A 113,119-nucleotide genomic window follows, 5' to 3' on the forward strand; every position below is an offset into this window, starting at 1 on the left:
GGAGCGTTGAGCCCTTTTCCGGAAACCCGGTCCCGGGAGCCTGGCGCCCGGCAAGCCGCTCCGGCGCAACGATCCGGGCTCCGCATCCGGCCACCGGCCCGGCTGCCGCGCCCGGCCATTGTTCCCGGGCCAATGGCGGACAGGGCCGCGCTCCCCGTCGAGCGCGCCGGTTCCCCGCCTTTCCATCCGGACCCGGATCAGGCTGCGCGGCGGGCCGCGGCGGCGGCCGAGCGCGCGGAGCGTCCCGCCGCCCCGAAACCCGGCGGCGACCTGGCGCTTGAATCCGGTGCTGCGGCCTCGGTGGCGTCCGGGCAGGGGCTTTCTTCCACTGGAAGCCCGCGGAGGGCCAATTCAACCCGGCCGCCTGGCCCGCCCGCTGCGGCGCAATCCAATGATCGGAGCAGACGTGGCAAAGGTCATTTTCCCGTTTCCGGATCCGCATTTCTTGCATCAAACGTTCCGGGAGTTTTTGGGGGCATGTGACCGGAAAACGAGGGGACGCGATATATCCAGGTTCCGGCGCCGCGCGGCGCCGGGTTCAAGCCGCTCCGCTCAGCCGGCTCTTCGGTCGAGCCAGCCGAGCGCGAAGTCCAGCTTCTGGCGCACCGCGGGCGAGATCACCATCGGATAGGGGTCGGGCTGGCCGAGCGCGCGGCACATGTGGTTCAGCCCGATCCCCGCCATCTGCGCCTGGTCCAGCCGGTCCCCGCCATTCAGCGACAGGCCCAGCTCCTCGGCGCTCTGCGCGAGATCCTCCAGGTGCATCGCATGGGCGGCGGTCTCGGCCCAGTCCTCGTGCGGATGCGCCGAGGCATAGGCGCTGATATGGGTCTCGGGCCAGCCCGGGCCGGGACCGCTGTCGTAATAGGCTTCCAGCGCGTCACCGTAATCGGCGCGCTCGTCGCCCATCAGCTGGCGGAAGGCGGGCAGGAATCCGGGCTGCTCGCGGCCCAGCCGGTCATGCAGGAAATGCGCCACCTCGTGGCGGACATGCCCGATCATCGAGCGGATCGGCTCGTCGAACTCCTGCTTGCGGCGGATCGCGGTGGCGGGGTCCGCCTCCATGATGTTGAGCGTGATCAGCCCGTCCGCATGGCCCATCATCACCACCTGTCGGCGGCCCTCGATCTTCTCCGACATCAGGTGGAATTCGGGCAGCTCGGGCGCGTCCGAGACGAACCAGCCGAGCCGCATCAGCCCGTTGAAGACCCAGCGCTTGGCGGCCTCGGTCGCGGCATAGAGCTCCTGCGCGCCGGGAGCGGAGAGGTCGGGGACCACGGTCGTCGTGGCGCAGGACAGGCAGAGCGCGCCCTCTTCCGGCGCCGTCCAGGAGCAGCCGAGGCTGGCGCGGTTGGCGCAGAGCGGCCCTTGGGCTGGAACCAGGCCGCGGGCCCGCGCGTCGAAGGCGACGGCATGGCCATTGGCGCAGAAGCAGCTTTCCGGGAAGATCCGGATGCCGCAGTCGGGGCAGGGGAGGATGTCCACTTGGAGGATCTTTCGTGCTTGGAATGTATCAGGAACTGGCGGAGGGCTGGCGGCCGGACTTGACCTCGATCCGGACCTGCGCCCAGGCCAGCGCCGTGAAGACGAGCGTGCCGCCCAGGATGTTGCCGGCCAGCACCGGCAGCCACCAGGCGGCGAAGCCGTGCGCCACGCCGATGCCGCCGTCGAGCGCCACCATGGCCAGCTCCACCGAGCCGGCGATGACATGGGTGAAATCGCCCATGGCGATCATCCAGGTCATGGCGCCGATAACGAAGAACGCGCTGGCCTGCGCCTGCGGCAGCAGCCAGACCAGCGCCGCGATCAGCACGCCGGCCGGGATGCCCTTCAGGAAGGCCTCCATCGGCGCCAGCTCCACCGCATGCAGCGAGACGGCCATCGCCGCCTCGCGGATGTCCGGCGGCAGGACATGGTCCAGCGACAGGAACCAGCCCGCCACGAAGGCGCCCGCCACGTTCGAGGCCAGAACGATCGCCCAGAGCCTGAGCACGCAGCCGAGGCAGGACAGGCAGGGGCGGGCGAGAAAGGGCAGCACGGTGGTGATGGTGTTCTCGGTGAAAAGCTGCATCCGGCCGAGGATCACGATCAGGAAGCCGAGCGAATAGCCCATGTTCTCGATGATCGCCCGCCAGGGCGCATCGGGCAGGGCGGAGCGCAGCGCGGCCTCGGCGAGGACCGAGGCGGAGATCAGGATCCCCGCGGCGCAGCCCGACCAGATCAGCGCGCTGGCGCTGCGGTTCAGCTCTTCCTCGCCGTCGCGGCGCACGACCTCGTAGATCAGGCGGGGCGACAGGCTGGAGGCCTCTGAGACGCTTTCCTCCTCTTCCGAGGTGGGCAAGGCGCCATGGTCCTCCATGGCGGCGGTCTGGCGCAGGACCGGCTTCACCCTGTCGGGGCTGGCGTCGGAAGGGGCGTGTCGTGTCATGGATGCTCGTCAGGATGCTGTGTCGCCGGATGAACGCCTCCCGTGGCGGGATTGTTCCGCGACATATCCCGTTCCGCGGGAACCTGCCGCGCCGGACGCGCGTTGCCGGGCCGGAGCCACAGAGGAGAAGCCCCGCATGTCCGCGACCGCCAGGCCCGCCGCGCCGTTCCAGATGACGCGGAGGCTCAGCCCGTGACTCTGCCCCGCAACGCGCTCACCATCGCCGCCGTGATCATCGCCTCGCTGGTCGTCCTGAAGCTGACCAAGGCGATTTCCGCCCCGACAGTCCTGGCGCTGACGCTCGGGGTCATCGTCTCGCCGCTCGTGGATTTCGCCGCGCGCAACCGCATCCCCTCAGCCGCCGTGGCGCTGGCCATCACCTTCGGCACCTGCATGGCGGTCTTCGGCACCGTGCTGGTGCTCGCCCCGGCGATCGAGGACGCGGTGCGCGAGATCCCGGAGGTGGTCGATGAGGCCAAGGAGACGCTGGAGGGGCTGGTCTCGATCGGCCAGAACCTGCAGGAGATGTCGAAGGAGGTGAACGAGGCCATCGCCGCCGACGACAAGGCGACCAGCGTGCCCGCCCCGCCGCCGGATCCCGAGCAGCAGGCCGAGCTGTTCTCCTTCTGGGATGCCGTGCTCTTCGCGCCGCAGATCGCCGCCCAGGCGCTGGTCTTCCTCGCGACGCTGTTCTTCTTCATCCTGACGCGTCGGCAGATCTACGACTGGCTGGGCGACACCTTCCCGTCGAGCCGCGAGGACCTGAAGACCAAGGACCTGCTCTACTGGGCGGATACGTCGGTCTCGCGCTACTTCGTCACCATCACCGGCATCAACGCGGTGCTGGGCTGCTGCGTCGGGCTGGGCCTGTGGGCGCTCGGCGTGTCCTCGGCGCCGACCTGGGGGATGCTGGCCTTCCTGCTGAACTATCTGCTCTATCTCGGCCCGGTGCTGTTCGCCGCGTCTCTGCTGGTGGCAGGGTTCATCACCTTCGACGGCATCCTCAGCTACGCGCCGATGGCGATGTACGTGGCGATGAACTTCACCGAGGGCTATTTCGTGACGCCCTCGCTGATCGGCCAGCGGCTGATGCTGAACCCGCTGCTGATCTTCACCACGCTGACCGTCTGGCTCTGGCTCTGGGGACCGGTCGGCGGCATCGTCGCGCTGCCGGTCCTTGTCTGGGTGCTGGCGGTGTCGGGCCAGCTGAAGATCACCGAGAGCCCGCGCAAGATCCGGCTGAGGCGCCGCCGCGCGCAGGGCAAGCCGGACTACCACCCGGTCAGCAGCAAGCTGCCCTCCTGACGGCCGGGGATCCCGGCGGGCCCCCGCCGGCGCTTCTCCGGTGCCGCAAGCTGCCGGAGTCCGCGGCGGCCCGCCGCGCCGGACCTAGCCCAGTTCCATCGTCGCGATGCCGAAAAGCTCCGGCCCGGTTTCCGGGGCGGGGCCGCGATACATCCGCGCCGTCGCGAAGGTCATATCGAACCCGGCCGCGGCGAGCCGAGCGGCCAGTCCCGCCTGCGCTTCGGGCAGGTCGACGATGATCCGCCCGGCATCGAGCGAGGCGGCCGCCCCCGCGATCAGGGCCCAGGCGGCGTCTTCGTCCGGCGCGATGACCGGGCCGATCTTGCAGGCGCCGTCGCGGCAGAGGCGCGCCGTGGCGAAGCCGGCGATCCGGCCGTCCCGTTCCAGCACCGTCGTGCGGCGGCTCGCGGCCTGCATCAGCCAGGCGCCGAGGAAGCGCGGCCGGCCGACGCCGTTGGCCGCCAGGTCGAGCGCGGCCAGCTGCGGGAGGTCGCTGCCCGCGGCTGGGCGCAGGCCGCCGATCTCGCCGATCGGCGCGGGGCCCTCGTGGCGCAGGGTCGCGCCGGTCCGCACGAAGCCCGAGCGGGCGTAGTTCGCCTCCTGCGCGGCCACCCCGTCCAGCCCGACGGTGCGGCTGCCGGCATGGGCCAGCGCATGGCTCCACAGCGCGAAGCCCAGCCCGCGGCCGCGGAACTCCGGCAGGCAGAGATAGAGGCCGAGAAAGGAGTAGCTGTCGGAGTGGTTCACCACCGAGATAGCGGCGACCGGACGGCCCTCCGCCTCGGCGACGAAAAAGCCGCCGGGATCGGCGGCCCGGAAGGCCGCGGCATCCTCGGTGCCCGGGTTCCAGCCTTCGGCGGCCGCCCAGTCCATGGCCAGGGCGACCTCTTCCGCCGTTGCCGTCCGCATCATCCGTTCAGCGCCTCCTTGAGCGACTTGGGCTGGGGCGGGGCGTCCCGCAGGTCCAGCGACGTGTAGAGATCGAGCAGGTGGCTCTTCATCAGGGCCTCTGCCTCGTCGGCATCGCCGGATTCCAGTGCGCGGATCAGCGCGTCATGGGCATGGCTCTCGCAGATCGCGGCGCGGCGCTCCCAGTAGAGCGCGATGATCAGCGAGGAGCGCGACACCAGCTGCGCGATGAACTCGGCGATGGTCTCCTGCTTGGCGATCCGGGCGATCTCGTTGTGGAAGGTCCCGGACAGGTGCAGCGCGCGGCCGTCGTCGCCCGCGGCCAGCGCCTCGTGCTCGGCGGCGACATGCGCCCGCAGCGAGGCGATCTCGGCCTTGCCCGCGCGCTTCGCGGCCGAGCGCGCGGTGGTCGGCTCCAGCAGGCTGCGCGCCTCGAAGACCTCGCGCGCCTCGCGCACGCTGGGCTTCGCGACGAAGGCGCCGCGGTTGCGCTTGAGTTCCACCAGATGCTGGTGGGCGAGCTGCTGCAGCCCGGCGCGCACCACCGTGCGGCTGACCCCGAAGATGTCGCCGACCTCGTCCTCGTTGAGCTTGGTGCCCGGCGCGAGCCGGTGCTCGTGGATCGCCACTGCGAGCTTCGCGGCCACTTCGTCGCTGCCGGTCACCTGCCTTGCCACTGGCCTGTCCCTTTCCCTCGTTTCGGATAAACACTGTTCCCGGGGCGGGCCGAGGACAAGCCTGCCGGTTTCGATACAGGGCGCTTCCCGATTGTATACGAAACATGTCCAAATCGTAGGCGCCTTGCCTTCCGGAACGTCCAAAGCTTGGGCGAAACCGATGCCGTCTGGCGCCGGGGCCGGAAAAGGCTTCGTTTTGGCGCGCGGATCGTGTCGCGTAGCGCCAGACGCGGCAGACAGGGGATGGCGGCATGCGCTCGGGGCAAGATCTGGAACTGGTGCACGTGACGAAGCGCTACGGCGGCACGGTGGCGGTGCGCGACGTGAACCATGTCTTCGCCAACGGCACCTATGTCTGCCTGCTCGGCCCCTCCGGCTGCGGGAAATCGACCACGCTGCGGATGATTGCCGGGCACGAGAGCATCTCGGAAGGCTCGATCGTCCTTGACGGGCATGACGTGTCGCAGCTGGCGCCCGCCAAGCGCGGCACCGCGATGATGTTCCAGAGCTACGCGCTGTTCCCGCATCTGAGCGTGCGCGACAACGTCGCCTTCTCGCTGCGGATGAAGGGCATCGACAAGGCCGCCCGCCACAGGGCGGCGGACGAGATGCTGGCGCTTGTGGACATGACCCACCTGGCAGAACGGCTGCCCGCGCAGCTTTCGGGCGGCCAGCAGCAGCGCGTGGCGCTGGCCCGCGCGCTGGTGACCAAGCCGCGGGTGCTGCTGCTTGACGAGCCGCTCTCGGCGCTCGACCCGTTCCTGCGCATCCGCGTGCGCGCCGAGCTGAAGCGGCTGCAGCGCGAGCTGGGCATCACCTTCATCCATGTCACCCATGGCCAGGACGAGGCGCTGGCGCTGGCCGACGAGATCGTGGTGATGAACAACGCGGTGATCGAGCAGGCCGGCAATGCCCGCGACGTGTTCTCCGCGCCCAAGACCGAATTCGTGGCCCGCTTCATGGGCGGCCACAACGTGATGACCGTCGACGGCGCGCGCTATGCGCTGCGCGCCGACGAGGTCGTGCTGGGCGAGACCGGCGCGGCGGCGACCGTGCGCACGGTCGAGTACCAGGGCGCCCATGTCGCGGTCACCGCGATGATGGGCGCGGAGGAAGTTCTGGCGCTGGTGCCGGAGGGACGCTTCTTCGAGAACCCCAAGACCCCGGGGGACGCGGTGGGGCTGAGCTGGGATCCCTCCCGGCTGCACCTTCTCACCGCCTGATCCCCGGCAAGCAGAATCCAACAGGAGAGAGAGTCATCATGGCGAAAGTCGGCTATACCCGCCGTTCCATCCTCAAGACCGGCGCCGCCGCCGCGGCCGCGTCGCTGGCCGCGCCGATGGTCTGGTCGCAGGAATCCAAGAACATCGTCCTGCGCCAGTTCGGCACCGGCGTGTCGAACCTCAACGACGTGGCGCAGAAGGTGAAGGAAGACCTCGGCTTCACGCTGGAGATGACCGCGCTCGATTCCGACGCCGTCACCCAGCGCGCCGCCACCCAGCCGGGCAGCTTCGACATCGCCGACATCGAGTACTGGATCTGCAAGAAGGTCTGGCCGACCGGCAACCTGCAGGCGATGGACGTCTCGAAGATCGCCAATTACGACAAGATCGTCGGCATCTTCAAGGACGGCAAGCTAACCCCTGAATCGACCATCGCCCAGGGCACCGCGCCGCATACCGTGGGCTTCGTCGAGGGCCAGGGCTCGACCACCTTCGCGGACGAGCAGACAAACTGGATGACGCTGATCCCGACGATCTACAACGCCGACACGCTGGGCATCCGCCCCGACCTGATCGGCCGCCCGATCGAGAGCTGGACCGAACTGCTGAACCCCGAATTCAAGGGCAAGGCCTCGATTCTCGACATTTCCTCGATCGGCATCATGGACATGGCCATGGTCTGCGAGGCGATGGGCGAGGTCCAGTACGGCGACAAGGGCAACATGACCCGCGAGGAGATCGACAAGACCATCGCGATCTTCACCGAGGCCAAGCAGAACGGCCAGTTCCGCGCCTTCTGGAAGACCTTCGACGAGAGCGTCAACCTGATGGCCTCGGGCGAGGTGGTGATCCAGTCGATGTGGTCGCCGGCGATCACCGCGGTGAAGTCGCGCGGCATTCCGTGCGTCTACCAGCCGCTGAAGGAAGGCTACCGCAGCTGGGGCGGCGGCATCGGCCTGTCGTCCTCGCTGTCGGGCATGGAGCTGGACGCGGCCTATGAATACATCAACTGGTACCTCTCCGGCTGGGTCGGCGGCTACCTGATGCGCCAGGGCTACTACTCGGCGGTTCCGGAAACCTCCAAGGAGTTCATGACCGAGAACGAGTGGGGCTACTGGTTCGAGGGCAAGGAAGCCACCGACGTGATCACCTCGCCGACCGGCGACACGCTGGCCCAGGCCGGCGAAGTGCGCGACGGCGGCAGCTTCTACGAGCGGATGGGCCATGTGGCCTGCTGGAACTCCGTCATGGACGAGAACCAGTACATGGTCCGCAAGTGGAACGAGTTCATCGCCAGCTGATCCGCGCGTCCGGACGCGATCCAGCGGACGCCCGCGCTGCGGGCGGCACCATGCCCCCGCCCGCAGCCTCCGGCAGCGGGCGGGTCTCGGGGGCCGCGCGGCCCCCTCGGGCGCCCTTGCGGGCGCGCGCCCCAACCACGCCGAAGCCGCGGGAGACCCGATGCAGATCCTGAAGAACCGCCATGTCACGGGCTGGCTGCAGGCCGCGCCGCTGACGCTGATCCTGCTGGGATTCCTCGTCCTGCCGATCATAACGATCGTGATCGTCAGCTTCTGGCGGGCGACCGAATTCTCGATCATCCCGGCCTTCTCCTTCGAGAACTACGAGTTCCTGTTCGGCTCGGCGGTGACCTGGAAGGTGTTCATGGCGACCTTCCGCTATGCCTTCATCACCTGGGTCTTCACCCTGTCGATCGGCTTCACCGTCGCCTATTACCTGGCCTTCCACATCCGGTCCCAGCCGGTGCAGATCGCGCTGTTCCTGCTGTGCACCATCCCGTTCTGGACCTCGAACATCATCCGGATGATCTCGTGGATCCCGTTCCTCGGCCGCAACGGCATCGCCAACCAGACGCTGATCAGCTGGGGGGTGGTCGACCAGCCGGTGGAATGGCTGCTCTATTCAGATTTCTCGGTGATCCTGGCCTTCGTGCATCTCTACACGCTGTTCATGGTGGTGCCGATCTTCAACACGATGATGCGCATCGACCGCTCGCTGATCGAGGCTGCCTACGACAACGGCGCCAGCGGATGGCAGACCCTGGTCCATGTCATCCTGCCGCTGTGCAAGCCCGGCATCATGATCGGCACGATCTTCGTGGTCACGCTGGTGATGGGCGACTTCATCACCGTGCGCTTCATGTCCGGATCGCAGCGCGCAAATGTCGGCCGTCTGATCTCCAACGACATCTCGCTGCTGCAATATCCCTCGGCCGCGGCCACGGCGGTGGTGCTTCTGTGCACGGTGCTGATCACCATCGCGATCCTGCTGCGCTTCGTCGACATCCGCAAGGAGCTGTGAGAAATGGAAAAGCGCACCCCCGGATTCTGGGTCCTCACGGCGTTCTTCGCGCTCTTCATGCTGTTCCTCTACGGGCCGACCATCACCATCGGCATCCTCAGCTTCCAGGGCGAGGGCGGCGGCCTGACCTTCCCGATGCGCGGCTTCTCGCTGCACTGGTTCAGGGACCTGTTCCAGGAGCAGGCGGTGGGCGACATCTGGGGCGCGTTCCGCCGGTCCTTCGCGCTCGGCCTGATGGTCATGGTCACCACCGTCACCGTCTCGGTGATGGGCGGCCTGGCCTTCCGCAAGCGCTTTGCCGGGTCGGGGATGCTGTTCTACCTGATCATCGCCTCGCTGGTGATCCCCTCGATCCTGATCTCGCTGGGCGTCGGGCTGATCTTCAACCAGTTCGGGCTGAAGATCCACTGGGCGACCTCGGGCTTCGGCTCGCAGCTGACCTGGACGCTGCCCTTCGGCCTGCTGATCATGTTCGCGGTGTTCAACCGCTTCGACAAGTCCTACGAGGAGGCCGCGCGCGACCAGGGCGCCAGCGCCTGGCAGACCATCGCCCATGTCGTCCTGCCGATCATCGCGCCCTCGCTGATCGGGGTGGGGCTGTTCGGCTTCACGCTGAGCTACGACGAATTCGCCCGGACGCTGCTGACCGCGGGCAGCTACAACACGCTGCCGCTGGAAATCTACGGCATGACCACCAACGTGACCACGCCGGTGATCTACGCGCTCGGCACGCTGACCACGATCTTCTCCTTCCTGATCATCGGGGCGTTCATCCTGACGGTCTGGATCATGGGCAAGCGGCGGGCGCGGCTGGGCTCGGATGCGGGGAAGGGCGTCTGAGGTGCGCATCCTCTACATCAACCCGAATTCCACCGCGGCGATGACCGACTCGATGGTTGCCGTGGCGCAGTCAGAGATCCCGGGGCACGAGGTGCTGGGATGGACCAATGCCGACGGGCCGCCCGCCATCCAGGGACCCGAGGACGGCGCCGTGGTGGTGCCGCAGCTGCTCGCGCTGCTGCCGGCCGCGGCCGAGACGGGGGCGGACGCGATCGTGATCGGCTGCTTCGACGATACCGGGCTCGACGAGATGCGCGCGGCGGCGCATTGCCCGGTGCTGGGCGTCGGCCAGGCGGCCTATCACATGGCGGCGCTGCGGGCCGGCCGGTTCGCGGTGGTGACGACGCTGGCGGTCTCGGTGCCGGTGATCGAGGGCAACATCCGGGACCAGGGCTTCGGCGCGGCCTGCCTCGGCGTGATCGCCAGCGGCATCCCGGTGCTCGAGGTCGAGGACGGCAGCGCGGAGGTGCTGGAGCGTCTGGCGGATTGCGCGCGCGGCGCGGGCGCGCCTGCGGTGGTGCTGGGCTGTGCCGGGATGGCGCAGCACAAGGCGGCGCTGGAGTCCCTGTCCGGGGTTCCGCTGGTCGACGGCGTCGCCGCGTCGGCGCGGCTGGCCTTGGCGCTGGCCGGCTGACGGTTCAGCCGTCTTCGGCGAAGCGCGCCGCCATGCGTTCCGCGAGCCCGTCCTCCGCGCCGGAGGCGAAGCAGGCGATCGTTGCCGGACGGGCCGCATCCGGAAAATGGTAGACGGCGCAGGTCGAGAACGGACCGCCGCCGGAATGGCCGAGCGCCCGGCCTGCGGCGCCCATCTCGCCGCCCATCAGCCCCAGCCCGTAGCCGTGCGCTGTCCAGGGCCGCCCGGGAATGGCACCGCCGAGCGGACGGATCCGCATCATCCGCGCCAGTGCGTCCGGCGGAGCCAGCCGTCCGGCGAAGAGCCCGTCCATCAGCCGGGCGGCATCCGCGGCGGTGCCGGAGAGGCAGCCGTGATAGACCCAGCCGGGATGGTAGGACGGCTGCCCGCCGGGGGCGAGCCCGGCCATGTCCTGCCGCGTCCGGGCCAGGCGGAGGCTGCCGAGGCCGAGCGGCCGGGCGATCTCCTCCGCCGCAAGCTGCCCGAGGTCTCGATCCGCGGCGCGCTCGACCTGCCGCCGCGCCAGCATGTAGCCGACGTTGGAATAGGCCCAGCCCGTGCCCGGCGCGAAAAGCGGCCCTCGCGCCCCGGTCCGCGCCAGCAGCTCGCCTTCCGGCCACGGGTCCCCGCCGGCCGCCACTGCCGCGTGGTATTCCGGCAGCGCGCCGTAATCGGCCAGCCCCGAGGTGTTGGCCAGAAGCTGCGCCAAGGTGAAGGCGTGGCCCTGCAGCGGCGCGTCGAGGTCCAGCCGTCCCCGTTCCGCCAGCCGCAGCGCCAGAACCGCGATCACGGTCTTCGTCACGCTCCACCAGGAATGCCGCGCCTCCGGATTGCCCGAGAGAGTCCCGGTCCGTCCGTCCCGGATCCGGACGGCGGCGGTCACGCCGCGGCGATCAGCGCCTCAAGCTCTGCCATCGAGCCCAGCTTGCGCGCGCCTTCGGGGGCCTCGATCTCGCTATAGGGCACGATCAGCACCTGCATCCCGGCGGCCAGGCCGGCCTGCGCGCCGGTGCCCGAATCCTCCATCACGACGGCATCCGCCGGAGCGATGCCCAGAAGATGCGCGGCGCGCAGGTAGATCTCGGGATCGGGCTTGCCCCTGACCACGTCGTTGCGGCTGACCGTGACCATGCCCGGCGAGATCAGGCCCATATGGCCCAGATTGGCCTCGACGATGATCCGGTCGGAATTCGACGCCACCGCCTGTTTCAGCCCGGCCGCCTCTGCCGCCTGCCAGGCCTCGACTGCGCCCGGCATCGCCTTCAGGATGTCGACGCCCTTCATGTAGTGGCCGTACTTGATGCGGATCCACTCGGGGAAGGGCAGGGACAGGCCGGATTCGGCGCAGAGCCACTCATAGACCGCGTCCGCCGCCATCCCGAGCACCTTGTCGTGCATGTGCGGGTCCGGCTCGATGCCCAGCGATTTCAGCGCTTCGGCCAGCGCATGCTCGTGCAGGGGCTCGCTGTCGATCAGCGTGCCGTCCATGTCCCAAAGAAGCGCCTTCATGCCCGTGATCTCCCGGTGCTCGATACCATGCCCAGCAAAGCCGAAGACGGGAGCGAAGGGAATGCGGCCATTGATGCGCGCGGATTTCGCGGTGCACGCCGCAATGCGCTGCGCTAACATCCGCCGGAGCAAGATCGAGGACCCCTGACGATGACCGATGCCGCCGCCGACCGCGCCTTCCTGACCCGCCTGTTCGAGGCCGCCGTGGCCGCAGCAGATCCGGTGCAGGTGCTGCCGCGCCACCTGCCGCAGAAGCCTGCCGGAAAGACGGTGGTGATCGGCGCGGGCAAGGGCGCGGCGCAGCTCGCCGCCGCCTTCGAGGCGGCCTGGGACGGCCCGCTGGAAGGCGTGGTGGTGACCCGCTACGGCTATGCCGTGCCCTGCGAGCGGATCCGCGTCATGGAGGCCGCGCATCCGGTGCCCGATGCGGCCGGGCTGGCCGCGTCCGAGGCTCTGTTCGCCGCGGTCGAGGGCCTGACCGAGGACGACCTGGTGGTGGCGCTGGTCTGCGGCGGCGGCTCTGCGCTGCTGCCCGCCCCGGCCGGGGACCTTTCGCTGGAGGACGAGGCGGCGCTGAACCAGGCGCTGCTGGCCTCCGGCGCGCCGATCTCGGCGATGAACGCGATCCGCAAGCATCTGAGCCGGATCAAGGGCGGGCGGCTGGCCGCGGCGGCGCATCCTGCCAAGGTCGTCTCGCTGGTGGTCTCCGACGTGCCGGGCGACGATCCGGCCCAGGTCGCCTCCGGTCCGACCGTGCCCGACCGGGTGAGCCTGGCCGACGCGCTGGCCCATGTCGCGCGCCACCGGATCGCGCTGCCGCCGAAGGTCTCGGCGGCGCTGGAGGCGGCAGAAGAGGCGCCGCGCCCGGAGGATCCGGTCTTCGCCCGCAACGAGGTGCGGGTGATCGCCTCGGCGGAGCTGTCGCTGCAGGCGGCCAAGGATGCCGCGGAGGCCGAGGGGCTGCCCGCGGTGATCCTGTCGGACGCGCTGGAAGGCGAGGCGCGCGAGGCCGGCCGGTTCCATGCCGCGCTGGCGGCGCATGTCGCGCAGTCGGGCGAGCCCTTCGGCGCGCCGGTGGTGATCCTCTCGGGCGGCGAGACCACGGTGACGCTGCGCGGCGCGCCGGGCAAGGGCGGGCGCAACACCGAGTTCCTGCTGTCGGCGGCGCTCGATCTCGACGGGGTGGAGGGCGTCACCGCGCTGTCCGCCGACACCGACGGCATCGACGGCTCGGAGGACAATGCCGGCGCCTTCGCCGATGGCGGCACGCTGGCGCGGATGCGTGCCGCCGGGGCAGATCCGGCGGCGCATCTGACGGGACATGACGCCTGGAGCGCCTTCGCCGCCTCGGGCGATCTCTTCGTGCCGGGGCCGACCGGCACCAACGTGAACGACTTCCGCGCCTTCCTCGTGCGCGCCCGGGGCTGAGCCATGGCGCCCGTTCTGGCGCTCGGGGCCTTCGGCCCGGCGCATCTGCCCGCTGCCCTGGCGCTGTCCGAAGCCGAGGGCTGGCCGCACCGCGCCGCGGACTGGGAGCTGGCGCTGGGTCTGTCCGAAGGCGTGGCCGCGCTGGCGGAGGGCCGCCTGGTCGGCTGCGGGCTGCTGACCCGCTTCGGCACGGCCGGGCGGGTCTCGATGATCCTGGTCGACCGGCGCCACCGCGGCCGCGGCATCGGCCGGGCGATCCTGGGGGCGCTGGCCGACTTGGCCGGGGACCTGCCGCTGGGACTCTGTGCCACGCCGGCCGGGGCGCCGCTCTATGCGCGCTTCGGGTTCCGCGCGGCGGGGCAGGTCGGGCAATGGCAGGGCATCGCGCAGCCGCGGCCTGCTGCCGTGGTCCGGGGCCTTCCGGCGCAGGCGGCGGCGCTGGACCGCGCGGCGACAGGGACGGACCGGCAGGGGCTTCTGGCGGCGCTTGCGGAACGGGGGCAGTTCCTGGCCGCGCCCGGGGGCTATGCCGTCCTGCGCAGCTTCGGCCGCGGCCGGATGCTGGGACCGGTGGTCGCCGGCGGGCGCGATGCGGCGGTGTCGCTGCTGCGGCAGGGCGCGGCGCTGTCGGCGGGCGGCTTCCTGCGGGTGGACGTGCCGGAGCATTGCGGGCTGGAGGACGAACTCGCCGCTGCCGGGCTGCGCTGCGCGGGCACCGGCCTGGCCATGGCACGCGGTGCCGTGCCGCCCGCGGAAGGGCTCTGGGGGCTCGCCTCGCAGGGCTTCGGCTGAGTTTGGGATGCCATGCGCCGGCTGCAATCCGGCTTGGCCAATCCGGCATTGGTGTTTTCAAACTGCGGAACTTATGTGCAATCCGAAAGCAGGAATGACCGTCATTTCTGCCGAATGAAAAACCTTCGGAGCACTGCCTTGACCACCGCTACACTTGCTGCACGCAAGCCGTCCTACACCCTGCGCATCTATGAATCCCTCTCTGCCGGCTTCGCCAAGGCCGCCCGCGTCGAGAAGACCCGCCGCGCCCTGTCCGCCCTGTCCGACGAGACCCTGCGCGACATCGGCCTGAGCCGCGACGAGATCGACGCCGCCGCACTGCGCGCTGCCCGCTGAGACAGCGCTTCCGCCTCCGGGCGGGGACGTGACAGGAAGACTTCCCGCAGCCGCGCTGCGGATGCCATCGGCGGCCCCTTCCGGGCCGCCTTCGTCGTTTCGGGGGCCTGCCGCCCGCGCCGCCGCGCCGGTCCTGCAGGAAGGCCCGACCCGGCTGCCCTCGGGCCCTTCTTCCGGAGGGCAGCCGAGTCGGGCTCCGCCCCTGTCCGCAGCGCCCGCTCCCGGATATAAGCGGGGTGGACTGCGGAGGAGTTCCATGAATCTCGCGAAACTCGCCGCCGCGCTGGGGCTGGCCTCGCTCTTTCCCGGTGCCGCGCGCGCCGAATTTCCCGCCGAGGTGCGGCTCGAGGCCGGCATCTTGCGCGGCACCCTCTCCGGCGGCGGCGCCGCCTGGAAAGGCATCCGATATGCCGCCCCGCCGGTGGGTCCGCTGCGCTGGCGCGCGCCGCAGCCCGCGCCGCGCTGGGACGGCATCCGCGACGCGGACGGCTACGGCAATGACTGCATGCAGGCGCCGGTCGATGTCGATGCGGCGCCGCTCGGGGCGGAGCCGGACGAGGACTGCCTCTATCTCAACCTCTGGCGCCCGGCCGCGGCGGGGCAGGGGCTGCCGGTGCTGGTCTGGATCCATGGCGGCGCCTTCGTCAATGGCGGCGCCTCGCCCGCGACCTATTCGGGCGAAGCGCTGGCGCGGCAGGGCATCGTCTTCGTCGGCATCAACTACCGGCTCGGCCGGTTCGGCACCTTCGCCCACCCGGCGCTGACTGCCGCGGACGAGGAGGACGGGCTCCTGGGAAATTACGGGCTGCTCGACCAGATCGCGGCGCTGGAATGGGTCCGGGACAATGTCGCGGCCTTCGGCGGCGATCCCGGCAATGTCACGCTGATGGGCGAGAGCGCGGGCGGCGCCTCGGTGCATTTCCTCGCCACCTCGCCGCTGGCGCAGGGGCTGTTCCACAAGGCGGCGATCCTCTCGGGCATGAACGGCGGGCGGCCGGGCACCGCGACCCAGGAGGAGATGGAGGCGATCGGGACGGCCTTCGCGGCGCGCCACGGCATCGAGGGCAGCGGGCCCGAGGCGCTGGCCGCCCTGCGCGCGCTGCCCGCGGAGGAGATCTGCGGCGGGCTCAACTGGCTGACCATGGGGCCCGAGGCGGGCCGGACCTGGGCGGGGCCCTATGTCGACGGCCGGATCATGGCAGATCCGGGCGCGGCTTACGCCGCGGGCGCCTTCGCCCATGTCCCGGCGCTGATCGGCGCGACCGATGACGACCTGGGCGGGCGGACGGGCTACATGGTGGCGGGGGCGCGGCAGGCGGCGCGGACATATGCGGCGGCGGGCCTGCCGGTCTGGCACTACCGCTTCTCCTACGTGCCGGGCTCGGTCGAGGCCCCGGGGGCGGGCCATGCCTCGGACATCCCGTTCTTCCTCGCGACCGAGGACATCCGCTACGGCGCGCGCACCACCGCGGCCGACCGCGCCGCCGCGGCCATGATCAGCGGCGCGCTGCTGCGCTTCGTGCGGCGCGGCGATCCCAACGGGCCGGGCCTGCCGCACTGGCCGCGCTACGACCCGCGCACCGACATCGTCATGGAATTCCGCCGCGGCGGCGGCGCCCTGGCCGGTCCCGATCCCTGGGGCGCGGAGATCGACGCGGCCCCGCCGCCCTGCTGTCCCGACCCGGTCGGCCGGGAGCGGCGCGGCGCGAGGCCGTAAGGCGGAAGAAACTTTTTCCGCTGCCGGGGGAACTTTCCGCGCGCCCGCGCATTCACGGCTGAGTGACTTACGTGGAGAGTCCCTGCGCGGGGGCCGGGAAAGACATTGATACAGGATGCAGCATCGACGGATGCCGCGGCAGGCCCGGTTCCGGGTTTCCGCCACCAGCTCCGGACCGCCACGCAGGCACAGCACCTGCGCACCGAAACTGCCTTTGCCCCGTTCGCCGCCGGGATGCCGGAGCGGCTGACCTGGTTCCTCGCCGCGCAGCGCGCCGGCCTGGCCGCGCTCTGCGAAAGCTGCGATGCGCCGGAACTGGCCTCGCGCGGGGTCATCGCCGATCTGCTGTTGCGGCTCGACGCGGATCTCGCGCGGCGCGGCGCCCGGCACCAGGGCGTGGCCCCGGCCGGGCCGCTCGATCCGCTGGCGGTGGACTACATCGTGCTCGGCTCGCGGCTGGGCACCGAGGTGATGCGGCGCACGCTGGCAGGGCTGCTGCCGCCGTCGGAAATGCCGGCCTATTTCGCGGCGCCGGATGTGCGGCCGCTGTGGAAGGCGCATTGCGCGGCGCTCGGCCGGGTCGGGACCGGCAGCCCGCGGGCCGCGGCGGTGATCGCCGATGCCGAGCTGGGCTTCGAGCTGTTCCAGCTGGCGGCCGGCGTGCAGGACACTTTCGCGGGGAGGGCGGCGTGAGCGAGGAACGCGCGGGCTTCCCGCCGGGGCAGGCGGTCGACCTGACGAATTGCGACCGCGAACCGATCCACCTGCTCGGCCGGGTCCAGTCCTACGGCGCCTTGCTGGCGCTGTCCTCGGACTGGCTGGTGCAGCATGCTTCGGCCAACCTTGTCGACATCCTCGGCATCGACGCGGATGCGGCGGCGGGCCGTCCGCTGTCCGAGCTGGTTTCGGCCGAAGGCTTTGCCCGGATCCGCGACAACCTGCGCGGCGCGGAGATCCGCGACGCCGCCACCCGGCTGTTCGGGGTCGAGCTGCGCGGCGGGCGCAGCTTCGATGTCAGCCTGCACCAGTCGGGCCGCCACCTCATGGTCGAATTCGAGCCCAAGCGCGTGGCGCGCAGCCGCGACATGCTGGCCGAGGTCTATCCGCAGATCGCCGGGCTGCGCCGCGACCGGGACCTGGCGACGCTGGCCCGCGACGCCGCCCGCGGGCTGCAGGCGTTCTGCGGCTTCGACAGCGTCATGGTCTACCAGTTCCAGCCCGATGCCTCGGGCAAGGTGATCGCCGAGAGCCGCCTGGATGGCCAGAGCCGCTATGGCGGGCTGATGTTCCCGGCTTCGGACATTCCGGTCCAGGCCCGCGCGCTCTACAAGCGCTCGCTCCTGCGGCTGATCGCGGATGTCGCCGACGAAGGCAGCCCGGTCCTGCCCGGCGTGACGCTCGACGGCCGCCCGCTCGACCTGTCGCTGGCCGTCACCCGCGCGGTGTCGCCGATCCATGTCGAGTACCTGAAGAACATGGGGGTCGAGGCCTCGATGTCGGTCTCGATCATGAAGGAGGGCGAGCTCTGGGGGCTGTTCGCCTGCCACCATGACAGCCCGCGCTACATCGATTACGAGCGCCGCACCGCGATCGAGATGTTCGCGCACATGTTCTCCTACGAACTGATCCGCTTCGAGGACGCGCAGCGCAAGAAGTCCGAAAGCGACGCGTCGCGGCTGCAGACCATGCTGATGGCGCAGATGGCCGACGGCCGGAACCTTGCGGAAAGCCTGATGGCGGTGTCCGAGGAGATCGGCAACGTCATCCCGCATGACGGCATCGTCCTGTTCGAGAACGAGACCTTCCACGCCCGCGGCCGCACGCCCACCGAGGAGGAGTTCCGCTCGCTGTCGCGCTTTCTCGACCGTTCGATCGGGTCGGGCGTCTATGCGGCGGACCGGCTGGGGGCGCTGCACGAGCCCGCGCGCGACCATGCCCGCCGCTGCGCCGGCATCCTGGCCATCCCGGTCTCCAAGCGGCCGCGCGACTATCTCGTCCTCTGCCGCCGCGAGATGCGCGAGACCGTCGACTGGGCCGGCGAGCCGTCGAAGCCGGTCGAGGTCGGCCCGAACGGCACGCGGCTGACGCCCCGGCGCAGCTTCGAGGTCTGGACCGAAACCGTCGAGGGCCGCTCCGCCCCCTGGACCGGCGAGGAACAGCACACGGCGGAGCTGCTCCGCGTCGTGCTGCTGGAGATCTTCCTGAAGATCACCGATGCCGCCAACATGGAACGCAAGCGCGCGCAGGAACGCCAGCAGCTGCTGATCTCCGAGCTGAACCACCGGGTGCGCAACATTCTCAACCTGATGCGGGGCCTGCTGGCGCAGTCGAAGAATTCCGCGCGAACGCTGGAGGAATTCACCGAGAATCTCGACGGCCGCATCCAGGCGCTGGCCCGCGCCCATGACCAGCTGACCGCGGAACATTGGGAGCCCGCCTCGCTGCGCGCGCTGATCCAGTGCGAGTTCGAGGCCTATGCCTCCTGCGCGTCGCGGGTCGAGATCGAGGGCGGGGATGCGCTGGTGGAGCCCAATGCCTACACGACGATGGCGCTGGTGCTGCACGAGCTGGCCACCAATTCGGTGAAATACGGCGCGCTGCGCGAGGAGGCGGGCAAGGTCCATGTCCGGATGGAACCGGCCCCGGGCGGCGCGCTGCGCCTGAGCTGGACCGAGCGGGGCGGCCCGCCGGTGCGGGCGCCCGAGCGGCGCGGATTCGGCACGATGATCATCGAGAACTCGGTCCCGCACGAGCTGAAGGGCGAGGCCGAGGTCGATTACCGGGTCACCGGGCTGGAGGCGCGCTTCCTGCTGCCGGCCGCGGCGGTCGCTTCGGTGGAGGGGGGCGCGATGCCGCCGGGCGGGACGGCTGCGGCCGCGGCCCTGTCCGAAATCGCGCTGTCGGGGACGGGCCTGGTGCTCGAGGACACGCTGATCATCGCCCTGGACGCCGCGGGCATCCTGGAAGAAATGGGAGCGGACGAGGTCAAGATCTTCGCCAGCGTGAAGGCCGCGCTCGGATTCCTCGAGGGCAGTGCGGTGGATTTCGCGGTGCTCGACGTCAATCTGGGCGAGGAGCAGTCGGTCGCGGTCGCGGAGAGGCTGGCCGCGTCGGGCACGCCGTTCGTTCTGGCCACCGGCTATGGCGCGGCGCCCGAGCTGATCGCCGCCTACCCGCCCTGCGTGGTTGTGCAGAAGCCGTTCTCCTCCAGCTCGCTGCGCACCGCCATGGCCAGGGCCTTCGCCGCAGGAAAGTGATCACTTTGAGTCGAGCTTCCCCTTGGAAAGCTGCGGCAGTTTCAATTAAAGTGTTCACGGTTTCGTGTGGAGGGGGCTGGAATGGTCGTCGCTTACAGCAGGGAAGAGCTCACGGCGCAGTCGATTTCCGTGATGCTGGGCTATCTGGCCCAGCGGACGGATCTGTGTGCCAAGGTTCTGAACCGCGAGGGGCAGATCCTCGCAATCAACCGGCGCGGGCTGGATCAGCTCAAGCTGGAGGAAAGCGAGATCTGCGGCCGGATCTGGGCGGAGTTCTGGACCGGCGCGGAGGAGGCAAAGGCACGGGCGGCGGTGGAGCAGGCCTTCGAGGGCACGCCAGCCGGATTCTGCGGGGTATTCCGCGGCACCGGAGGCGAAACGATCTGGGACGTCGAGATCTTCCCGCTGGAATGGGCGGGCGGCCGGGTTTCCACCGTGCTGGCGCTCTCGGCCGACGTGACCAACGCCGGCGCGGCCGATGGCGGGGCCGAAACCAGCGAGGAACTGCTGAAGCGTTTCGGCGATGCGCTGCACGCGATGTCCAACGTCTCGGCGGTCAGCGCCTCGAGCGCGCGCATCCTGCGCCGCCGCGGCGACGGCGATCCGGTGATGGAGGAGCTGGCCAAGGGGCTGGAAGAGGCGGCCGAGAAGGCTGCGGCCGCGGTCTCGGCGCTGAAGCGCGAGCTGCTCTGAACCTGCTGCCCTGACATGCCAAGGACCGGGGCGCACGCCTCCGGTCCTTTTCCATGCGCGACCGCCGGATGTCAGCGGGCGAGGCCGAGCGCCGCGAAATCGCCCCCGGTCGCCGCATACAGGTCCTCGGTGGAATCGTAGAGCAGCTCCAGCGCGTAATGCGGATTGTGGACATGGATGCCCTGGTCGGCATTCACCACCTTCCAGTTGTAGGCGGCCTTCAGCATCCGCGGCGTCCAGGCATTGTAGCGCACGGGCTTGCCGTCCTGCTGGTCGGCCAGCCCGTCGCCATTGGCATCGGCGAAGAAATACGGGTGGTGCGCGCCGTCATAGACCACCGGCACCCCGGCAACCTCTGCGGCATAGGTCTCGATCGCGGCCATCAGCGTGGCGGAATTCGCCTTGATGTCCTCGTAGATGCCCTTGGCCGTGTCGCCGCTGCCGTCATAGCTCTGGCGCGAGATGCGGATCGCCTGGTCGTCGCCGGTCTGGTGGCAGATCAGGCAGGTGTCCTCGGTCACTTCCAGGCTGTGCGGATCGTGGCAGCTCAGGCAGCCCGAGACCGGCTTGGCATGCAAAAAGCGCCCGGTATAGGTCTTGCCGCCATACTGGTAGCCGAGCTTGCCGTAGCTGCCGAAATTCGACGCCGCCGCGCCCGCGTAATGCGGATTGACGAAGCTGAGCTCGGGGCCGACCTCGTCCTCGGGCAGGTCGCCCACGGCCTTTGTCACGTTCGCCCCCGAGGTCCGCGCCTGGTGGCAGGTGACGCAGGCGGCCTCGGCCGAGGAGGTCACCGGATGCATTGCGCCCGACGGCAGCTTCACCTCGGTGATCTGGCCCATGCCCGGATCGTGGCAGGTGGCGCAATCGACCACGCCGCCCACCGGCACCGGGTTTTCCGGCAGGCCGGGGGGCGAGCCGTCCAGCCCGTGATAGCTGCGGAATCCCGCGCCGGAGTGGCAGACCGAGCAGTTCGGCGGGATCGCGCCGTCCGCGTCCCAATGGGTGAAGGCCTCCGAGGTCGCGTTGGAATGGCCCGAGCGGATCCAGGCGGCGATGGCGCGCGCATTCGGGATGGCGATCCGGTCCGGCGAATAGGGCCCGCTGCGCGGCATGACGAAGGTCGAGATGCCGGTTTCCGGTGCCGCCTCCGTCTCCTGCGCCGGGGCGGCGGTGGAAACAATCAGCCCCGTCAGGGCGGCGGCGAAAAGGGCGGTGAAATAGGTCCGGACCGGCATGGCAATTATCGCTTGATCACTCTCGGTTAGGAAGTGTTAACATGCTCGCACCGACGATGAGTCATATCAAGATGTATCTAAGATACGGATTTAAAGCGGCTATTGTCGGGTTTCGGGAATTGGGTGCACCGCCGGGAGATGTCCGTGCCGGGTTTCTGGTCGAAGGGTTTGAACGTGGCTCAGCCGGAGAGTGCCGGCGGTACGGAACCGGAAACGGTGCTGACCGAGGAAGCCTCCCTGCTGGCGTCGCTGGCCGAGGATCTGCGGGTCGAGCCGCTGGCCGCGGAAGGCACGGTGCTGGCCCAGGGCGCGCCGCTGCTGCGCCTGCGCAACCCGGCCGGGACGGTGCTTGCCGCGCCGATGGCCGGGCGGGTCGGGCATCTTGAACTGGGGCCGGGGCACCGGCTGCGCCGCGTCACGCTGTTCCGCGAACCGGCGGCAGGGCGCCACCGCCACGTCCTGCCCGGCGACGCGGCCGCGGGACCGCTGCGCGAGCTGCTGAAAGCCTCGGGGCTCTGGTCCGCCTTCCGCTCGCGCCCCTTCGGCCGGATGCCGGGACCGGAGGACGTTCCGGCCGCGATCTTCGCCATGGCGCTCGACACCCGGCCCGGCGCGCCCGATCCGGTCCGCGCCGTCGCGGGCGCGGAAGAGGCCTTCGCCCGCGGGCTGGCCGCCCTGCAGTGCCTGGCCTCCGAACAGGTCTTCCTCTGCCGGGCCGAGGGGCCGGCGCGGCTGCCCGAACCGCCGGGCGTGCGGGTCGTGACTGCGCGGGCGCTGCACCCCTGGGGGCTGGCGGGATTCCAGATCCACCGGCATTTCCCGGCGGCGATCGGCCGCCCGGTCTGGGACATTGCTGCCGAGGACGTCGCCGCGATCGGCGAGCTGCTGGAGACCGGCATGCTGCGCGAGACCCGGCTGGTCTCGGTGGCGGGCGGCGCGCTGCGCGACGCGCGGCTGGTGCGAACCCAGGCCTGGGCCGACCTGCGCGGGCTGGCCCAGGGCCACCTGAAGCCCGGCCGCAACGTGATCCTGTCGGGGTCCGTGCTGGAGGGGCGCGAGTCGCGCTGGCTGCTGCCGCGCGACCGGCAGGCGACCGTGGCGCTGCCCGCCGATCCGCGCCGCCGCACGCATTGGTTCCTGCGCGCGCTGAAGGGCGCCTCGCGGCCGCTGCCGCTGATCCCGACCGCGGCCGTGGAGCACGCGCTCGGCGGGGTGGTCCCGGCGATGCCGCTGCTGCGGGCGCTTTCGGCGGGCGACGGCGAGGCGGCCGCGCGCCTGGGCGCGCTGTCGCTGCTGGAGGAGGACCTGGCGCTGGCCGATTACGTGACCTGCGCCGAGCCGCGTCTGTCGGGACTGCTCGGCGGGCTGCTGCAGCGGATCGAGGCGGAGGAAGCGGCATGACGGCCCAACCCGTTCCTTCGCCCGCCCGTTCCGGGCGCCTGCAGCTGCGCGCGCTGGCCCGGCCGCCGTCCTCTGCCGCTCTGGGAGCCGGGCATGATGGCGGCGCGGCACGGCGGGCAGGGGCCGCCGTCCCGGACCGGCCGCGCGCGGCAGACCGGATGAAGGGGAGGCGCGCATGATCCGCGGCATCTGGGACCGGGAAACCGTGGCGGAGCTGCTGATCATGGCGCTCCTGCCGGTGGGCGCTGTCTGGCTGGGGCTCGAAGGCGCGGCAGGGTTGCTGCGGCTGGCCGTCTTCCTGGCCGTGGCCGGGGCCTGGCACGTCATGTGGATGCTCGCCCGCGCGCAGCCGCCCTCGCTGGCGGGCACCGTCACCGCGCTGGCGCTGGCCGTCCTCGCGCCGGAGGAGCTGGGGCCGGTGGCGCTGATCCTCTCCACCAGCTTCGGCGTGGTGGTGGCTGAACTTGCCTTCGGCGGCTGGGGGCGCAACGTGCTGAACCCCGCCACGGTCGCGCTGGCCTTCATGGGGTTCGGCTTTCCCGCCGCGCCCTGGCCCGACCTGCCGGTACAGATCGGCTGGGCGGCGGTCCCCGCGCTGGCGATCGGCATGGGCACCGGCATCATGGCGCCCGGACTGGTCTTCGGCGCGGCCCTCGCTCTCGGCGCGGGCTGGCTGGCGGGCCTGCCGGTCGCGGCGGTCTTCCCAGCCGTGGCGGGCGTGCTGGCGCTGCTGGTCGCCGATCCGGTCGCCTCCGCCTCCACCCGGCTCGGCCGCTGGCTGAACGGGCTGCTCTATGGCGCGCTCGTCTCGCTCTTCCTGGCGCTCTGGACCGGGGCGGCGCCGGTGCAGCTTGCGGTCTCGGCCGCGCTCTTCGTCTCGCTCGCGGCGCCCCTGTGCGACGAGATCGCGATCACGCTCTGGCTCAAAGACAGGAAACGGCGACATGGCTGACCTGAACCCGATCCATGCCTGGCAGCGGATGCTGGCGCAGCCGAACGAGAGCCGCGGGAAGACCGTGTTCGTGGCCTTCCTGACCGCGCTGTTCTGCACGCTGCTGGTCTCGGGCGCGACCGTTCTGCTGCGTCCGGTCCAGACCGCCAACCGCGCCGCCGAGACGCAGGCCCGGCTGGAGGCGCTGCTGGCCGCCATCCCCGGCATGTCGGACATCCTGGCCGCCTCGGAGGAGGCGCAGCTGTCCACCGTGGTGATCGACCTCGCCCGCGGCCGCGCCGCCGAAAACGTGACGCCCGGAACGCTGGAAAGCGCGCTGATGGACACCGCCAACTGGACGGCGCTCAGCCCGGAAGAGGACGTCGCCGGGATCGGCAACCGGCCCGATTACGCGCAGGTCTTCCTTCTGCGCGAGGGCGAAGCGATCCGGCTGATGATCCTGCCTATCGCGGGCGCGGGCTACAACGGCCCGATCGACGCGATGCTGGCGGTCAACGGCGACATGGAGACCATCGCCGGGATCGCCATCACCGCGCAGTCGGAAACCCCCGGCCTCGGTGCCCGCATCGAGGAGCCGCGCTGGCAGGAAAGCTTTGCCGGGACCCGCTGGCAGGACGCCTCGGGCGAGATGCGCTTCGCGGTCGCCAAGGGACCTGCAACGACCGATTACGAAGTCGACGGCATCACCGGCGCGACGCGGACCAGCAATGCGATGAGCCGGATCATCCGCTTCTGGCTGGGGCCGCAGGGCTACGGGCCGCTGATCGCCGCGGTGAAGCGGGGGGAATTCTGATGGCCCTGCCGCGCATCTTCACCGAGCCGCTGCTGGGCCGGAACCCGGTGACGGTGCAGATCCTCGGCATCTGCTCGTCGCTGGCGGTGACGACCTCGCTGGAGACCGCCGCCACCATGGCCGCCTCGCTGACCGTCGTGCTGGTGCTCTCGTCGCTGGCGGTCAGCCTGATCCGCCGCCACCTGCCGAACTCGATCCGCCTGATCGTGCAGATCGTCATCGTCGCCTCGCTGGTCATCGTCATCGACCAGGTGCTGCAGGCCTACCTGTTCGAGATCTCGCAGCGGCTGTCGGTCTTCGTCGGGCTGATCACCACCAACTGCCTGGTGCTCGGCCGCACCGAGGGCTTCGCCCGCTCGAACCCGCCGCTCCCTTCGATGATCGACGCGCTCGGCAACGGCCTGGGCTATTCGGCGATCCTGCTGGCTGTCGGCGCGATCCGCGAATTGTTCGGCCAGGGCACGCTGATGGGCCTGACCGTGCTGCCCACGGCGGAGCAGGGCGGCTGGTTCACGCCGCTGTCGCTGATGCTGCTGGCGCCTTCGGCCTTCTTCATCCTCGGCTTCGCCGTCTGGGCGCTGCGCAGCGCCTTCCCCGAACAGCAGGAGGCGCCCGAGCACGTCCCGCCCGAGGTGCAGGAGGCGCGGCCATGACCGGTCTGGGCGATCTCTTCCTGCGCGCGATGTTCGTCGAGAACATGCCGCTGGCCTTCTTCCTCGGCCTCTGCACCTTCCTCGCCCTGTCGAAGCGTCCGGGCACCGCCGTGGGGCTGGGCATCGCGATGATCGGCGTGATGGGGATCACCGTGCCGCTGAGCCAGATCCTCTACACCGCAGTGCTGGCGCCGGGCGCCTGGGCCTGGGCGGGGCTGCCCGAGGTCGATCTCAGCTACCTGTCGCTCCTGTGCTTCATCGGGCTGATCGCGGCGGCCGTGCAGATGCTGGAGATGCTTCTGGAACGTTTCGCGCCGGCGATCCACGCCGCCTTCGGGGTGTTCCTGCCGCTGCTGACCGTGCAATGCGCGATCCTCGCGGCCAGCCTCTTCATGGTGGAGCGGCGCTACAGCCTGCCGGAATCCTTCGTCTTCGGCCTCGGCAGCGGCGCGGGCTTCGCGCTGGCGGTGATCATGCTGTCGGCGATCCGGGCGCGGCTGGCCTATGCCGACCTGCCCGGCGGGCTCAGGGGCCTCGGCATCACCTTCATGCTGGCCGGGATGATGTCGCTGGGCTTCGCCGCGTTCGGCCAGATGGTGGCGCCATGACCGAGATCCTGCTGGGGCTTGCCGTCATCGTCGGACTGCTGCTGGTCCTGACCGTCGTGCTGCTGGCGGCGCGCGACCGGCTGGTGCCGGGCGGCGCCGCGACCGTCACCGTCAATGGCGACCGCCGGATCGAGGCGAGGAAGGGCGACACGCTGCTGCTGACGCTGCAGAATGCGGGCCTGGGCATCCCGGCGGGCTGCGGCGGCAAGGGCAGCTGCGGGCTCTGCCGGGTCACCGCCCATGGTGCGGGCGAGCCCGGCGCGACCGAGAAGGGGATGCTGTCGGCGCGCGAGCGGCGCGACCATGTCCGGCTGGCCTGCCAGGTCGCGGTGAAGGGGCCGGTCGAAGTCGAGCTGCCCGCCGGGCTGCTCGATGTCGAGACGCGCCATTGCCGGGTGGTCTCGAACCGGATGCTGGCGCCCTTGATCCGCGAACTGGTGCTGGAATTGCCCGGCGAGGAGGACCTGCAGTTCCGCGCGGGCAGCTTCATGCAATTGACCGTCCCGGCCTACCGGCTGCCGTTTTCCCGCATCGATGTGCCGGAGGAGTTTGCCGAGACCTGGAACGACGCGGGCTGGCGCGGGCTGGCGGCGTCCGCCCGGGGGCCGGTGACGCGGGCCTATTCGATCGCCAACCGCCCCGAGGACCGCGGCCGCGCGGTGTTCAACATCCGACTCGCCGTGCCGCCGCCCGGACAGGAGGAGACGGTGCCGCCGGGGCTGGTTTCCTCCTATCTCTTCGGGCTGAAGCCGGGCGATCCGATGGAGCTGTCGGGGCCCTATGGCGAGTTCCACGTCCAGCCGACGGAGCGCGAGATGGTCTTCGTCGGCGGCGGGGTCGGCATGGCGCCCTTGCGCGCGCTGATCCACGAGCAGGTCGCGGCAGGCGCGCCGCGGAAGATGAGCTACTTCTACGGCGCGCGTTCGGCCATCGACCTGTTCTACACGGAGGAATTCGAGGCGATCGCGCGCGAGCGGCCGAATTTCTCCTGGACGCCCGCGCTGTCGGACCCGGCACCGGGCGACCGCTGGACCGGGGCGACCGGCTTCATCCACGAGACGCTGGGGGCCGCGCTGCGCCGCCATCCGGCGCCGGAGGACTGCGAATACTATCTCTGCGGCCCGCCCCTGATGATCGCCGCGGTGCGCCGGACGCTCGACCAGGCCGGGGTGGAGCCGGAGCGGATCTTCAGCGACGATTTCGGAGGATAGGCGATGGCGGAGGAGACGATTGCCGGGGTGATGCGCCGCGAGTTCCTGGCGCTGTCGCCGGAGATGCCGATGCGCGAGGCGGTCACGCGGCTGGTGGCGGCGCGGGTCTCGGCGGCGCCTGTGCTGTCGCCGGAGGGGCAGCTGGCCGGCATCCTGACCCAGAAGGACTGTTTCGGCCCGGCGCTGAGCGCGGCCTATTACCAGCGCTGGTCCGACACGGTGGCGCAGCACATGACGGCGGAGGTCGCGGTGCTGGATGCCGGGACCGAGATCGTCGCGGCGGCCGAGGCCTTCCGCGACCTGCCGCACCGCGCCTTCCCGGTGGTGGCGGAGGGCCGGGTGGTCGGCATGCTGAGCCGTGCCGACCTGCTGGCGGCGCTGCTTGCCCGCGGATAGCGCGGGACGGCAGGGCGGCAAGGCCCGACCCGGCTGCCCGCAGCGCGCCAACCCGAGGGCGGCCGGATCGGGCCAGCCCTGACCTCGCGGTCCCGCGCGGAATGGCCGTCGGGGTGCGGCCAGTTCCGTTCCCCGGCGGTGTGGCGAAAGGGCGGCGCAGCGGGCCGCCAGTGCCTCGAGTGCGACATTTTCCAGGCGGCGCGCGTTGGCCTGCGTGGCGACCGGCACGCCCTGAGGTCCGTGGGGCTGGAGGCATGGATCGGCAGGCGAAGGTCCGGTCCGGCATCCTTCATGGCCTTTTCGGGTTCCTGCGCGGTGGAGGACCAGGGCGGCCGCTGGGCCGTGGCCAACGCGCCCGCCGCTGATCTTCCCCCGTCATCCGGGCGGGTCTGAGCTGCAATCCTCCGATCGGGTTCAAGTGCCGAGCTGCGGCCTTCATCAGGCATTTGGCCGGCGACAGGTTCTCTAGCGCGGAATGCGGCGCGCGGGGGCTGCGATCCGGCCATCGGTGGATCTCCTCGCGGGCGTGCCGGAGCGGCCTGAACCAGCGGCGGGTGCCGGTTAAGCTCCCGGCGAAGGCTTGCCGGGCTCGATGAAGCAATGCTCGACACTGGTGCGCTCAGCCCGGGCGCGCATCGCCTTGCTTGTGCCCTCGGGTCCGTCGCCAGTGGCCGCTCGGACCAGTGGCGCTGCCATTGGCAACCCGAGGACGAGACCTCGTTCGGGCTCAGCGCCAGCTCGCCGGGGAACCGCACCAGCCGCGCCCCGGAGCTCGAGACGCCGGCCATCCGGCCGGGGCAGACGCGGCCGCGATCATCGGCGATGTCGAGCAATGGGCATGCTGCGCCATCGGTCCGAGCGGCAATGGCGAATGAAGCGCCTGCGGTCGGCCAGCTGATCGCCAGCGAAGTGCAGCGGCCACCTCAGCATTGGACGATCCGGCACCGCCAGCGGCACATGGTCCCGCCGGGGCCACTTGCGGCGTTTCCTGGTTCGCACCGGCAGGCCTTCGGCCGGCCAGAGCCGGCAGGTGCGCTTGCGGTTTTCCACCGGCCTTTCCCGGCGAAGAAATGCATGTAGGCGCTAGTCGCCGCGGCGCCGGCTTTCCGCGGCCCGCGCTTTTGTGCATGTCGCGGCGGCCCCGTGGCTGCGGACGGCAGGCCGCTATTGCGGGACGGAGCGCGCAAGCCCCACTAACTGGCAGGCGCTGCGTCCGCGGAGGCCGAACTCAGTTTTCTGGTGGCCCGCGGCCGTCTCCGAGCCACAGGCCTGCCGTCCGGGCAGGCATTCGGACTGGTGTGCCTGCCCGGGCTTTTCCAGTCGCTCCTTCATCGCCGATATGTCGAGCATCAGGCCCGCATTCGTCGCCGCGCATCTGGCTTGAAGCGATGGTGGCACGATGGTCAACTCCGAGGAACAAAGGCTCTGTCCGCTCCAGCTTGGCATTCCCGGCCCCGAGGTCACGCAGCCGTTTGGCCCCGCTGGCCTCCATGCCGCCGAACTTCCCGCGCATCCGTCAATGCCGCTCGGGCCATCGGCGCGACTCAGCTCATTGCAGAACGTGCCGGAGCCGATGCCGCGGCGTCCGCAGGTTGCGTCCACCTTGGCGCCGCACCCGTTCTCCCTGAGTTCGCCGGTGATTTGGCATACGGGACTTTCGCGGCGCCCCTGGCGCCATGTTTTTCGGTTCTTCTCTTGGCGATCTGCTCCTCCGCGGCTCCGGCTGCGGGAAACTTGCGGCCTCTGGCGCGTGCAGGGGCATCAGGGCGGCGGCGGCGCGCATGCTCTCCGGCTTTGGAAGCACTGCGGTCGGCATGGGTCCCGGACCGGTGGCGGCGATGCGCTGCTGGATTTCCGGTGGAGCGTCCCGGCGCATGCCTGTAGTCGCTGCCGCCACGGTCGCCGGAAGATCGACGCCAGGGTCGGCGCAGGCCCGGCCCTTGCCGTCTTCGCCCGGTCGGACTGCGGCAGGGCAGGGGCCCGGAGGCGGTCGACCAGATGCGCCCGAATCCGGCCGCGCTCGGGGACGTGGCCGACGAGGATGTGCTTGCCTGGATAGCCTTCCTGACCCGGCAGCGGCCAAGGTTGCATGGCACAAGCCCGGCCGCGCGTCCGGACGACGGAGGCAGACGGTCGCCTGTCACCGGGGTGGCTTTCGCGCCGACGGCGGTCCTGCCCTCGCTCCCCGGGGGCGATCCATGTACCTGACGGAGCGATCCCGATGGCGCTGGCCGGGGACCGGACGGTCCGGCGTGTCGGGGACATGGCGCCGGATCCCTTCGCGCCGGTCGGCGAAGCTCTTGCCGCCGACCGGCCAGCCCGGGGTGCCAGCAAGCAGTGGCAAATCATGAGCTACTCCAGGACCAGAGATCGCGCCCCGCCGTTGCCACGCGTCTCCGACCACTTGGTTGCCGGGGCCGGGATCCTGGCCATGCACGGTTGCGCTCGGACCTAGGACCCTTGCCCTATCCTCCGGAACCGCTTCACGGCTGCCGGCATCCGGGTCACGGTTGGCCTGGGACAATTGCATGGGGACAGGCGTCGTCGGCCCACCCACTTGCCTTCGACATGCAGCCGCTGGCCAAGCGAACGGTGCCGCGGGAAAGGCCGTCGCCAAGGCGCGGCGGTTCGGGATGTCATGCTTGGGGGGCGCGGAGCCCGCTGTTTGCGGCCGTGCGGACCCGGCCGGCCGGGTTCAGCCCGTCAGGGCGGCGCCGATTTCGCTGCGGAGGACCGCCAGGGGCACCGGCTTGCCCAGCACTTTTGCGTCCGAGAACTCGGCCGGACGCTCCGCCTGGTCGCCATAGCCGGAGAAGAAGATCAGCCGCAGATCGGGGCGCATCCGCCGCGCCTCGGCGGCCAGCGCGAAGCCGTCCATTTCCCGGGTCAGGCCGATATCGGTCAGGATCAGCCCGATCTCGGGATGCTCGGCCAGCTGCGCCAGCGCCTCGGGCCCGCTGAGCGCCTTGATCGCGGTGAAGCCCGCCGCCCCGCAGGCCATGGCGGTCATGTCGAGCAGCATCTGCTCGTCATCGACCAGCAGAACGGATTTTGCGCTTGTCGTCATGGAAGTCCCTTTCCCGGCCCCGGCCCGCAGAGGGACCGGAGCGCAGGGTAGGGGGCGAGTCCTCCCAAAGGATTAACGCGAGGCCTCCCCGAGGGTCAGAGCAGGTCCTCGACATGGATCGGGAAGCGCCGGGCACGCCTGCCGGTGGCGTGCCAGACCGCGTTGGCGATGGCCCCGACCGAGCCGGTGATGCCGATCTCGCCCACGCCCTTGACGCCGAGCGCGTTGACATAGGGGTCGGCCTCCGGGACGGTCAGCGCCTCGATCTGCACGAAATCGGCATTGACCGGAACGTGGTATCCCGCGAGGTCGCCGTTCACCGGCCGCCCGGTGCGCGGATCGTGGATGCCTTCCTCGTGCAGCGCGAAGCCCAGCCCCCAGACCATCCCGCCCAGCAGCTGGCTCTCGGCGAGCTTCGGGTTGATGATCTGCCCGGCGGCGAAGGCGCCGACCAGCCGGGTGACCCGGATCTGGAACAGGTCGGGATCGACCGCCACCTCGGCGAAGACCGCGCCATGCGAGAACATCGCGCGCTCTTCGGCATCCTTGGGATTGCGCACGCCCTCGCCATTGCCGGTCAGGGCCTCCTGCCCGGCGCTGGCGAGGATGTCGGCATAGCTGGCCGAGCGGCTTTCGTCGGCGGCGAGGAACAGGCGTCCGTCGCGCGCGGTCACCGCCTGGTTCCCGGCGCCGTGCAGCGGCGAATCCGGATCCGCGAGCGCCAGCGCGGCGAGCTTCGCCACGACATCCTGCCCGGCGGAGAAGAGCGCGCTGCCCGCTGTTGCGGTATGGCCCGAGCCGCCCGCGATCCCGGCATCGGGCAGCTTCGAGTCGCCGGAGCGGAACTCGACCTGCGCGAGGTCCAGCCCCAGCCCGTCCGCCGCGATCTGCGCCAGCGCGGTCCAGGCGCCCTGGCCCATGTCGGCGGCGGCGGTCTCCACCACCGCGGTGCCGTCGGCGCGCAGCGTGGCGCGGGCCTCGGCGCGGAACATCGGCGCCTGGAACAGCGACGTGCCCATGCCCCAGCCGATCAGCCGTCCCCTGGCGTCGCGCATCTGCCCGGGCTCCAGCGGCCGCCCGGCCCAGCCGAAGCGCTCCGCGCCGAGCCGGTAGCATTCGCGCAGCTCCTTCGAGGAGAACGCCCGCCCGCTCGCCGGATCGGTCTCGGCGTAGTTCCGGAGGCGGAACTCCAGCGGGTCGAGGCCCGCGGCATGGGCTGCCTCGTCCATCGCGCATTCCAGCGCGGCGGAACCCGAGGCCTCGCCGGGGGCGCGCATTGCGCCGGGCGTGCCGATGTCCCAGCGGCTGCCTGCATGCGTCGCCGAGATCGCCGGGCAGGCATAGGTGTTCAGCGAGGCATTGGCTGCCGGTTCGAGGAAATCGTCGAAGGCCGAGGTCGCCGCCACCGCGTGATGCGACAGCGCCGTCAGGCGGCCCTCGCCGTCGATCCCCAGCTTCAGCGTCTGCTTCGTGGCGCCGCGATGGCCGACGGGGCCGAACATCTGGGAGCGGCCGAGCACCAGCTTCACCGGCCGCCCGGTCTGGCGCGCGGCCAGGCAGGCGAGGATCTGCGGCGCGTTGATCACCGCCTTCGATCCGAAGCCGCCGCCCAGATAGGGGCTGCGGATATGGACGTTCTCCGGCGGGATGCCGAAATAGGCGGCGAACATCGGACAGGACATGACGATCGCCTGGTTCGGCGTGTCGAGGATCAGCCGGTCGCCGTCCCACTGCGCGACGATGGCGTGGGGCTCCATCGCGTTGTGGTACTGGGGCGGGGTCTCGATCTCCACCTCGACATTCTGCGCGGCGGCGGCGAAGCCGGCCTCCATGTCGCCGGTGACGGTCTTCGCCGGGCTGCCGAAGCCGACGAAGGGCGGCTCGTACGGTTCGGAGCTGCCGAACCCGATCCGGGCGGGCTCCGCCTCCACCTGCGGGGCGAGCAGCCGCGCGCCCTCCAGTGCCGCCTCCAGCGTTTCCGCCAGCACCAGCGCCACCGGCGCGCCGGCATAGCGGGCGGCATCGTTCTGCAGCACGTCGATCTTCATCGCGAAGAACTCGGCGCGGGCATCGGGGTCCTGGGCCAGCTCCGGACGGTTTTCCGGCGTCATCACGTCGATCACGCCGGGATGGGCCAGCGCCGCCGCGGTGTCGAGCGCGACGACCTTGCCGCGGGCGGCCGGCGCTCCGGCATGGACCGCCCAGATCATGTCCTGGGGCGCGTTGTCGGCGGCGTAGGTGGCGCTGCCGGTGATCTTGGCGATGCCGTCGAGCCGGGTCTGCGGCTTTCCGGAATTCGATCCCAGCCGGATATGGGACTGGCTTGCGAAATCGTCAGGCATGGGCAGCCTCCCCGGTGTCATCCATCAGCGAGCCCGGCAGGGCGGGCATTTCTGCAGGCGTGCCTGCGGCGGCGGCGGCCATGGTCCGGGCCAGCAGCCGCTCCGCCAGCACGATCTTGTAGCCATTCGCCCCGGAAGGCGCGGCATTGGACAGCGCAATGGACGCTGCCGCGGCGAAGCTTTCGGCGGTGGCGGGCTTTCCGGCCAGCGCCTCCTCGGCCTCGCTGCAGCGCCAGGGCCGCGCGGCCACGCCGCCGAGCGCCAGGCGCGCCGCCGCGACGGTCCCGTCCTCGATCCTGAGCGCAGCGGCGGCCGAGACCACGGCGAAGGCATAGGAGGTGCGCTCGCGCAGCTTCAGGTAGCGCGCATTCCCCGCGAAGCCCGCGGCGGCGGCGGGAAGGCGCAGCGCCAGCACGATCTCGCCGGGCTCCAGCGCGGTCGCGCGGTGCGGTTCCTCGCCGGGCAGAAGGTGGAATTCCGCCAGGGGAACCAGGCGGGTCCCCGAAGGACCTGCGATCTCGGCCTCGGCGCCGAGCGCGGCCAGCGGCACGCAGAAATCGGACGGGTGCACGGCGATGCAGGCGGGCGACCAGCCCAGCACGGCATGGCCGCGGTTCGCGCCGCCGAGCGCGTCGCATCCAGAGCCCGCCGCGCGGCGGTTGCAGGCGGCGAACGGGTCCTGGAAATAGGCGCAGCGCGTGGCCTGCATCAGGTTGCCACCGACGGTCGCGGCGTTTCTCAGCTGCGCCGAGGCCCCGGACAGCAGCGCCTCCGCCACCATCGGGAAGGCGGCGGCGAAACCGGGATCGGCAGCCAGGTCGGAATTGCGCACCAGTGCGCCGACTCGGGTCATGCCGTCGGGCAGGGTCTCGATCCGGTCGAGCCCGGGCAGGCGGGCCAGGTCGACGATCCGTTCCGGTCCGGCCACGCCGAGCTTCATCAGGTCCAGGAGGTTCGTTCCGCCGCCAAGCGAGGCCGCATCCGGATCCGACAGCGCAGCGAGCGCCTCGTCCAGCGTTTCGGGCCGGAGATACTCGAAGGATTTCATGCGTCTGCCTCCGTCCTTGCCTTGCGCGCGGCCTCGGCCACCGCCTCGGCAATGCCGCGATAGGCGCCGCAGCGGCAGATGTTGCCGCTCATGCCCTCGCGGATGCGTTCCATGTCGGTGCCGTCGGCGCCCTCGGCGATCAGCCCGGCGGCGCTCATGATCTGGCCCGGCGTGCAATAGCCGCACTGGAAGGCGTCATGCTCCAGGAACGCCTCCTGCACGGGATGCAGGCTGCCTTCGGGCGCGAGTCCCTCGATGGTGACGATGTCGGCGCCGTCCTGCTGGACGGCGAGCGACAGGCAGGCGTTCAGGCGGCGGCCGTCGACCAGAACCGTGCAGGCGCCGCATTGGCCGCGGTCGCAGCCCTTCTTGGTGCCGGTCAGGCCCAGGCGGTCCCTGAGCAGGTCGAGAAGCGTGACCCGCATGTCATCGAGCGCCAAATGATGCGGCGTTCCGTTGACGGTCAGCGTAATGGAGAGGGTCATTTCGTCTCCGTCTTTGTCGATTTCCGGGAGCCGCGCTATATCAATTGCAGGCGTGGCAGGGCATGTTGGCCGTGCGCGGCAACCTCTTTATACGGAGGGTGCCTCCGTTTATCAAGTCCGAAACTTGACGGAAGGACAAATGGGGCAGGATACCGCAAGAACCGGGCGCAAGCCGCGGGCCGATGGGCTGAGGAACCGCGAGAAGCTGCTCTCGGCGGCACGCGAGGTATTCTCGGCGGGCGGGCCGGAGGCCAGCCTGGAGGCGGTGGCCAAGCGCGCCGGCGTCGGCATCGGCACGCTCTACCGGCATTTCCCGACCCGCGAGGCGCTGTTCCAGGCGGTCTACATGCGCGAAGCCGACCAGATGGTGTCGATGGCCGAAAGCCTCGGCGGGCTGCCGCCGGAAGAGGCGCTCCGGACCTGGATGCGCGGCTTCATCGGCATGGTGGCGACCAAGAAGGGGATGCTGTCGGCGCTGGCCCCGGCCCTTGACAGCGACTGCCCGACCTTCGCCGATGCCGCCGATCGGATGCGCGCCACCGCGGGCCTGCTGCTGGACCGCGGCCGCGAGGAGGGGGTGTTCCGCAGCGACATCAGCCCCGAGGAGATGCTGCGCGTCTTCGTCGGCGTCTGCTACACCCGCGACATCGAGGGCTGGCGGGATACCGTGACGCGGATGCTCGACATCTTCATCGACGGCATGACCTGCCTGCCGGACGGCCGCTGACCCGTCATTCGGCCGCCCGGCTGGTGCGCCCGCCCGAGGTCGAGGCGGCGATCAGCGCGCGGGTATAGGGATGATCGGCCTGGCCGCGGCGCAGCTGGTCGACCTCCATCATCTCGACGATCCGTCCCGACTGCATCACCGCCAGCCGCTGGCAGAGATGGCCGACCACCGACAGGTCGTGGCTGACCATCACGTAGGTCAGCCCGCGCTCGTCGCGCAGATCGGCCAGCAGGTTCAGGATCTCGGCCTGCACCGAGACGTCGAGCGCCGAGGTCGGCTCGTCGAGCAGCAGCAGCCGCGGCTCGCCCGCCAGCGCGCGGGCGATGGCGACCCGCTGGCGCTGCCCGCCGGACAGCTGGTGGGGATAGCGGAAGCGGAATTTCGGCCCCAGCCCGACATCCTCCAGCAGCTGCGGCACGCGGCTGTCGATCCGGTCCATGCCGTGCAGCCAGAGCGTCTCGCTCAGCACCCGGTCGACCGAATGGCGCGGGTGCAGCGAGGCATAGGGGTCCTGGAAGACCATCTGGACCGTCTTGTGGAACCTCCGGTCGCGGCGGTCGCGGTAGACCGTGCGCCCGTCCACCTCCACCCGGCCCGACCAGCCCGGCGCCAGCCCGGTGATCGCGCGCAGGATGGTGGACTTACCCGAGCCGCTCTCGCCCACCAGCCCGAAGCTTTCGCCCTCGTCGACGAAGAAGCGCGCGCCCTGGACGGCGTCCACATGGGTCGCGCCCTCGCCGAACCAGACATTCAGCCCGTCGACTTCCAGCATCAGCGTCCCTCCGCCCAGGCAGGGTCGCGGGCCAGCACCTCCAGTCGGCCGCGGGGCTGGTCGAGCCGGGGCAGGGAGTTCAGCAGCCCGCGGGTATAGGGGTGGCGCGCCTCGTGCAGGCGGGCCGCGTCGCAGGTCTCGACGATCCGCCCGGCATACATGATCAGCACCCGGTCGCAGAATTCCGAGACCAGGTTCAGGTCATGGCTGATGAAGATCAGCCCCATGCCGCGCTCCCGCACCAGCCCGTCCATGATCGACAGCACAGTCCGCTGCACCGAGACGTCGAGTGCCGAGGTCGGCTCGTCGGCGATCAGGATGCGCGGGTCCGGGATCAGCATCATCGCGATCATGATCCGCTGGCCCATCCCGCCCGAGACCTCGTGCGGATAGGCCTTCATCACCCGCTCGGGATCGCGGATGTCGACCGCCTCCAGCATCTCGAGCGCCTTGCGCCTTGCGGCGCGGCGGCTGTCGCGGGCATGCAGAAGGTAGGCCTCCATGATCTGCTCTCCCACGGTCATCACCGGGTTGAGCGAGAATTTCGGGTCCTGCATGACCATCGAGATCCGCCGACCGCGGACTTTCCGCATCTGCCGTTCCGACAGCGACTGCAGCTCCTCGCCCTCCAGCGCGATCCGGTCCGCCCCGACGCGGCCCGGCGGACGGATCAGGCGCAGGATGGCGCGGCCGGTCATCGACTTGCCCGAGCCGCTCTCGCCCACGATGCCCAGCCGCTCCTGCCCCAGCGAGAAGGAGATGCCGCGCACCGCCTCCACCACGCCCTGGCGGGTGTCGAAGGAGACGCGCAGGTTTTCCACGTCCAGCAGGCTCATTGCGATCCCCCCGATTTCGGGTCGAGCACGTCCCTGAGCCCGTCGCCCAGCAGGTTGAAGGCCAGCGACACGGTGAAGATGGCCAGGCCCGGCACGGTGGCGACCCACCAGTGGTCGAGGATGAAGCGGCGGCCCTCGGAGATCATCGCGCCCCATTCGGGCGAGGGCGGCTGCGCGCCGAGCCCGAGGAAACCGAGCCCGGCGGCGGCGAGGATGATCCCGGCCATGTCGAGCGTGACCCGGACGATCAGCGAGCTGAGGCAGAGCGGCCAGATGTGCCGGGTGATGATCCGGACGGGGCCCGCGCCCTGCAGGCGGATCGCGCTGATGAAGTCGGAATTGCGGATGGTCAGCGTCTCGGCGCGCGCGAGCCGCGCATAGGGCGGCCAGGCGGTCAGGCTGATCGCAAGGACCGCGTTCTCTATCCCGGCGCCAAGGGCGGCGACGAAGGCCAGCGCCAGCACCAGCCGCGGGAAGGCGAGGAAGATGTCGGTGATACGCATCAGCACCGCGTCCCATAGCCCGCCGGCATAGCCCGCGACCGTGCCCACGAGCAGGCCGACGACGGGCGCGATCAGCGCCACCAGCGTGACGATGTAGAGCGTGATGCGCGATCCCCAGATCAGCCGGCTGAGGATGTCCCGGCCCAGGCTGTCGGTGCCGAGGATGTGCCCCGGCGTGCCGATCGGCTTCAGCCGCGTCGCCAGGTCCTGCACATAGGGATCGTGCGGCGCGATCCAGGGGGCCAGGGCGGCGCAGATCACCAGTGCCACCAGGATGCCGAGGCCGAGCATGGCCAGGGTGTTTTCCCGGAAGGTCAGCCAGCCGGAATAGAGCCGCCCCAGCCTGGCCTGCCGGCGGGAGGCCGGCGCGTCGGAAAGCAGCCATTCCCTCATCGCGCCCTCGGATCGAAGAACTTGTAGAGCAGGTCGGAGACCATGTTCAGGATGATGAAGATCGTGCCGACGACCACCGTGCCGCCCAGCACCGCGTTCATGTCGGCCGCCAGCAGCGCGTTGGTGATGTAGAAGCCGATGCCCGGCCAGGAGAAGATGATCTCGGTCAGCACCGATCCTTCCAGCAGGTTGGCGTAGCTCAGCACGATCACGGTCAGGAGCTGCACCCGGATGTTGCGGAAGGCATGGACCCAGACCACGCGCCATTCGCTCATGCCCTTGACGCGGGCGGTGGTGATGTATTCGGCCGAAAGCGCCTCCAGCATGAAGCTGCGGGTCATCCGGCTGATATAGGCCAGCGAGAAATAGCCCAGAAGCGAAGCGGGCAGGATGATGTGGGACAGCGCGTTGGAGAAGACCGTCCAGTCGCCCGCCAGCGCGGAATCGACCAGGATCATGCCGGTCACCGTCGGCACCAGCCCGTCATAGAACACGTCGAGCCGCCCCGGCCCGCCGACCCAGCCGAGGATGCCGTAGAAGACCAGCAGCCCGATCAGCCCGAGCCAGAAGATCGGCATCGAGTAGCCCACCAGCGCGACGAGCCGCGCGATCTGGTCGACCCAGCGGCCGCGGTTGACGGCGGCCAGCACGCCCAGCGGCACGCCGATCAGCACGCCGATCAGCACGCCGAGCGTGGCCAGCTCCAGCGTTGCCGGAAAGACCCGGGCAATGTCGTCGATCACCGGGCGCGCGGTCAGAAGGCTCATGCCGAAATCGCCCCGGGCGACCTCGCGCAGGTAGTACCAGAACTGCACCGGCAGCGGCTGGTCGAGCCCCAGCGCGGCGCGCGCATCGGCATAGACCTCCGGAGAGGCGCGCTCTCCGACCACGGCCAGCACCGGGTCGATCGGCATGACGCGGCCGATGAAGAAGGTGACGAACAGGAGGCCCAGAACCGTCACGGCCAGCGAGCCGATGCCCGCCGCCGCGCGGCCGAGGAAGCCCGCAAGGGGCGCCGCCGGGCGCCCCCGCCTTGTCGCGGCCTGCGGCATTACTTGGTGACGGGCCAGTAGGCCGCGGCGCTGATCGCGTCGCCCAGGTTCAGGTTCTGCACGTCGTCCGCGACCGCGGTCTGGCGCTTCTGCTGGAACAGGATGGCGAAGGGCGAGGTCTCGCGGAACTCGGCCTGGATGTCATGGTACATCTCGACCCGCTTGCCGGTGTCGTTCTCGGTCACGGCGGCATCGACCTTGGCGGTCAGGTCGCCCGGATCCCAGGCATTGCGCCAGGCGAGGATGCCGGTCGCCCCGGCCGCGTCGGAATTGTCCGGGTTCCAGGCGAAGGTGGAGGCGTTGGTATGCGGGTCGGGATAGTCCGGGCCCCAGGTGCCGACATAGACGTCGAGCTCGCGCGCGCGGTAGCGGCCGAGGATCTGCGCCGCGGTGCCGACGGTGATGTCCAGTTTGATGCCGACCTGGGCCAGCGCGTTCTGGAAGGTCTGGGCGATCTCGATGCGCTCCTGCGCCTCGCGCACTCCGGCCTCGATGGTGAAGCCCTCGGGAACGCCCGCCTCGGCGAGCAGCGCCTTGGCCTTCTCGATGTCCAGGCTGAACGGGTTCTCCTCGACCGCGCCCTGGAAGGTCAGCGGCAGGAAGTTCTGCTGCACCGCCCACTGGCCCTTGAGGAAGGACGCCTCCATGCCCGCGTAGTCGATCAGGTACTTCATCGCCTCGCGGACCTGCGGCTTGGCCAGTTCCGGGTTCTTCTGGTTGAAGGACAGGTACATCAGCTGGCCGCCCAGCTCCTCGTCGATGCGGATGCCCTCCTCGCCCTCGATCCCGGCGATGTCCTCGGGATTGAGATTGCGCGCCACGTCGATGTCGCCGCGTTCCAGCATCAGCCGCTGGCTGGCGCTTTCCTGAACGTGGCGGATGATGACCCGCTTCATGGCCGGCTCGCCCTGGTAGAAATCCGGGTTCGCGGTCATCGTGACGCTCTCGTTCGGCTTCCATTCGTTCAGCGCGTAGGCGCCGCCGCCGGCGGAATGGGTCTTCAGCCAGCCATTGCCCATGTCGCCGCCGGTCTCGTGCTCCATCACCAGCTTGCTGTCGACGATGGCGCCGATCGTGGCGGTCAGGCAGTTCAGCACGAAGGAGGTCGCATAGGGCTTGTCGGTGGTGATCGAGACGGTGTTGCCCTCGCCGACGATGGTGTTCGCGACATTCTCGGGGGTGAAGCCGAACTGGGTCAGGATAAAGCTGGGCGTCTTGTTCAGGATGACCGCACGGCGCAGCGAGAACTGCACGTCCTCGGCCGTCACCGGGTTGCCCGAGACGAAGGTCAGCCCGTCGCGGATGGTGAAGGTGATGGTCTTGCCGTCTTCCGAGACTTCCCAGCTGTCGGCGACCTCGGGCTTGTAGCCCGCTTCCATGTCCATCGGGTCGAGGTTGACGAGCTTCAGGTAGAGGTTGCGGATCACGTCGGAGCCGGAGAATTCGAAGCTCTCGGCGGGGTCGAGCGAGGTGATGTCGTCGATCCGGTTGGCGATCACCAGCATGTTGGGCGGCGTCTCCGCCATCGCGGCGGGCATGCCGGTGGCCATCACGGCCAGTCCGAGTGCGGCACTTGTCATCAGACGGCTGAACGCAGTCATGCGAGATCCTCTCTGTCGGTTCCGGGGGATCGAAGCGCGGGTCACGCCCCCCAGGTTTTTTCCAGCACCCGCAGCCAGTTTCCGCGGCAGAGCTTGTCCACCAGCTCCGCTCCGTATCCGTGGTCCACCATCGCCTGCCGCAGCACCGGCAGATCCGCGATGGTGGTCAGCGCCTCCGGCACCACCGCGCCGTCGTAATCCGAGCCGAGCCCGACCCGGTCCTCGCCCAGGATGCCCATCATGTGGTCGAGATGGCGCAGGCAGGCCTCCACGGGCACGTCGGCCAGCATCCTGCCGTCCTCGCGCAGGAAGGCGGCGGCGAAGTTCAGCCCGACCATGCCGTCGCTTTCCGCGATCATCCGCAGCTGGTCGTCGGTCAGGTTGCGGCTGTGCGGGCAGATCGCATGGGCGTTCGAATGGCTCGCGACCAGCGGCGCATCGGAAATCCGCGCGACATCCGCCACGCCTGCCGCGTTCAGGTGCGACAGGTCGATCATGATCTTCAGCTCGTTGCAGCGCCGGACCAGCCGTTCGCCCGCCTCGGTCAGGCCGGGCCCGGTATCGGGCGTGGAGGGATAGCGGAACGGCACGCCATGGCCGAAGATCGTCGGGCGGCTCCAGACCGGGCCGAGCGAGCGCAGCCCGCGGGCGTGGTATTCGTCGAGCTCCGCCAGGTCGGGCCCGATCGCCTCGGCGCCCTCGATATGGAAGATCGCGGCGATCGTGCCGGTCTCCATCGCGGCGCGCAGCTCCGCCACCGTGCGGCAGATCGCGAGCGCGCCGGAGGCTTCCAGCGCCTCGAGCACGGCAATCTCGTCCTCGGTGGCCTTGCGCGCGGCCTCGAAGGGCACCGGCGCGGGCAGCGGCATGTCGTAGCTCGCCCGGGTCATCTGGTCGAGCTTCAGCGACGGATCGCTCGGCGAGGCGATCCAGATGGCGAAGAAACCGCCGCCGAATCCGCCTGCCCGGGCCTTGGGCAGATCGATGGCGCCGCCGCATCCGGCGGCGAAGAGCTCTGCCGCGCGGGACGGGCCGTTGGGCAGCAGCTTGGTCAGAACGTCATTGTGACCGTCGAAAACGGGGGGGAGGAGAGGCGGCAAGGGGGCTCCGTCGGCAATGTCTCCCGGAGGCTAGCAGAGCCGAATCCGGCGGGGGAAGGGAAATGTTGCTGCAGAAACATGTTGCCGTCGCGGCGCGCCGAAAATCCGGGCAGACCGTGCCCATGACCCTGGGGCAGGCGGGATTCCGGCGGAATCGGCGGTTTGGCCGCAGGCAGCGTTTGATCCGCGCCCCGTTCCGGCGTAGGAGCCGCTGCCATGAGTGCCGCCCCGACCCTGTCCGACCCGCGCCCCGCAGGCGCCGCCCCGCTGCCGCTGACCCGCGATCTCGGCGCGGTTTCCGCATGGGAGGCGGCGCGGCGGCTCTGCCGCAGCGACGGCTTCGCCCTGCTCGACTCGGGCGGGGATCACGGTCCGCTCGGCCGCTGGAGCTTCATCGGCATCGAGCCTTTCGGCCGGTTCCGGGCCGAGGACGGCCGCGCCTCCTGGAACGGCTCGGCGCTGGAGGGGGCGCCGCTCGATGCCCTGCGCGCCAAGCTCGCGGAGCACCGGCTGCCGCCGCTGCCGGGGCTGCCCTTTCCGGGCGGGGCCATCGGCTCCGTCGACTACGAGTTCCGCGGCGAGGCCGGGCGGCTGTCCTTCGGCTTCTACGACCTCGTGCTGGCCTTCGACCGGTTCTCCGGCCGGGCCACCGCGGTTTCCTCCGGACTCGGCGGGCGCGATCCCGCGGCCCGGCTCGACCGGCTGGAAGCTCTGCTGGCGGCGGAGCCGTCCGTGCCCGGCGCGGCGGAGCTCGGTCCCTGGGCCTCGGATTTCGACGGCCCGCGCTATGCCGCCGCCGTCGACCGGGTCCGCGCCCATATCCGTGACGGCGACATCTACCAGGCCAATATCTCGCAGGCCTTCCGCGCGTCCTTCGCGGGCGACCCCTGGGCGCTCTATGCGGCCCTCAGGACCGCAAACCCCGCGCCTTTTGCCGCCTGGCTGAGCGACGGGGCCCGCACGATCCTCTCGGCCTCGCCCGAGCGCTTCCTGGAACTGCGCCGCGGCAAGGTCGAAGCGCGGCCGATCAAGGGCACGCTGCCGCGCGATCCCGATCCGCAGAAGGACCGCGCCGCCGCCGAGGCGCTGGCCGCCTCCGAGAAGGATCGCGCCGAGAACGTGATGATCGTCGATCTGATGCGCAACGACCTCAGCCGCGTATGCCTGCCGGGCTCGGTCGAGGTGCCGGAGTTCTGCACGGTCGAAAGCTACGCCTCGGTGCACCACCTGACCTCCGCCGTCACCGGGCGGCTTGCCCCCGGCGAAGACGCACTGAGCCTGCTGGCCGCGACCTTCCCGGGCGGCTCGATCACCGGCGCGCCGAAGGAGCGCGCGATGGAGATCATCCGCGAGATCGAGGCCCGCGACCGCGGCGTCTATTGCGGCGCGATCGGCTATCTGGGCTTCGACGGCGACATGGACCTCAACATCCCGATCCGCACGGTGGCCATTGCCGGTGGCGAGGCGGTGGTGCAGGCCGGGGGCGGAGTGACGCTCCTGTCCGAGGGAATGTCGGAATATTCCGAGACTCTGGCCAAGGCGGTCCGTATCTTCGACGCGTTTTCCCCCTTCGCCAAGACGCCATGATCCTGATCCTCGACAACCACGACAGCTTCACCCACAACGTCGCGCGCTACTGCGCGGAGCTGGGCCATGCCGTGGAGGTCGTCCTCAGCGACCGGATCACGCTGGCGGGGATTGCCGCGCTGGCGCCCGAAGCGCTGATCGTCTCGCCGGGTCCGGGCCGGCCCGAGGATGCCGGGGTGTCGATGGCGGCGATCCGGCATTTCTCCGGGCGGCTGCCGATCCTGGGCGTCTGCCTCGGCCACCAGGCGATCGGCGCGGCCTTCGGCGGCGCCATCACCCGCGCGGCGGAGCCGATGCACGGCCGCGCCTCGACCGTGATCCATGACGGCACAGGCCCCTTCGCCGGTCTGCCCGGACGCGTCTGCGTCGGCCGCTACCATTCGCTGATCGTCGCCCCGACGCCCGCGATGGAGACCGAGCTGCGCGTCACCGCACGCTCCGAAGCGGGCGAGGTCATGGCGCTGGCGCATCGCCGCCATCCGACCTTCGGCATCCAGTTCCACCCCGAATCCGTGCTCTCTGAACATGGCCACCGGATGATCGGAAACGTGCTGGACCTGGCCCGCGGAGGCGCCGATGCGCTGGTGGGCTGACGGCCATGTCTCGGGCTCGCCCGAGGCGCCCTTCGACCTGAGCGACCGCGGGCTGCTCTTGGGCGACGCGCTCTTCGACACGGCGATGGTGCGCGGCGGGCACGTGGTCCGCGGCAGGGCGCATCTCGACCGGCTGGAAGCGGGCTGCGCCACGCTCGGCATGCACTTCGACCGCACCCGCGCGGCAGCTGCCTGGGCGGCGGTCTGCGGCGGGCTGGAGGCCGGCTCGGTCCGGCTGACCGTCACCCGCGGTTCCGGCCCGCGCGGCGTCGCGCCGCCGGCCGATCCGTCCCCGCGGATCTTCGCCTCTTCCGCGCCGGGCCTTCCGGAGCCCTTCGCGCCGGTGCGCCTCGCCACCTCGGCGATCCGCCGCAACGAGACCTCGCCGACCTCCCGTCTGAAGACCACCGGCTATCTCGATGCCGTGCTCGCCACCCGGGCCGCGCGCGAAGCCGGGGCCGACGAGCCGCTGTTCCTCAACACGCAGGGCAATGCCGCCTGCACCGGCATCGGCAACCTCTTCGCGCTGATCGGCCGCCGCCTGGTGACGCCGCCGGTCTCCGAGGGCGTGCTGCCGGGCATCGTCCGCGCCGAAATGCTGGCCATCGCCCCGTCCGCCGGGCTGGTCCCCGAGGAACGCCCGCTGACCCCCGCGCAGCTGCAGGAGGCCGGCGCGCTCCTCGTCACCAATTCGCTGCGCATCGCCTCGCCGGTTGCCGCCCTCGACGGCCGCGTCCTGCCGCCGCCGCCGTCGGCCGCAACCGCCCTCCTGCAGGCGCTGCTGCGCGCGCTTGCCAACGAAACCGGCAGCTCCTTCTCCCCGGAGCGCCCCGCCATCCCGTCCCCGGAGGATCTTCCATGACCGACCGCGTCTTCGTCTCCAACCTCTGCCTGCATGCCCATCACGGGGTCTTCCCCGAGGAGAAGCGGCTGGGCCAGAAATTCTATCTCGACATCGAGTGCGGCCTCTCTGTCGCCGGTGCCGCCAACCAGGACGATTACGGCCAGACGGTCTGCTATGACGGGCTCTGCAAGCTGGCGCAGGAAGTCTCCTCGGCCGGTCCCTTCGACCTGATCGAGACGCTGGGCGACCGCATCGCCGGCGCGATCCTGGAACGCCACCCGCTGGTCTCCTCGGTCCGCGTCATGATCCGCAAGCCGGCCGCGCCGATCGCGGCGATGCTGGACCATGTCGGCATCGAGGTGTCGCGCCGCCGCCGCTACCGCGTGGCCTTCTCGCTCGGCACCAACATGGGCGAGAAGGAGCACAACCTGCGCACCGCGCTGGCCCATCTCGTCGCCCAGGACGGGGTGGAGCTCGACGCCGTGTCGAAATTCCACAAGACCGCGCCCTGGGGCAAGATCGACCAGGACTGGTTCCTCAACGCCTGCGCCACCGGCTGGTCCACGCTGGAGCCGCTGGCGCTGATGAAGCTCTGCAAGCGGATCGAGCTGGTGGTCGGCCGGGTGCCGTCGGACCGCTGGGGGCCGCGGATGATCGACATCGACCTGCTGCATGCCGACAACCTGCGGATCGACACGCCCGAGCTGACCCTGCCGCACCGCGAGATGTTCAACCGCGCCTTCGTGCTGGAGCCGCTGGCCGAGATCGCGCCCGACCTGGTGATCTGCGGCCGCCCGGTCGCGGCCGAGGCCGACCGCGTCGTCCAGGCCCAGATCTGACCGCGGTGCCCTCCCTCTCCCCGCCGGGGAGAGGGCCGGGGCGAGGGGGCGCCGGGATCATTTCATCCGCTGGACATAGCGCGTCCGGCCGGGATCGAACCAGGTCCGCGAGTACTCCACCGGCGCGGCTTCCTGCGCCCAGCCCAGCCGCTCGACGAAGCCGCAGCAGTCGTCCGGCGCCTGCCCGAAATTCTCCGGCGCCCAGTGCGGCACGCGCCCGACGGATACCCGGTCCTCGGCCCGGCTGATCCAGAAGCCCAGCTCCATCCGGTAGAAGCGGTAGAGCGAATCCTGCAGCCGCTCGGGGTCCACGGCGCCGCTCCCGCGGTCGAGCCATATCTCCTCCAGAGCCGCCGGGATGCCGTCGAGACGGCGCAGCCGGCGGATCCGCGTCGCACGGTCCGAGCGGCCGAAGGCCGGCAGGTCCGCGGGCTTCTCGATCTCGGCCGTGCCCAGCACCTCCGCAGTCGGCAGCCCGCCGCCCTCGGGCAGCTCCAGGCGGAACATCGAATAGATGCTCTTCGCCCCGTCGGTCATCCGCACGTAGTTCCCCGAGCCCTGCACCCGGCTCAGCAGCCCCTGGCGCTCCAGCTCCGCCAGCCCCTTCCGCAGCGTCCGCACCGTGGTGCGGAACTGCACCGCCAGGTCGCGCTCCGGCGGCAGGCGGATGCCGTCGGGCAGTCGCCCCGATGCGATGTCGCGCGACAGCGACTCCGCGATCTGCAGGTAGAGCGGGATCGCCGCCCCGGTTCCGGCCGTTTCCGCCACGCGCTCCGGGCCTCCCCTCCCGATGGATTGATGCACCATTGATCTGCATCATGGACGCTGCTACCCAACCTGTAAATGCCAAGGAACCGGAGAGGAACCCATGACTGTCGTTCCCGTCACGTCCGCCGGACTCGACGCCGCAGAAGTGTCTTGGTTCGCGGCGCTCTGTTCGGACGACTACCAGTTCCTCGGCGTGCCCGACGGCGCGCTGCGCTCCTCCTGGAAACATTGCTCGCAGATCGTGCGGACCGCCGAGGCGCAGGGATTCCGCAACATCCTGTGCCCCTCCTCCTGGCAGGTCGGGCAGGACACGCTCAGCTTCGTCGCCGCCTGCGCGCCGGTGACCTCGAAGATCAACCTGCTGGCCGCGGTGCGCTGCGGCGAGATGCAGCCCGCGATGCTGGCCCGCACCATCGCCACGCTCGACCACATGCTGGAGGGGCGGCTGACGGTGAATGTCATCTCCTCCGACTTCCCCGGAGAAAAGGCCGGCAGTCGCTACCGCTACCAGCGCTCGCGCGAGGTGGTGGAGATCCTGAAACAGGCCTGGACCCGCGACGAGATCGAGCACGAGGGCGAGGTCTACAGCTTCCGCGGGCTCGGCACCGATCCGGCCAAGCCCTACCAGACCGGCGGGCCGCTGCTCTATTTCGGCGGCTATTCCCCGGACGCGCTGGAGCTTTGCGGCCAGCATTGCGACGTCTACCTGATGTGGCCCGAGCGCGAGGAGGAGCTCGCCGGGCGGATGCGCGCCGCCGCCGGGGCGGCGGCACGGCACGGGCGGACGCTGGATTACGGGCTGCGCGTCCATGTCATCGTCCGCGACACCGAGGCCGAGGCGAAGGAATACGCCGAATACATCGTCTCGAAGCTCGACGACGCGGAGGGCGCCGCGATCCGCGCGCGCGCGCTCGATGCCGGATCCCTGGGCGTCAGCCACCAGGCGAAGGCCCGAGAGAGCGCCGATGCGCAGGGCTTCGTCGAGCCGGGCCTCTGGACCGGGATCGGCCGGGCGCGCTCGGGCTGCGGCGCGGCGCTGGTCGGATCGACCGACCAGGTGCTGTCTAAGCTGGAGCGCTACCGGGCCATGGGCATGCGCGCCTTCATCCTCTCCGGCTACCCGCATCTGGACGAATGCGAGCAGTTCGGCAGCCGGGTGCTGCCGCAGCTGAAGACCTGCTCGCTGCCGCATGAATACGGGCGGGTGCCGGCTGCGCCTCCCGCCACCCCCCTTGCCGCCGGAGTCCGCCGCTGATGGAACGCGTCACCCTCGCCCATGACCTCACCTTCTCGCGCCTCGTTTACGGCATGTGGCGGATCGGCGACGATGCCGACACCTCGGCCAGGCATGTGCAGGCGAAGATCGAGGCCTGCCTCGCGCAGGGCATCACCACCTTCGACCAGGCCGACATCTACGGCGGCTACACGGCCGAGGCGATCCTCGGCGATGCGCTGCGCGCCAGCCCCGGCCTGCGCGACAGGATGGAAATCGTCACCAAATGCGGCATCGTCGCGCCGGTCGGGCGCCATGCCGATGCCAAGGCGAAGCATTACGACACCAGCCGCGCGCATATCTTCGCCGCGGTCGAGCACAGCCTCCGCGACTTGGCCACCGACCGGATCGACCTGCTGCTGATCCACCGCCCCGATCCGATGATGGATCACGAGGAGACCGGGCAAGCGCTCGACGATCTCGTCGCCTCGGGCAAGGTCCGCGCGGTCGGCGTGTCGAATTTCCGGCCCTGGGACGTCGAGCTGCTGGAGTCGCTGATGTCGGAATCCCTGGTGACCAACCAGATCGAGATCTCGCTGGCGCGGCTCGCGCCCTTCACCGACGGCGACCTTGCCTTCCACCAGCGCCGCCAGGACGCCGTCATGGCCTGGTCGCCCCTGGGCGGCGGCAGCCTGATGGCGGAAAAGGGGCACCTGGCGGATCTGCTCGACGAGATGGCGCTGCATCACGGGGTCGACCGCGCCGCCATGGCGGTGGCCTTCCTGCTGGCGCATCCGGCGAAGATCCTGCCCGTGCTGGGCACGAACAGCCTCGGCCGGATCGCGCAGATCGGCGCGGCTGCCGGCGTGACGCTCGGCCGGCAGGACTGGTTCCGGCTCTACGAGGCGGCGCTCGGCCATGAAGTCGCCTGACGCGCCGCGATTTTTTTCGCGCCGGGGTAGGGCGCTTCCCGTCCGGGTAAGCTAAGAGGGACGGGAACAAGGTCCCCGGGGGAGGAAATCGGATGAGGCCGTTGATCGCGGCGGCGCGCCTCCTCGGCGCGGCCAATGGCTGGCTTCTCGGCATCGGCCGGGTCCTGGGCTGCGCGGCCATCGCCGCCATGGTCGCGGCGACGCTGCTGCAGGTGTTCTGCCGCTACGTGCTGGGCAATGCGCTGCCCTGGCCGGACGAGGCGGCGCGGTTCTGCATGCTGTGGATGACCGGCCTGATGGCGCCTGCCGCCTTCCGCGCCGGCGGCTTCGTCGCCATCGACAGCTTGGACGCGCTGCTGCCCGGCCTCGCCTCCCGCCTGCTGCAGCTGGCCTTCCTCGCGATCTCGATGGCGGTCCTCGTGACCGGCGCGAAGATCGGCTGGAAGGAGGTCACCGGCATCGGCGGCCGCTTCGCCACCGCCTCGCTCTACGTGCCGCTGTCGCTGTCCTTCGACCAGTGGCACCGGGTGCCGCGCAGCTGGATGATGCTGTCGCTGCTGGTCGGCATCTGGCTCCTGCTCCTCGTCAATGCGGAGCTGATCCTGCGCCGCATCGTGGCGCTGATGGGCGGCGAAGCCGGGCTGCCGCCAATTGCGGAACTCGGCCATGAGGGCGCGGAATGAGCCTGATCTGGTTCCTTCCGCTCTTCCTGGTCCTGCTGCTGGCGGGGCTGCCGGTCTTCTTCGGCCTGCTGGCCGCGCCGGGGGCCATCCTGTGGCTGGCCGGGCAGGAGCGGGACATCACGCTGCTCTACCGCAACCTCTACAACGGCATGGACAGCTTCCCGCTGATGGCGATCCCGTTCTTCATGCTGGCGGGCGAGCTGATGAACCGCGGCGGCATCACGCTGCGCCTCGTGGAGTTCTCCCAGGCGCTGATGGGCCATCTGCGCGGCGGGCTGGCGCATGTCAACGTGCTGTCCTCGATGCTCTTCGCCGGGCTCTCGGGCTCGGCTGTGGCCGATACCTCGGCGCTGGGATCGATGCTGATCCCGGCGATGGAGAAGCAGGGCTATTCCCGCCGCTTCGCCGCCGCCGTCACGGCTGCAAGCTCGGTGATCGGGCCGATCATCCCGCCCTCGGGGATCATGATCATCTATGCCTACGTGATGGGGGAGAGCGTCGCCGCGCTGTTCCTCGCGGGCATCCTGCCGGGCATCCTGGTCGGGCTGGGGCTGATGGCGGTGGTCAAGCTGATGGCCGACCGCCACGGCTTTCCTGCCGCCGCGCGGAGATCCAGCTGGGGCGAGCGCGGGCAGGCGAGCCTCAGGGCCTTCTTCCCGCTGATGACGCCCGTCATCATCCTCGGCGGCATTCTCGGCGGCATCTTCACGCCGACCGAGGCCGCCGCCGTCGCCGTCGCCTATGCGCTGGTGATCGGCCTTTTCGTCCTGCGCACGCTGCGCCTGCGGGACCTGCCGGAGGTGCTGACCCGCGCCGGGCTGACCTCGGCTGTCGTCCTCCTTCTCGTCGGCGCGGCGATGTCCTTCAAGACCGTGGTCTCGCTCTCCCACGCGCCGGAGCAGCTGGCGGAATTCATCCTGTCGCTGACCGAAAACCCGTACCTGCTGCTCTTCCTGATCAACCTGCTGCTCTTCGCGGTGGGCATGTTCCTCGATGCGGGCCCGGCAATCATCATCCTCGGCCCGATCCTCGGCCCGGTCTTCGACGGGCTGGGCGTCGACCCGGTGCATTTCGCCATCATCATGTGCGTGAACCTGACCGTCGGGCTGGCCACCCCGCCGATGGGGCTGGTGCTCTTCGTCGCCGCCGCGGTCAGCCGCGAGAAAGTCGCCGCCATTGCCCGCGCCATCCTGCCTTTCCTTGCCGTGGAGGTCGCGGTGATCTTCCTCATCACCTTCGTTCCTGCCATATCCCTGACCATCCCGCGGCTGGCGGGATTCCTGGACTGACCGAGCATCAAGGGGAGGACCGATATGCTCAAGACCCTGAAACGGGCCGCGCTGGCGGCGATGCTGGCCGGGACCGCGCTTTCCGTGCAGGCGGCGGAGTACACGCTGCGCGCGACCGCGAACTCGAACGAGACCGACGAGGACTACGACGGGCTCGTCGTGTTCGAGAACTACGTCGAATCCGCCTCCAACGGCGCCATCGAGGTCGAGCTGTACATCGGCACCCAGCTCTGCTCGAACGGCGCGGAATGCCTGCAGGGCGTGGCCGACGGCTCGATCGACATCTTCGTCTCCACCTCGGGCGGGGCGGCGGGGCTCTTCCCCTATGTCCAGGTGCTCGACCTCCCCTACCTGATGTCCGACGACCGCATCGCCGAGAAGGTGCTGTCCGGCGAGTTCCCCCGCAAGATGCGCGAGATGGCGCTGGAAGATTCCGGCGGCACGATCCGGCTGATGACCATCGGCAACACCGGCGGCTGGCGCAACTTCGCCAACACCCGGAAGCGGGTCGAGACCCCCGCCGACCTCAAGGGCATGAAGATCCGCACCGTCGTCGCCGACCTGCCGCAGGAGCTGGTCAAGGCGCTCGGCGCCTCGCCGACGCCGATTCCGTGGCCCGAGCTCTTCACCTCGCTGCAGACCGGCGTGGTCGACGGAACCAAGAACGGCATCACCGACATCATGAACATGAAGTTTCCCGATGCCGGGCTGAAATACGTGACGCTGGACGGGCATGCCTACATGGGCGCGCTGTGGTGGATGTCGCAGCAGAAGTTCAGGGAGATGCCCGAGCATCTGCGCCGCGTCCTGGTCGACGGGTTCTACGAGCTGCAGCAGGCGACCTTCGCGTCGCCGAAGCGCAAGTCCATCGCCGCCTACGAGGAATTCGTCGCCGATGGCGGCGATCTCTACGTTCCGACGCCGGAGCAGAAGAACGAGTTCCGCAAGGCGGCCGACCCGGTCTATGACTGGTTCCGCTCCAACGTGGACCGCGGCAACGAGATCTTCGACGCCTTCGCGGCGGCGGTCGAGACCGCGCAGTCCGAGCTCGATGCCGAGCGCGCCGCCGAGATGAAATGAGCGCGCCTCCCTCTCCCCCTGCGGGGGAGAGGGCCGGGGTGAGGGGGCGCGGCGTCAGGCCGCCGGCGTCGCCGCCAGTTGTCCGAGCAGGTCGAGGCAGAGCTGCAGCTGCTCGAGGCTGACATATTCGTCCGCCTTGTGCGCCTGGTCGATCGAGCCGGGACCGCAGATCACCGCATCGATGCCGAGCGACTGGAACAGCCCGGCTTCGGTGCCGAAGGGCACCACGCCCGCGCCGTTGCCCCCCGTGAGCTTCAGCACGAGATCCCGCGCTGCGTTCTCGGCCATCGGCGTCAGCCCGACGACCTCGCCGATCGTCTCGGTCAGGATATCCGCCTCCGGCGCCACCTTCCGCATCTCCGGCAGCAGCACGTCCTCGGCAAACTCCGAGATCCCGCGCTTCACGAAGTCCAGGTCCTCCGGCACCACCGGCCGGGTCTCCCATTCCAGCACCGCGCGGCTGGCGATCACGTTGTGCGCCACCCCGCCATGCAGCCCTCCGACATTGATCGTGCTCCAGGGCGGATCGAAGCGCGACCCCTCGGGCGCCCGCGCCACCAGCTCCCCGCGCAGCTCGAGCAGGCGCGCGACATAGCGGGCGGCATACTCCACCGCGTTCACCCCGCGCTCGGGCGCCGAGCCGTGCCCGGCCGTGCCCTCGAAGGTCACCGTGTATTCGCAGCAGCCCTTGTGGCCTTCGATCACCTGCATCATCGTCGGCTCGCCGATGATCGCGACCGAGGGCAGCACCTTGCGGTCCTTCAGCACCCCGACCAGCGCCTGCGCGCCGAGGCAGCCGACCTCCTCGTCATGGGTGAAGGCGAAATGGACCGGGCGGCCGGCATGCTTCAGCCGGTCCAGCGAGGCCAGGCAGGCGGCGATGAACCCCTTCATGTCGCAGCTGCCGCGGCCGTAGAGCTTGCCGTCGCGCTCCGCCATCGCGAAGGGATCGGAGCTCCAGTCCTGGTCGGCAACCGGCACCACGTCGGAATGGCCCGACAGCAGGATGCCCCCCGGCCCGTCGCCGCCCAGCACGGCATAGAGATTGGCCTTCCTGCCGGTCCCGTCCTCCATCACCTCGACCTTGGCCCCGGCTGCCGACAGCCGGTCGGCGATCCATCGGATCGCGGCCAGGTTCGGCTCCGCGGAGACGGTTGGAAAGGCGATCAGCTGGCCGAGATAGCGGCGGCAGAGATCGAGTTGCATCGGCTCACTCCTTGACGAACAGCTTTCGCGGCACGTTGCTGAGCGTCTCGGCGGGACCGTCCTCCCGGATCAGGATCGTCTCGGTGGTTTCCATCCCCCAGCCGTCCATCCAGAGTCCCGGCATGAAATGGAAGGTCATGCCGGGCTGCAGCACGGTCTCGTCATAGGCGCGCAGCGACACCGTATGTTCGCCCCAATCGGGGGGATAGCTCAACCCCACTGCATAGCCGCAGCGGTTCGGCCGCTCGATTCCGACTTTCGCGAGCTCGGCATCCAGCGCCCGGGCGATGTCGCAGGCGCGGTTTCCCGGCCGCGCCACCTCGATCCCGGCATTCAGCCCCGCGGTCAGCGCCTCCGCGGCCTCGACCATGTATTTCGGCGGCTTCCCCAGGAAGACCGTCCGGCACAGCGGCGCGTGGTAGCGCCGGTAGCAGCCCGACTGCTCGATGAAGGTTGCCTCGCCCTTCTTCAGCGCCTCGCCGTTCCAGGTCAGGTGCGGCGCCGAGGCATCCGCCCCCGAGGGCAGCAGCGGCACGATCGCCGGATAGTCGCCCCAGCTGTCATGCTCGCCGGTCACCGCGGTCTTGTAGAGCTCGCCGACCAGCTCGTGCTTCTTCATGCCGGGCTCGGCCAGCTCCATCGCGCGGTGGATCACCAGTTCCGAGATCCGCGCGGCGCGGCGCATGAAGGCCAGCTCCTCGTCCGACTTGATCAGCCGCTGCCAGTTCACCAGGCTCGAGGCGTCCATGATGTCGGCGCCGGGCAGGCATTCGGCCAGCGTGGTGAAGGCGCGGGCGGTGAAGAAATAGGTCTCCATCTCGACGCCGATGCGCTTGTTGCCGAAGCCCATGATCCGCAGGTGCGAGGCCAGATCCTCCATCGGATGGGTCTCGGCGGACTGCACGTAGCGGTCGGGATAGGGCAGGATGCGGTCGTCCTCCATCCAGACCGTGCGGCGCGCGCCGTTGGCGTCCATGAAGCGGCCCCACCACCAGGGATCGCCCTCCAGCGGCAGGATCACCCCCTGGTGGACATAGAAGGACCACCCGTCATAGCCGGTCAGCCAGTACTGGTTGGACGGGTTGGTGACGAAGAGCACGTCGATGCCGAATTCCGCCATGGTCTCGCGGGTCAGCCGGATCCGCCGGTCGTATTCTTCCTTGGAAAATGGGGCGTTCTCAATCGGCATGGGTCACTCGTTCCGTCTTCTGCCCGGGCGCGGCGGGCCCCTGCCCGGCACGCTCCGGCGGCACCATGGGCCAATCGTGGAGGACCCCGCCGCGGGGTCAACAGCAAACCGGTTAACCATGGCAAGCCATGCGCCGCACCTCCCTGCCTGCCGAAAGCTTGGGCGGTCGCAGCACCGCATCGGGGCCCCAGAGACGCTGCGCCGCAGAAAAAGTGCTTGCGGTTGACGCTGCGTCGCAGAAAGCTACCTGAGGTTTCCGGGCGCGGACAGCCCCCGGCCCTTCCGCAACGCGTCAGGAACCGGCCCCGATGACACGAGTTCTCGCCTTTCCGGCCCCGCCCGCCCCGGTCCTTCTCGAGGACAGCCAGCCCTTGTCGATGATGCAGCTCGCCCCCCGCGGGCTGTCCGAGCAATGGCTGCTGCGCCATGCCGGCGACCGCCACTGGGCGATGATCGCCGCCGCGATGGGGCAGGGGCGCGCGGTCTTCGCCGATGCCGACGGCCGCCCGGTCTATGCCGCCTTCTGCGCCACCGAGCTGGCCTTCGCGCCGCCAGAGCCGCTGCTTGGCGCAGATCTGTCGGTCCGCTCTTCGCTGCACGCGGTCTCGGCGCGGCTGATCGGATCGGAGCACCTGCTCTCCGGGCCGGACGGGCCGATCGGCATGCTTCGCATGGTCTCGACCTTCGTCAGCCATGACGGCACCGGCTCGAACAAGCGGATCACCCGCAACCTGCCCTCGGGCGAGCTGCGGCTGCCCGACGCGCCCGCCGCGCTGGCGGAGCTGGCCGGGCGGGCGCGCAGCCGCGCGCGGACGCTGCGCGACCGCTCCAGCCGCGGACCGGTGCTGCTGCGCGCGCGGCCCTGTCCGCAGACCGATTTCAACGCGGCCGGACTGCTCTATTTCCCGACCTTCTCGCGGCTGGCCGAGACCGCGGACTGGGCCGAGACCGGTTCGGACGCGCCGCTGGCCTGGCGCGAGGTGACCTATCTGGGCAATCTCGACCAGGGCGAGGAGGTCGAGGTCTGCCGCGCCGAGGGCGGGCTCGACATCCTGCGCGGCGACGGGCGGATCATCGCGCATCTGCGAACTGCACGGCATCCTTCCTGAACGGCGGTTCCCAGATGCCCCATCTCCGCGTAGCATGCGTCCCAGCATGACACGAGGAGGAGGATGCCATGCCGATTGCCGTAGAGACGCTGGTGCGCGCGCCGGTCGAGACCGTCTGGGCCTGCTGGACGACGCCAGAGGACATCATGGCCTGGAACGCCGCATCCGATGACTGGCACACGACCCGGGCGGAGATCGACCTGGTCCCCGGCGGCCGCTTCCTGTCGCGGATGGAGGCCAAGGACGGCAGCGCGGGGTTCGATTTCGAGGGCAGCTTCGTGCGGATCGAACCGCTGAGCATGATCGAATCGGTCTTCGGCGGCCGCCATCTGAAGGTCTGGTTCCAGACTGCGCCGGGGGGCACGATCGTGCGCGAAGTCTTTGACCCCGAGACCGACAACCCGGTGGAGATGCAGCGCCAGGGCTGGCAGGCGATCCTCGACAATTTCGCCCGCCACGTCGAAGCCAAGGTCGCCGCCGAGCCGGTGGCCGACTGAGGTCCGGACCGGGACCGTGCGGAGGGCCGTGCCGCGGGCGGCGGCCCTCCGGAAGCGCGCTGCCGTCAGCGCCGCCGCAGGAGCGCCGCGCCGCCCGCGGCAAGCGCCAGCGCCACCGCGGCAAGCCCGCCGCCGTGGGGGTTCATGTGCAGGGCATCGCCGGTATGGGCGAGGGCGGGGGACGCCGCGAGCAGGGCGGCGAGGGAAGCAAGGGTCTTCATCGGGAAAGCTCCGTCATGCGGGATTTGAGGACGTCGCGGAGATCGGTGACGACCTTCTCGTCCATGGACACGTAGATGAGCGCCATGTTCGTGCGCTCGGTGATCATCTGCCCCGGGAAGGGCAGGTAGCTGAGTTCGCGCGAGCCGAAGGACGGCGAGGCGGTGCCGACCTGCCATTCGGTCTTCAGCTCGACATCGACGAGCTTCAGCGCGGTCGGCCCGCCGATGCCGGGCTTCTCGAAGGGGACGCCCGCGAGCCGCAGATAGGCCTGCTTGTCCGCCGCCTGCACGAAGCCGTCGATGAACTGCGCGGCCAGGACCTGCAGGTCCGCCGCCGCGTCATGGTCGTGCATGTGCGAATGCAGGTGGTCCGCATCCGCGTGGTTGTGGCCCGGACCGTGGCTGTGCCCGTGGTCATGGTGGTGGTGATGGTGCCCGTGCGGGTGGTCATGCGGCATGGCCGTCTCCTCTCTCGCGGGTCACGGCTTGTTCGACCAGCGGTTGCCGGTGAATTCGCCGTGCGGAATGGTGACCGGCTTGTCGATGTGGCGCTTGTGCTTGCCCAGCGTGCCGTTCGAGACCATCGCGCCCAGCACGTCGACGATCACCCGCGTGCCCATCAGCGCGGTGATGTCCGACGTGTCGTAGGGCGGCGAGACCTCGACCAGCTCCATCCCGCAGAGCCCTTCCGCCGCGACCTTGGAGGCCAGCGCCAGCGCCTCGCGCGGGAGGAAGCCGCCAGGTTCCGGCCAGCCGGTGCCGGGAACGAAGCCGCAGTCGATGCTGTCGATGTCGAAGGACATGTAGACCATGTCCGCGTCCTTCCAGGCCATCTCCAGCGCCATTTCCGCCGTCCTGTCGATGCCCATCTTCTCCATGTCGGACATGGTGATGATGTTGGTCTCGCGCTCGCGCGCGACCTTCACCGCCTCGCGCGGGACCTGCCAGCCGCCGATGCCGACCTGCACCAGGTTGACCGCCGGCACGTTCGGCAGGTTCGTCGAATGGAACCAGGGCGTGGTGTGCATCCGCTCGTCCAGGTCCTTTTCCTGGATGTCGGCATGGCGGTCGAAATGGACGATGCCGATCCGCTTCGAGGTGCATTCGGCGATGCCGCGCACGCAGGGGAAGCCGATCGAATGGTCGCCGCCGATCATGATCGGGAAGCTGCCCGAGCTGAACACGTGGCTGACCGCGCGGGAGATCTGGTCGAAGCTCTTCTCGATATTCGCCGGGATGGTGAAGACGTCGCCCGCGTCGCAGAGCGTCATCTGCTCGCGCAGATCCACCCCGATTTCGTAGTTGTAGGGCGTGTAGAGCGCCGAGATCTTGCGCACGCCCTGCGGTCCGAAGCGGGTGCCTGGCCGGTAGGTCGTGCCGCCGTCGAAGGGGATGCCCAGCACGGTCGCGTCGTAATGCTGGACCTCGGTGACATCCTCGGCATAGGGCGCCTTGAGGAAGGTGTTGATGCCGGCGAAATGCGGCAGTTCGCCCCGCGCGAAGGTCGGGATCGACTTGTCCTCGATGGAATCCGCGCCGGTCAGCCCCATGCGCAGCGCCCAGCGGCGTTCCTCGTTCCAGCGGCCCTCGGGCAGCTCGGCCTCCTTCTGCAGCGCCTTCCAGCCCAGCAGCTTGGTCAGGTCCGGATGGTGCGCGCGCCGGTCCCGCGCCTCGTGGCGGGCGCGCTGCGCGGCAGGGTGGTGCGAGCGGGTCGCGCGGAGGTCTGAAAACATCTCTGTCTCCATCTTGTGCGGGGGCCTGCCCCCTTTGGGTCCGGACCTTGGCGAGGCCCGCGCGGAGGGTCCGGGGTCGCGCGCGGGCCTTGTTCTCACTCCGCGGCGCGGAGCGAGGGATACTTGTCGAGCAGCCCCTGGAAGGGGATGCCGCCCTGGCGGGCATCGAAATCGTAGGTGATGGTGGCGCCGAAGGCGGCCGGGTCCTGCGGATCCCAGCGAGGCTTGTCGAAGACCAGCACCCGGTCGCCCAGCTTGAAGCCCTCGCCGAGGTCATGGGTGACCATGAAGACGGTCATCGGGGTTTCCGCGCGCAGTTCCGTCAGGAAGTCGTGCATCTGGATGCGCGTGCCGGGATCGAGCGCGCCGAAGGGCTCGTCGAGCAGCAGGATGCGCGGCCGTGCCGCCAGCGCCTGGCCGATGGCGAGCCGCTGCTGCATCCCGCCCGAGAGCGTCGCCGGGTAGTTCTGCGCCACGTGGGAAAGGCCGATCCGGTCGAGGATTGCGTCGGCGCGTTCGCGCGCGGCCGTCAGCTTGGCACCGCGGAACCGGCCCCAGTGCGTGTCGAAGGCCTCGCCCGCGACGATGTTGTCGCGCACCGTCATGTGCGGGAAGACCGAGTAGCGCTGGAACACGACGCCGCGCTCGCGCCCCGGTTCGCGGGCGCGGTGGCCGCCGTCGATGCGGATCGCGCCGCGGGTGGGCTGTTCCTGCGCCAGCAGCAGCCGCAGGAAGGTGGACTTGCCGCAGCCGGAGGCGCCGACGATGGAGACGAATTCGCCCTCATCGACATCGAGATTGACGCGTTCGAGGATCGGGCGGCCATCGTAGGATTGCCAGACGTCGCGGACGGTGACGAAGCTCATCGGCGGGTCTCCTTTCCCAGGGGCTTGCGCGCGGCGGGCGTGCAGGACGGATCCCCTGCGCTGGCGCCCCGGCGCTTCGGCAACGTGCCAGCGGCGGACGGCGCTTCCCTGGCAAGGACGGGGCGCAGCCCGGTTTCGGCGGGAACGGAACTTGCGGTCACAGGCCTGCTCCCATCCAGGGGAAGGCCCGCTCGGAGATGCGCTTCAGCACCCAGTCGATGACGAAGGCCAGGAGCGTGATCCAGATCACGTAGGTCAGGATGATGTCCATCGCGAGATAGCGGCGCACCAGGAAGATGCGGTAGCCGAGCCCGACATCCGCCGCCACCGCCTCGGCCGCGATCAGGAAGAGCCAGGCCGAGCCGAGGGAGAGCCGCACGGCGGAGATCAGCCGCGGCAGCACCTGCGGCAGCGCCACGCGCAGCGCGATGACGAAGCTCGATGCTCCCAGCGTCTGCGCCTTGACGATCTGCTCGACCGGAATGTCGAGCACCCGCTGGCTGAGGTCGCGGGTCATGAAGGGGGTGATGCCGATGACGATCAGCACGACCTTCGACACTTCGCCGAGGCCGAAGACGATGAAGAGGATCGGCAGCAGCGCCAGCGGCGGCACCATTGACAGCACGGCGACGAAGCCGGTCAGGCCCTTCCTGGCATAGGGCAGCAGCCCGATCGCCATGCCGATCGACAGGGACAGCAGCGCCGAGATGCCGACGCCGAGGAACAGCCGCCGCAGGCTGGCGAAGGTGTCCTGCCACAGCAGGATGTCGCCCGAGCGCTTGTCGGTCTCGGTGAAGAGCCGCGCGGCGGTCTCGCGGATCGTGTCGAGCGCGGGCAGAAGCTTGTCGGCCGGGTTGGCAGCGAGGCGGATTTCCGAGCCGGCGACGTAGGCGAGGATGATCGCCACGAAGGGCAGGGCGCCGAGCATCAGGCCGACGGGCCGCGACGGGACGCGGTTGATCAGTCGCATGGGGCAGTCCTCCGGAAAGCGGGGGAGGCCCCGGCTGTGCGCCGGGGCGGGGCGGGATCAGAGGGCGCCGTCCGCAGCCATCTGCATGTACGTCGCGTCGAAGCGGAACTTCACGTTCGCGCTGTCGCCGGTGACCGTTCCGCCGGGATATTCCACCCCGACGAAATCCGCCGAGGGCGCGCCGACGCCGAGGATGCCCTTGTCGAAGAGGAACTCCGCGACATTGGCCATCGTCTCGGGCAGGTCCTCCGCCTCGGCCTGGGCGACGGCAGCGGCCGGGTCGTAGAACATCTCGGTCGCGGCGAGCTGCGCCTTGTAGCCCTCCAGATCGGTGCCCGAGGCCTCGGCCATGGCGGTCAGAACGTCCTCGTCGCCCGCCTTCATCAGTCCCATCAGCTCGTACCAGGCCCCGGCCAGCGCCTTGCCGAAATCGGGATTGTCGGCCAGCGTCCCGGTGTTGACCACCATCAGGTCGAGAATCTCGCCGGGGATCTGCGAGCTGTCGAAGACGTTGTTGGCATCGGGGTTGGAGGACAGGATTTCCGAGACCAGCGGGTTCCAGGTCACCACGGCCTGCACCTCGGGCGCGGCATAGGCGGCGATCATGTCGGCATCCGAGGTGTTCACCACGCCGTCGAGGTCGGACTCGGCCAGCCCGACGCTGTCGAGGCCGCGCGCCAGCAGGTAATGCGAGACCGACAGCTCCACCAGGTTCACTGGCTTGCCCACGAGGTCGGCGATCGTGCCCTCGCCCTTCAGGATCACCGCGTCATTGCCGTTGGAATAGTCGCCGATGATCAATGCGGTGGTGTCGACGCCGCCGCCCGCGGGGATTGACAGCGTGTCCATGTTGGTTGCCGAGACCCCGTCGAACTGCCCGGCGGTGTACTGGTTGATCGACTCCACGTAGTCGTTGATCTGCACGATATCGACGGAGATGCCGTATTTCTCCGCCCATTTGTCCATGATGCCCGAGTCGGCGAGATAGCCCCAGGGCATCCAGCCCACATAGATTGACCAGGCGATCTTGAAATCGGTCTTCTCCGCGGCCATGGCCGGTGCGCCGAGGGCGGCGGCAAGGATCGTCGCGGACAGAATCGTCGTCTTCAGCATCTTCCAGCTCCCTGTCGTTCCGCCAATGGTCGTGATGGATCGCGGGCGGAACGAAGAGAAGAAGCGCGGGCGAACCAACGCAGTACTCTCCCGGGATTTTGGCCCGCCGTGTACCTGCGCGGAATTTGCCGCGCTGGCGGCGCTTCTCGGACCAGACATCGAACCCGACCGGAACCCTAAGCACCCTGCACCTCCAGCAAAGCCGCGGCGCTTGCCGCCGGGCAAGGTCCTTGTCCCCGCGACAGCGCTTTCGCTCCCCGCTGCCGCGAATTTGGGCGGGAATGCGCGTGCGGGGCTGCCGGATTGGGCAGGGCGGGGCTGCGGGAAGGGAAATTCCGCCCGGAAAGGCGCCGCCGCGGCGCGCCCTCGGGTCCGGCCGGCCGGGGCGGGCGCCGGCCCGAATCTCCCCGGAGCGGGGTCCGGCGGCGCGCCATCGCCTGCCGGAGACGGCCGGGGCGGGCGATGCGGTTGCCGATGTGTCCGGCGCGCGGTGCGGGCGCCGCGCGGGTCCTGCGGGCGCATGCTTGGCGGCGCCGGGGATGTCCTGCAGATTGCAGGCCGGCCTGCCGCAACCGCGGAAGTGGCAGCGGGCGCGGGGCGCCGCTCCGCCTGCCGGACGCGACTTGGAAACTTCACTTGACCGATGGCGGCGCCGGGCTTCAACTGTGGCTGGAAACGTTGACAAGTGTTGGTGTTCATTTCGGAATTTCGGATGCGGCGGCTCCCTCCGGGCCATGCCGATCCGCTTGGGAGGAGAAATTTCCAATGACCGGTCCAAGACGACTTGCCGCCCGGGCCCTTGCCTGCGCGGCCCTGGCTGCGGGCATCGGCGCAGCCGCTGCGGCGCAGGACGCGCCCCGCCCGAATATCCTGGTGATCTGGGGCGATGACGTGGGGATGTGGAACATCTCCGCCTACCACCGCGGCATGATGGCGGGCGAGACGCCGAACATCGACCGGATCGCCGCCGAGGGCATGCTGTTCATGGATCACTATGCCCAGGCCTCCTGCACGGCCGGGCGCGCGGCCTTCATTACCGGGCAGTACCCGCTGCGCGTCGGCCTTTCGACGGTCGGCCTGCCGGGCGCGCCGCAGGGCCTGTCCACCGAGGATCCGACCCTCGCCGAGATGCTGAAGCCGCTGGGCTACCGCACCGGGCAGTTCGGCAAGAACCATCTGGGCGACAGGGACGAACACCTGCCGACCAACCATGGCTTCGACGAGTTCTTCGGCATCCTCTACCATCTCAATGCCGGCGAATATACCGAACAGCCAGACTATCCCGCCGAGGCGCTGGAAGCCGCGGGAATGGGGCAGCGCGGCATGATCCACAGCTTCGCCACCGCCGATGGCGGGCAGGAGATCGAGGATCTCGGCCCCTTCGGCCAGGATGTCCAGCGCCATATCGACCAGGACGTGCTTGAGGAGAGCAAGCGCTTCATCACCGAGGCGGCGGAGGCGGGCGAGCCGTTCTTCGTCTGGCACAACGCTACGCGGATGCATTACCGCACGAACCTGGACGAGCACTATGACGGCATCACCGGGCTCGGCAACGTCTATGCCGACGGCATGGTGGAGCTGGATGACGACGTGGGCGAGCTCCTGGGCTTGCTCGACGAGCTGGGCATCGCCGACAACACCATGGTCATGTTCTCGACCGACAATGGCGCGGCCTCGAATTCCTGGCCCGACGGCGGCAACCAGCCCTTCCGCGGCGAGAAGGGCGTCGGCGGCTACGAGGGCGGCTTCAAGGTGCCGATGATGGTCAAATGGCCGGGCCTGATCCCCTCGGGCACCACCACGGGCGAGCTGATGACGATGGAGGACTGGATTCCCACGATCATGTCCCAGCTGGGCGAGCCCGAGCTGAAGCAGGAACTGCTGGAAGGCACCGATATCGGCGGCAGGACCTACAAGGTCCATCTCGACGGCTACGACCAGACGCCGATGCTGAAGAAGGAGGGCCCGTCGAACCGCAAGGAGTTCTTCTTCTTCACCGAGACGACCTTCCACGGGCTGCGCTATGGCGAATGGAAGTTCCTGTTCACCAGCCAGGACCGCTGGTTCAACGGCCAGCAGTACGAGATGACCTCGCCGCTGATCACCCGGCTCGACCTCGACCCGTTCGAGCGGTTCCACGAGGCGCGCGGCTTCGACGAATGGCAGGAGAACCGCTCCTGGGCGATCGGCCCGGCGCTGGGACTGGTCAACGAGTTCGTCGCCTCCTTCGAGGCCTTCCCGCCGCGCATCGCGAGCTTCTCGACCTCGGTCGAGGACATGTCGCGGACCATCATGCAGGCCGCTCCCCCGCCGCAGTAGGGCTCCGGCACGCTGCCGATGGGACATTCGAACGCCTCCGGAGCACGCTCCGGAGGCGTTTCCATGCCGTGCTCCGGAACCGCGCGGGGCAGCGGAGAACGCAGCTGCAGCCGCAAGGACAATGGCCGGCAAGGAGATGGCTGGGCAGCGGCAATGGCGGCCCGGATGTTGCGCTGGTCCTCGGGTCGTCGGGGCATGCCCCGGGTCCAACGGCGGCGCGTTCCGTTGCGCGGGCTGTTCGGAATGGCGTCGTTGCGGCATGCCCGCGACGGGCCGCAGGCGCGGCCGTCCGGCGCATCCAGCTCAAGCCAATGCCGCTGTCCACGGCGCCCCGGCCCAAGTGCGGTGGAGAGGCCAGGGGCCCGCCCTGCAACCGCTGGCCCGGCCAGCGCCGAGGCAGAAGGCGCTCCATGCGGTCGGAAAGGGCACCGAGCTTGGCGTCCATGCCTTGCGCGGGCGGGAAGGGACCATTCGTGGGCTGTCGTCCCGCAAGCGGGACGGACCGGGTTCATCAGGTCCGGCAGGCATGTGGTCCCGAGGACCGAATTTTGATCCGCCTCGGTCGGCAAGCCGGAACCGGTCCTCCGGCGCGCGTATCCGGGAGCGGTCAAGAACCGCACAGGCCGACCGAAATCATGCTGCTCCGTCCCTGGCCGCTGAACCCATAAAGGGGATTTCCCATGCCATCGGTCGATGATTCACTTCCTGCGATGGCGGTGGGCATGGCACGTTTCGATCTGACCGATTTCGAAAGCGGGATGATCCAGATCCTCCTGCCCAATAGGCCGCCCAATAAGCCGCGCGGGGTGGCGCGGCTGGATGACCGGCGGGTGCTGAACGGGATCTTCAGGGTGCTCAGGACCGGTTCGCCCTGGCGCGACTTGCCCGAACGCTACGGCCCCCACGCCACCGTCCACAACGTCTGGGCCAAGGCGGGTGTCTGGGTGCAGGTCTTCGAAACCATTTCGGAAAAATCTCCCGACAGCATGCAGTTCGTCGACAGCTCGGCCATCCGCGCCCGCCAGCACGCAGCCGCGGGCAAAATGGGGGCGAGGATCATGCCATTGGCCATTCTCGTGGCGGACTGAGCACCAAGATCAACGCGATGGTCGAGCATCGTGGCCTGCCGGTGGCGATCGCTCTCTCACCGGGGGCAGGCCTCCGGCAGGGCTGCAGTCGGCGATCTCCCGGCAGCCCATGGCGGGCGGGGCCACATCCCCGCGCAGCGTGACCGCAAGGTTCAGCGTTCGGTCGATGCCGCGCTCTATCGACCACGCAATCTCATCGAGCGGTTTTTCAACAAGCTCAAGCATTTCCGAAAGATCGCGACACGACGCGAGAAGACTGCCCGCAATTGCCTCTCCGCCGTCCTCCTCGCACCACCACGCCTCTCGCTCAGGTCTTATGAGTCCGCTTCCTAGCGGCTGCGCTGCCAGTCCCCGGCGGCGGCCACCTGGCTGCGGATGAACTCCACCACTGCCTGCACGCGGTGGATGGCGCGCAGGCTCTCGTGATAGGCCAGCCAGTAGGAGCGGGTGACGGTCATCTCCGGCAACACCCGTGCCAGGCCCGGATCGTCGCCGACGATGAAGTCGTGCAGCACGCCGATCCCGGCGCCGCCGCGCACCGCCTCAAGCTGGCCGAAGGCCGTGGAGATCGCGATGGTCGGGCGGGTCTCGCCGAAGAACTCGGTGACGTAGTCGAGCCCCGGCGCCGAGACCAGGTCCTCGACGTTGCCGACCAGCCGGTGATCCTTCAGGTCGGCGGCCGCCGCGGGTGTCCCGGCGGCGGCGAGATAGCGGTGCGAGGCATAGAGGCCGAGGCTGTAGTCGGTCAGCTTCGCCGCGACGGCGCGGCCGCGTTCGGGGCGGCCGACGAGGATGGCGACGTCCGCCTCGCGCTGAGACAAAGAGAAGGCGCGGGGCACCGGCACCAGCTCAACCCGCAGCTCGGGATGGCGGCGGGCGAGGATGCCGAGGCGCGGGGCGAGGAACTGCACGCCGAACCCGTCCGGCGCGCCGATCCGCACCGTGCCCGAGAGCTTTGCCGCGCGGCCGCGGAACAGCGCCTCGCCTTCCTGCATGGCGGTCTCGGCGCGCTCGATCCGCGCCATCAGCGACTGGCCCTCCTCGGTCAGCGCGCAGCCTTGAGGTCCGCGCACCACCAAAGTGGCCTGGAGGTTGCGCTCCAGATGGGTGAGCCGCCGCGACAGCGTCGCCTGGTTCACTCCCAGCCGCTTCGCCGCCCCCAGAAGCTGTCCTTCCCGCGCCACGGTCAGGAACATCCGCGCGTCTTCCCAGTCCATTCATGCCTCCATTATGCAAATATGCATAACCACTCTCAGATCTTTGCCGTTTCTTTTGCGGTTTTGCAAACGTAAACCGGGCTCAACCTCGACACGAAGGGAGAGAGTTCATGTCCGAGATCGCACACTACATCGACGGCGCAAAGGTCGCCTCCACCTCCGGCCGCAACCAGCCGGTCTTCAACCCGGCCACCGGCGAAGCCGAGAAGACCGTCGCCCTGGCATCGGTCGAAGAAGTCAACGCCGCCGTCGCCTCCGCAAAAGCGGCCTGGCCGGCATGGTCGAAGACCCCGTCGCTGCGCCGTGCGCGCATCCTCGACAAGTTCAAGAACATCCTGTGGGAGCGCGGCGACGAGCTGGCCGCCGCCATCTCCGCCGAGCACGGCAAGACCCATGACGACGCCCTGGGCGAAGTGACCCGCGGTCTCGAAGTCGTGGAATTCGCCATCGGCGTGCCGACCCACCTGAAGGGCGACTTCTCCGAAAACGTCGGCACCGGCGTCGACAGCTACAACATCCGCCAGTCGCTCGGCGTGGTTGCGGGCATCACCCCGTTCAACTTCCCGGCCATGGTGCCGATGTGGATGTTCCCGGTCGCGCTGGCCTGCGGCAACACCTTCATCCTGAAGCCCTCCGAGCGCGACCCGTCCGCCTCGCTGCTGATCGCGGAATGGCTGACCGAGGCAGGCGTTCCGGCAGGCGTCTTCAACGTCGTGCAAGGCGACAAGCTGGCAGTCGACACGCTGCTGGAGCATCCGGATGTCAAGGCGATCTCCTTCGTCGGCTCGACCCCGATCGCGCAGTACATCCACGCCACCGGCTGTGCCAACGGCAAGCGGGTCCAGGCCCTGGGCGGCGCGAAGAACCACGCGATCATCATGCCCGACGCGGATATCGACATGGCGGTAAACGCGCTGATGGGCGCGGCCTTCGGCTCGGCCGGCGAGCGCTGCATGGCGATCTCGGTTGCGGTTCCGGTCACTGACGCCGTCGCCGACGCGATGATCGAGAAGATGATCCCGAAGATCAAGGCGCTGAAGATCGGCCCGGCCACCGACAAGGAATCGGAAATGGGCCCGATCGTCACCCAGGCCTCGATGGAGCGCATCAAGGGCTATGTCGACAGCGCCGAAGCCGAGGGCGCCAAGATCGTCGTCGACGGGCGCGACTTCAAGCAGGACAAGCAGGGCTACGAGAACGGCTTCTATGTCGGCGGCACGCTGATCGACAACGTGACCGACGAGATGAAGGTCTGGAAGGAAGAGATCTTCGGCCCGGTCCTCTCGGTCGTCCGCAAGAACTCCTACCAGGAAGCCGTGGACCTGATCGGCCAGTGCGAATTCGCAAACGGCACCGCGATCTTCACCCGCGACGGCGATACCGCGCGCAACTTCGCGCAGGACATCGAAGTCGGCATGATCGGCGTGAACGTTCCGATCCCGGTTCCGATGGCCTTCCACAGCTTCGGCGGCTGGAAAGCCTCGCTGTTCGGCGACCACTCGATGCACGGCATGGAAGGCATCCGCTTCTACACCCGCATCAAGACCACGACCCAGCGCTGGCCGACCGGCATCCGCACCGATGCCGAGTTCACCATGCCGACGCTCGGCTGATACCCTCTCCTCCCTTCGCCGGCCGCTCCTCCTCCCTTTGCGCCCGGCGGATTACTGGCGCCATCCCTTGCGGATGGCGCCTTTTTTCATGCGCGGCCTATTCGGCCGCCTTGGCGATCCGGTGCCAGCCATCCGCGCCCTGCCGCCAGTCCGAGCGCGCCACCGGGGCGAAGCCGCCCTGCTGCGCCGCCCAGGTCGTGACCGAGAGCATGTCGCCGTCATGGTCGAGCTGGTTGAAGGTGTTCGGCTCGTCATGGCGGAGCCGCGTGGACAGCACGGTCCCCGCCTGCACGAAGAGGAGGTCGGGCACCGCGCGGAACGGCTCGGCCGAGGCCGTGTGCAGGTGGCCCGACAGCACGACATCCGCGCCGCAGGCCGACAGTTCCTCCAGCGTTTCCCGCGCCCCCCGCATCAGCCGCTTCTCCGTTTCGGGCCCGTGCTCCAGCGGGTGGTGCAGCACCGCGATGCGCAGCTTGTCCCCGGAATCCGCCAGCCGCGCCGAAAGCCGCCGCAGCCGCGTCTTGCCGATCCGCCCGCGCTGCCACGAATAGCGGTTCACCGTGTTGACGCCGACCACCACCATTTCGCCGTCGCGGTGCACCGGCTCCAGGTCATTGCAGATATGGCGGCGGTAGCGGCCGAAGGGGCTGGCGAAGCGGACCCAGAGATTGTCGAGCGGCGTGTCGTGATTGCCCGGCACCACCAGCTGCGGCTTCGGCAGGTAGTCTAGGAAGGCGGCGGCGGCCTCGAACTGGCCCTTGCGCGCCCGCTGGGTCAGGTCGCCCGAGACCACCAGCAGATCGGGGGCAAGCCCGTGGATCGTCTCGGCCAGCGGCTGCTCCAGCGCGGGATCGACGCGGCCGTAATGCAGGTCGGAGATATGGACGATGCGTCTCACGCCGGCGCCTCCCTCGGCAGGCGGATGGTCAGCGCCGCGTCCGACATCCGGAATTCGAAGGGCGAGGGGGCCAGCCCCTTCTCGCCGTCATAGGCCAGCAGCGTCTTCTTCTTGGCCGAGACGACGGTCAGGCTGCGGGCCTCGATGAAGTCGTAGTCGCGGCCCTCCTGCGCGGTCTGGGTGCAGAGCCGCAGTGCCGTGCGGAACAGGTCCGCGCGGGTCCTGCCCTTGCCGATCAGCACCGCGAAGGCGTCCTTGCCGATCGCGCCTGCGCCCTCCAGCCCGAAGGTTTCCAGCTGGTAGGCGGAGCGCGACACGAAGAGCAGCGGGGTGCGCGTCTCGAAGCGCTCGCAGTCGGCGTCGATCGTCAGCCGCATCGGCCGCTGGAATTTCAGGAAGGTCCGCAGGAGCGACCAATGCGCCATGATCCGGCGGCGGCCGTAGCGGGCATAGACGCTTTCGCGCTGCTTCAGGACCGCCGGGTAGATGCCGAGCGAGGCGTTGTTGAGGAAGACCGTGCCGTTGACCTGTCCGACCCGGATCGGGTGGGCGCGGGAGTTCAGGATGCCCTGCGCTGCCCCCGCCGGATCCTCGTCCAGCCCCAGTCCGCGGGCGAAATAGTTGAAGGTCCCCAGCGGGAGCACCGCGAAGGCGGCGGGCTTGCCCAGCATCGCGCCCGCCACTGCCATGGCCGTGCCGTCGCCGCCCGCGGCCACCACCGTGTCGGCGCCGTCCTCCAGCGCGCGGCCGACCACCTCGGCGATCGGCTGCTTCTTCTTCGGCGCCCAGTGGTAGAGCGTGGCGCGGTCGCGGCCGAAAACTTCCATCGCGCGGTCGACGGCATCGCGGTCGCGCGAATTGGTGCCGGACTTGCGGTTCATCACCACCGCGATCCGCTGCGGTTCCGCCGCCTCGAGCGGCACGGGGGCTTGCAGGGCCAGGGTCTGGTCGGTCATCGCACGCCTCGCGGGTTGCTGCACGCAGATGAACGCCCGGACATGCGGTTTCGTTTCCCGGTTCCGCGAAAATCAGCGGGGGCCGCCCTGCGCCAATGCCCGGTGCCGGTCATAGATGCGCTGGATGAACAGCCCCGTGGGCCGCTGGCGCAGCCGGACATAGACCTCCTGCATCTCCACCGGACAGCGCGCCTGGTCGGGGAGCATGCCGTGATAGCCCTGCGCCAGAACCATCGGCGCCAGCGAGGCCGCGACGGCGAGGTCGGCAAAGCTCAGCCGTCCGCCCACCAGGTACTCCCGCCCGTCCGACAGAAGCGCGTCAAGCGTGTCGAAGCCCTTCTCGATCTGCTTCAGGGACTCGTCCGCGGCCGACTGGTCGAGCTTCAGCCCCTTGTACATCAGCGTCCGCACCAGCCCGAAGCCCACCAGCAGGAACGCGTGCTCCCACCACGGCACCCCGGTGGTGATCGAGGGCCAGACCACGGATTTCTTCTTCAGGAAGTTCCAGTAGGACCAGTTCACCACCGCCCCTCCGGTCACCCATCGGGCGTCGTGCTGGATCTTGTCGACCTGCTCCCAGAGCCCCGGTTCGCTGGCCTTGTCGGGCATGAGCTTCAGCTCGGGCGGCGCCTCGGCCTCCAGCTTGGCGACCAGCTTCTCGATCGTGCCGGTCTTCTCCTTGTGGTCCGGCGAGACCAGCAGCGGGTAGTCGTCCTTGCCCATGCCCCACCATTTCAGCGCGAGCACGTGGAAGACCGGGGCGTGCGGGCGCTCGGTGTAGGGCCGCTGGTAATGGGCCATCAGCCAGCGGCCCAGGTCGACATCGGTGGAAGGCAGCAGCGTGACGAGAAGCGGGCTGGTCATCGCGCGGCCTCAGACGTCGAATTCGAGGTGGAAATGCTGCGGATGGGGCGTGCCGCCGCCATCCACCTGGCCGTCGGATCCCGGTGCGCGGCGCAGGTTCTTCTGCGCCAGGAGCGGCGTCAGGATCTCGGGGATAACCGCCGCGTTGATCGCCGCGCCGAAGCATTCATGCATGCCGTAGCCCCAGATGATGTAATCCTCCCAGGGGCGGTCGGTGCGGAAGGCGTTCGGGTCGGCGATCTCGTGGCGGTCGAACATCGCCGAGAGCGTCGCGGCAAAGACGATCTGCCCGCGCTTGACCAGGCATTGCCGCGCCGTGCCCTTCGCCACCCAGGCGTCGCGGGTGGCGCGGCGGTAGATCACCGGGTTGTGCGGGTTGAAGCGCAGCGCCTCCCAGATGTGCTGGGCCACGGCGGCATGGTCGCCGCGGACGGCCGCCTGATGGGCGGAGGCCAGCGCCTCGGGCCGGTTCAGCAGCTCGTCCATGGCAAGGCAGCAAGCCTTCGAGATCGTCGGGATCGCGCCGATCAGCAGCCCCAGAAGGTTGTTGCGGATGCCCAGGTCGCTCATCCCCGGCGTGCCCGCGGATTGCAGCGCCAGGCAGCGGTCGAGGATCACGTGGCCCCAGGGCTCTCCAGAGGCCTTGCGTGCCGCGATGGCGCGGTCGAGATAGTCCCGCAGCTCCGCGGCATCCTTCATCGCGCGGGAATCCAGCGCCGGATCGGCGGTCAGATCCTCGAACAGGTACCAGAACAGCGTGGTGGTCCAGCTTTCCATCAGCTCGCGCTGGCCGCCGACGCCGAAGTAGTGCTCCGTCATGTCCCAGGGAATCATCATGCCCAGGTCGACGGGCAGGTCGATGCGCCCGCCAGATTCCGCGACGATCCGGGTGGACAGTTCGCGCGCCCGCGGCGCGACGATGCCGAGGACGTCGGTGCGCTGCGCCGCCAGCCGCATCGCCGAGGTGTCGCGGGTGTAGTCCCAGCCGGGCTGCATGCCGAGAAAGAAGTTCTCGCCGCCCGTCAGCTTGCGCATCCGCGTGCCGTAGACCACCTCGAATTCCTCGTTGCGGTTGAGCACGTCGAGCACGTCGGCACGGCGGGTGACCACCGCCGTGCCGGTATTGCCGTAGCATTTCATCACCACCTTGCCGATGCTCAGGTTGGGCAGGAAGGCCCTGAGCACGCGGAAGATCCGGATCTGGGTCGCGGGCGCGGTCAGGAACGCGCCGAGCCCGGACTTGCCCTCCCTGCCCAGGACGGCGGCGCCCTTGGCCGCAAGCCAGGCCAGCGCGGCCAGCGCCTCGCCGAGGATCATCAGCCACAGGATCAGGGCGCAGAGGATGGCTTTGGCTCTCTGGTACATGGCGCGTCCCCCTCAGGTCGGATCCACGATGCCCATGGCGATCATGCGAAGGCCGGTCATCGAGGGCACGAAGAAATAGTCGCCGCCGCGGCACTCCACGAAGGTCTTCAGCGACGACATGACATAAGGCGGCTTACCGGACGTGGGATCGGAGGCGATCGGGTGCCGCTTGTGGACCTCGTGGTTGCCCAGGAGCGGACAGGTGTTGTTGCCCTCGTTGAAGTCGAGCCCGTACTGGATCCATTGCTGCTGGACGAATTCGAACTGCCGGAACAGGTTGGCGCTCATGATCATCATGATCACGCCCTGTTCGGTCTCGTCGTCGCCGGTGCCCAGCTCGGGCCCGCCATAGGGCAGCCCGCGGCGCAGGATGCGGCGGCGGTTGTTCAGCGCCGAGGTCGCGTTCGGGTTCCCGGGCTGCGCCCCGGTCGCGGGATCGACGCCGGAGGCGTTCATCGGATCGAGAGTGTCGCGGGTGTTGACCCGCCGCATATGCGCGCCGACCGGACATTTCAGCCCGGACATGTCGTCGGCATAGCGGAAATCCGCGGCCTCCTGCGATCCGATGTATTTGAGATTGGCGCGGAATCCCTCCAGCGTGCCGGCCTTGTCGCCGCCCCAGCCGCGGGCCTCCTGGAAGGCGCGCCACTCGCGGTAGGTCGGCACCTTGGACAGCGGCACCCCGTCGGACCAGCGGCCGCACATCTTGGCGAGTATGGTCTCGCGCGCCTCGTCGGCCGGGATCTCCATGATCCCGGCGAAGCGCGCCGCCTCGCCGTCGACCACCTCACGGAAGGTCGAGACGTTCTCGTGCAGCTTGCGGTAGGCCATGAAGGTGCCGTTATGCATGAATTCCGGCGGGGTCGAGGTCGGCGGCAGCTCCTGGCTCTCGTCCGGGTGGCCGAGCAGGAACTCGCCCGTGGCCAGCGGCTGCCATTCGATCTTGCCGCTCGCGCCCTTCACCAGCTTGCCGTTGCCGGTGACCGGCATCGCGTCCGGGTCCGAGCCGTACTGGCCCTCGAAGACCGGGTTGCCGATCCCGTCGGTGAAGCCGAAATGCTCCTTCGGGGTGGGCAGCATCATCCCGCCGACATTCTGGTAGACGGCCGAGGCCGGCTGGTAGGGCTGGTCGCCGTCCTTGCCGTTCTTCGCGATCAGCGTGACGCCGCCGCCGATCGCCTCCGGCAGGCCGATCAGCCAGTCGGTGCGCCGCTCCAGCTCGGGATGCGGGGTCAGCAGGTCGGCGGGCCCGGCGGTCTGGGCGTTGAGCGAGATCCAGATATGGACATCGCCCTTGCCCGCCGCGCCGGGGCGCCGGTTTTCCTGCCAGATCGGATCCCAGTGGCGGCACCAATGGGTTTGCTGCGCCTCCTCCTCGGTCAGGGTCTGGTCGCGGTCGCCCAGGATGAAGGCGCGCGCCTTCATGCCCTCGGCGAAATCCTCGGGCATGCCCTGCAGCGTGCGCACCGGCAGGTCCAGCATCCACAGCCCCATGAAGGTGAAGGCGATGTTGGTGGTGCATTTCGGCTTGGACCCGGCGGTCCAGGGCGTCGCGGTGGTGACGCGGCGGCGCACCTGCTCGACGAATTTGCGGCCCTGCCTGGGCGACTGGATCTGGAAGAAGAAGTAGCGCGCGAAGGGAAAGGAGTAGCGGCCGTAGGCGCGGGGCACGTTGCCCTGGATGTCGGCAAGGTTCAGATCGAGGGTCATGGCGTTTCTTGTCCCTTCATGCCGCCGTCGTTTTCCGGGAATGCGCCCAGGAGATCACCCCCGGGGGCTGGGTCGGCGCGGCATTGTCGCCCGGCGCATGCGTCTCGAGGAACCTGCCGAAGGCGGCATGCAGCTCGTCCGGCGACGCGCCCTGCGTCTCCACCGCGAAATTCGCGAAGGCCTGCTGCAGGTAGAGCGATTTCAGCACCGAGGGCAGGTCGTCGTACTTCGCCGGCGCCAGCGGCTTGTTGCCGTTGGCGATGGTCTGGCGCAGCGCGACGGCGAAGGCGAGCGCGGTCAGCACCAGCGCGGCGACGGCGATCCACAGCAGGCTCATGCCGAAGAGCGAGATCATGCCCAGCAGCCGCAGCACGACCGCCGCCAGCGCCACCACCGCCGGGACCGCCACGATGGCGATCAGCGCCTTGATCGGCAGCAGGTGGAACTCCGGCAGCGTCAGGTAGTAGTCGTGGAACGGCATGGTCGTCTCGACATGGCAGCGCTCCAGATAGGCCGCGAATTGGGGCCCCGAGCCGACTTTGCCCTCGAACTCCATGCAGTTGCCGAAGATCTCGCGGATCTCGGTGCCCATCGTGTCCCACAGGAGCTGGGCATAGGCGGCGCGCACCTTGGCCTGTTCCGCGTCCGACAGCTCGGCCGGCAGAGGCTTTCCGTCCGCGTCGATGGCGTCGATATCGGCAGTGAAGACCAGGTAGCGGCAGTTGAGCCGGTCGACCGGCAGGGGGTTGATCGTGTCGATCCCCTTTATGGTGGAGACCAGCGCGTCCTGTCCGTCGCGGCCGTTGTAGACCACGTCCTCCAGCACGAACATGCGCACGAAATGGTTGCGCAGGTTGCGGGCGAAGGGGCTCATTTCCGCGGCTTCCTCGGTCGCGGGCGACTGTTTCGCCGTGGGCAGCATCGACAGCGCGATCCTCAGCCGCTGTTCGTAGCTGATGACGTGGTTGCCCGCCTCCACCTCTTCGGCCGAAAGCTCCGGCCCGCCCGGCAGGACCGGCACGAGATAGGTCAGGAAAAGATGTCCCGTATCGAGATCCGGCATGGTGTCCTCCCTCCGGTCTGCGCTTCAGGCCGTCGCCGCGCGGCGGATCGCCTCGCGGTTGACGTCGGCCCGCTCGGTCGCGAGGCTGGCCACCGGTCCGAAGCCCGGATCGCCGAGATCGCCCTGGTGCTTCAGGAAGGCCGCCTTCCAGGTCTTGGCGAAGGTTTCCGGATCCTGCGCGGCATGCGCCTTGGCCAGGCCGGCCAGGGTGTCGCGCACCCTGAGCGCCGCCTTGACGTCGCGCTGCGCCGCGCCGGGCGTGGCGTTGTAATAGTAGTCGGTGCCGATCTGGTTGTAGGTGATGTAGTCCTTGAAGGGCGTGACCGGGATCGACAGCGGATATTTCGAGGCGCTGTACCAGAACAGGTTCAGCCCGTTCGGGATGCCGTCGGAAAAGGCGTCGATATACTGGTCCCAGGTGCCGTTGAAATTCGAGCAGAACAGCACGTAGTCATTCTGCAGCGTCTGCGGCCCCTGCCCCAGATCCGGCCACTGGTCGCGTTTCACGATCACCCAGCGGGCGAAATGGATGAGCGACAGTCCGAGAAGGCCCATCAGGTTTTCCGGAAGACCGCGCGAGGCCATGAATATGGCCCGGTTGATCCAGGTCACCCGCGGCTTGCTCGGGGTAACCACGTTCATCGCATAGGCCTTGCCTGCGACGTTCGACATCAGCCTCCTCCCTGTGCTTGTTTTCGCCGCATCTTTGGGGTGTCTCTGATGGACATCGCGGCAGTTTCACGAAGCCACGAAAATGACGCAGCGTCAAAACCTTTCTCAACTTTCCTAATGAGTTAAGTTCAGAAGATCCGGCGCGAAATGCGGGAATGCCGGGATTGACCCATTCATTGTGCCGCGGCGCGACGCTTTCGCCACGCGAAGCAAAAAATGCCGTGTGCTACGGTTCCGCTGCGTGGCCGGATTCGAGCGAGGACCTCCGGCAGATGCGTGCATTAACCATTTGCGGGAGGCCAAACCTTCCGCCGAGGTCATGAAAGAGCAAGAATGCCTAAGAAAGTGCTTGTCATCGGGGGGTGCGGGTTCATCGGGTCTCATATCGTTGACGGCTTGCTGGCAGCGGGGACGGCCGTGCGCGTCCTCGACCGCAGGCCCGAAGCGTTCAGGGAACCGCTCCCCGGCGTGGAGTACATCTTCGGAGATTTCTCCGATCCGTTCCAGCTGCTCGAGTCGCTCGAGGGCGTCGATGCGGTCATGCATTGCGCCAGCACGACGGTCCCATCGACATCCAACATCGATCCGGTGGCGGACATTTCCGGCAACCTGATATCCAGCGTGCGGCTGCTGAAGCTGCTGCGCCAGATGAACATCGGGAAGCTGGTCTACCTTTCTTCCGGCGGCACGGTCTACGGCGTGCCCCAGGCCGATCCGGTCAGCGAGGACCATCCTCAGAACCCGATCAGCTCCTACGGGATCGTGAAGTCGGCGATCGAGAAGTACATCTTCATGGAGCAGGAACTGCACGGCCTGAGCGCCGTCGTGCTGCGCGCATCCAACCCCTACGGCCCGCGCCAGGGCCATACCGGCATCCAGGGGATCATCGGCACCTACCTGTGGAAGCTCGCCCGCGGCGAGGACCTGGAGGTCTGGGGCGACGGCACCGTGGTGCGCGACTTCATCTACGTCAAGGACATGGCGGATATCTGCGTGGCCGCGCTGAATTCCGAAGCCAGCGGCGTGTACAATGCAGGCGCCGGCGAGGGCACCTCGGTCAACGAGATCGTCGAGGCCGTGCGCCATGCCACCGGCCGCGATTTCCAGCCGACCTACAAGGTCGCCCGCGCCTATGACGTGCCGCGGATCGTGCTCGACATCGGCCGCGCGCAGGAGACCTTCGCCTGGTCTCCGAAAGTCTCCCTGGTCGAGGGCGTCGCCGAAAGCTGGAATTGGGTGCAGTCGCAGGTCGCGCCCGCCCATTGACGCTGGGAGGGCGCGCGGCGCCTTCCCCCCGAATGCAGAACGGCCTCCGGATCATCTCCGGAGGCCGTCCGCGTTCCTGCGGTGGCGCGATCCCGTCAGGCCACCGCGCGCAGCGATCCGCCCTTGCCCTCGCCGCCTTCGACATACTCGCCGTGCAGCGCCTTGATCACCGGGGCGAGGTCCTCGCGCTCCAGGATGAACTGGACGTCCACGTTGCGCGGGCCCTGCGCGGCGCCGAGCGCTTCCAGCCCGGCCGCGGCAATCGCCTGCAGCCCGCGGGTCAGCACCGACAGCCCGTTCAGGTCGCGGCCGATCGCGGAGGCCAGCGCCAGCGGACGCACGGAGACGCCGGCATTGGGATAGAGCTTGACCAGGTCGTTCTCCACCCGCTTCATCACCTTCATCGGGGCATCGACGAAATGGGTGATGGTGTTGGCGTTGGTGACCTTGGAGATGATCCGCACGTCGTGGCGCGTCAGCGTCTCCAGGATCGCGGCGTCGTAGCCCTTCACCCCGACCATGTCCTGCTCGAAGACCTCGAGCGACAGGATGTCGAGACCGGTGACGATCTCCACCGCTGCCGTCTCGGCCGGCTGGTCGTCGATCAGCGTGCCCGGATCCTCCGGCTCGAAGGCATTCGTCACGCGCAGCGGGACGCCCGCCTGGCGCAGCGTCTTGGCCGCCTTCGGGTGGATCGCCTCCATCCCCATGTTCGACAGCTGGTCGGCCACGTCGTAGTTGGTCCGCCCGAGCTTGCGCACGGCGTCCTGCCCGACCAGGTTCGGGTCGGCGGAGCTGAGGTGGAATTCCTTGTGGATGATCGCCTCGCGCGCGCCGGTCAGGGCCGCCAGCCGCGAGAAGGTCACCTCGGAATAGCCGCGGTCGAATTCGCGCATCAGCCCTTCGGCGCATTGCGCGTAGCCGGTGACGATCGGCATCTCGGCGGCGGCGTCGATTGCCTCCATAGCGCCCTCGATGCGCTGGTCGAGGCTGAAGCCGCCCTTGTCATGCCAGCCCGACAGGTCGACGAAGCGGGCGTTGACGCCTGCGCGGCGCAGCATCAGCGTGGTGGCGAAGGCAGAATGCGCCTCGCCGATCCCCGAGAGCAGCTCGCGCGTCTGCATCATGTGCTCGGCAAGCGAGAAATGCGCATAGGTGCAGAGCCGCTGCAGGTCGATCAGGCAGTTGCGCGCGCTCTCGATCCGTTCGGAGACGAAGGCGTCGGCCTGCTCGATGTCGCCGGGATGCTCAAGCACGGCGCGGTGCGCCTCGCGCATGGCGGCGGCGACGCGGGTCAGCGCATCATGCCAGCCATGGCCGGTATCCTGGTTGGCGAACTGGGCGTAGACGCCCGGCTCGCCGGATTTCTTGTGCTCGAGCAGCAGGTTGGTGATGCCCCCGAAGGCCGAAACGACGAAGATCCGGCCGTAGAGGTCGCTGCCCTCGCGGCCGCCGATGAACAGCGTGTCGCGGAGCTCGTTGACGCGGGACATGGAGGTCCCGCCGATTTTCTCGACAGTATGGGCCATGGTCAGTCCGCAAGTTCCTCCGCCGGGGCATAGGAGCCATCTTCGCGATGGACTTCCTTGCCGGTCACCGGCGGGTTGAAGCAGCAGGCCATGACCAGCTTCTCTTCTGCCCGCAGGATGTGGCGGTCGTGAAGGTTCAGCGCATACATGACGCCCGGGCGGATCTGGTGGGTCTTCCCTGTGCCCAGATCGGTGATCGAGCCCTTGCCGGCCATGCAGTACACGCTCTCGAAATGGTGCTTGTACTCGAAGGTGTGCTCGGAGCCCGTCTCCAGTTCGGTGATGTGGAAGGAGAAGCCCATTCCGTCATCGGCCAGGAGCATCCGGGTCGAGGTCCACTGCGCATCCGAGACAGCGCGGTCGGTGTTCTTCAGTTCGTTGAAATCACGCACGATCATGATCGGTACTCCTTACTGCGCCGCGATGGTTGCCGGCTTGACGATGTCGCGGACGGCCTGCGCGAGGATCGCGTAGCCTTCGCGGAAGGTCTCGTTGGGGGTGGTCAGCGGCGCGAGCACCTTGACCACTTCGTCATTCGGGCCCGAGGTTTCGATCACCAGGCCCAGCTCGAAGGCGCGGGCGCAGATTTCCGAGGCCAGCTCGCCCGAGCCGACATCGATGCCCTGCATGAGGCCGCGGCCCTTGAGATAGGCGCCCGGGATCATCTCGGCGATCTCGCTCAGCGCGGTGGTCATCATCACCGCCTTGCCGGCCAGCTCGCGCTGGAAGCTGCCGTCGGACCAGAACTTCTCGATCGCGACGCGGGCCGTCACGAAGGCATGGGTGTTGCCGCGGAAGGTGCCGTTGTGCTCGGCCGGGCCGAAGACGTCGTGCTCGGGGCGGATCAGCACCATCGCGAAGGGCAGGCCGAAGCCCGAGGCCGATTTCGCCATGGTGACGATGTCGGGCTGCACGTCCATCTCCTCGAAGGAGAAGAAGGTCCCGGTGCGGCCGCAGCCCGCCTGGATGTCGTCGACGATGAAGAGCGCGCCGTTGTCATGGGCGATCTTGGCGACCCGCTCGACGAATTCGCGCGACGCGGCGTTGAGGCCGCCCTCGCCCTGCACGGTCTCCATCATGATGGCCGCGGGGGCGTCGATGCCGCCCGACGGGTCGGCCAGCATCTGCTCGAGCAGCGCCGCGGAGTCCACGCCTTCGGCATAGCTGTCGTAGGGCATGCGGGTGACGCCGTGCTTGTCGATGCCCGCGCCACCGCGGTGGTAGCCGTTGCCGGTCGCCGCCAGCGCGCCCATGGTCACGCCATGGAAGCCGTTGGTGAAGGCGACGATGTTGGTGCGGCCGGTGACCTTGCGCGCCAGCTTCATCGCGGCCTCGACGGCATTGGCGCCGGTCGGGCCGGTGAACATCACCTTGTGGTCCATGCCGCGCGGGCCGAGGATGTGGTCCTCGAAGGCGCGAAGGAAGCCGCCCTTGGCATCGGTGTGCAGGTCGAGCCCGTGGGCGATGCCGTCGCCGGCGATGTGCTCGATCAGCGCGGCCTTCATGTCCGGGTCGTTATGCCCGTAGTTCAGCGACGAACAGCCCGCGAGGAAGTCGATGTAGCGGTTGCCGTCGACATCGAACATTTCGCTGCCGCGGGCCTCGGTGAAGAGCTTGGAGAAGCCGCGGCAATACGAGCGGGCCTCGCTCTCGCGGCGTTTGAAGATGGAAATCGGCTGTGCCATGTCCTTGGCCATGGGGGATGCTCCTTTCGGGAGAAATTCTTGGGGAGGGTGCGAGGACGAGCGGAGGCTCAGGCGGCTGCGTTCAGCGCCGCCTCTTCCGCCTCGTTCTTCAGCGTGATCGTCACCATGTGCTCGGTGTCGTGCGCGCCGCCGAAGTGGTCGTCCTCGAGGAAATGGGGCTCGTCGTCGAGTTCGCCGCCGATCTCGCGCGCGAAGCTGCGGAACAGGCCCCAGGAGGCGTCGTTGTCCTCGGTGATCGTCGTCTTCAGGACTTCCGCGTCGTCGAGCTCCTCGCGCTCGGTCAGGTGGCGCAGCATCTGCTTGCCGAGGCCGAGGCCGCGGGCCTTGGGGCTCACGGCAACCTGCCAGACGAAGAACGCATCCTGCGCAGGGATGAGATGTCCTGAAATCCAACCCAGGATTTGCCCGTCCTCTTCCGCCACGACGCAGGTGTCGCGGAAATGATCGGCCTGGATCAGGTTACAATACATCGAATTCTCGTCGAGCGGCTTGCAGCTGCGGACGAGTTCCCAGATGGCGGAGCCATCGGTGCTTTCGGGCTTCCTCATGGTGACCATGCGCGATCGGGCCATCTGGCGGGTGTCGCTGACAATGTCTTTGGGCATGTGCCTCTCCCTCGTTGTTTCCTTTGAAAGTCTAACTAATGGATCTACGTGAAAGTTTCAAGAACGACGGAAAAAAACGCAAAAAACTTCCATTGCCCCGGAAAATTCAATGAAATAAGGGGCTTTTCGTATCGCGGCGGACAGGAAGAGTCCGTAGCTAGACTAAGGAGTTCAGATGATACTTAGCCAATTGAAGGAGTCTGCGGCTTATGGCAGATTCTCCGCCATGTCCGGACCCGACCTGAACCGCACCGATGCCAGCCTGATCGCGCTGCGCCGAATCCTCCGCGCGACGGAGCTCTACTCGCGCGATCTCGCGCATGCGGCCGGGCTGACGCCCGCGCAGCTGAGGGTCCTGCAGATCACGGTGATGAAGGGCGGATCGACGACGCCCAAGGCGCTGGCCACGCAGATGGGGGTCAGCCAGGCGACGGTGACGGCGCTGGTAGACCGGCTGGTGGCGCGCGGAATGGTGGGGCGCGAGCGGTCGGAAACCGACCGGCGGCAGACCAACGTGGTGATTTCCGACCGCGGCCAGGCGGCGGTGGAAGAAGCCCCCGACGCGCTGCAGCAGCGCTATGTCCGCGCGTTCGAGGAGCTCAAGGACTGGGAGCAGGCGCAGCTCCTGGCCTCGCTGGAGCGGGTCGCGGACATGCTCGATGCGACCGAGATGGATGCCTCGCCGGTGCTGACGACCGGCGAGATCAAGGGCCACTGGCGCAGCGGCAGCTGAGGCTGCCTCCGTTCAGGAGGCCTGGCGCTCGGCGTGGAGCACCACTGACATGCCCGGCGCGAGGCGATCGGCCCCGTCCTGGCCCGGATCGATTTCCACCTTCACCGGCAGGCGCTGCGCAATCTTGGTGAAGTTCCCGGTGGCGGTCGAATTGCCAAGAACGCTGTATTCGGAGGCGGTGGCCGGCGAGAACACCGCGACATGGCCGGTGAAGGCCCGGTCGTGCAGCGCGTCGACGGTGAAGCGCACCTGCTGGCCCTGCGCCAGGTCGGCAAGCTCGCGCTCCTTGACGTTGGCGATCACCCAGACCTGCGGCGCGACATGCGACATCAGCGAGGCGCCGGCGGTGACGTACTGCCCCGTCTTGACCCCGATCTGGCCGAGCTGGCCGTCGCGCGGGGCGCGGATCACGGTATGCTCCAGATCGATCTTCGCCAGTTCGACCGCGGCCTGCGCCGAGGCGAGATCGGCCTTCAGCGTGTCGGTCTGGACCTTGGCCGCGGCCACGTCCTCGCGGGCGACATCGACATTGCTCTGCGCCTCGGTCAGCGCTGCTTCGGCCTGGTGCAGCGACAGCTGGCTGTCATCTGCATCGGACTGGGACAGGAAGCCCTTGGCCTTCAGCTTGTCCTGCCGGTTCCATGCGGCCTGGGCGGTGTCGAGCGCGGCTTTCGCGGCCTGGGCGGCGGCCTTGCGGGATTCCAGCACAGCCTGGGCGGAGTTGATGTCCTGGGCGTTCGATTTCAGCGCGCCCGCGGCGCTTTCCAGCGCGGCCTGCGCCTGGGCCAGCGTCTGGGTCGCGGTGCGGTCGTCGAGCTTCACCAGCACGTCGCCGGCCTTCACGGTCTGGAAGTCGTTGACCGGGACCTCGGTGACATAGCCGGCGATCTGCGGCGAGATCGTGGTGACGGAGCCGCGGACATAGGCGTTCTCGGTGCGGATCTCGTGGCCGCCGAAAGGCGGCAGCTGCCAGGCATAGAGCACGGTGCCGACGCCGAGCAGGCCGATCAGCACCACCAGCAAGGTGGGGATATGGTGTTTCAGGACAGTCATCTTCTCAACCTCATTCTGCCGCCGGGGCCGCGGGGGCCATCCGGTCGCGCAGGGCATTGCGGGCGACATGCAGGACCAGCACGGCGAGCGCGCCGAGGGCCAGTGCCGCGGTAAGGGCGAATACGTCGTTATAGGCGGCCACGGTGGCCTGGCGGCTGACATCGCCGGCCAGCGTCGAAAGGGCCTCGGCCTTGCGCTGCACCGGGTCGGTCAGGGTCCCGGCCAGGCTGGCGGCCAGGTCGGCGACCCTCTGGGCCACCTGCGGGTCGCCGGACATCAGCTGGTCCCTCATCAGGTCGGCATGCGCCGTGGTGCGGGCCGCAACGAAGGTGCGGAACAGCCCCGATCCGATCGTGCCGCCGAGGATCTGGGTCGACAGGAACAGGATGATGAAGCTCAGCAGGTAGGTCGGCCCGCGCTGCAGAGCCGTCAGCAGGCCCGAGGCCATGGCCGGCGGCAGGAACAGCGCGGCGGCGAAGCCGATGATTGCCTGGCTCGCCATGAACTGGTCCGGCGCCACGTCGACGGCGCTGCGCGAGTCCATCCAGGAGCCGAGCGCGATCATCGACAGGGCAACGACATGGATGGCCGGCACGCGGGAGGGCTGCAGCACGAAGCAGCAGACGACGCCCCCGGCCACGGTCGCCGCCGAGATCACCCAGAACAGCGGCGCGATCTGCTCCGGCGCGTAGTTGAGCGCCTGGAACAGCCCCGGCGCGCCGGCCGCCTGCTCCGACAGGATGATCCGGAAGATCAGCAGCGCCGCGGTCAGGTGGATCATCTCGGGCGTCATAAGCCAGCGCAGGTCGAGCAGGGGCTCCTTGCGGTGCAGCTCGATCACCGCGGCCAGCCCGAGGGCGGCGATGGACCCGGCCAGTGCGACGCCCATCCACGGGGTCGCCGTCCACCAGTAGGTGTAGCCGGTGGTGAAGCAGGCGACGAACCCGCCGAAGGCGGCCGCGATCAGCGCGAAGCTGACGAGGTCGAGCCCCTTGATCATCTTCACCCGCTCGGCCGTGGCCAGCGGCAGCTTGTAGACCAGCCAGAGCGCGATCATCGACATGCCGAGCTTCAGCAGGAGCACGTTGTTCCAGCTGCCGTCGGTCATCAGCCAGGGGCTGATCGCCCGCGCCAGCGGCGTGCCGAGCGAAATGAAGGTCAGCGCCAGCGGCAGCCCGACCTGCAGCTTCTTGGCGGGCGGCAGCGGCTCCAGCATGTACATGAAGGCCAGCGTGGAAAGCGGCGCGGCGGAGATGCCGGACAGCAGCTCCACCACCAGCGCGGAATGCAGGTCGGCAGTGAACAGGCTCAGCAGCGCCACCGCGACGTAGAGCGCGATGGAGACCTCGGCAAAGCGGCGCAGCCCGTACTGGAAGCGGATCTTGATCAGCATCAGCGGCAGCGAGGCGCGCGGGGCGACGAAGGCCACCATCAGCCACATCGTGTCGGACTGGGTCGCTCCCAGCTCGCCCGCCAGCTGGCGGATGTTGGCGGAGAGGAACCCCTGCCCCAGCGACTGCGACAGCGCGATGAAGACCGAGGCCAGCATGTAGCCGAGCGCCACCAGCGGCGGTTTCGGCACGAAGGGCGGGCGCGGCATGGCGGGCGCGGGCGGCGCCTCCTGCGCCTCCGGCTCCGGCACGTCCGTGTCCTGCGCCCTCAGCTGCTGCGATCCGTCGGCCATTTACTCCATCCCGTCCAGGTTCTTCTGGATGCGCCGGATCACGTCCAGCGTCCGTTCCAAGTCTTCGGGGGAAATGCCGCGATAGACCTCGCGGCGCAGGTCCTCGGTGAAGCCCACGACCTGCTCGGCCTGGCCGCGCGCCTTCGGCGTCAGGAACAGCCTGCGAATCCGCTTGTCGGCCTCGCAGGAGCGGCGCTCGATCAGCTCCTGCTCCTCCAGGTGGTCGAGCGTTCGGTTCATCGACGGCGTGCTGATGTCCAGGAGATCGGCCAGCTCCGCCTGGGTGAGCCCTTCGGAGCGCGCGATGTGCAGGAGCGCCTGGGCGCGGGAATAGGTCATGTCGAGCGCGACGGCACGGGCGTTGAACCGCTTGCGCACGCCGCGCACCAGCCCGATCAACTCGGGCAGGAACTCCTTGTGGATCGGCAATGTCATCGTCCGCGCCTTTCGTTACCCTACTAATCGTTAGCTAGGTATCATTTTGGCGGGGGACTTCAACCCCGGCGGCCCTGCATCCGCTGCATGGCGGGAATTCGGGAACTGCCTCAGCCTGCCGGGAGGGGCGGCATCTCGGTCAGCGGGGAAATCGTTTCGGTGCCGAGATCGACCGACCAGGAGAACCGGGTCTGGTAGCGGATCACGACGGTGTAGTCCGGTCCCAGCACGTCCTGCGCGACCTGACGGAAGGGCGTGTCGCGCAGCCGCTTCGGCAGAAGCTCCTCGGCCGTGGCGAGCCGCTCCTGCGCCTCGGCGGGCAGGTCGACCAGCGCCCAGATCTCGGCGCGGCGGGTCTCGGCATCGACATCGACGCGCAGGATCTCCATCGGCACAGGCCCGGCCCATCGCTGCGCGGCCTCGGCCAGCGCGGTTTCGGTGCCGGTTTCGAGGTAGCGGAAGAGCGTCGCCGAAAAGAGCGGGATGAAGACCGCCGCGAGGAAGGCCAGCGTGGCGCCGATCCCGAAGGTGAAGCGCAGCCGCCGCCGCTCGGACCGGAGCAGCGAGCGCCCGGCGCCGGAGGCGATGTAGACCATGCAGGCGGAGAAGATGATCGCGCCGAAATTGGTGGCGAAGAGAAGCACCGCCTCGAAGGCAGCGCTGTGCTGGCCGTAATAGAGCAGGATGCCCGCGGCCGAGAGCGGCGGCACCAGCGAGACGCCGATCGCCGCGCCGGGCAGCAGGCTGGCCTCGGAACGGTTGATCTGCACGTAGGCCCCGGCCACGCCGGCCGCGAGCGCGATCACCAGATCCTCGGCACCGGGATCGGTCCGGCTGAGGACTTCATGCGGCAGCAGGATGCCGCGCGGCACGTCCGAGAGGAAGACGATGGCCCACGCCACGCCCACGGCACAGGCCGCCGCGGCCCAGACCACCAGGAGCAGCCAGCCCGCGCGGCCGACCCAGCCCATGGTGATGGCGGCGGCGATGCCGAGGATCGGCGTCATCAGCGGCGCGACCAGCATGGCGGCGATGATCACCGCGCCGGAATCGCGCAGCAGCCCCATCGTCGCGATGATCACGGCAAGCGACAGGAGCATGGCGAAGCGCTGCCAGTAGGCGCGCTCGTCGAGCCCTTCGAAACGGAGGATTTCCCGCGCGGTGGCGAATTTTCCCAAGGTCATGGCCATCATCCCGAAGGCCCCTTCCGGGGGCCTCTGCGGGATGACGATCTGCCGGAACGGACCCTGCGTCAATCCGTCTCGTGCGGCTGGGATTTCCGCGGCGCGGCCGGGCCTTCCGGCCCCGCCGTCAGGCCCCGGCCTTCAGCTTCAGCGAGCCGGGCCCCGGGATCTCTATATTGATCTCGAGCGCGGAGATGTCCTTGTCGCGGTCGATCTTGACCTCGACATTGTCCTGGCTGACCGAGAGGTGGCGCTGGACCACCTCCAGGATCTCCTTCTGGAGCATCGGCAGGTAGTCCGGGCTTTCCCCGTCGGCCCGCTCATGAGCCAGGAGGATCTGCAGCCGCTCCTTGGCGGTTTCCGCGGACTTGTTCCGTCTTGGTCTGAGCGAAAAGCTGAACATGGCCTACCCCGTCTTGCCCAGGAGCCGCTGGAAGAAGCCCGGCTTCTCCTCTCCGTCATAGCGCATCTCGCGCTCTTCCCCGTCGAGCCGCGCCACCGCGTCCTCGTAGGCCTTGCCCGCCGCCGATTTCTCGTCCAGCACCACCGGCATGCCGATGTTGGAGGCCTTGAGCACGGTCTGGCTTTCCGGGATGATGCCGATCAGCGGGATCGCCAGGATCTCCAGCACGTCCTCGACATTGAGCATCTCGCCGCGGGCGACCCGGTCCTTGTCGTAGCGGGTCAGCAGCAGGTGCGTCTTGACCTCGACGCCTTCCTCGGCGTGGCGGGTCTTGGACTGCAGCAGGCCGAGCACCCGGTCGCTGTCGCGCACCGAGGAGACTTCCGGGTTCGTCACGACGATCGCCTCGTCGGCGAAGTACATCGCCAGATGCGCGCCGCGCTCGATGCCCGCGGGGCTGTCGCAGACGATGTAGTCGAACTCTTCCTTGAGCTCGTTGAGCACCTGCTCCACGCCTTCCAGAGACAGCGCGTCCTTGTCGCGGGTCTGCGAGGTCGGCAGCACGAAGAGGTTTTCCAGCCGCTTGTCCTTGATCAGCGCCTGCTTCAGCTTCGCGTCGCCCTGGATCACGTTGATGAAGTCGAAGACCACGCGGCGTTCGCAGCCCATGATCATGTCGAGGTTGCGCAGCCCGACATCGAAGTCGATCACGACGGTCTTGTAGCCGCGGAGCGCTAGCCCCGCGCCGATGGCGGCCGAGGAGGTGGTCTTGCCCACACCGCCCTTGCCGGAAGTGACAACGATGATCTTGGCCACGGATGATCCCTTCTCGCTCATGCTATTTCAGCGCGTCCACGCGCAGCTTGTCGTTTTCAAGAAAGACCTGCACGGGCTTCTTCAGATGCTCCCGGGCATAGTCGTCATAGGTCAGGTAGAGCCCGGCGACGGCGACCAGGTCGGCATCGAGGCTCTGGCAGAAGATGCGCGCCGAGGTGTCGCCGTTGACGCCGGCCAGCGCCCGGCCGCGAAGCGTGCCGTAGACATGGATGTTCCCGGCGGCGACCAGCTCGGCCCCGTTCGAGACCGAGGAGACGACCACCAGGTCGCCGCGGTCGGCATAGATCTTCTGGCCCGAGCGCACCGGCTCCGTCACGATCACGGCAGAGGGCTTGGCGGCGGGCGGCGGGGCTTCCTCGGCCGCGGCGGCCCCGGACTTCGCCTTGCGCTCCGCGACCATGCGCTCTGCCTCGCGGCGCTGGGTCTCGACCCGGTCGAGCGGCGCGTCGCGCCCGCCCGGCAGCGGCAGCAGCCCGGCGCGCTTGGCGATCTCGGTCTGTTCCGGAGTGCCGTTCTGGACGCCGAAGACCGACAGCTTGCGCCGCTTCAGCGCCTCGATCATCTGGGTCAGCGCCTCGCCCTTCAGCGCGGCCCCGACTTCGCCCAGATCGATCACGAAGGGCGCGTGGTCGAAGAAATGCGGCATCCGCATCAATTCTGCATCCAGCGCCTTGTAGAAATCCTGGTCCGCGTTGCCGGCAAGCCGGAGCGCGACGGCCGTGAAGAACCGGCCCCTGATCTGGAATGGCTTTACCGTCGCGACTGGGTCGGCGGCGGTGGTGTCCGATGTGAGTGAATTCACGCCCGATCCGATGCCTGTGTTTGTGCTGCCTGAATGCGCCTGTCTGATGCGGCGCTTTCCGGAAACGCTAGCGCATTTGCCATCCCCGGTCCATCGGGAATGACGCAAAATAGGCACAGGCAGCGGCAGTCTGCCACGATATCGTGTGGTCGGCACGGGATGTTGGAAGGGGAAGCCGCTGTTTCTGAACGGAAAGGCGCGGACAACCGCTGATAGGCGGGTCCGCGCCGGACTGCAAGCGGATTGGGCATCGCGCCAAGGTGATTTCCCGGCGCGGCGCCCGTGGCGCGACTCAGGCGTCGCGTTCCATGATCGGCACCACCGCCGGATGGGCGACGAAGCGCCACTTGCGCAGCGGCCCGGCCATGACGTTGAGGTAGTACATCTCGAACCCGTAGGGCGCGCCGCAGGGATGGTGGCCGCGCGGCACCAGCACCACGTCGCCGTCGGCAACCGCCATGGTCTCGTCCAGCAGCCCGTCCTCGGTATAGACGCGCTGGATGCCGAACCCGTCGCCTGGGTTGATCCGGTGGTAGTAGGTCTCCTCCAGATAGGTGATCCGGGGGAAGTCGTCCTCGTCATGGCGGTGGCTGGGATAGCTCGACCAGTGGCCCGCCGGGGTGAAGACCTCGGTCACCAGCAGGCTGTCGCAGTAATCCTCGTTCTCCATCGCGATGTTGTTGATGTGGCGGGTGTTGGTGCCCTTGCCGCGGGTGGTCAGGCTGATGCCGTCCGGCCCGATCCGGCGCGCCTCGTGGCCGCCCATGCCGGGCGCGGCGCAGACCGCGATGGTGCAGTCGGTCTCGGCGGTGGCCTGCCACTCCTTGCCGTTGGGGATGTAGAGGCAGTGCGGCGGCGTCTTCTCGAAGACGTTCATCCGCTCGCCGAGCACGCCCCAGTCCTGGCCCGCGCCGGTGAAGGCGGCCTTGCCCTCGACCATGACGAGGATGACCTCGTTCGATCCGGTCGCCTCGCCGGCGGTCTCGCCCGGGCGCAGCTTGTAGAGGGAGAAGCCGACATAGCGCCAGCGGGCGCTTTCGGGCGTGATCTGGTGCACCTTGCCATGGGTGCCGAAGGGCTTGCAGAGAAGGTCGCTCATGGGTCGTCTCTCGGGTCGAAGGTCACGAAGAAGCCGTAGCCGCAATAGATCCCGATCGCGGCCGTGATGAAGGCCCAGACCGGATTGCCCATCGCCGCCTCGAACACAGCCCAGCCGAGGCAGAAGGCGGTGACGAGCACGCGCCGCCACAGCGGACGGAAGAACGGGTGATTCAGGTCGAACATGGGTGATCAGTAGCGGGTTGCGTGACCTGTTGGAAGAAAAGGGACGGCGCCAGTGGGGGAGGATCGGGAGAAGCCGGCGCCGTCCTGGAGTGTTCGGGGGACTCCCGCCGGGCCCCGCCCGGGGGAGGGGCCGCGGGGAGGGGGCGGCCCCCTCCCCGCTTGCCCGTCAGTTGAGGACGCGCTGGTTCAGGGCGTTCTCGATATAGGTGTCGCGGGCCTTTTCCAGCCGCTCCGGACCGCCGACCTGCGGCACGGCCACGTCCCACCAGGCGCCGCCGCCATTCTCGCCCGGGCCCGGACGGGCATCGGTGTCGATGACGATGACGGTGGGGATGTCGCGGGTCTTGGCCTCGACGAGCTTCGCCTCCAGGTCGGCGATGTCCGCCGCCTTGACCGCGAAGGCCCCCATCGATCCGGCATGGGCCACGTAGTCGATCTCGGGCTGCACCTCGACGTTGCAGTCCTTGTACATGTTGTTGAACTCTGCCCCGCCGCATACTTGCTGCAGGCGGTTGATGCAGCCGTAGCCGCGGTTGTCGGTCAGCACCACGGTGAAGGGGATGCGCCGCATCACCGCCGTGGCCAGTTCCGCATTCGCCATCATGTACGACCCGTCGCCGACGAAGCAGACCACGTCGCGCTCGGGCGTCGCCAGCTTGATGCCCATCGCGCCCGCAACTTCGTAGCCCATGCAGGAATAGCCGTATTCCATGTGGTAGCCGCCCTGGCTGGGCTGCCACAGCAGCTTCAGCGCGCCCGGCATCGTGCCCGCCGCGCACATGGCGACGGTGGCCTCGGAACTCGTGCGCTGCACGGCGCCGATGACCTCGGCGTCGATCGGCAGCTCGCCCTTCGGCCGCTTGCGGTCGCGGCAATGGTCGTCGACTTTGGCCAGCCATGCGGTGCGCGCCGCCGGGTCGAAGGCCGTGGCCTTGTAGTCCCCGAGCGCTTCGGACAACAGCCCGAGCGTCACCTTGGCATCGCCGACAAGGCTCGTCGCACCGTGCTTGGCCGCGTCATAGCCGTGGATGTTGAGGCTGACGAACTTAACGTCCGGGTTCTTGAACAGCGCCCGGGAACCGGTGGTGAAGTCCTGGAACCGCGTGCCGACGCCGATCACGACATCTGCGTCCACCGAAACGGCGTTGGAGCTTTCCGCGCCGTCGACGCCGGAGGCGCCGAAATTCATCGGGTGGCTCTGCGCCAGCGCCGACTTGCCGGCCTGGGTCTCTGCCACCGGAATGCCGTGGCGGGTGGCGAACTCGCCCAGCTCGGTTTCGGCCTGCGAATAGACCACGCCGCCGCCGGCGATGATGACCGGGTTCTTCGCCGATGCGATCAGTTCCGCGACCTCGGCCAGCTCGCGCGCATCGGGCTGCGGCCGGCGGATGTGCCAGACCTTGGGCTCGAAGAAGGCCACCGGATAGTCGAAGGCCTCGGCCTGCACGTCCTGGCAGAAGGCCAGCGTTGCCGGGCCGCAATTCGCCGGATCGGTCATGACGCGGAGCGCCCGCGGCAGCGCGGTCAGGATATGCTCCGGCCGGGTGATGCGGTCGTAATAGCGGCTGACAGGCCGCAGGCAGTCATTGGCGGACACGGTGCCGTCGTCGAAATCCTCGACCTGCTGCAGCACCGGATCGGGTCGACGGTTGGCAAACACGTCGCCCGCGATGATCAGCAGCGGCAGCCGGTTGACATGCGCCAGCGCCGCGGCCGTCACCAGGTTGGTGGAGCCCGGCCCGATCGACGAGGTCACCGCCTGCGCGCGGGTGCGCTTCTTCGCCTTGGCATAGGCGATGGCGGCATGTGCCATCGTCTGCTCGTTCTGGCCGCGCCAGGTCGGGAAGGCCGGGCCGATGCCGTGCAGCGCCTCGCCGAGACCGGCCACGTTGCCATGCCCGAAGATCGCCCAGATGCCCTCGACGAAACGCTCGCCCCCTTCGGTCATCTGCACCGACAGCCAGCGCACCATCGCCTGGGCTGCGGTCAGCCGGATCGTCTGACCCATGTCCGTTCCTCCGTCGCGCATGTCCTGCGCCAGTTCGTTGTCCTTCGGGCTCATTCTGCAGCCTCTTTCGTCGCAGCGGCGCGCGCGCCGTCCCAGACCTGGCAAAGGCGCGTGTAGCGCTCCGCCATCTGGGCGATGGCCGCCTCGTCGGTCATCTCGCCCTTCATCCAGGCCCGGGCGGCGTCGCCGAAGATCGTGCGGCCGACGGCGAAACCCTTGACCAGATCGAAGCTTGCGGCAACCTCGAAGCTCGCGGCCAGCTCGGCCTCCGGAGCGTCGAGGCCGAGAACCACGATGCCGCGGGTATTCGGGTCGTTGCGCTCGATCGCCTCGACGGCATTGGCCCAGGCAGCCGAGGTCTTCAGCGGCTCCAGCTTCCACCAGTCGGGATAGACGCCGATGTCGTAGAATTGCTGGATCAGCGTGGCCGTAGTCATGTCATCGGTCGGCGCAACCTTGGAGGGGATGATCTCCAGCAGGAATTCCAGGTTGTTGCGGCGCGCGGCGGTGTAGAGGCGCTTGACCCGCTCTTCCTGCAGTGCCCGCGTTTCGGCGGTGTCCTCGGGGTGGCAGAAGACCAGCAGCTTCACCACGTTCTCCCGCGCCCATTCGCGGAACTGGCCGAGATCGGGGCCCAGCTCCGGCTCGAACTCGATCGGGCGCGATCCCGGAAGCTCGGTGGGACGGCCGATCCAGAGGCCGGTGCCGGAGGCGGCATGCAGCGCCTTGCGGCCGATGCGGTTGTCGCAGAGGATGCCGTAGCCCGGCTGGCCGCCCTGCACCTGCAGCGCCGCCTTCAGGCAGAGCTCCTTGAACTCCCCGCCCTTCGCCAGCGTGTAGCCGTCCATCTCCTCCAGCTGCAGCCGGTGGTCGAAGGCAAAGGTGCGCACGTTCGACCAGTCGCCCTTGCGGTTGGTTGCCCAGTGGACCTGCTCCAGCTCGGCGTCATTGCGCAGATCCGGGCGGACGATGCCGCGGCCGAGGAAGAATTCCAGCTCCTTCAGCGACGGATAGGCCGGGGTGCAGCCGTGGCGGCTGACCGCGAAGGCACCGCAGGCATTGGCGTATTTCAGCGCGGTCGGCCAGTCCTCGTCATCCATCCAGCCCTTGAGAAGGCCGGAGAAGAAGCCGTCGCCGGCGCCCAGCACGTTGAACACCTCGATCGGGAAGCCCGGGCCGGCCTCGCCCTCGTCGAGCGTCGCGGGAATCTCGCCGGTGATCGCGACCGCGCCCTGTGCGCCGCGCTTGCAGACCAGCGTGGCGCCCGACACCTTGCGGACCGCCGTCAGTGCCTCGATCGTGTCGGTCGAACCGCCGGCAATGTGGAATTCTTCCTCGGTGCCGACGATCAGGTCGAAGTAGTGCAGGCTCGACTGCAGCTTGGCGGTGACCTCGGCGCTTTCGACGAAGCGGCTCTCGCCGTCGCCATGGCCGGCCACGCCCCAGAGGTTGGGGCGGTAGTCGATGTCGAGCGCGGTGCGCAGGCCGTGCTTGCGGGCCAGCTCCAGCGCCTTCAGCGTCGCCGCCTCGACCTTCGGGTGGCTCAGATGGGTGCCGGTGGCGACGACCGCGCGGGCCGAGGCGATGAAGTCCTCGTCGATATCGTCGACGGTCAGGCTCATGTCGGCGCAATTCTCGCGGTAGAAGATCAGCGGGAACTGGTCCTCGTCGCGGATGCCCAGCAGAACCAGCGCGGTCAGGCGCTCGGGGTCGGTGATCACGCCGGTGGTGTCGACGCCCTCGCGCTGCAGCTGCTCGCGGATGAAGCGGCCCATGTGCTCGTCGCCGACCTTGGTGATGACCGCCGAGCGCAGGCCCAGACGCGAGGTGCCGCAGGCGATGTTGGTCGGCGAGCCGCCGATGTACTTGTCGAAGGAGCCCATGTCTTCCAGGCGCCCGCCGATCTGCGTTCCGTAGAGATCGACCGAGCTGCGGCCGATGGTGATGACATCCAGCGTCTTCATGTCATGCCTCATTCCATGGGGGAGCACGCGACCGGTCCCGCCTCGCATGCGGGTCCGTGTCCTGTTCCTCCCCAGGCCGCGGGGCGCGGCCTCTCCTCGAAATGGAATAAACATTCCATGCGGGATAAAATCAACTCCAAAATTCCATTGTCACGCAGAATTCCGCCGCGTGCCAACCGAGACCGCCAGCGCAATCGCCAGCGAAAGCGTTGCCGAAAGCGCGCGAAAGGCCCCGAAATCGGCCTCAGCGACAAGCAGCGGCAGGATGCCGGGGCGGGCGAAGGGGCCGTCGGCGCGGTCGGTGATCGCCACCACGGGCAGCCCGGCTGCGGCGGCCGATTCGGCCATGGCAACGGTTTCCGGCGTGTAGGGAGCGAAGGTCACAACCAGCAGCGCGTCTCCCGCGCGCATCGCGTGGCGGTGGTCCAGCCGCCCGGTCTGGTCATGCAGCATGGCCGGGATCTGCATCTTCTCGAAGGCATAGGCCAGGTAGGCGGCAACCGGAAAGGCGCGGCGCAGCCCGGCAAGATGGATCACCCCTGCCCCGGTCAGGACCCGGACGGCGGCTTCCAGCGCGGCCGGTTCGATGCTTCCGGCCAGGTTTTCAAGGGAAGACCGGCCGGATTCGATGAACTCCGCCAGCAGAGCCGAGGGGCTGTCCCGCCCTTCTTCGCGCAGCAGTTCCAGCCGGGTGGAATAATCCGGCAGGCCGGGGCTGTAGGCCTCGCGGAACATCCGCTGCATTTCGGAAAAGCCGGAGAATCCCAGGACCTGGCAGAACCGCATCATCGCCGAGGGGGCAACCCCGGCGCCTTCGGCCAGCTGCGCCACGGTGGAGACGGCAATGCGGTCGACATTGCGTTCGAGATAGCCGGCGCAGTCGCGCATCCGCCGCGGCAGCGAAGGGCCGAGTTCGCGCAGCCGCTCCTGAAATTCCTCGACGCTCTGCGGCGCCGGTACCGCCCCTGTTTCGCTGGCCATCCTGCCTCCCTCGCTACGCGCTCCACCAGTCCGGAAATCTGGAACAAAAATTCCAAGTTTGCAACATCCGGTTGCACCCTGCACCACGCCGCTCGACAGAACCGCATCCATGCGGGATGCTTTGCGGCAGTTTCACGCGGCGACATCCATGGCTCAGCCCTTTCGCAAATCCACCAGCATGACGCTCGACCGCGGCGTGCCAGACGAAGCGAAGGCGCTGGGATCAACCTCCCGCAGGCCACTGGGCAAGGGCTGCAGGCAGCGATCCGGGCGGAACGCGCGCGGCTGTGGAAACAGGAAATGCAGGCGCTGCCGCGGATTGCAATGCGATGACCGAGGAGCGCGGCGTGCCGCTCGCAGCGTTCCGGAAATTCTGGGATTGCGGCCAGCACGGTTTCTGCCGGCCTCCCGGCAGGCCGTTCGCCGTCATCCTGAAAAGCGACCTGCTCGACGGGCTGGCCATCCGCGTCGTGGCGCCGCTGATCCCAGCCGGACAGGTGAAACGGGTGCTGCGCGGGCTCAATCCGGCCGTCTCTCTGCCCGAGGGGAGCTCCTGCTGATGCCGCAGCTCGCCGCGACGCTGGCGCTCGGCGAGCTTGGCGCGCACGGGCGCGGCCCCGCCGCCATGAGGGACGAGATCACCCGTGCGGCCGATGCGCTGCTGTCGGGCATCTGACCGGCCCGCCGCAACGGGCCGGACGAGGCGTCAGACGATGCCGCCGCCGGTGACGGCCGATTTCGGCCGGGTTTCCGAAACCTTGGCGCGGTAGCCCGACTGGCGGAAGGTCGCGACCGGATCGATCGCCCCGCCCGCTTCCAGCCGAGCCATGGCGAGGATCGGCTCGACATCGGTCCGGAACCCGGCCTTCAGCGTCGCCGTCGCCATCAGGGCGTCGTTTTCCTCCTGGAAGCCTTCCAGCGCCGCCCGGTCGACCAGCAGCGCCTGCGCATAGGCGCGCTGGATCTCCATGGCCGAGGCCATCAGGCTCTCGATCGGGTCGGTGACGTTGTGGCTCTGGTCGATCATGTGCTCGAGCGACAGGCCCGGCTTGTCCTCGGCATCCACCAGTTCGTTGAAGACGAGGAACAGCCGGTAGGGCTCGACCGATCCGCTGTCGAGATCGTCATCGCCGTATTTCGAGTCGTTGAAATGGAAGCCGCCGAGCTTGCCGAACTGGATCAGCCGGGCGACGATCATCTCGATATTCACGTTCGGCGCGTGGTGGCCCAGATCGACGAGGCAGTAGGCCTTGTCGCCCAGCTCCTTCGAGATCAGGTAGCTGGTGCCCCAGTCCTGCACGACGGTGGAGTAGAAGGCCGGCTCGTAGATCTTGTGCTCGGAATAGATGCGCCAGTCGTCCGGCAGCTTCGCGTACACGTCCTTCATCGAGGCGAGATAGCGCTCGAACTGGCGGGTCATGTTCGACTGGCCGGGGAAGTTGGAGCCGTCGCCGATCCAGACCGTCAGGGATTTCGAACCGATCTCGCGGCCGATCTCGATGGTCTCGATATTGTGCTCCACCGCCTGCGCGCGGGTCGCCGGATCGGTGTGGGAGAGCGAGCCGAACTTGTAGCTGTGCTTCTGCCCTTCCTGGTCCTGGAAGGTATTGGAATTCATGGAGGCAAAGCCCAGCCCGTGCTCCTCGGCCTTCGCCTTCAGATCCGCCGCGGGCGCCTTGTCCCACGGGATGTGCAGCGACACGTCGGGCGTGGCCGCCGTCAGCTTGTGGATCACGCCGCAATCGTCGAGCTTGTCGAAGATGTGGCGCGGCTCGCCTGCGCCCGGGAAGCGGGCGAAGCGCGTGCCGCCGGTGCCGGTGCCCCAGGAGGGCACGGCCACGCCGAATTTCGCGACCTTGGCCTTCACCGCCTCGATGTCTATGCCGCGGCGGGCCAGATGCGCGCCGAGCGCCTCGTAATCCGCGCGGAGCCCGTCGGCGGCCTTGTCGTTGGCCGCCTCGATGATGCTCTTGTCGATCATGGTGGTTACCTCGGGAAGCTCTGCTGGTTGCCGGCATCCACGTTCAGGATGTTGCCCGTCGACTTTGCCGATTTCTCGGAGGCAAAGAAATAGGCGGCCTCGGCGATGTCCTCGGGCAGCACGTTCCGCTTCAGCATGGAGCGGTTGCGGTACATCTCCTCGAGGCCTTCCTTGTCGGTCTTGTAGGTGGAGGCGCGCTGCTCCAGCCACTCGCCTTCCCAGATCTTCGAGCCGCGCAGCACCGCGTCCGGGTTGACCACGTTGACGCGGATCCCCGCCTCTGCGCCTTCCAGCGCCAGGCAGCGGGCCAGATGGATTTCCGACGCCTTCGCCGTGCAATAGGCCGAGGCATTCGGGCTTGCCGCGAGGCCGTTCTTCGAGGCCACGAAGACGATCGAGCCGCCCATGCCCTGGGTGCGCATCAGCTTGAACGCCGCGCGGGAGACGAGGAAGTACCCGGTCGACAGGATCGACATGTTCTTGTTCCACAGCTCCAGAGAGGTTTCCTCGACCGGGGCCGAAGACGCGATGCCGGCATTCGACACCAGGATGTCGATCCCGCCATATTCCACCGTCGCATCGGCATAGGCCGCATCCACCGCCGCTTCGTCGGTGACGTTCATCACCACGGTGCGGACCACGTCGCGGGAGTATTTCCCGGCCAGCGCCTCCAGCGTGGTCTCCAGCGCGTCGGCATTGATGTCGGCCAGCACCACGCAGGCGCCTTCGGACAGGTAGCGTTCCGCCGTCGCGGCGCCGATGCCGCCGGCGCCGCCGGTGACCAGCGCGACCTTGCCGGCCAGCGATTTCGGCTTCGGCATGCGCTGCAGCTTGGCCTCTTCGAGCAGCCAGTACTCGATGTCGAAGGCTTCCTGCTCGGGCAGGCCGCAATATTCCGACACGGTGGAGGCGCCGCGCATCACGTTGATCGCGTTGACATAGAACTCGCCCGAGATCCGCGCGGTGGCCTTGTCCTTGGCGAAGGTGATCATGCCGACGCCGGGCACCAGATAGACGACTGCGTTCGGGTCGCGCAGGGCGGGCGAATCGTCATGCTTGCAGCGGTCGTAATAGGCCGCGTAGCCGTCGCGATAGGCTTCGACCTGCGCAGGCAGACCGGCCAGAACCTCGTCCAGGTTCCCCTTGGCCGGCTCGAAATCGACGACCAGCGGGCAGATCTTGGTGCGCAGGAAATGGTCCGGGCAGGAAGTGCCGAGGGCGGCCAGCGGGCGCAGCTCCGCCGAGTTGACGAATTCCAGGACGGTTTCGCTGTCGTTGAAATGGCCGACCATCGGCTGCAGGCCCGAGACCATGCCGCGGATCGCGGGCATCAGGCTTGCCGCAACCTTGCGGCGTTCGTCCTTGGCGAGGCTTTCGCAGACCGCACCGCCGAAGATCGTCTTGCCCGCCGTCTCCTCCTCGAAGAAGGCGATGGCCTTGTTGATGATCTCCAGCGTCAGCTCGTAGCAGTCCTTGGCGTCATCCGCCCAGGTGAAGAGCCCGTGCGATTCGAGCACGACGCCCTTGGCATCCGGGTTCTCCAGGCAGAATTTCTCCAGCCACAGGCCCAGCTCGTAGCCCGGCTTCTTCCAGGGCAGCCAGCCGATCTCGCCGCCGAAGATGCGCTGCGTCAGCTCCTTCGAATTCTTCGAGGCAGCGATCGCGATGATCGCGTCCGGGTGCATGTGGTCGACGTGTTTCTTCGGGACGTAGGCATGCAGCGGCGTGTCGATCGAGGCGGCGCGAGGGTTCAGGTTGAAGGTGCAGTGCGGCAGGTAGCCGACCATCTCGTCTTCGAATGCGACGCCGCGGTACTTGCCCTTCAGCGCGCGCAGCTTCTCCATGTAGAGCGTGGCGAAGCCGTCCATCTTGATCGAGCCGACATCGCCGCCCGAGCCCTTGACCCACAGCACTTCGGCCTCTTCGCCGGTCAGCGGGTCGGGCTGCATCACCTTCGCCGAGGTATTGCCGCCGCCGTAATTGGTGATGCGCTTGTCGCTGCCCAGCAGGTTCGAGCGGTAGAGCAGCTTTTCCGGCTCGGACATGGCCTTGGCGCGGCCGTCGTCCCAGAGCGACGCAAGCCGCGGATTCGCGATGAGCATTGGAGATCCTCCCTCTCCTCCGGTATCCCCGGAGCATGAACGTCTGCGCCAACGCTGCCGCAAGATGGCAGCCTCTGTCAATCATTTTCAATCATATCTAATCATTTTGCAGCTGCAGCATGATCGGTATGACAGTTTATGATTGACAGTGATCGAATCTAGCCGCAATCTCGGATGCAAGGGAGGACCAGGATGCACGAGAAGGAACGCCACAGGATCATACTGTCCGCGGTGCAGGACCGCCCGGTCGTGACCGTGGCAGAAATCTGTGCCCTGACAGGTGCTTCCGAGGCAACGATCCGCCGGGACATCGCTGCATTGCACATGCAGAAGAAGCTGCGCCGCGTCCGCGGCGGGGCCGAGGCACTCAATCCAAACCAGTTTCCCGGCCTTGCAGGACGGCCGTTCTCGGTCAATGAAATGATCAGGATCGAGCAGAAGCGTGCAATCGCGCGCGCTGCGGTCGATCTCTGCGATGACGGCGATCCGATCATCATCAACGGAGGCACGACCACCTTCCAGATGGTGCATCCGCTGGCCTCGCGCCGGATGCAGATCTTCACCAACAGCTTCCCGATCGCGGAGCACCTGCTGAAGAACTCGAAGAACACGATCATGCTGTCCGGCGGCGCGATCTACCGCGAGCAGAACATCATCCTGTCGCCCTTCGAGAACGACGTGACCAAGAATTTCTACGCCCGCCGCATGTTCATGGGCGCGCAGGGCATCGGGCCGCTCGGGCTGATGGAGGCCGATCCTCTGCTGATCCAGGCAGAGCAGAAGCTGATCGGCCAGGCCGACGAGCTGGTCGTGCTGGTCGACAGCTCGAAATTCGACAACCGTTCCTCGCTGGTCCTGTGCCCGCTGGAACGGATCGACACGCTGGTCACCGACGAGGGGATTTCGGACCGCGCCGCCGCCATGCTGGAGGCCGCCGACATCAACGTCATCGTTGCAACCGCCACCGGCACCCGCGAGGAGGCCGCGTCATGAGCGAACGCGTGATCCTTTGCTATGGCGACTCGAACACCCATGGGACCTCGGCCATTGCAGATGACGGCACCTGGTTCCGCTATGGCACGGGGACCCGCTGGCCCCTGCGTCTGGCCGACCTTCTGGGACCCGGATACCGGGTGATCGAAGAGGGCCTGCCCGGGCGCACCACCTGTCTCGACGATCCGTTCGAGGGCGAATTCATGAACGGGCTGCGCGTGCTGCCCGCGGTGCTCCGGACCCACAAGCCGGTCGACCTGGTGGTGCTGATGCTCGGCACAAACGACCTGAAGACCCGCTTCTCCGTCACCGCCGCCGACATCGCCAAGGGCGTGGCGCGGCTGATCACCGAAATCCGCAGCCACCAGGCAGGGCCGGTCGGGACCGATCCGGACATCCTGGTCGTCGCGCCCGCGCCGATCACCGAAACCGGCGTGCCCGCCCCGCACATGGTGGGCGGCGCCGAGAAATCGCGCGGGCTGGCCCCGGCCATGGCGTCCATCGCCGCCGCCAATGGCGCGCTCTTCTACGATGCCGGGCTGGTGGCGGACACCGATCCGCAGGACGGGATCCACCTGACCGCAGAGGCACATGCGCGGCTTGCTGAGGGGCTTGCCGCGGAAATCCGGGAGTGGGGCGGAACGCCCTGACCAAGATACCAAAGGGAGGAAACACATGAAACTGTCTGCAAAGCTGCTGGCCACCGCCGCCGCCTTCGGCCTGATGGCCGGAACCGCCTCGGCCGAGGAGATGCGCATCGCGCTGGTCGTCAAGGCGCTCGGCATCGGCTTCTTCGAGGCCGCCGCGAAGGGCGCCGAAGAGGCCGCGCAGGAGCTCGGCGATGTCGAGGTCATCTACACGGGGCCGACCGACACCACCGCCGAGGGCCAGATCGAGGTGATCAACTCGCTGATCGCCCAGAAGGTCGACGCGATCGCGATCTCCGCCAATGACACCGACGCGCTGGTGCCGACGCTGCAGAAGGCGATGAAGCGCGGCATCACCGTGATCTCGTGGGATTCCGGCGTGGCGCCGGAAGGCCGCCAGATGCACCTGAACCCGTCCTCCAACCCGCTGATCGGCAACATGATCATCAAGCTCGCAGCGGACAACCTGCCCGAGGGCGGCGACGTTGCGGTGCTGTCGGCGACCACCACCTCCACGAACCAGAACATCTGGATCGACGAAATGAAGAAGGTGATGCCGAACTATCCGGGCATCAACCTGGTCGCGACCGTCTACGGCGACGACCTCGCCGACAAGTCCTACCGCGAGGCGCAGGGCCTGATGCAGTCCTACCCGGATCTCGACGCGATCATCGCGCCGACTTCGGTCGGCATCGTGGCGGCGGCGCAGGCCGTGGCGGATGCGGGCAAGATCGGCCAGGTCAACGTCACCGGCCTGGGCCTGCCCTCCGAGATGGCCGGCGCCATCGAGTCCGGCGCGTCCAAGAGCTTCGCCATCTGGAACCCGATCGACCTCGGCTATGCCGCGACCATGATCGCCTACAACCTCGCCAAGGGCGATGACGAGGCCGCGCCGGGCGCGACCATCGGCATGGGCCGTCTCGGCGAGGTGACGCTGGACGAAACCAATTCCGGCGCGATGGCCGATCCCTTCGTCTACGACAGCTCGAACATCGAAGAGTTCAAGAGCATCTTCTGATCCCCGTCTCCTCCAAGAGCGGGATGCGCGGGGGGACTCCTCCGCGCATCCACGGGAAATTTGCATCCAAGAGGGAGGCCGTCATGGCCGAGGCAAGCCCCGAGCCGGTCCTTGAGCTGGCCGGCATCGTCAAGACATTCCCCGGCACGCGCGCGCTCGACGGCGTCCGGCTGGAGCTGCATGCTGGCGAAGTCACCGCGCTGATCGGCGAAAACGGCGCCGGGAAATCGACTGTCGTGAAGTGCATGACCGGCATCTACCAGCCCGACGGCGGCGAGATCCGCATGGACGGCAGCGCCATCGCCTTCCCGACGCCGCAGGCCGCGGCAGAGGCGGGCGTGACCGCGATCCACCAGGAAACGGTCCTGTTCGACGACCTGACCGTGGCGGAGAACATCTTCCTCGGCCACGCGCCGAAGACCCGGTTCGGCCTGATCGACAAGGCCGGGATGCGCCGCAAGGCGGCCGCGATCCTCGCCGGCATCGGCGCCGAGATCGACCCCGACGTCCTCCTGAAGGATCTGGGCATCGCCTCCAAGCACCTGGTCGCCATCTCCCGCGCGCTCTCCATCGACGCGCGCGTGGTGATCATGGACGAGCCGACCGCCGCGCTGTCCCACAAGGAGATCGAGGAGCTCTACGAGCTGGTCGGCGAGCTGAAGCGCCAGGGCAAGGCGATCCTCTTCATTTCCCACAAGTTCGACGAGATCTTCCGCATCGCCGACCGCTACACCGTGTTCCGCGACGGACAGTTCGTCGGCCAGGGGCTGATGGCGGACACGACCGAGTCCGATCTGGTCCGCATGATGGTCGGCCGCTCGGTCGAGCAGATCTTCCCCAAGCGCGCGCCCCGCATCGGCGGCGAGGTGCTGCGCGTGGCAGGCTATTCCCACCCGACCGAATTCGAGAATATCGGGTTTTCCCTCCGCCAGGGCGAGATCCTCGGTTTCTACGGGCTCGTGGGCGCCGGCCGCTCGGAATTCATGCAGGCGCTGATCGGGCTGACCAAGCCGTCGAAAGGCATGGTCAAGATGGGCGAGAAGGTCATGGCGATCCGCTCCCCCGCCGAAGCCATCGAGGCGGGCATCGTCTACGTCCCCGAGGACCGCGGCAAGCAGGGCGCCATCACCCAGCTGCCGATCTTCCAGAACGTCACCCTGCCCTCGCTGGCCCAGACCTCCCGCAACGGCTTCCTGCGCATGGCCGAGGAATTCAAGCTGGCGCGCGAATACACCCAGCGCCTCGACCTGCGCGCCGCCTCGCTCGACACGCCGGTCGGCGCGCTTTCGGGCGGCAACCAGCAGAAGGTCGTGATTGCCAAGTGGCTGGCGACGAAGCCCAAGGTCATCATCCTCGACGAGCCCACCAAGGGCATCGACATCGGGTCCAAGGCCGCGGTGCACGACTTCATGTCGGAGCTGGCGGGCGAGGGCCTGTCGGTGATCATGGTCAGCTCGGAGATCCCCGAGATCCTCGGCATGTCCGACCGCGTCATCGTCATGCGCGAAGGCCGCATCGCGGCCGAGCTGGAAGGCGATGACCTCACCCCCGAAACCCTCGTCCGGCACGCTGCCGGGATCAGCGCAGCGGAGGCCGCATGACCGCCATTCTCAAGCACCGCGAGGTCCTGCTGACCGGCGTGATCGTCGCGCTTCTCGCGCTGATCGCCTCGCGCTTCCCGGGCTTCGTGGCCCCACACAACCTGGTGGCGGTCTTCACCGACACTTCGCCGCTGATGATCCTCGCCCTCGGCCAGATGGCGGTAATCCTGACCCGCTGCATCGACCTGTCGGTCGCGGCGAACCTGGCGCTCACCGGCATGACCGTGGCGCTTCTGAACACCGTCGCGCCGGGCCTGCCGGTCGCGATCACCCTCGTCCTGGCAATCGGGCTGGGCGCGCTGATGGGCGCGGTCAACGGCCTGCTGGTCTGGAAGCTCGACATTCCGTCGATCGTGGTGACGCTCGGCACGATGACCATCTTCCGCGGCATCATCTTCCTGATTTCCGACGGGCAATGGGTCAACGCGCACGAGATGAGCGCGAATTTCACCGGCTTCCCGCGCATCCAGATCCTTGGCCTGCCCGTCCTCGCCTGGATCGCCATCCTCGCCATCGCTGCAATGGGCCTGGTGATGAGCCGCACGGTGCTGGGCCGCTCGATCTTCGCGGCCGGATCGAACCCGCATGCCGCCGCCTATACCGGCATCGATGTCGGCCGCACGCAATTCGCCGCCTTCGTCATCTCGGGCGCGCTGGCGGGCCTGACCGGATACCTGTGGATCGCCCGCTATGCCGTTGCCTATGTCGACATCGCCGGCGGCTTCGAGCTGGACGTCGTCGCGGCCTGCGTGATCGGCGGCATCTCCATCGCCGGGGGCGTCGGCACTGTCGCTGGCGCCGTGCTGGGCGCGCTCTTCCTCGGCGTGATCAAGAACGCCCTGCCGGTCGTCGATGTCTCGCCCTTCTGGCAGCTCGCGATTTCCGGCGCGGCCATCCTGATCGCCGTCGCCTTCAACGCCCGCGCAGGCCGCACCAAAGGCCGCGTCATACTCAAATCCGCGGAGCATGCAGCATGAGCCTGGCAGATCCCGACATGACCCCCGTCCCCCGCCAGATCCCCGACCGCCTCGCCTCTCCGGCCGCGAAACTGCTGAAAAGCTGGGAGTCGCTCCTGCTGCTCGTGGCCGTGGGCGTGTTCATCCTGAACTGCTTCGCCTCGCCCTATTTCCTCGACGCCTGGAGCCTCTCGGACGCGACCTTCAATTTCACCGAGAAGGCGATGATCGCCTTCGCCATGGCACTGCTGATCATCGCGGGCGAGATCGACCTCAGCGTCGCCTCGATCATCGCGCTCTGCTCCACCGCCATGGGGCTGGTGATGCAGATGGGCGGCGGCACCGGGGCGCTGGTCTTCACAGGCCTTGCCGTGGGACTGCTCTGCGGCGCGTTCAACGGCGTGCTGGTCACCCGGCTGGGCCTGCCTTCGATCGTGGTGACGATCGGCACGATGAGCCTGTTCCGCGGCATTTCCTACATCGTGCTGGGCGACGGCGCCTTCCGCGGCTATCCCTCGGCCTTCGCCTGGTTCGGACAGGGCTATGTCTTCTGGGTGATCACCGTCGAAATGGTGATCTTCGCCCTGCTGGCCATCGTCTTCGGCGTGGTGCTGCACAAGACCAATTTCGGCCGCCAGGTCTATGCCATCGGCAACAACTCCACCGCCGCGCTGTTCTCCGGCATCCGCGTGGGCAGGGTGAAGATGATCCTCTTCCTGCTCACCGGCCTGATGTCGGGCCTGGCCGCCGTCTGCCTGACCTCGCGGCTGGGATCGACCCGCCCCTCCATCGCGTCTGGCATGGAGCTGGAGGTGGTGACCATGGTCGTCTTGGGCGGCGTCTCCATCCTCGGCGGCTCGGGTTCGATCCCGGGCGTGGTGATCGCGGCGATCCTGATGGGTCTCGTGACCTTCGGGCTGGGGCTGCTCAACGTGCCGGGCATCGTCATGTCCATCTTCATCGGCCTCATGCTGATCGGCGTCATCGCGGTGCCGCGGCTCTTCAAGATGGCGCGGGGCAAGTGATGGAGAAAATCGCCTTCCGCATGGTGCTGCATCCGGGCAAGCTGGACGAGTACCGCAAGCGCCATGACGAGATCTGGCCGGAACTGGTGGACCTCCTGAAGGAAGCCGGGGTCGAGGACTACTCGATCCACCACGACCCGGAGACCAATGCGCTCTTCGGCGTGCTCTGGCGGCGGCAGGATCACGGCATGGACGCCCTGCCCGCCCACGAGGTGATGCAGCGCTGGTGGGCCCACATGGCCGACATCATGGAAACCCATCCCGGCAACGAACCGGTCTCGGTTCCCCTGGAAACGGTGTTCCACCTGCCATGACCGCACCCCGCCATATCGCCGTGATCGATGTCGGCAAGACCAATGCCAAGCTCGCGCTGGTCGATGCCGCCACCCTGTCCGAGATCGCCGTGGTCAAGCGGCCGAACGAGGTGATCCCAGGCCCGCCCTATCCGCAGTACGATCTGGAGGGGCACTGGGCGTTCTTCCTCGAACATCTCGCCGCCTTCCAGGCCAGCCACGGGATCGACGCGGTTTCCGTGACGACCCATGGCGCGGCGGCGGTGATGCTGGAGGCCGATGGCAGGCTCGCCGCGCCAATGCTGGATTACGAGCACGACCTGTCGGAGACCGCCGCGGCCTATGACGCGCTGCGCCCGGATTTCGCCGTGACGGGCAGCCCGCGCCTGCCCTTCGGGCTGAATCTCGGCGCCAAGCTGCATTACCTGAAGGTGACGCAGCCCGGGGCCTGGGCGCGCACCGCCCATGTCGTCACCTATCCGCAGTACTGGGGCTTCCGCCTGACCGGCGAGCTCGCCACCGACGTGACCTCGCTGGGCTGCCATACCGACCTGTGGGACCCGGCGGCGCGCCGCTTCTCGCCGCTGGCCGCCGCGCTGGAGCTGGAGGAAAAGCTCGCCGAGCCGCACCGCTCCTCCGACATTCTCGGCGGCGTCTCGGCGGCGATCGCCGCACGCACCGGCATCGCCGAGGGCACGCCGGTCGCCTGCGGCATCCATGACAGCAATGCCTCGCTCTATCCGCATCTGCTGGGCCGCAAGGGCGTCTTCTCGGTCGTTTCCACCGGAACCTGGGTCGTGGCCATGGCGGTGGGCGCGGCACCGCGCCCGCTCGATCCGGGCCGCGACACGCTGGTCAACGTCAATGCGATGGGCGACCCGGTGCCGTCGGCCCGCTTCATGGGCGGGCGCGAATACGAGATCGTGCGCCAGGGCGGCCAGGCCGTCCCCACCGCGGCCGACCGCAGGGCGGTGCTCGGAGGGCTGATGCTGCTCCCGTCGGTGGAGCCGGGCAGCGGCCCCTTCCCCGGCACCTGCGGCGGCTGGACCGCGCCGCCCTCCACCGAGGGCGCGAAGATGCTGGCGCTGTCCTGGTACCTGGCGCTGATGACCGACACCTGTCTCGGCCTTGTCGGCGCCGAGGGCCCGGTGATCGTCGAAGGTCCCTTCGCCGCCAATCCCGACTATCTGGAGATGCTCGCCGCCTTGCGGCCCGCGGGCGTCGAGACCGCGGCCTCGGCCACCGGCACAAGCATCGGCGCGGCGCTGCTCCTGCTGCCCGACGCGCCGCCGCCGGGCACCGCGCCGGTGCCTGCAGGCGGTGCGCCGGAACTTGCAGATTACGCCGCGCGATGGCGCCGCGCGGCAGGCCGGAACGCGGAGCCGGCGCTGCCCGTCCAGCTGGAACGGTAGCGGAAGACCGTCCCCGCCTGAGCTGCGCCGCGCTTTTGGGCGGAACCGGCGGGAATTCCCGACCTTATCGCGATACCTGGCGGCTGTGTGCGGTTTCGCACTTCTGGTTGCAGCCGTCCCGGTCAATTCTACCCCCGACCAGGCCCTGCGGGGCCTGACAGCCGGGGGAACGCGACATGCAGAAGGCAGTGCGCACGGAAGACCTGCAGGACAGCCACCTGCTCCGCCGCTACCTGCAGGGGCTCTGCAACGAGCTCCGCGGGCTCGATGCCGGCGCGGTCGCCACCTACATTCCCGAACTCGGCCGCGCCGATCCGTCGGGCTTCGGCATCGCGCTGACCATGACCGACGGCACGCAGGTCGCCGCCGGGGATGCCGCGCAGGACGTGACGATCCAGTCGGTCTCGAAACCCTTCATGTACGGCGCCGCGCTGTCCGCGCTCGGCCGGGACGAGGTCATGGCGAAGGTCGGGGTGGAGCCGACCGGCGAGAGCTTCAACGCCATCGTGCTCGACGAGAGGAACAACCGGCCCTTCAACCCGATGGTCAATGCAGGCGCCATCGCGGTGTCCTCGCTGCTCTCGGGCGGCGACGCGCCGGCGGACGAGGCGCGGATGCTCGGGCTCTTCTCCGATCTCGCCGGGCGCGCGCTGGACATCGACCTGACGGTCCTGGCCTCGGAGACCGAGACCGGACACAGGAACCGCGCCATCGCCTGGCTGATGCTGAATTCCGGCATGATCGAGGGCGATCCCGACCGGGTGCTGGACCTCTATTTCAGGCAATGCTCGGTGCTGGTCGATTGCCGCGACCTGTCGGTCATGGCCGCGACCCTGGCCAATGGCGGCACCAACCCGCTGACCGGCCGCCAGGTCTACTCGCCCGCGGTCACCCAGGACGTGCTGTCGGTGATGGCGACCTGCGGGATGTACGACTATGCCGGGCAATGGATCTTCGACGTGGGCCTGCCCGCGAAATCGGGCGTCTCGGGGCTGGTCTGCGCCGTCGTGCCGGGGCAGTTCGGCCTGGCGGTCTGGTCGCCGCGGCTCGACGGGGTCGGCAATTCGGTGCGCGGCATCGAGGTCTGCCGCCGCATGGTCTCGGATTTCGGGCTGCATTCCTTCGCCGCCCATCTCGATCCGGGCGCGGTGATCCGGCGCGAATACAGCAATGCCGAGGTCACCTCGAACCGCGAGCGCACCGCCGCCCAGAACGAGATCCTGTCGGTGCACGGACGGGCGCTGAAGGTGATCGAGCTGCAGGGGCCGCTCTATTTCGCCTCCGCCGAGAAGGCGGTGCGGCGCGCCGGGCAGCTGGCGGCGGGCTGCGAGACCCTGATCCTCGATTTCCGCCATGCCGGCAGCATCGACACGGCGGCGGCCGCGCTCCTGGGACAGCTGCCCGGCGCGCTGGCCGGGAGCGGCTGCCGGCTCTGCTTCACCGGTCTCGGGACCCGGACCGACGCGTCCGAGCTGGAAGCGGCGCTGGCCACCGTTCCCGCCGACAGCCTGGCCCGCTTCGCCGATACCGACCATGCGATCGAGGCGCATGAGGATGCGCTCATCGCCCGCGAGGCGCGCCCCTCCGACGGGCGGCTCGCCCAGCTGGCCGAACTGGGCATCTTCGAGGGGATCGCGCCCGGCGAGCTTGCAGCGCTGGAGAAGGTCGCGACCATGCTGTCCTTCGCCACAGGGCAGCGGATCATCACCGCGGGCGACGAGGCCCGCGCCTTCTTCGTCGTGGCCCGCGGCCAGGTCGACATCCTCGTCGCCATGCCGGACGGGCAGGAGCGCCGGGTCAGCTCGGTCGGGCCGGGCCAGTCCTTCGGCGAGATGGCGCTGCTCGACGGCGCGCCCCGCTCGGCCCATGCCGATGCCCATGGCGAGGCGATCTGCTTCGTCTTCTCGATCGCCGCGATCCGCGAGATCGCCCGCGACCGCCCCGCCCTTCTGAACGTCATCTACGCCAACCTGATCCGCAGCCTCTCCGGACGGCTGCGCCAGGCCAACAGCCAGATCATCGCCTATGAATAGCGCCGCCGGAGACCTGCCATGACCTGCCGCCTGCCTGCCGCCCTCGCGCTGCTGATCCTGCCCGCGCTGCCCGCCGGAGCGCAGAGCCTGGAGGACAGCGCCGCGCGGCTGGCCGAATTGCTGCGCGCCGGGCGCGCGGTGATCTCGGAAAACCAGGCGCTGATCAACGATCCGGGCCTGGGCGACAAGGGGCTGACGCCCGAGGCGTTCCTGTCGCAGGTCACCGCGGCCTTCCTCGCCCGCACCGGATCGCCCGCGGTCTCGGAGGATCTGCCGCCCTTCCAGCGCGCGCTGGCCGAGGCGCAGCTGGAGGCAATGGGCCAGACCATCGCCGAGGCGCAGCCGCTGATCAACATGGAGGGCGTGGGGTTCAAGGGCTTCATCCCCGCGGTCTTCGCCCGGCTGGCCAACGAGCGCTTCGGCGAGCTGGCGGACGGCCGGGCCGCGGTCAAGATCACCGCCCCGCCCGAACTGGTCCGCAACCGCAAGGCGCGGCCAGACGACTGGGAACGCGCGGTGATCGAGGACCGCTTCCTGTCGGCGGGCTGGACCCGGGGCGAGGCCTATGCCGAGGAGACCGGCCCCGGGTTCCGCATGCTGATCCCGGAATACTATTCGGAGTCGTGCCTTGCCTGCCATGGCAGCCCGGCCGGCGAGACCGATGTCACCGGCTTCCCCAAGGAGGGCAAGGCGGCAGGCGATCTCGGCGGCGCCATCTCGATCACGCTCAGGCCATGACGCGTCCGGGCTGGATCACCGCGCACCGCATCCCCTGGCGGATCGGCACGCTCTCGGCCGTCCTTCTGGGCGCGCTGGCGGTCTCCACGCTGGTGGTGGCCTGGGAATTCTCGGCCAACCAGCGGCGCATCGCCGAGGCAACGGAGCGGTTCCACCAGCTCCAGGTCGCCGCCGAGGCGGAACGCGCCTTCGCCGACATGCGCTACTGGCTGACCGAGCTGTCCGTCAGCCTGCTGACCCTGTCGGAACGCCGCGCCGAGGCGGCGCGCGGGTCGCTCGGCGAGGGGCTGGACCGGCTGGCGGAATTCGCGCCGGACAGGGCCGCACAGATCGGCGCGGCGGTGGCGCGCTACCACGACATCTCCATGGCGGCGGTCGAGGCCTATACCGGCGACAACCGCATCGTCGGCAACGCCCGCATGGCCGAGGCGCGGCTGCAGAGCGCCGAGGTTGAGGAGGTCTTCTCCGGCATGGTCGGGCAGCTCGCCGCCGATGCCGATGCCGCCAACATCGCCGCCGCCGCCGCCTCGCAGGCGGCACGGCGGCGCGCGGTGATCGCCTGCCTCGCGATCATGGCGGCGGGCACGCTGCTGACCCTGCGGGTGCTGCGCCAGATCCTGCAGCCGCTGTCGCGCATCGACCGCGCCATGGCGGAACTGCAGGAGGGACGCGCCCCCTCGGACCTTCCCCCCGAGGGACCGGACGAGTTCGGGCGGCTGTCGCGGACCCTGCGCGACCTGCACGAGACCCAGGCCGCGCGGCGGCGGCTGGAGGCCGAGGCCGCGCGGCAGCGGCGCACCGTGGTCACGGCGGTGGAGACCATCCCCGACGGCTTCGCGCTCTACGATGCCGATGACCGGCTGGTGCTGAGGAACCGTCGCCTGTCAGAGATGTTTCCCGCGACGGCCGCGCTGCCGGAGGGACACAGCTATGCCGATTTCCTCGACGCCCAGATCGGCGCGGGCACGGCGGCGGCAGGCGGTCGCGATCCGGCGGAATGGCGCACCGACCGGCTGAAGCTCCATGCCCGCCCCGAAGGCTCGCGCGAAGAGGTGCCCTATGCCGGCGGCTGGCTGATGCTGGCGCAGCGGCGCACGCCCGACGGCGGCACGGTCTGCGTCTATTCCGACATCACCGAGCTGCGTGCCCGCGAGGCCGAGGCCCGTGCCGCCAACCAGTCGAAGAGCCGCTTCCTCGCCTCGATGAGCCACGAGCTGCGCACGCCGCTGAACGCCATCATCGGCTATTCCGAGATGCTGATCGAGGATGCCGGGGAAACCGGCGACCTGTCGGCAGTGCCGGATCTGGAGCGGATCATGGGCTCGGGCCGGCACCTTCTGGCGCTGATCAACGACATTCTCGACCTTTCCAAGATCGAGGCCGGGAAGATGGAACTGCATCTCGAGGAGGTCGACCTGGCCGCGCTCTGCCGCGATGTCGAGGCAACCGTCGCGCCCCTGGTGGCGAAGAACGGCAACCGGCTGCGGCTGGAGCTGCCCGCAGCGCCCGGCACGATGGCGGCGGACCGCACCAAGCTGCGCCAGATCCTGTTCAACCTGCTGTCGAACGCCGCGAAATTCACCGAGGACGGCGAAATCGCCATGGCGCTGGACCGACCCGGCGGCGCCGTGCGCTTCACCGTGCGCGACCAGGGGATCGGGCTGAGCGGCGCGCAGATGGCGAAGCTGTTCCAGCCCTTCGCCCAGGCCGATGCCTCCACCTCGGCGCGCTACGGCGGCACCGGGCTGGGCCTGTCGCTGGTGCGCAGCTTCGCGCAGATGATGGGCGGCGAGGTCACGGTCGAAAGCGCGCCGGGGCAAGGCGCGACCTTCGCCGTCACCCTGCCCGCATCCGGCGCGGAAGAGGAGCGGGCGGACGGGCTGGGCGTGCTGGTCATCGACGACGATCCGGCGGCGCTGGCGACGCTGGCGGCACAGGTCCGAGCCGAGGGCTACCGGGTGATGCAGGCCGCCGATCCCGAGACCGGGCTGGAGCTGGCCCGCGCGCATCTGCCCGACGTGATCCTGCTCGACGTGATCATGCCGCGCCGCGACGGCTGGTCGGTGCTGCGCGAGCTGAAGGCCGATCCGCGGCTCTGCGAGATCCCGGTGATCCTGGTCACTGTGGTGGCCGACCGAGAGATGGGGCTGGCTTTCGGCGCGGTCGACCACATGGTCAAGCCGGTCGATGCCGGGCTGCTGCTCGACCGGATCGCCCGGCTGGCCGGGGACCGCTCTCAGGGCGTGCTGGTGGTTGATGACGACCCGGCGACCCGCGCGCTCTTCCGCCGCCTGCTGGTCCGCGAGGGCTGGGAGGTGCGCGAGGCCGCCGACGGGGCGCGCGCCCTGGCGCTGATCGCCGAGCGGCCGCCGGGACTGGTCATCCTCGACCTGATGATGCCGGATATCGACGGATTCGAGGTGCTCAGGCGGCTGCGCGACGGCGAAAGCGGCCGCGACATCCCGGTGATCGTCGCCACATCGAAGGACCTCTCGCGGCGGGAAATCGGCTGGCTGGGCGACCATGCCCGAGAGGTGGTCCGCAAGGGCGCGGACGGGCGCGCCGAACTGCTGGCCGCGCTGCGCCGGCTCGCCGCGGCAGGGCCGCAGGAACGGAAGGACAGGCTGCCATGACAACCGTGCTGATCGTCGAGGACAACGAGCTGAATCTCGACATGCTGTCGCGCCGGCTGGCGCGGAAGGGCTTCGAGGTGATCCCGGCCATGGACGGCGAGGCCGGGCTGGAAACCTGCCGCCGCGCGCTGCCGGACATCGTGCTGATGGACATGAGCCTGCCCCGGCTCGACGGCTGGAGCGCGACGCGCGCGCTGAAGGCCGATCCGGCCACCGCCGCGATCCCGGTCATCGCCCTGACCGCCCATGCGATGGAGGCCGACCGGCAGAAGGCGCTGGCGGCCGGCTGCGACGCCTTCGCGACCAAGCCGGTGGAGCTGCCCGCGCTGCTGGCAGAGATGGCGCGTCTCCTGGAGAGGCCGGACAGATGAGCGCGGTCGAGGGAATCCGCGAAAAGGCCTTCGTCATCCGCGTGGCGCAGCGCCTTGCCGGTCCGGCCGAGGCGATCGCGGGCTTCCAGGAGATCATCGTCGAGGAGCTGCGCGCGGCCGGTCCGGCGGAAGCCTTGGAGGACGCTCTGAAGGTGCAGGAAGCGGCGCGCATGCTGCTGCTGCAGGTCTCGGCGCTGACCGGCGGCGGCAGCCCGCCCGACCGGGCGCGGCTGCGCCATGACCTGCGCACGCCAGTCAACGCGGTGCTCGGCTATTCCGAGCTGATCCTCGAGGAGCATGCCGGTACCCTGCCCGCTGCGGTGCTGGCCGACATCCGCACGGTGATCGGCGAATGCGCACTGCTGGTCGGCCAGATCGACCGGGTCACCGGGGACGCGGCCGAGATCGAGACCGCCGCCATCGACGCCCTGGCCGCGGTGTCGCTGGAACGCACGCTGACACGGTCGCGGCGGCGCAGGGAAGAACTGGCCGGCCATGTGCTGGTGATCGATGACACCCAGCAGACCCGCGAGCTGCTGCGCCGCCAGCTGATGCGCCAGGGCCACGAGGTGACGGCGGCGGCCAGCGCGGCGGAGGCGCTGGAGATCCTCGAGCGCGGCGGCATCGAGCTGGCGCTGGTTGACATCCTGATGCCCGACATGAACGGGATCGAGCTGCTGACGCGGCTGCGCGCGCAGGACCGCTGGCAGCAGCTTCCGGTCATCATGGTCTCGGGCCTGACGGATCTGCGCGCGGTGACGCGCTGCATCGAGGCGGGTGCCGAGGACTACCTGGAGAAGCCGGTCGATGCGGTTCTGCTGCGCAGCCGGGTGCAGGCGGCACTGCAGAAGGCGCGCTGGCAGCAGAAGGAACACGACTACATCGCCCAGGTGGAATACGAGCGCGACCGGGCGGATGCGCTCTTGCACGCGATGCTGCCCGCGCCGGTGATCCGGCGGCTGCGCGCGGGCGAGGAGGTGATCGCCGACCGCTTCGACGCAGCCACCATCGTCTTCGCCGACATCGTCGATTTCACCCCGCTGACCAGGCGCATTCCGGCCGAGGAGCTGGTCGGACGGCTGGCCGAGCTGTTCCTGGCATTCGACGGCATCGCCGAGCGCCACGGGATCGAGAAGATCAAGACCATCGGCGACGCCTACATGGCGGCCTGCGGGGTGCCCGAGCCTGCCGAAGACCATGCCGCCCGCGCCTTCGATTTCGCCCGGGACCTGATCGCCGCCACGCGGGACGGCAGCGGCGGGCTGGACATCCGCGTCGGGCTGCATGCCGGGCCGGTCGTGGCCGGGCTGATCGGGCGGGTGCGCTTCCTCTACGATGTCTGGGGCGAGACGGTGAACCTGGCCAGCCGGCTGGAATCGACCGGGGTGCCGGGGCATATCCACCTGACCGGGGAGGCGGCGGCGCATCTGCGCGCCGACCAACGCCGCGGCTGGGAGGCCCGCGGCGCCGAGCTCAAGGGCATCGGCTGGACCGAGACCTTCCTCGCGCGCTGATCCGGCCGCTTTCCGGCGGGCCGCCGCGCGGAAAATGGAAAACGCAGCCTTTACCATTTCCGCATGTTTCTGCCGACGTTTCCCGCATCGGTCGTCTGCATTTCCGCGGCGGTCCGGTTTTCAAAGCGACCCGCACGGAAAAACGGTCCGCGGCCGCGCCGCCGGCATGAAACGGGCCAGATCCTGCCGCGATCTGCGGGAAAGAAGGCTGTTCCATGGCCTTTCCGGGATGCGGGAATCGGGAATTCCGGCGAAAATGGGGCAGCATTTCGGCAGGGTAAAAATGCCCGAACGGACCGCCCCCCGGAAAACGGGGAAAATCCTTTCGCTGCGGAACTTTGAAAATTGGAAATACCATCCCGTTGGTTAAATGCGGGCGCTTTTCTACCTTGCCCGCAAGCCACCGGAACCAGGTTTCCGGACCGGCCTGAAAATCCGGGCGGTCCGGGCCAACGAGTGGAGTTTCCTGTCATGTGCGATATCTGCAGCTCGGTCCGCGTCGTATCCGATGATTGCAGCTACGAGGGTCTCGCAGCGGCCGATTACGCGGGGACCGGCGGCAGCGCCACCATTTCGGCTTCGCTTCCGAGCTACACGCCCGAGCAGATCGCGGATTACCTCGAAAGCGGCTACTGGCAGTACAACGGCACCTCCGACCACCATTTCGACGTGGCGGCCGGCGGAACGCTGATGGTGAAGATCTCCGGGCTGAGTTCCAAGTACAAGACCTTCGCCCGCGACGCGCTGAAGGCCTGGAGCGAGGTCTCGGGCATCAAGTTCGTCGAGACCACGACCAGCAGCGCCGCGCAGATCATCATGGATGACGCGGTCGCCGGCAGCGCCTATGCCTCGGGCAGCTGGGACGGCAACGGCATCGTCAGCCAGATGAGCATCAATATCGGCGCCGACTGGGACGACATCTGCGGCGACGCCTATACCTACCAGACCTTCCTGCACGAGATCGGCCATTCGCTGGGCCTGGGCCATGCCGGGCGCTACAACGGCTCCGCGCAGCTTTCCGACCGCGTCTTCGCCAATGACAGCTGGCAGGCGACGGTCATGTCGTATTTCGACCAGAACCAGAACCCGGATGTCGATGCGGACGTGTCCTACACCTCGACGCTGATGGCCGCGGACATCATCGCGATCCGCAACATCTACGGCGCCAATGTCACGGTCAATTCCGGGAACTCCGTCTACGGCGCGAATACCAACGTCACCGGCACGCTGTCGCAGCTCTCGGCCAAGCTGGCCTCGGGCTGGGCGGCGACGATCTACGACACGGACGGCGAGGACACGCTGGATTTCAGCGATCTCGCCGCGGGCAGCCGCATCAACATCCTGCGCGGCGGCGTCTCCGACATCGGCGGGCGCACCGGCAACCTGATCATCGACACCTTCTCCGACATCGAGAACGTCACCACCGGCAGCGGCAGCGACACCGTCACCGGCAACGCGCTGGACAACACGATCCGCGCGGGCGCGGGCAACGACCTGATCGACGGCGGCGCGGGCAACGACACGCTGATCGGCGGCGCGGGCGACGACACGATCGACGGCGGCGCGGGCGACGATTCCATCTG

Annotated in this window: 103 protein-coding genes, 1 pseudogene and 1 riboswitch (1 of these 105 cut by a window edge); of the genes and pseudogenes, 52 read left to right on the forward strand and 52 right to left on the reverse strand. The window is 68.8% G+C overall.

Going from position 1 to position 113,119, the window contains the following annotated elements:
• Positions 1-552: 552 nt before the first annotated feature.
• Positions 553-1,485 (reverse strand): putative zinc-binding metallopeptidase, encoded by a 933-nt coding sequence (locus HCC78_RS04470; protein ID WP_172327544.1) that lies wholly within the window; start codon positions 1,483-1,485, stop codon positions 553-555.
• Positions 1,486-1,513: 28 nt separating this feature from the next.
• Positions 1,514-2,428 carry a formate/nitrite transporter family protein gene (locus HCC78_RS04475; RefSeq protein WP_371743775.1) on the reverse strand — a complete coding sequence of 305 codons (915 nt, stop codon included), beginning with the start codon at positions 2,426-2,428 and terminating at the stop codon, positions 1,514-1,516.
• A 192-nt stretch (positions 2,429-2,620) separates the two neighbouring features.
• Between HCC78_RS04475 and HCC78_RS04480 the strand changes: the two genes are divergently transcribed.
• Positions 2,621-3,733: an AI-2E family transporter gene (locus HCC78_RS04480; RefSeq protein WP_172327545.1), complete on the forward strand. Its 1,113-nt coding sequence runs from the start codon at positions 2,621-2,623 to the stop codon at positions 3,731-3,733.
• An 84-nt stretch (positions 3,734-3,817) separates the two neighbouring features.
• Here HCC78_RS04480 and HCC78_RS04485 read toward each other — a convergent pair whose 3' ends face one another.
• Positions 3,818-4,645, reverse strand: a complete 828-nt coding sequence (locus HCC78_RS04485) for a GNAT family N-acetyltransferase (RefSeq protein ID WP_172327546.1) — start codon at positions 4,643-4,645, stop codon at positions 3,818-3,820.
• Positions 4,642-5,319, reverse strand: a complete 678-nt coding sequence (locus tag HCC78_RS04490; RefSeq protein WP_172327547.1) for an FCD domain-containing protein — start codon at positions 5,317-5,319, stop codon at positions 4,642-4,644. The genes HCC78_RS04485 and HCC78_RS04490 overlap by 4 nt, the downstream gene beginning before the upstream one ends.
• A gap of 251 nt (positions 5,320-5,570) precedes the next feature.
• On the opposite strand from HCC78_RS04490, the gene HCC78_RS04495 reads away from it, so the two are divergent.
• The 5 genes from HCC78_RS04495 (at position 5,571) to HCC78_RS04515 (ending at position 10,338) form a co-directional block, all read left to right on the forward strand.
• Entirely contained in the window at positions 5,571-6,542 is a 972-nt protein-coding gene (locus tag HCC78_RS04495) for an ABC transporter ATP-binding protein (protein WP_172327548.1), read from the forward strand.
• 38 nt (positions 6,543-6,580) lie between these two features.
• On the forward strand, positions 6,581-7,843 hold the full coding sequence (locus HCC78_RS04500) for a PotD/PotF family extracellular solute-binding protein (RefSeq protein WP_172327549.1): 1,263 nt from the start codon (positions 6,581-6,583) through the stop codon (positions 7,841-7,843).
• Positions 7,844-8,003: 160 nt separating this feature from the next.
• Positions 8,004-8,864: an ABC transporter permease gene (locus tag HCC78_RS04505; protein WP_172327550.1), complete on the forward strand. Its 861-nt coding sequence runs from the start codon at positions 8,004-8,006 to the stop codon at positions 8,862-8,864.
• A gap of 3 nt (positions 8,865-8,867) precedes the next feature.
• Positions 8,868-9,704: an ABC transporter permease gene (locus tag HCC78_RS04510; RefSeq protein WP_172327551.1), complete on the forward strand. Its 837-nt coding sequence runs from the start codon at positions 8,868-8,870 to the stop codon at positions 9,702-9,704.
• A gap of 1 nt (position 9,705) precedes the next feature.
• On the forward strand, positions 9,706-10,338 hold the full coding sequence (locus tag HCC78_RS04515; protein ID WP_172327552.1) for an aspartate/glutamate racemase family protein: 633 nt from the start codon (positions 9,706-9,708) through the stop codon (positions 10,336-10,338).
• Between the two features lie 4 nt (positions 10,339-10,342).
• Here HCC78_RS04515 and HCC78_RS04520 read toward each other — a convergent pair whose 3' ends face one another.
• The gene (locus HCC78_RS04520) at positions 10,343-11,221 is read right to left on the reverse strand and encodes a serine hydrolase (protein ID WP_172327553.1); all 879 of its coding nucleotides are present in this window, start codon (positions 11,219-11,221) and stop codon (positions 10,343-10,345) included.
• Positions 11,218-11,847 carry an HAD family phosphatase gene (locus HCC78_RS04525; protein ID WP_172327554.1) on the reverse strand — a complete coding sequence of 210 codons (630 nt, stop codon included), beginning with the start codon at positions 11,845-11,847 and terminating at the stop codon, positions 11,218-11,220. Before HCC78_RS04525 ends, HCC78_RS04520 begins: the two co-directional genes overlap by 4 nt.
• A gap of 150 nt (positions 11,848-11,997) precedes the next feature.
• Here HCC78_RS04525 and HCC78_RS04530 point away from each other — a divergent pair, with 150 nt between their 5' ends.
• From HCC78_RS04530 to HCC78_RS04560, 7 genes are all read left to right on the forward strand, one after another.
• The gene (locus HCC78_RS04530; protein WP_172327555.1) at positions 11,998-13,275 is read left to right on the forward strand and encodes a glycerate kinase; all 1,278 of its coding nucleotides are present in this window, start codon (positions 11,998-12,000) and stop codon (positions 13,273-13,275) included.
• A 3-nt stretch (positions 13,276-13,278) separates the two neighbouring features.
• The gene (locus HCC78_RS04535) at positions 13,279-14,067 is read left to right on the forward strand and encodes a GNAT family N-acetyltransferase (protein ID WP_172327556.1); all 789 of its coding nucleotides are present in this window, start codon (positions 13,279-13,281) and stop codon (positions 14,065-14,067) included.
• A 138-nt stretch (positions 14,068-14,205) separates the two neighbouring features.
• Entirely contained in the window at positions 14,206-14,403 is a 198-nt protein-coding gene (locus tag HCC78_RS04540; protein ID WP_253949031.1) for a DUF1127 domain-containing protein, read from the forward strand.
• A gap of 256 nt (positions 14,404-14,659) precedes the next feature.
• Positions 14,660-16,120: a carboxylesterase/lipase family protein gene (locus HCC78_RS04545; protein WP_172327557.1), complete on the forward strand. Its 1,461-nt coding sequence runs from the start codon at positions 14,660-14,662 to the stop codon at positions 16,118-16,120.
• 105 nt (positions 16,121-16,225) lie between these two features.
• The gene (locus HCC78_RS04550; RefSeq protein ID WP_172327558.1) at positions 16,226-16,813 is read left to right on the forward strand and encodes a hypothetical protein; all 588 of its coding nucleotides are present in this window, start codon (positions 16,226-16,228) and stop codon (positions 16,811-16,813) included.
• On the forward strand, positions 16,810-19,377 hold the full coding sequence (locus HCC78_RS04555) for an HWE histidine kinase domain-containing protein (protein ID WP_172327559.1): 2,568 nt from the start codon (positions 16,810-16,812) through the stop codon (positions 19,375-19,377). Before HCC78_RS04550 ends, HCC78_RS04555 begins: the two co-directional genes overlap by 4 nt.
• Positions 19,378-19,458: 81 nt before the next feature.
• The gene (locus tag HCC78_RS04560) at positions 19,459-20,070 is read left to right on the forward strand and encodes a PAS domain-containing protein (protein WP_172327560.1); all 612 of its coding nucleotides are present in this window, start codon (positions 19,459-19,461) and stop codon (positions 20,068-20,070) included.
• A 71-nt stretch (positions 20,071-20,141) separates the two neighbouring features.
• Here HCC78_RS04560 and HCC78_RS04565 read toward each other — a convergent pair whose 3' ends face one another.
• The gene (locus tag HCC78_RS04565; RefSeq protein WP_216671027.1) at positions 20,142-21,308 is read right to left on the reverse strand and encodes a cytochrome C; all 1,167 of its coding nucleotides are present in this window, start codon (positions 21,306-21,308) and stop codon (positions 20,142-20,144) included.
• A 138-nt stretch (positions 21,309-21,446) separates the two neighbouring features.
• Between HCC78_RS04565 and HCC78_RS04570 the strand changes: the two genes are divergently transcribed.
• From HCC78_RS04570 to HCC78_RS04600, 7 genes are all read left to right on the forward strand, one after another.
• Complete coding sequence (locus HCC78_RS04570; RefSeq protein ID WP_172327561.1) at positions 21,447-22,709, forward strand: Na(+)-translocating NADH-quinone reductase subunit A; 1,263 nt, start codon at positions 21,447-21,449, stop codon at positions 22,707-22,709.
• A 175-nt stretch (positions 22,710-22,884) separates the two neighbouring features.
• Positions 22,885-23,661, forward strand: coding sequence for an RnfABCDGE type electron transport complex subunit D (locus HCC78_RS04575; protein ID WP_172327562.1), 777 nt, complete (start codon positions 22,885-22,887; stop codon positions 23,659-23,661).
• Positions 23,654-24,454 carry an FMN-binding protein gene (locus tag HCC78_RS04580; protein WP_172327563.1) on the forward strand — a complete coding sequence of 267 codons (801 nt, stop codon included), beginning with the start codon at positions 23,654-23,656 and terminating at the stop codon, positions 24,452-24,454. Before HCC78_RS04575 ends, HCC78_RS04580 begins: the two co-directional genes overlap by 8 nt.
• Entirely contained in the window at positions 24,454-25,107 is a 654-nt protein-coding gene (locus HCC78_RS04585) for an NADH:ubiquinone reductase (Na(+)-transporting) subunit D (RefSeq protein ID WP_172327564.1), read from the forward strand. The genes HCC78_RS04580 and HCC78_RS04585 overlap by 1 nt, the downstream gene beginning before the upstream one ends.
• The gene (gene nqrE, locus HCC78_RS04590; RefSeq protein ID WP_172327565.1) at positions 25,104-25,715 is read left to right on the forward strand and encodes an NADH:ubiquinone reductase (Na(+)-transporting) subunit E; all 612 of its coding nucleotides are present in this window, start codon (positions 25,104-25,106) and stop codon (positions 25,713-25,715) included. The genes HCC78_RS04585 and nqrE overlap by 4 nt, the downstream gene beginning before the upstream one ends.
• Positions 25,712-26,926: an NADH:ubiquinone reductase (Na(+)-transporting) subunit F gene (gene nqrF, locus HCC78_RS04595; protein ID WP_172327566.1), complete on the forward strand. Its 1,215-nt coding sequence runs from the start codon at positions 25,712-25,714 to the stop codon at positions 26,924-26,926. The genes nqrE and nqrF overlap by 4 nt, the downstream gene beginning before the upstream one ends.
• A gap of 3 nt (positions 26,927-26,929) precedes the next feature.
• Positions 26,930-27,322 carry a CBS domain-containing protein gene (locus tag HCC78_RS04600; RefSeq protein ID WP_172327567.1) on the forward strand — a complete coding sequence of 131 codons (393 nt, stop codon included), beginning with the start codon at positions 26,930-26,932 and terminating at the stop codon, positions 27,320-27,322.
• Positions 27,323-30,017: 2,695 nt separating this feature from the next.
• On the opposite strand, the gene HCC78_RS04605 is transcribed toward HCC78_RS04600, so the two are convergent.
• The 4 genes from HCC78_RS04605 to HCC78_RS04620 all read right to left on the reverse strand — a co-directional run bounded on the left by HCC78_RS04605 (position 30,018) and on the right by HCC78_RS04620 (position 34,264).
• Positions 30,018-30,389, reverse strand: coding sequence for a response regulator (locus tag HCC78_RS04605; protein WP_172327568.1), 372 nt, complete (start codon positions 30,387-30,389; stop codon positions 30,018-30,020).
• Positions 30,390-30,484: 95 nt separating this feature from the next.
• A complete protein-coding gene (locus tag HCC78_RS04610) occupies positions 30,485-32,731 on the reverse strand; it encodes a xanthine dehydrogenase family protein molybdopterin-binding subunit (RefSeq protein WP_172327569.1) in 2,247 nt (748 codons plus the stop codon).
• Complete coding sequence (locus HCC78_RS04615; RefSeq protein WP_172327570.1) at positions 32,724-33,779, reverse strand: xanthine dehydrogenase family protein subunit M; 1,056 nt, start codon at positions 33,777-33,779, stop codon at positions 32,724-32,726. The genes HCC78_RS04610 and HCC78_RS04615 overlap by 8 nt, the downstream gene beginning before the upstream one ends.
• Complete coding sequence (locus HCC78_RS04620) at positions 33,776-34,264, reverse strand: (2Fe-2S)-binding protein (protein WP_172327571.1); 489 nt, start codon at positions 34,262-34,264, stop codon at positions 33,776-33,778. Before HCC78_RS04620 ends, HCC78_RS04615 begins: the two co-directional genes overlap by 4 nt.
• Before the next feature lie 139 nt (positions 34,265-34,403).
• On the opposite strand from HCC78_RS04620, the gene HCC78_RS04625 reads away from it, so the two are divergent.
• Positions 34,404-34,991: a TetR/AcrR family transcriptional regulator gene (locus HCC78_RS04625; RefSeq protein ID WP_172327572.1), complete on the forward strand. Its 588-nt coding sequence runs from the start codon at positions 34,404-34,406 to the stop codon at positions 34,989-34,991.
• A gap of 4 nt (positions 34,992-34,995) precedes the next feature.
• On the opposite strand, the gene HCC78_RS04630 is transcribed toward HCC78_RS04625, so the two are convergent.
• Genes HCC78_RS04630 through HCC78_RS04655 form a run of 6 tightly spaced genes read right to left on the reverse strand, consistent with a single transcriptional unit; the run spans position 34,996 to position 41,248 of the window.
• On the reverse strand, positions 34,996-35,763 hold the full coding sequence (locus HCC78_RS04630; RefSeq protein ID WP_172327573.1) for an ABC transporter ATP-binding protein: 768 nt from the start codon (positions 35,761-35,763) through the stop codon (positions 34,996-34,998).
• Positions 35,763-36,599: an ABC transporter ATP-binding protein gene (locus HCC78_RS04635; protein WP_172327574.1), complete on the reverse strand. Its 837-nt coding sequence runs from the start codon at positions 36,597-36,599 to the stop codon at positions 35,763-35,765. Before HCC78_RS04635 ends, HCC78_RS04630 begins: the two co-directional genes overlap by 1 nt.
• On the reverse strand, positions 36,596-37,495 hold the full coding sequence (locus HCC78_RS04640; protein WP_172327575.1) for an ABC transporter permease: 900 nt from the start codon (positions 37,493-37,495) through the stop codon (positions 36,596-36,598). The genes HCC78_RS04635 and HCC78_RS04640 overlap by 4 nt, the downstream gene beginning before the upstream one ends.
• Positions 37,492-38,547: an ABC transporter permease gene (locus HCC78_RS04645; protein WP_172327576.1), complete on the reverse strand. Its 1,056-nt coding sequence runs from the start codon at positions 38,545-38,547 to the stop codon at positions 37,492-37,494. The genes HCC78_RS04640 and HCC78_RS04645 overlap by 4 nt, the downstream gene beginning before the upstream one ends.
• Positions 38,547-40,148 carry an ABC transporter substrate-binding protein gene (locus tag HCC78_RS04650; RefSeq protein ID WP_172327577.1) on the reverse strand — a complete coding sequence of 534 codons (1,602 nt, stop codon included), beginning with the start codon at positions 40,146-40,148 and terminating at the stop codon, positions 38,547-38,549. Before HCC78_RS04650 ends, HCC78_RS04645 begins: the two co-directional genes overlap by 1 nt.
• Before the next feature lie 41 nt (positions 40,149-40,189).
• The gene (locus HCC78_RS04655; RefSeq protein ID WP_172327578.1) at positions 40,190-41,248 is read right to left on the reverse strand and encodes a dipeptidase; all 1,059 of its coding nucleotides are present in this window, start codon (positions 41,246-41,248) and stop codon (positions 40,190-40,192) included.
• Between the two features lie 216 nt (positions 41,249-41,464).
• Between HCC78_RS04655 and pabB the strand changes: the two genes are divergently transcribed.
• The 4 genes from pabB to folK are packed head-to-tail and all read left to right on the forward strand — an operon-like array spanning position 41,465 to position 45,111.
• Complete coding sequence (pabB, locus tag HCC78_RS04660) at positions 41,465-42,835, forward strand: aminodeoxychorismate synthase component I (RefSeq protein ID WP_172327579.1); 1,371 nt, start codon at positions 41,465-41,467, stop codon at positions 42,833-42,835.
• The gene (locus HCC78_RS04665; protein WP_172327580.1) at positions 42,832-43,428 is read left to right on the forward strand and encodes an aminodeoxychorismate/anthranilate synthase component II; all 597 of its coding nucleotides are present in this window, start codon (positions 42,832-42,834) and stop codon (positions 43,426-43,428) included. Before pabB ends, HCC78_RS04665 begins: the two co-directional genes overlap by 4 nt.
• Entirely contained in the window at positions 43,412-44,290 is an 879-nt protein-coding gene (locus HCC78_RS04670) for an aminotransferase class IV (protein ID WP_172327581.1), read from the forward strand. The genes HCC78_RS04665 and HCC78_RS04670 overlap by 17 nt, the downstream gene beginning before the upstream one ends.
• Positions 44,287-45,111 carry a 2-amino-4-hydroxy-6-hydroxymethyldihydropteridine diphosphokinase gene (gene folK / locus HCC78_RS04675; protein ID WP_172327582.1) on the forward strand — a complete coding sequence of 275 codons (825 nt, stop codon included), beginning with the start codon at positions 44,287-44,289 and terminating at the stop codon, positions 45,109-45,111. The genes HCC78_RS04670 and folK overlap by 4 nt, the downstream gene beginning before the upstream one ends.
• A gap of 57 nt (positions 45,112-45,168) precedes the next feature.
• Here folK and HCC78_RS04680 read toward each other — a convergent pair whose 3' ends face one another.
• On the reverse strand, positions 45,169-45,879 hold the full coding sequence (locus HCC78_RS04680; protein ID WP_371743776.1) for a GntR family transcriptional regulator: 711 nt from the start codon (positions 45,877-45,879) through the stop codon (positions 45,169-45,171).
• A 100-nt stretch (positions 45,880-45,979) separates the two neighbouring features.
• On the opposite strand from HCC78_RS04680, the gene HCC78_RS04685 reads away from it, so the two are divergent.
• The 5 genes from HCC78_RS04685 to dctP all read left to right on the forward strand — a co-directional run bounded on the left by HCC78_RS04685 (position 45,980) and on the right by dctP (position 51,076).
• Positions 45,980-47,134, forward strand: coding sequence for an LLM class flavin-dependent oxidoreductase (locus tag HCC78_RS04685; protein ID WP_172327584.1), 1,155 nt, complete (start codon positions 45,980-45,982; stop codon positions 47,132-47,134).
• Positions 47,134-48,024 carry an aldo/keto reductase family oxidoreductase gene (locus HCC78_RS04690; RefSeq protein WP_172327585.1) on the forward strand — a complete coding sequence of 297 codons (891 nt, stop codon included), beginning with the start codon at positions 47,134-47,136 and terminating at the stop codon, positions 48,022-48,024. The genes HCC78_RS04685 and HCC78_RS04690 overlap by 1 nt, the downstream gene beginning before the upstream one ends.
• A gap of 92 nt (positions 48,025-48,116) precedes the next feature.
• Positions 48,117-48,707, forward strand: coding sequence for a TRAP transporter small permease (locus HCC78_RS04695; RefSeq protein ID WP_172327586.1), 591 nt, complete (start codon positions 48,117-48,119; stop codon positions 48,705-48,707).
• Entirely contained in the window at positions 48,704-49,996 is a 1,293-nt protein-coding gene (locus tag HCC78_RS04700) for a TRAP transporter large permease (RefSeq protein ID WP_172327587.1), read from the forward strand. The genes HCC78_RS04695 and HCC78_RS04700 overlap by 4 nt, the downstream gene beginning before the upstream one ends.
• A gap of 24 nt (positions 49,997-50,020) precedes the next feature.
• Complete coding sequence (gene dctP, locus HCC78_RS04705) at positions 50,021-51,076, forward strand: TRAP transporter substrate-binding protein DctP (RefSeq protein ID WP_172327588.1); 1,056 nt, start codon at positions 50,021-50,023, stop codon at positions 51,074-51,076.
• Between the two features lie 54 nt (positions 51,077-51,130).
• Here dctP and argE read toward each other — a convergent pair whose 3' ends face one another.
• Together argE and HCC78_RS04715 are read right to left on the reverse strand one after the other, a co-directional pair.
• A complete protein-coding gene (gene argE / locus HCC78_RS04710) occupies positions 51,131-52,282 on the reverse strand; it encodes an acetylornithine deacetylase (RefSeq protein ID WP_172327589.1) in 1,152 nt (383 codons plus the stop codon).
• A gap of 4 nt (positions 52,283-52,286) precedes the next feature.
• Entirely contained in the window at positions 52,287-53,471 is a 1,185-nt protein-coding gene (locus HCC78_RS04715; protein WP_172327590.1) for a M24 family metallopeptidase, read from the reverse strand.
• A gap of 308 nt (positions 53,472-53,779) precedes the next feature.
• Between HCC78_RS04715 and HCC78_RS04720 the strand changes: the two genes are divergently transcribed.
• Together HCC78_RS04720 and HCC78_RS04725 are read left to right on the forward strand one after the other, a co-directional pair.
• A complete protein-coding gene (locus tag HCC78_RS04720) occupies positions 53,780-54,580 on the forward strand; it encodes a Pnap_2097 family protein (RefSeq protein WP_172327591.1) in 801 nt (266 codons plus the stop codon).
• Positions 54,581-54,648: 68 nt separating this feature from the next.
• On the forward strand, positions 54,649-55,077 hold the full coding sequence (locus HCC78_RS04725) for an SRPBCC domain-containing protein (protein WP_172327592.1): 429 nt from the start codon (positions 54,649-54,651) through the stop codon (positions 55,075-55,077).
• A 65-nt stretch (positions 55,078-55,142) separates the two neighbouring features.
• On the opposite strand, the gene HCC78_RS04730 is transcribed toward HCC78_RS04725, so the two are convergent.
• The 6 genes from HCC78_RS04730 to HCC78_RS04755 form a co-directional block, all read right to left on the reverse strand.
• Positions 55,143-55,298, reverse strand: coding sequence for a hypothetical protein (locus HCC78_RS04730; protein WP_172327593.1), 156 nt, complete (start codon positions 55,296-55,298; stop codon positions 55,143-55,145).
• Positions 55,295-55,756, reverse strand: coding sequence for a hypothetical protein (locus HCC78_RS04735; RefSeq protein WP_172327594.1), 462 nt, complete (start codon positions 55,754-55,756; stop codon positions 55,295-55,297). Before HCC78_RS04735 ends, HCC78_RS04730 begins: the two co-directional genes overlap by 4 nt.
• A gap of 21 nt (positions 55,757-55,777) precedes the next feature.
• Positions 55,778-57,031 (reverse strand): agmatinase family protein, encoded by a 1,254-nt coding sequence (locus tag HCC78_RS04740; RefSeq protein WP_172327595.1) that lies wholly within the window; start codon positions 57,029-57,031, stop codon positions 55,778-55,780.
• 95 nt (positions 57,032-57,126) lie between these two features.
• Positions 57,127-57,897: an ABC transporter ATP-binding protein gene (locus HCC78_RS04745; RefSeq protein ID WP_172327596.1), complete on the reverse strand. Its 771-nt coding sequence runs from the start codon at positions 57,895-57,897 to the stop codon at positions 57,127-57,129.
• 157 nt (positions 57,898-58,054) lie between these two features.
• The gene (locus tag HCC78_RS04750) at positions 58,055-58,867 is read right to left on the reverse strand and encodes an ABC transporter permease (protein ID WP_172327597.1); all 813 of its coding nucleotides are present in this window, start codon (positions 58,865-58,867) and stop codon (positions 58,055-58,057) included.
• Between the two features lie 57 nt (positions 58,868-58,924).
• On the reverse strand, positions 58,925-59,980 hold the full coding sequence (locus HCC78_RS04755) for a putative urea ABC transporter substrate-binding protein (protein ID WP_172327598.1): 1,056 nt from the start codon (positions 59,978-59,980) through the stop codon (positions 58,925-58,927).
• A gap of 85 nt (positions 59,981-60,065) precedes the next feature.
• Positions 60,066-60,171: riboswitch (guanidine-I (ykkC/yxkD leader) on the reverse strand.
• Between the two features lie 574 nt (positions 60,172-60,745).
• Between HCC78_RS04755 and HCC78_RS04760 the strand changes: the two genes are divergently transcribed.
• Together HCC78_RS04760 and HCC78_RS04765 are read left to right on the forward strand one after the other, a co-directional pair.
• Positions 60,746-62,299 carry a sulfatase-like hydrolase/transferase gene (locus HCC78_RS04760; RefSeq protein ID WP_172327599.1) on the forward strand — a complete coding sequence of 518 codons (1,554 nt, stop codon included), beginning with the start codon at positions 60,746-60,748 and terminating at the stop codon, positions 62,297-62,299.
• Between the two features lie 722 nt (positions 62,300-63,021).
• Positions 63,022-63,720 (forward strand): annotated as a pseudogene (locus HCC78_RS04765) (IS5 family transposase).
• On the opposite strand, the gene HCC78_RS04770 reads toward HCC78_RS04765, so the two are convergent.
• Positions 63,717-64,604 (reverse strand): LysR family transcriptional regulator, encoded by an 888-nt coding sequence (locus HCC78_RS04770; protein ID WP_172327600.1) that lies wholly within the window; start codon positions 64,602-64,604, stop codon positions 63,717-63,719. The pseudogene HCC78_RS04765 and the gene HCC78_RS04770 sit on opposite strands and share 4 nt — an antisense overlap.
• Before the next feature lie 110 nt (positions 64,605-64,714).
• On the opposite strand from HCC78_RS04770, the gene HCC78_RS04775 reads away from it, so the two are divergent.
• Positions 64,715-66,217 carry a CoA-acylating methylmalonate-semialdehyde dehydrogenase gene (locus HCC78_RS04775; RefSeq protein WP_172327601.1) on the forward strand — a complete coding sequence of 501 codons (1,503 nt, stop codon included), beginning with the start codon at positions 64,715-64,717 and terminating at the stop codon, positions 66,215-66,217.
• A 97-nt stretch (positions 66,218-66,314) separates the two neighbouring features.
• Here HCC78_RS04775 and HCC78_RS04780 read toward each other — a convergent pair whose 3' ends face one another.
• The 7 genes from HCC78_RS04780 to HCC78_RS04810 form a co-directional block, all read right to left on the reverse strand.
• Positions 66,315-67,115 carry a metallophosphoesterase gene (locus HCC78_RS04780; RefSeq protein ID WP_172327602.1) on the reverse strand — a complete coding sequence of 267 codons (801 nt, stop codon included), beginning with the start codon at positions 67,113-67,115 and terminating at the stop codon, positions 66,315-66,317.
• Positions 67,112-68,071, reverse strand: a complete 960-nt coding sequence (locus tag HCC78_RS04785; protein ID WP_172327603.1) for a diacylglycerol kinase family protein — start codon at positions 68,069-68,071, stop codon at positions 67,112-67,114. The genes HCC78_RS04780 and HCC78_RS04785 overlap by 4 nt, the downstream gene beginning before the upstream one ends.
• Before the next feature lie 72 nt (positions 68,072-68,143).
• Positions 68,144-68,935, reverse strand: coding sequence for a glutathione S-transferase domain-containing protein (locus HCC78_RS04790; protein ID WP_172327604.1), 792 nt, complete (start codon positions 68,933-68,935; stop codon positions 68,144-68,146).
• 9 nt (positions 68,936-68,944) lie between these two features.
• Positions 68,945-70,300 carry a cytochrome P450 gene (locus HCC78_RS04795; RefSeq protein WP_253949032.1) on the reverse strand — a complete coding sequence of 452 codons (1,356 nt, stop codon included), beginning with the start codon at positions 70,298-70,300 and terminating at the stop codon, positions 68,945-68,947.
• Positions 70,301-70,312: 12 nt separating this feature from the next.
• Positions 70,313-72,010 (reverse strand): peroxidase, encoded by a 1,698-nt coding sequence (locus HCC78_RS04800; RefSeq protein ID WP_172327605.1) that lies wholly within the window; start codon positions 72,008-72,010, stop codon positions 70,313-70,315.
• A gap of 16 nt (positions 72,011-72,026) precedes the next feature.
• On the reverse strand, positions 72,027-73,073 hold the full coding sequence (locus tag HCC78_RS04805; RefSeq protein WP_172327606.1) for a hypothetical protein: 1,047 nt from the start codon (positions 73,071-73,073) through the stop codon (positions 72,027-72,029).
• A gap of 24 nt (positions 73,074-73,097) precedes the next feature.
• Entirely contained in the window at positions 73,098-73,745 is a 648-nt protein-coding gene (locus tag HCC78_RS04810) for a hypothetical protein (RefSeq protein ID WP_172327607.1), read from the reverse strand.
• A 333-nt stretch (positions 73,746-74,078) separates the two neighbouring features.
• Between HCC78_RS04810 and HCC78_RS04815 the strand changes: the two genes are divergently transcribed.
• Complete coding sequence (locus HCC78_RS04815) at positions 74,079-75,011, forward strand: NAD-dependent epimerase/dehydratase family protein (protein WP_172327608.1); 933 nt, start codon at positions 74,079-74,081, stop codon at positions 75,009-75,011.
• A 95-nt stretch (positions 75,012-75,106) separates the two neighbouring features.
• Here the strand turns inward: HCC78_RS04815 and HCC78_RS04820 are convergent, their stop codons facing one another.
• The 4 genes from HCC78_RS04820 to ectA are packed head-to-tail and all read right to left on the reverse strand — an operon-like array spanning position 75,107 to position 78,851.
• Positions 75,107-76,540 (reverse strand): aspartate kinase, encoded by a 1,434-nt coding sequence (locus tag HCC78_RS04820; protein ID WP_172327609.1) that lies wholly within the window; start codon positions 76,538-76,540, stop codon positions 75,107-75,109.
• A 2-nt stretch (positions 76,541-76,542) separates the two neighbouring features.
• A complete protein-coding gene (locus tag HCC78_RS04825; RefSeq protein WP_172327610.1) occupies positions 76,543-76,938 on the reverse strand; it encodes an ectoine synthase in 396 nt (131 codons plus the stop codon).
• Positions 76,939-76,950: 12 nt separating this feature from the next.
• On the reverse strand, positions 76,951-78,237 hold the full coding sequence (gene ectB, locus HCC78_RS04830; RefSeq protein WP_172327611.1) for a diaminobutyrate--2-oxoglutarate transaminase: 1,287 nt from the start codon (positions 78,235-78,237) through the stop codon (positions 76,951-76,953).
• Positions 78,238-78,293: 56 nt separating this feature from the next.
• A complete protein-coding gene (ectA, locus tag HCC78_RS04835; RefSeq protein WP_172327612.1) occupies positions 78,294-78,851 on the reverse strand; it encodes a diaminobutyrate acetyltransferase in 558 nt (185 codons plus the stop codon).
• Positions 78,852-79,077: 226 nt separating this feature from the next.
• Between ectA and HCC78_RS04840 the strand changes: the two genes are divergently transcribed.
• Positions 79,078-79,584: a MarR family winged helix-turn-helix transcriptional regulator gene (locus HCC78_RS04840; protein ID WP_172327613.1), complete on the forward strand. Its 507-nt coding sequence runs from the start codon at positions 79,078-79,080 to the stop codon at positions 79,582-79,584.
• Positions 79,585-79,596: 12 nt separating this feature from the next.
• On the opposite strand, the gene HCC78_RS04845 is transcribed toward HCC78_RS04840, so the two are convergent.
• The 12 genes from HCC78_RS04845 to HCC78_RS04900 form a co-directional block, all read right to left on the reverse strand.
• Positions 79,597-80,637 carry an HlyD family secretion protein gene (locus HCC78_RS04845; protein ID WP_172327614.1) on the reverse strand — a complete coding sequence of 347 codons (1,041 nt, stop codon included), beginning with the start codon at positions 80,635-80,637 and terminating at the stop codon, positions 79,597-79,599.
• Between the two features lie 10 nt (positions 80,638-80,647).
• A complete protein-coding gene (locus HCC78_RS04850; RefSeq protein ID WP_253949033.1) occupies positions 80,648-82,321 on the reverse strand; it encodes an MFS transporter in 1,674 nt (557 codons plus the stop codon).
• Complete coding sequence (locus HCC78_RS04855) at positions 82,322-82,756, reverse strand: MarR family winged helix-turn-helix transcriptional regulator (protein ID WP_172327615.1); 435 nt, start codon at positions 82,754-82,756, stop codon at positions 82,322-82,324. It abuts the gene before it with no gap.
• A 110-nt stretch (positions 82,757-82,866) separates the two neighbouring features.
• Positions 82,867-83,940: a DUF389 domain-containing protein gene (locus tag HCC78_RS04860; RefSeq protein WP_172327616.1), complete on the reverse strand. Its 1,074-nt coding sequence runs from the start codon at positions 83,938-83,940 to the stop codon at positions 82,867-82,869.
• Between the two features lie 127 nt (positions 83,941-84,067).
• Positions 84,068-84,343: a cell division topological specificity factor MinE gene (gene minE / locus HCC78_RS04865; protein WP_172327617.1), complete on the reverse strand. Its 276-nt coding sequence runs from the start codon at positions 84,341-84,343 to the stop codon at positions 84,068-84,070.
• Positions 84,344-84,346: 3 nt separating this feature from the next.
• Positions 84,347-85,159 (reverse strand): septum site-determining protein MinD, encoded by an 813-nt coding sequence (gene minD / locus HCC78_RS04870; protein ID WP_172327618.1) that lies wholly within the window; start codon positions 85,157-85,159, stop codon positions 84,347-84,349.
• 22 nt (positions 85,160-85,181) lie between these two features.
• The gene (gene minC / locus HCC78_RS04875; protein WP_172327619.1) at positions 85,182-85,982 is read right to left on the reverse strand and encodes a septum site-determining protein MinC; all 801 of its coding nucleotides are present in this window, start codon (positions 85,980-85,982) and stop codon (positions 85,182-85,184) included.
• Between the two features lie 292 nt (positions 85,983-86,274).
• Positions 86,275-87,081: a 5-deoxy-glucuronate isomerase gene (iolB, locus tag HCC78_RS04880; protein ID WP_172327620.1), complete on the reverse strand. Its 807-nt coding sequence runs from the start codon at positions 87,079-87,081 to the stop codon at positions 86,275-86,277.
• A complete protein-coding gene (locus HCC78_RS04885; RefSeq protein WP_172327621.1) occupies positions 87,078-87,266 on the reverse strand; it encodes a hypothetical protein in 189 nt (62 codons plus the stop codon). The genes iolB and HCC78_RS04885 overlap by 4 nt, the downstream gene beginning before the upstream one ends.
• Before the next feature lie 166 nt (positions 87,267-87,432).
• Entirely contained in the window at positions 87,433-89,274 is a 1,842-nt protein-coding gene (gene iolD / locus HCC78_RS04890) for a 3D-(3,5/4)-trihydroxycyclohexane-1,2-dione acylhydrolase (decyclizing) (RefSeq protein WP_172327684.1), read from the reverse strand.
• A gap of 50 nt (positions 89,275-89,324) precedes the next feature.
• Positions 89,325-91,238: a 5-dehydro-2-deoxygluconokinase gene (gene iolC / locus HCC78_RS04895; RefSeq protein ID WP_172327622.1), complete on the reverse strand. Its 1,914-nt coding sequence runs from the start codon at positions 91,236-91,238 to the stop codon at positions 89,325-89,327.
• Positions 91,239-91,388: 150 nt separating this feature from the next.
• Positions 91,389-92,219, reverse strand: a complete 831-nt coding sequence (locus HCC78_RS04900; RefSeq protein ID WP_172327623.1) for a MurR/RpiR family transcriptional regulator — start codon at positions 92,217-92,219, stop codon at positions 91,389-91,391.
• 329 nt (positions 92,220-92,548) lie between these two features.
• On the opposite strand from HCC78_RS04900, the gene HCC78_RS04905 reads away from it, so the two are divergent.
• Positions 92,549-92,779: a CcdB family protein gene (locus tag HCC78_RS04905; RefSeq protein WP_172327624.1), complete on the forward strand. Its 231-nt coding sequence runs from the start codon at positions 92,549-92,551 to the stop codon at positions 92,777-92,779.
• A 146-nt stretch (positions 92,780-92,925) separates the two neighbouring features.
• Here the strand turns inward: HCC78_RS04905 and rhaI are convergent, their stop codons facing one another.
• Both rhaI and HCC78_RS04915 read right to left on the reverse strand, forming a co-directional pair.
• Entirely contained in the window at positions 92,926-94,200 is a 1,275-nt protein-coding gene (rhaI, locus tag HCC78_RS04910; RefSeq protein WP_172327625.1) for an L-rhamnose catabolism isomerase, read from the reverse strand.
• Between the two features lie 5 nt (positions 94,201-94,205).
• Entirely contained in the window at positions 94,206-96,302 is a 2,097-nt protein-coding gene (locus HCC78_RS04915) for a bifunctional rhamnulose-1-phosphate aldolase/short-chain dehydrogenase (RefSeq protein ID WP_172327626.1), read from the reverse strand.
• Positions 96,303-96,494: 192 nt separating this feature from the next.
• On the opposite strand from HCC78_RS04915, the gene HCC78_RS04920 reads away from it, so the two are divergent.
• The 14 genes from HCC78_RS04920 to HCC78_RS04985 all read left to right on the forward strand — a co-directional run.
• Positions 96,495-97,295 carry a DeoR/GlpR family DNA-binding transcription regulator gene (locus HCC78_RS04920; RefSeq protein ID WP_172327627.1) on the forward strand — a complete coding sequence of 267 codons (801 nt, stop codon included), beginning with the start codon at positions 96,495-96,497 and terminating at the stop codon, positions 97,293-97,295.
• Positions 97,292-97,945 (forward strand): SGNH/GDSL hydrolase family protein, encoded by a 654-nt coding sequence (locus tag HCC78_RS04925; protein WP_172327628.1) that lies wholly within the window; start codon positions 97,292-97,294, stop codon positions 97,943-97,945. Before HCC78_RS04920 ends, HCC78_RS04925 begins: the two co-directional genes overlap by 4 nt.
• 25 nt (positions 97,946-97,970) lie before the next feature.
• The gene (rhaS, locus tag HCC78_RS04930; protein WP_172327629.1) at positions 97,971-98,960 is read left to right on the forward strand and encodes a rhamnose ABC transporter substrate-binding protein; all 990 of its coding nucleotides are present in this window, start codon (positions 97,971-97,973) and stop codon (positions 98,958-98,960) included.
• 83 nt (positions 98,961-99,043) lie between these two features.
• Entirely contained in the window at positions 99,044-100,561 is a 1,518-nt protein-coding gene (locus HCC78_RS04935) for a sugar ABC transporter ATP-binding protein (RefSeq protein ID WP_172327630.1), read from the forward strand.
• On the forward strand, positions 100,558-101,538 hold the full coding sequence (locus tag HCC78_RS04940) for an ABC transporter permease (RefSeq protein ID WP_172327631.1): 981 nt from the start codon (positions 100,558-100,560) through the stop codon (positions 101,536-101,538). The genes HCC78_RS04935 and HCC78_RS04940 overlap by 4 nt, the downstream gene beginning before the upstream one ends.
• Positions 101,535-102,542, forward strand: a complete 1,008-nt coding sequence (locus HCC78_RS04945) for an ABC transporter permease (protein WP_253949034.1) — start codon at positions 101,535-101,537, stop codon at positions 102,540-102,542. Before HCC78_RS04940 ends, HCC78_RS04945 begins: the two co-directional genes overlap by 4 nt.
• A complete protein-coding gene (gene rhaM / locus HCC78_RS04950; protein WP_172327632.1) occupies positions 102,542-102,856 on the forward strand; it encodes an L-rhamnose mutarotase in 315 nt (104 codons plus the stop codon). The genes HCC78_RS04945 and rhaM overlap by 1 nt, the downstream gene beginning before the upstream one ends.
• On the forward strand, positions 102,853-104,247 hold the full coding sequence (locus HCC78_RS04955; protein WP_172327633.1) for an FGGY-family carbohydrate kinase: 1,395 nt from the start codon (positions 102,853-102,855) through the stop codon (positions 104,245-104,247). Before rhaM ends, HCC78_RS04955 begins: the two co-directional genes overlap by 4 nt.
• Before the next feature lie 176 nt (positions 104,248-104,423).
• Positions 104,424-106,280 carry a glutaminase A gene (glsA, locus tag HCC78_RS04960; protein WP_172327634.1) on the forward strand — a complete coding sequence of 619 codons (1,857 nt, stop codon included), beginning with the start codon at positions 104,424-104,426 and terminating at the stop codon, positions 106,278-106,280.
• 18 nt (positions 106,281-106,298) lie between these two features.
• Complete coding sequence (locus HCC78_RS04965) at positions 106,299-107,018, forward strand: DUF3365 domain-containing protein (RefSeq protein ID WP_172327635.1); 720 nt, start codon at positions 106,299-106,301, stop codon at positions 107,016-107,018.
• Positions 107,015-109,651 (forward strand): response regulator, encoded by a 2,637-nt coding sequence (locus HCC78_RS04970; RefSeq protein ID WP_172327636.1) that lies wholly within the window; start codon positions 107,015-107,017, stop codon positions 109,649-109,651. Before HCC78_RS04965 ends, HCC78_RS04970 begins: the two co-directional genes overlap by 4 nt.
• Complete coding sequence (locus HCC78_RS04975; RefSeq protein WP_172327637.1) at positions 109,648-110,022, forward strand: response regulator; 375 nt, start codon at positions 109,648-109,650, stop codon at positions 110,020-110,022. Before HCC78_RS04970 ends, HCC78_RS04975 begins: the two co-directional genes overlap by 4 nt.
• Positions 110,019-111,536: an adenylate/guanylate cyclase domain-containing protein gene (locus HCC78_RS04980; protein WP_172327638.1), complete on the forward strand. Its 1,518-nt coding sequence runs from the start codon at positions 110,019-110,021 to the stop codon at positions 111,534-111,536. The genes HCC78_RS04975 and HCC78_RS04980 overlap by 4 nt, the downstream gene beginning before the upstream one ends.
• Positions 111,537-112,007: 471 nt before the next feature.
• Positions 112,008-113,119 carry the beginning of a M10 family metallopeptidase C-terminal domain-containing protein gene (locus HCC78_RS04985; protein ID WP_172327639.1) on the forward strand. The gene runs 3,448 nt beyond the window's last position, so the window shows 1,112 of its 4,560 coding nt (coding positions 1-1,112); the start codon lies at positions 112,008-112,010; its stop codon lies beyond the right edge, outside the window.

It is taken from the genome of Mangrovicoccus sp. HB161399, from assembly GCF_013184745.1.
GTDB lineage: Bacteria > Pseudomonadota > Alphaproteobacteria > Rhodobacterales > Rhodobacteraceae > Mangrovicoccus.

Coding starts and splice junctions, on each gene's coding strand:
- HCC78_RS04645 (WP_172327576.1), bottom strand. CDS start 38,547: ATGCCGCAGGCCGCGACAAGGCGGGGGCGCCCGGCGGCGCCCCTTGCG.
- HCC78_RS04785 (WP_172327603.1), bottom strand. CDS start 68,071: ATGACCGACCAGACCCTGGCCCTGCAAGCCCCCGTGCCGCTCGAGGCG.
- glsA (WP_172327634.1), top strand. CDS start 104,424: ATGCAGAAGGCAGTGCGCACGGAAGACCTGCAGGACAGCCACCTGCTC.
- HCC78_RS04850 (WP_253949033.1), bottom strand. CDS start 82,321: ATGGCCGACGGATCGCAGCAGCTGAGGGCGCAGGACACGGACGTGCCG.
- nqrF (WP_172327566.1), top strand. CDS start 25,712: ATGACCGAGATCCTGCTGGGGCTTGCCGTCATCGTCGGACTGCTGCTG.
- HCC78_RS04620 (WP_172327571.1), bottom strand. CDS start 34,264: ATGACCCTCTCCATTACGCTGACCGTCAACGGAACGCCGCATCATTTG.
- HCC78_RS04980 (WP_172327638.1), top strand. CDS start 110,019: ATGAGCGCGGTCGAGGGAATCCGCGAAAAGGCCTTCGTCATCCGCGTG.
- rhaI (WP_172327625.1), bottom strand. CDS start 94,200: ATGATCGACAAGAGCATCATCGAGGCGGCCAACGACAAGGCCGCCGAC.
- HCC78_RS04500 (WP_172327549.1), top strand. CDS start 6,581: ATGGCGAAAGTCGGCTATACCCGCCGTTCCATCCTCAAGACCGGCGCC.
- HCC78_RS04845 (WP_172327614.1), bottom strand. CDS start 80,637: ATGACTGTCCTGAAACACCATATCCCCACCTTGCTGGTGGTGCTGATC.
- HCC78_RS04750 (WP_172327597.1), bottom strand. CDS start 58,867: ATGCGACTGATCAACCGCGTCCCGTCGCGGCCCGTCGGCCTGATGCTC.
- HCC78_RS04725 (WP_172327592.1), top strand. CDS start 54,649: ATGCCGATTGCCGTAGAGACGCTGGTGCGCGCGCCGGTCGAGACCGTC.
- ectB (WP_172327611.1), bottom strand. CDS start 78,237: ATGGCCAAGGACATGGCACAGCCGATTTCCATCTTCAAACGCCGCGAG.
- HCC78_RS04925 (WP_172327628.1), top strand. CDS start 97,292: ATGAGCGAACGCGTGATCCTTTGCTATGGCGACTCGAACACCCATGGG.
- HCC78_RS04495 (WP_172327548.1), top strand. CDS start 5,571: ATGCGCTCGGGGCAAGATCTGGAACTGGTGCACGTGACGAAGCGCTAC.
- HCC78_RS04745 (WP_172327596.1), bottom strand. CDS start 57,897: ATGAGCTTCGTCACCGTCCGCGACGTCTGGCAATCCTACGATGGCCGC.
- HCC78_RS04740 (WP_172327595.1), bottom strand. CDS start 57,031: ATGTTTTCAGACCTCCGCGCGACCCGCTCGCACCACCCTGCCGCGCAG.
- HCC78_RS04695 (WP_172327586.1), top strand. CDS start 48,117: ATGAGGCCGTTGATCGCGGCGGCGCGCCTCCTCGGCGCGGCCAATGGC.
- HCC78_RS04585 (WP_172327564.1), top strand. CDS start 24,454: ATGGCCCTGCCGCGCATCTTCACCGAGCCGCTGCTGGGCCGGAACCCG.
- HCC78_RS04625 (WP_172327572.1), top strand. CDS start 34,404: ATGGGGCAGGATACCGCAAGAACCGGGCGCAAGCCGCGGGCCGATGGG.
- iolC (WP_172327622.1), bottom strand. CDS start 91,238: ATGAAGACGCTGGATGTCATCACCATCGGCCGCAGCTCGGTCGATCTC.
- HCC78_RS04770 (WP_172327600.1), bottom strand. CDS start 64,604: ATGGACTGGGAAGACGCGCGGATGTTCCTGACCGTGGCGCGGGAAGGA.
- HCC78_RS04630 (WP_172327573.1), bottom strand. CDS start 35,763: ATGCTGGAAGTCGACGGGCTGAATGTCTGGTTCGGCGAGGGCGCGACC.
- argE (WP_172327589.1), bottom strand. CDS start 52,282: ATGCAACTCGATCTCTGCCGCCGCTATCTCGGCCAGCTGATCGCCTTT.
- HCC78_RS04855 (WP_172327615.1), bottom strand. CDS start 82,756: ATGACATTGCCGATCCACAAGGAGTTCCTGCCCGAGTTGATCGGGCTG.
- HCC78_RS04670 (WP_172327581.1), top strand. CDS start 43,412: ATGCGCTGGTGGGCTGACGGCCATGTCTCGGGCTCGCCCGAGGCGCCC.
- rhaM (WP_172327632.1), top strand. CDS start 102,542: ATGGAGAAAATCGCCTTCCGCATGGTGCTGCATCCGGGCAAGCTGGAC.
- HCC78_RS04685 (WP_172327584.1), top strand. CDS start 45,980: ATGACTGTCGTTCCCGTCACGTCCGCCGGACTCGACGCCGCAGAAGTG.
- HCC78_RS04615 (WP_172327570.1), bottom strand. CDS start 33,779: ATGAAATCCTTCGAGTATCTCCGGCCCGAAACGCTGGACGAGGCGCTC.
- HCC78_RS04475 (WP_371743775.1), bottom strand. CDS start 2,428: ATGACACGACACGCCCCTTCCGACGCCAGCCCCGACAGGGTGAAGCCG.
- HCC78_RS04975 (WP_172327637.1), top strand. CDS start 109,648: ATGACAACCGTGCTGATCGTCGAGGACAACGAGCTGAATCTCGACATG.
- ectA (WP_172327612.1), bottom strand. CDS start 78,851: ATGCCCAAAGACATTGTCAGCGACACCCGCCAGATGGCCCGATCGCGC.
- HCC78_RS04530 (WP_172327555.1), top strand. CDS start 11,998: ATGACCGATGCCGCCGCCGACCGCGCCTTCCTGACCCGCCTGTTCGAG.
- HCC78_RS04575 (WP_172327562.1), top strand. CDS start 22,885: ATGATCCGCGGCATCTGGGACCGGGAAACCGTGGCGGAGCTGCTGATC.
- HCC78_RS04720 (WP_172327591.1), top strand. CDS start 53,780: ATGACACGAGTTCTCGCCTTTCCGGCCCCGCCCGCCCCGGTCCTTCTC.
- HCC78_RS04560 (WP_172327560.1), top strand. CDS start 19,459: ATGGTCGTCGCTTACAGCAGGGAAGAGCTCACGGCGCAGTCGATTTCC.
- HCC78_RS04885 (WP_172327621.1), bottom strand. CDS start 87,266: ATGTTCGACCTGAATCACCCGTTCTTCCGTCCGCTGTGGCGGCGCGTG.
- HCC78_RS04905 (WP_172327624.1), top strand. CDS start 92,549: ATGACCGAGGAGCGCGGCGTGCCGCTCGCAGCGTTCCGGAAATTCTGG.
- HCC78_RS04955 (WP_172327633.1), top strand. CDS start 102,853: ATGACCGCACCCCGCCATATCGCCGTGATCGATGTCGGCAAGACCAAT.
- HCC78_RS04715 (WP_172327590.1), bottom strand. CDS start 53,471: ATGCCGATTGAGAACGCCCCATTTTCCAAGGAAGAATACGACCGGCGG.
- HCC78_RS04840 (WP_172327613.1), top strand. CDS start 79,078: ATGTCCGGACCCGACCTGAACCGCACCGATGCCAGCCTGATCGCGCTG.
- HCC78_RS04795 (WP_253949032.1), bottom strand. CDS start 70,300: ATGTACCAGAGAGCCAAAGCCATCCTCTGCGCCCTGATCCTGTGGCTG.
- HCC78_RS04945 (WP_253949034.1), top strand. CDS start 101,535: ATGAGCCTGGCAGATCCCGACATGACCCCCGTCCCCCGCCAGATCCCC.
- HCC78_RS04790 (WP_172327604.1), bottom strand. CDS start 68,935: ATGACCAGCCCGCTTCTCGTCACGCTGCTGCCTTCCACCGATGTCGAC.
- HCC78_RS04545 (WP_172327557.1), top strand. CDS start 14,660: ATGAATCTCGCGAAACTCGCCGCCGCGCTGGGGCTGGCCTCGCTCTTT.
- HCC78_RS04505 (WP_172327550.1), top strand. CDS start 8,004: ATGCAGATCCTGAAGAACCGCCATGTCACGGGCTGGCTGCAGGCCGCG.
- HCC78_RS04805 (WP_172327606.1), bottom strand. CDS start 73,073: ATGCCGGATCTCGATACGGGACATCTTTTCCTGACCTATCTCGTGCCG.
- HCC78_RS04570 (WP_172327561.1), top strand. CDS start 21,447: ATGTCCGTGCCGGGTTTCTGGTCGAAGGGTTTGAACGTGGCTCAGCCG.
- dctP (WP_172327588.1), top strand. CDS start 50,021: ATGCTCAAGACCCTGAAACGGGCCGCGCTGGCGGCGATGCTGGCCGGG.
- HCC78_RS04580 (WP_172327563.1), top strand. CDS start 23,654: ATGGCTGACCTGAACCCGATCCATGCCTGGCAGCGGATGCTGGCGCAG.
- HCC78_RS04760 (WP_172327599.1), top strand. CDS start 60,746: ATGACCGGTCCAAGACGACTTGCCGCCCGGGCCCTTGCCTGCGCGGCC.
- HCC78_RS04970 (WP_172327636.1), top strand. CDS start 107,015: ATGACGCGTCCGGGCTGGATCACCGCGCACCGCATCCCCTGGCGGATC.
- HCC78_RS04900 (WP_172327623.1), bottom strand. CDS start 92,219: ATGGCCAGCGAAACAGGGGCGGTACCGGCGCCGCAGAGCGTCGAGGAA.
- HCC78_RS04965 (WP_172327635.1), top strand. CDS start 106,299: ATGACCTGCCGCCTGCCTGCCGCCCTCGCGCTGCTGATCCTGCCCGCG.
- HCC78_RS04860 (WP_172327616.1), bottom strand. CDS start 83,940: ATGACCTTGGGAAAATTCGCCACCGCGCGGGAAATCCTCCGTTTCGAA.
- HCC78_RS04635 (WP_172327574.1), bottom strand. CDS start 36,599: ATGAGCCTGCTGGACGTGGAAAACCTGCGCGTCTCCTTCGACACCCGC.
- HCC78_RS04700 (WP_172327587.1), top strand. CDS start 48,704: ATGAGCCTGATCTGGTTCCTTCCGCTCTTCCTGGTCCTGCTGCTGGCG.
- HCC78_RS04565 (WP_216671027.1), bottom strand. CDS start 21,308: ATGCCGGTCCGGACCTATTTCACCGCCCTTTTCGCCGCCGCCCTGACG.
- HCC78_RS04665 (WP_172327580.1), top strand. CDS start 42,832: ATGATCCTGATCCTCGACAACCACGACAGCTTCACCCACAACGTCGCG.
- iolB (WP_172327620.1), bottom strand. CDS start 87,081: ATGAGCGACCTTCTCTGCAAGCCCTTCGGCACCCATGGCAAGGTGCAC.
- HCC78_RS04940 (WP_172327631.1), top strand. CDS start 100,558: ATGACCGCCATTCTCAAGCACCGCGAGGTCCTGCTGACCGGCGTGATC.
- HCC78_RS04810 (WP_172327607.1), bottom strand. CDS start 73,745: ATGTCGAACGTCGCAGGCAAGGCCTATGCGATGAACGTGGTTACCCCG.
- HCC78_RS04510 (WP_172327551.1), top strand. CDS start 8,868: ATGGAAAAGCGCACCCCCGGATTCTGGGTCCTCACGGCGTTCTTCGCG.
- HCC78_RS04920 (WP_172327627.1), top strand. CDS start 96,495: ATGCACGAGAAGGAACGCCACAGGATCATACTGTCCGCGGTGCAGGAC.
- HCC78_RS04730 (WP_172327593.1), bottom strand. CDS start 55,298: ATGAAGACCCTTGCTTCCCTCGCCGCCCTGCTCGCGGCGTCCCCCGCC.
- minE (WP_172327617.1), bottom strand. CDS start 84,343: ATGTTCAGCTTTTCGCTCAGACCAAGACGGAACAAGTCCGCGGAAACC.
- HCC78_RS04485 (WP_172327546.1), bottom strand. CDS start 4,645: ATGATGCGGACGGCAACGGCGGAAGAGGTCGCCCTGGCCATGGACTGG.
- pabB (WP_172327579.1), top strand. CDS start 41,465: ATGAGTGCCGCCCCGACCCTGTCCGACCCGCGCCCCGCAGGCGCCGCC.
- HCC78_RS04535 (WP_172327556.1), top strand. CDS start 13,279: ATGGCGCCCGTTCTGGCGCTCGGGGCCTTCGGCCCGGCGCATCTGCCC.
- HCC78_RS04935 (WP_172327630.1), top strand. CDS start 99,044: ATGGCCGAGGCAAGCCCCGAGCCGGTCCTTGAGCTGGCCGGCATCGTC.
- HCC78_RS04605 (WP_172327568.1), bottom strand. CDS start 30,389: ATGACGACAAGCGCAAAATCCGTTCTGCTGGTCGATGACGAGCAGATG.
- iolD (WP_172327684.1), bottom strand. CDS start 89,274: ATGGGTCAGACGATCCGGCTGACCGCAGCCCAGGCGATGGTGCGCTGG.
- HCC78_RS04800 (WP_172327605.1), bottom strand. CDS start 72,010: ATGACCCTCGATCTGAACCTTGCCGACATCCAGGGCAACGTGCCCCGC.
- rhaS (WP_172327629.1), top strand. CDS start 97,971: ATGAAACTGTCTGCAAAGCTGCTGGCCACCGCCGCCGCCTTCGGCCTG.
- HCC78_RS04825 (WP_172327610.1), bottom strand. CDS start 76,938: ATGATCGTGCGTGATTTCAACGAACTGAAGAACACCGACCGCGCTGTC.
- HCC78_RS04525 (WP_172327554.1), bottom strand. CDS start 11,847: ATGAAGGCGCTTCTTTGGGACATGGACGGCACGCTGATCGACAGCGAG.
- HCC78_RS04755 (WP_172327598.1), bottom strand. CDS start 59,980: ATGCTGAAGACGACGATTCTGTCCGCGACGATCCTTGCCGCCGCCCTC.
- nqrE (WP_172327565.1), top strand. CDS start 25,104: ATGACCGGTCTGGGCGATCTCTTCCTGCGCGCGATGTTCGTCGAGAAC.
- HCC78_RS04815 (WP_172327608.1), top strand. CDS start 74,079: ATGCCTAAGAAAGTGCTTGTCATCGGGGGGTGCGGGTTCATCGGGTCT.
- HCC78_RS04650 (WP_172327577.1), bottom strand. CDS start 40,148: ATGACTGCGTTCAGCCGTCTGATGACAAGTGCCGCACTCGGACTGGCC.
- HCC78_RS04640 (WP_172327575.1), bottom strand. CDS start 37,495: ATGAGGGAATGGCTGCTTTCCGACGCGCCGGCCTCCCGCCGGCAGGCC.
- HCC78_RS04820 (WP_172327609.1), bottom strand. CDS start 76,540: ATGGCCCATACTGTCGAGAAAATCGGCGGGACCTCCATGTCCCGCGTC.
- HCC78_RS04775 (WP_172327601.1), top strand. CDS start 64,715: ATGTCCGAGATCGCACACTACATCGACGGCGCAAAGGTCGCCTCCACC.
- HCC78_RS04915 (WP_172327626.1), bottom strand. CDS start 96,302: ATGCTCATCGCGAATCCGCGGCTTGCGTCGCTCTGGGACGACGGCCGC.
- HCC78_RS04600 (WP_172327567.1), top strand. CDS start 26,930: ATGGCGGAGGAGACGATTGCCGGGGTGATGCGCCGCGAGTTCCTGGCG.
- HCC78_RS04735 (WP_172327594.1), bottom strand. CDS start 55,756: ATGCCGCATGACCACCCGCACGGGCACCATCACCACCACCATGACCAC.
- HCC78_RS04610 (WP_172327569.1), bottom strand. CDS start 32,731: ATGCCTGACGATTTCGCAAGCCAGTCCCATATCCGGCTGGGATCGAAT.
- HCC78_RS04690 (WP_172327585.1), top strand. CDS start 47,134: ATGGAACGCGTCACCCTCGCCCATGACCTCACCTTCTCGCGCCTCGTT.
- folK (WP_172327582.1), top strand. CDS start 44,287: ATGACCGACCGCGTCTTCGTCTCCAACCTCTGCCTGCATGCCCATCAC.